Here is a 112,820-nt window from a genome sequence, read left to right on the forward strand (position 1 = left end):
TATTGAATCGCAACAATATAGGGATTGATAAGGAAGCATAAAAAAGGAAAGGTGGTGCCGGACTCGCACCCGCAATATATATTAATAGTATAATTATATTGATATTTTTTCATATAAACCTCATTTATACCAACGGATATACCATCATTTTATTATATGGCTTATGAAAAAATCAATTAAAAACAATAATTTGTTGTCATTGCATTCTAACTATGTGACTTTAAATGATTTTTTTATGACAACATCATATTGTCATTATATTTTGTTGTTTTTTTTAATTTAAACAATTGGTTATGAGTTAAATATGTTGTCTTTTGTTGTTTGGAGGGATTGTCATGAATGGCATTGAAAACAGTTTTACTTATTCATACTGTTTAACGCATTAAGCGTCTGCGAATCACATACTTTATCTGGCCTTTTTTATTTATTGGTTTTGTCTAATTGATCATGGTGTTAAAAATATTATTTATTCATGCTTGACAGGTGATATATAGAGATCTATAAAAAATGAAGATACAAAAAAAGCCAGATTTAAGATCTGACTTTTTAAGGACTAAAAAAGTTTTCGCTGACTTTTTTAAGTCTTGTAATCAGTTAAACAGGAACGTGATTACAAATATAAATAAAGTATTATCTAATCAACTTATATTTGTCAAATCTAAATCCCAACTTTTTACAAGTCTTTTAAATACCATTTCCAGAATCCTTTTTAATCCTCAAAAGCAATAACGTTAAAACCTGCTTGTATCAGGTGTAAGAATGAAGGTTCCTCAAGTGATTGGCGATTCTTATGTTATTGTGGCAGTGCCGGGTGATACGTAGCTGCCAACCTGAATCGCAATACCTAAAGTCTTTTAGAACATTAGTATAGCTTCTTTAGTAAAACGAGAAGTGTTTTAAAATAACAATGGTATTGTTTGCGTGGGTCGTGGGGGAAGTATCAGAATGGAAACGTTCTGAATATTTTCAAGACGCAATGAGCATCTTCTGTCTTTCCATTTTTGGCGTGGGGGGTAGGGGGGGAATGCTTAAAGAAAAACTAAGTTTTCCTGACGGAAAACTACTACGACTGAAAGTCGCCATCTAAAACCCCAGAACCTAAGCGGATAAAATTCTAGTAGTACTAGTAAAAAAAATTAAATAAAAAAAGAATATGAAAAACCAGAACAGAAAAATATAAAATAGTAAGGTGCCATTTCATGAGGCACCAATAAAAAATAAGTTAAACTAGATCTGTAAAGAATAAAAAATCCCACCGCAATAATTGCTTAAAAAATAAAAGAAATACATATTTGTATCCTGCTATATTTTTTTATTGAAAAAATCAGCAAGAGAATAAAATTTCTCGCTTCTCTTTTTAGCCATTGACTCTATGACGTGTAGCGTCATTAAACAATCGCTTAACGCTCTATGTGGTGTGATGTTAGTAAAATCAAAGTCAAATCTTCTTGCCGCTACTTCTAATCTTTGCCATTTATAATCATTAAAGTAATAGCTATACTCATTATAATAATACGCATAATCAAGCATTGCGCATTCAATATTAAGATCAGGACATTTGAAACCCCAATCGAAAAACTCGGATACGTCATTCGCTCTTAATGATTGCTGTAAGCATTCAAGATCAAACGCAGCATTGTATATGACAAGATTTTTATAATCTGAAAAAATAGTTGTTAGCTCATCCATATACAAGGATAACTCTTTTTCATCCTTTAGCATCTCCATAGATATATGGTGAATAGCTTCAGCGGTAGGTGTTATTTTTTCCTCTTTAGGTTTTATCTTGTGATTGAACAAAACAGAACCTTCATTATTAATTATTGCGAGTTCTATTACTTCACCATATAGATCAGTTGTTTCTGCATCTAAAATAATACATCCTTCATCAAATATTTTTTTATACTTTTCTGATATCTCATTTATATTTAATGTGTCTATCATTTTGATCGTCCTCTTTTGGTTTATGTTTAGGTTGTTGTGATAGCATCTTTTTATGTTCCTGTTCAGCTTTAAGCATCATTTCTTTTTTATTGTTTAGCTCAATACCGCGTTTATTTACATCATCAAAAAACTTCTGCAGCTTCGTATATTCATCTTCCTTGCGTTCTTCTGGTATAGGTTGGATATTATCCTCAACTAAATAATCATTATCTAAATGTCTAGCAAAATAACCGCCTTTGCCACCACCTATTTTGTCTGCCTTTTCTATCTTCCTTATTCTTTTATTTAGCTTCTTACCAATAGATTTTTTCTTGTGCTCGTTATACATTATTTGAATGTTTAATATTAACTTACCAAAAGGACTATATTTGAGATCTATTATCTCTCCCCCTTTATCAGCAGTTTTTAAAACTGCTTCTGGGGCGGGGCGTGTTTTCTCAATAGTAGTTTTTGTTTTGGATTTTGATTTTATTTTTTTAGGAGTAAAGTTATTTAAAACTATCTCTTGTGGTAAAGACAAAACACTCCTTTTAGTCTCTTCAGCAATAATGAGCTGCAGATCTCTTCTGTCTTGTTGTGCTTCACGTAAAGCCTTGCCTTCTTCTGTATCTAACTTACTACGCCAAATACGCTGTATTGCTGGTCTGTCAAGACTTACAGCACGGGATAAAGCTTCTGCTTTTGCTTCCGCAGTGGTAGCTATTTCAAATTGTTCGATAGCTTCATCACGTTGCGCTGATAGTGTTCTGTGGTCAATCCTGACCTGATGATCAAGCTTTGCCAGATGAGTATTAGCTGTATCAGCCCAGCCTTTCCTCAACCCTTCAAGAAAATCATCATCGTTCCATGTTCTGCCTATAACGATCTTTTTTGCGAACTCTAATCCTGATTTATCAAGTTCTCTTGTAGTGGTCATCAAATGGGCATGAAAATTATTAGTATCATCTATATGAATGGCGTAGTTTACAATCATACCTTTGCTTGTCATATGGTTTTTAATGTAATCTTCAATCAAGTTTTTATTTTGTTCTGGTGTTAGCTCATTTGGTAAAGCAATAATAAAAGACCGCGCCAAACGACTATTGGATCTATTTTCCTTTTTTTCAACTTCATTCCATAAATAAGACGGGTCAGAAAATTTTTCATCGGCCTTATCTGGAAGGATAACACCAGATTTATATACATCTTCGTTGCTATGACCATAACGCCATTTTGAGCCATCACGGCTATTATCAAGATCAATACGATTAATATATGCCGCATGAGCCACAGCATTATTTAAACGTTTTGTTCTTGCTACAACCTTACATTGAAAACTATATATAGCCATATGAGTAAACCTTTTTTCTTTTGATTTTGACCTTAGCCCCGCAGGGACCACTACAAACTTTAGTTTGTGTAAGTGGGCATTGCTTTTTTATTTTTCGCCTCGCTTTCGCTTGGCTTAAAATAAGCAATGTCGCTTTCCTTATGTTTATTTAATAACACAAAGAAAGCCTTTTGACAAATGCACTAAAATATATTACTGAATAATAACAAAACAAAAAAGGAACTGACGATGTTTATTATTGGTGCATTGATGATGTGTTTTTTTATGGTATTTATTTTTTGGGTTGGTGCTTCATGTATTGAAAAGAAAAATCATAGCGATGATATAAAAGTAGCTGGGCGTCATTTCGACAAAATGACAAAGCAGGCTATTTCTAACGCCAGAAAGAAGGGCTTTAAAGTATGAGTGGGAATATGGAAAAAATAGAAGATAGAGTTTTATACCATCAAAAACAACTTGCTTTGTTGAAGCAAAAAAAGAAGCAGGCTGTTGCTAGAAATAAAAAATCAGAAAGGAAGGAAAGAGCTAACAAACTTATAAAATTAGGTGCTTCAGTAGCTAAAGTCCTAAATATGGATTATCGAGAGATTGACGATAATTTATCTAAGATTATTGGTTTGTTAGAAATTACTAAACAGTATATTGATGATTCTAGAACATTAAAAAAAGGCGAAAGTATATTAATTTCATGGAAGGAGGAGGATAAATGATTTTTATGTAAATGCGTCATGAACTTAAAACTTGTTTTGAGTTTATGACGCGTTGAGCAAGTCCCTAAAGTTTTAGGGGCGCGGTAGCCATAAGATATTAAAGTATAATTTAAATTATATTATCGCTTTAATATTTTTAATTACCTTATCTCCTAATTGTCGAGTGTTCATCTTAGAACCAGCACTGTTGATAGGGCTTACACTTAATTCTTTTGCTATTTTTATTAAAGTTGGTTTTGTTATTTTTTCGGATATTCCATCGGTCAATACTTCAATAGTACCATTTTCATATTGTCTTATTATATGATTTTTGTAGTAAACTTCCTCTCTGATTTCCATTTCAGATAGTGGTTTTATTTCTCTTGTTTTTGATGATTTTATTGCATTTTTGTCTCTTATCTTATTGCCTAATGGGTAAAGCAGTTTTTTACCATTTGTATCTCTTAATAATGGTAGTAGTTCTTCTTTTTTAGAGTCTACTAATATGTTTATTTCTAAATCTGTAGTGTTTATTTCTAAAATTACTATCCTATCAACATATGATAATGTTGATTTTGTAAATGATACGTGATTACTTGTAGTTATCGTTTTTACTGATATTCTCTCCCCCTCTGAACTAATTACATCATACCCATGCTGGTTATTTTCTAAAGCCATTTGGCCATATGTATACATAGCTGTATACAATTCACCAATCCTTCCCGTTAAATGGCTAAGTTCTTGGGCAGAAACACCCCATGATAATTCTTGTTGCAGCCATTCTAAAGATTTTCCTAATGATTGAATAATTTGGAATTGTGATAATGACATATTTTATTTCCTTATTTTTATTTTATTCAGTATCCGGTCATCCGTGGCTTTTCCGACTACTTATTTTATGGGCAAACTCAAATGGTCTAACCATATCGTCTTTGTTGGCATCAAGATAATCAGACCACCACTGTAACATCAGCCTTCTCTCATCCAGATGTTCGGCAAGATGGATGTAAGCAGCGCGAACGTTGTTACGCTCCTGATGGCTCATCTGGCGTTCAACAGCATCTTTTGACCATAAGCCTGACTCAATCAAGGCACTACAGGCCATAGAACGGAAACCGTGACCACAAACTTCTGTTTTGGTGTCATAGCCCATTTTTCGTAAAGCGTTGTTGATCGTGTTTTCACTCATAGGCTTATCTGCATAGTGATCGCCCGTAAAAATAATTTTCGGATCTTTGCTGAGATTCTGGATCTCTTTCAGAATAGAGACGGCTTGTCGGCTCAATGGGACGAGATGAGGCGTTTTCATCTTGGAGCCACGGCTGGAGTGTTTCACTCCCAGAAGCTCCTCACGCTCTGCAGGAATGGTCCACAACGCATTTTTGAAATCAATTTCTGACCAGCGGGCAAAACGTAGTTCGCTGGAACGAACGAAAGTTAGCAAAGTTAGCTTAACAGCAAGACGGGTAAGCGGTCTTCCTCTGTAGCTCTCAACGCGGCTGAGAAGCTCTGTAATGCGTTCAAAAGGAAGAGCAGGACGATGAACCCTTTTTGCTGTTGCAATGGCTCCAGCTAAATCCTGAGCAGGATTACTCTCGATAAGACTGTTATGGACAGCATATCGCATGATTGCGGTGATACGTTGTTGTAGACGGGCTGCAATTTCGAGATGACCTGATTTTTCAGTCATCTTGATTGGCTGAAGCAGGTCACGGGTTTTGAGGTCAGTAATGTTTCGTTTACCAATGACAGGGAACACATGATTGGTCAGGCTGTTCATCACCCTTTCAGCATGTGTTTCTGACCATTTGATGTTGCTTGCATGCCAGTCTCTGGCAACTGCTTCAAAAGCCAGTGTGCCGCTTTGTTCAACTTTATCAGATTTTTTCTTTTCAGATGGGTCAATACCAGCAGCAATTAATCTTCTGGCATCATCACGGCGGTGACGTGCGTCGGCAAGTGATACAGCGGGGTAAACCCCCAGAGCCAGTAGCTTTTGCTTTCCTGCAAAGCGATATTGCAGACGCCAGTACTTGGACCCATTCGGATGAATCAGAAGATGCATGCCGCTGCTGTCTGTGAGCTTTACAGGCTTATCGGCGGGTTTGGCATTTCTTACTTTGACATCAGTGAGAGCCATCATTCACCCCCTCTTTTGATGGTACAAATCGTATCGAACTAAAGATACCAACGAATATACCATCAAATGATGACGCTTGCCGATGAAAGTCAGATAGCGGTGGGAGAAGGGCTGGAGTCAATAATATGTTGACTTTAAAAGAAAAAATGGACGTCGATTGACGTCCATTTATAGAATAGTGGTGCCCGGACTCGGAATCGAACCAAGGACACGAGGATTTTCAATCCTCTGCTCTACCGACTGAGCTATCCGGGCAACGGGGCGCATTAAACCGTATTGGCTGCACGGCGTCAACGGGTTTATCAACGAAAGCGCGGAAAACCCTGCTGACTGCCGACTTTTCAGCCAAAATACGGGCTTTATCGCATTTTGTGCCTGAAGTCAGGTGAGTGCGCCGTTTTTGCGACACAGTGCAAAACGTAACACATCTTCTGCCAGCCGCTGAGCGGTGGCGATACTGGCGGCCTGATGCTTGACCAGCAGGTTGCTCAGGCAGCCTTCCAGAATCAATTCCATCTGCTGTGCCACCATTTCTGGATCGTCGGTTTCCAGTTCTTCCAGCAAATCGTGGGTGTACTGGTAAGACGCCAGTTTTTGCTGTTCGGCAATCTGATGGATGGGGTGATTGATATCAGGGAAGAAGCTGCACGCCGCAATAAACAAGCAGCCCGGATAGCGCTGTTTGTTCACCGATTCATACAGCACTTGATAGCGTGCTAGTAGCTTCTGCTCAATGGTTTTCTCGTTGTCCAATAGCAGTTGGCGCCGCCAGGTATCGACCTGCTGGCTATGGTGACGCAGGCTGTCGTACAACAGCGCTTCCCGATCCGGCCAGAATGGCGTCAGTTCTTCTACCGGAACCCCGAGCCTCTCCGCCAGCATATCCAGCGTCGTCATGGCAAAACCGTGCTGCTCCAGTAGCGTAAGCGCATGTTCAAGAACGTCTTCCCGTTGCATTAGGTCTCCTCCAGAAGCACAACAAGCGAATTGAAAGTGTCGTTTATGGGCTGAACTTCTGCAAATGTTCCTGAAATTGTTCAGCATTCATAAAACCGGTGACGCGCGAGCCGGGGATCTCTTTCCCCTGTGCGTCAAAAAACACGATGGTCGGCAGGCCTAAAACCTGTAGCTTTTTCAGCAGCGCATTTTGTTCTTCGCGATTGGCGGTGACATCCGCCTGTAGTAGGGTGATGCGCGATAAATGGCTTTGCACTGCGGGGGCGCTGAAGGTGTATTTCTCAAACTCTTTGCAGGCTACGCACCAGTCTGCGTAAAGATCGAGCATAACAGGCTGAGTGCTCTTTGCCTGCGCGCTGTTGAGATCGGCAATATTGGCGACAGGGGTGAAGTTCAGTGCCGATGTGTGGGGTTGCGCCACGCCCGTTGGAGGGAATACCCAGTCTTGTAGCGGTTTGGCGCTGATTACTACGCCTGCCAGCAGCAGTAGCTGCACGCCGCGCATCCAGCCTTTACTGCTGCGCAGCGTCAGCATGAACGCCCAGCCGAAGAAGGCGATACCCAGCGCGCTCCACAGGCGGATTCCCCAGATTTCCCCCAGAATGCGTTCCAGCAGGAAGACGGGCAGTGCCAGAATGATGAAGCCAAACGCTTCCTTAACGTACTGCATCCACGGGCCGCTGCGTGGCAGCAGTTTATTGCCAAACAGCGTGACCAGAATGAGCGGTAAGCCTATGCCCAGCGCGTAGAGGTAGAGTGTGCCGCTGCCTGCCAGCATATTGCCGCTCTGGGCGATGTAAAGCAGGATGGCGCTGAGCGGCGCCGTAGTGCAGGGAGAGCAAATCAGCCCTGCCAGTGCGCCCATGAAGAAGACCCCCGTGACAGAACCGCCCTGCTGACGGTTGCTCCACTCTGTCAGCCGGGTTTGTACCGATGACGGGAGCTGGAGCGTATACAGACCAAACATTGACAGCGCCAGCGCAGCAAACATCACCGACAAGCCAATCAGAATATAAGGATGTTGGAGCGCTGCCTGAAAGCGTAATCCGGCGGCAGCGACAGCCAGCCCGAGCAGCGTGTAGGTCAGCGCCATGCCTTGAACATAAGTCATTGACAGCAGCAGCGTGCGGCGCGGCGTCAGCTGTTCTTTTCTGCCCAGCACCAGACTGGCAATCAGCGGGTACATTGGCAGGACGCAGGGAGTAAAGGCAACGCCAATACCAATCAACAGCGCCCACCACGGTGAGAATGGCATCGGCGTGCTCTGCGGTGGTGCGCTTTGGCTTGATGGGGTATTGAGCGGTGCATCCGTACCTGCGTTAGTCAGCACCTGACTGAGAGGAACGACGTGCGTTTCCGGCGGATAACAGAAACCTGCATCGGCGCAGCCTTGATAGGTGACTTTAACCGTCGCGCCGTTTTCAGCCCGTTCAATTGGAACCGCTAGCGCCAATCGATCCCGAAAAATAAAGACCTGACCGAAGAATTCGTCGTTATGGCTTTCGCCCTGTGGCAGTTCCACCTTGTCGAGCGTGGCGTCGTTTCCTTCGATCTTGATTTGCGCGCGGTACAGGTAGTAATCGGGATGGATGTCCCAGCGCAGATTGAGCCGGTTCCCCTGCTGCTGAAACTCAAAGGCGAAAGCGTCATCGACTGGCAGAAAGCGCGATGTCGTGCTGTTGCCAAATAGCTTCTGCTCGAAAGAAGAGGCGGCCACACTGGGTGTGCCAAAAGCCGTCCATAACAGGAAAATCAGCGTAAAGATGCGTTGAGCCATGTCAGATAATCGCTATCGCCCCCGGATACCGGCAGAACTAACAGCTCCGGCGTATCATAAGGGTGTTGTTGTTTCAGATGAGTCAGCAGCGCTTGCTGATGTGAGGTGTCGCTTTTTATCAGCATTTGTACTTCTGATTGCTGTTCGAGCTTGCCTTCCCAGTAATAGAGCGAACGTGCGCCAGGTAGCAGGGTGACGCAGGCGGCAAGCCGCATTTCCAGCAGCGAATGAGCAAGCTGTTGCGCACAGGCGTCGTCAGGTGCGGTACATAATATGACGACGGCAGCGCAAAGCGGGCGGTTAGACATCATATCCTCCGTGTCAGATGAACAAAATCCCAGACAACCAGAGCCACACTATACCTCGCTTTATTTGTGTGAGGAAATGATGCGGATCGACGGGCCAAGTCGATCCACGAAGGTCTGTCTGAAGGGGAATCTTTAGATCAGGATGCTGCCGAGGATAAAGCCAAATATTACCGACAGCGTAATCGCCATCACGCCCGGAATCAGGAAGGAGTGGTTAAACACAAACTTACCGATGCGCGTTGAGCCCGTGTCGTCCATCTCCACTGCCGCCAGCAGGGTAGGATAGGTCGGCAGAACGAACAGGGCGGAAACGGCGGAAAAAGATGCCACAGCCGTGACCGGAGACACGCCCAACAGCAGCGCAGCAGGCATCAGCGCTTTTGCCGTTGCTGCCTGGGAATAAAGCAGCGTGGCGGCGAAGAACAGCACAACGGCCAGCATCCACGGGTAGCTTTGCAGCAGCGCACCTGCGGTGTCCTGAATATCGGAAATGTGTGCTTTAACAAAGGTATCGCCCAGCCAGGCAACGCCCATCACGCAGATACAGGCACTCATACCAGACTTAAACGTGCTGGCGGAAAGGATGCGCGCGGTGTCGATTTTGCAGGTGATACAAATCAGCGTGGCGATGGTCAGCATAAAGACCACAATGGCTTCGTTACGCGGCAGAACCGGGTTCTGAATCAGCCCGACGGTGCCGCTGATTGCGGTAGCATACAGCACCACAGCGACGATACCGATCAGAAACAGCATCACGGACAGCTTGGCACCGGGTTTGATCTCATGCTGGCTATTCCCGCGCAGCGTAGTTTCGCCTTTTCTCAGACGTTCCTGATAAATCGGATCGTCTTTCAATTCTTTACCCAGAAAGTTGGTCACAATCGCCGTCAGCAGGATAGCTGCCAGCGTGGTAGGAATACAAATACCTAACAGCAGCAGATAGCTGACCCCGTGCGGCTCAAGAATACCGGCGACAAACACCACTGCCGCAGAGATTGGCGATGCGGTAATGGCGATTTGCGAGGCAACGACGGCAATCGAAAGCGGGCGAGAAGGGCGAATCCCCTGCTCCTTGGCAACTTCGGCGATAACAGGCAGGGTGGAAAACGCGGTGTGCCCGGTTCCAGCCAGAATCGTCATGAAGTAGGTGACCAGCGGTGCAAGAAAGGTGACGTATTTCGGATGCTTACGCAGCAGTTTCTCCGCCAGACTGACCAGATAATCCATTCCGCCCGCCACCTGCATGGCGGCAATGGCGGCGATAACGGCCATGATAATTTCAATGACATCAAAAGGAATGACGCCGGGCTTTATCTGAAACCCCAGCGTAAGAATAAGCACTCCCAGGCCACCGGCGAAACCAATGCCGATGCCTCCCAGTCGTGCCCCCAAATAGATGGCGAGCAGAACGATAAACAACTCAAGACCAAGCATGACTATGCTCCTTAATTAATAATAAAAATTTCATAACTTATTCTTATGCCTGTGGGCGGCAAAAAATAAAGGCACGCGGTTCTTCGTGAACGGACGTGCCTGCTGGAATTAGATGTCGGTGTTAGGGCAGCTCGTTTTCATCGGTATAGCGTTTAGCTTTGTACGCCGGGTGCATCAGGTTCTGGATGGACAAAATGTCATCCAGCTCGGCTTCGGTCAGCAGGCCGCGCTCCAGTACGACATCGCGCACGCTTTTCCCCGTTTCCGCGCAGATTCTGCCGACGATATCGCCGTTGTGGTGGCCGATGAACGGGTTCAGGTACGTCACAATGCCGATGGAGTTAAAGACATAGGCTTCGCACACGCTTTTATTCGCGGTGATGCCGTTAACGCATTTCTCCAGCAGGTTGTAGCAGGCATTGGTGAGAATGTGGGTCGATTCAAACATTACCTGGCCGATGACCGGTTCCATCACGTTTAACTGCAATTGCCCGGCCTCCGATGCCATGGTGACGCAGGTGTCGTTACCGATGACCTTGAAGCACACCTGATTGACGACTTCCGGCACGACAGGGTTAACCTTGGCGGGCATGATCGAGGAACCCGCCTGTAGCTCCGGTAGGTTGATTTCATTCAGTCCCGCACGGGGGCCAGAAGAGAGCAAACGAAGATCATTACAGATCTTCGACAGCTTCACGGCCAGACGCTTCAGCGAACTGTGTACCATCACATAGGCGCCGCAGTCTGATGTCGCTTCGATCAAATCCTCTGCTGGCACGCACGGCAGGCCGCTGACTTCCGCCAGACGATGCACCGCCAATTGCTGATAACCGTCTGGCGTATTCAGACGCGTACCGATCGCGGTAGCCCCCAGATTGACTTCAAGCAGCAGTTCCGCCGTGCGCAGCAGGTTTTTGATTTCTTCCTGCAACAGCACGTTAAACGCATGAAACTCCTGGCCGAGCGTCATTGGCACCGCGTCCTGCAACTGGGTTCGCCCCATTTTTAGCACGTCTTCAAATTCTTTGGCTTTATGCTCGAAGCCATCGCTCAGCTTCGCTATCGCCTGCGTCAGCTTCAGTATGGACACGTAGACCGCGATACGAAATCCGGTGGGGTAGGCATCATTGGTGGACTGGCATTTGTTCAAATGATCGTTGGGGCTTAGATACTGGTATTTGCCTTTCTGGTGACCCATCAGTTCCAGACCAATATTGGCTAATACTTCGTTGGTATTCATATTGACCGACGTGCCAGCGCCCCCCTGATAGACATCTACCGGAAACTGATCCATGCATTTTCCGTTATTCAGCACTTCATCACAGGCACGGATGATGATGTCGGCGATTTTTTTCGGGATAGTTTGCAGTTCTCTGTTCGCCAACGCCGCAGCTTTCTTCACCATGACCATGCCGCGCACGAACTCGGGGATGTCGCTGATTTTATTGTTACTGATGTAGAAATTTTCGATGGCGCGCAGCGTATGAATGCCATAATACGCGTCTGCGGGAACTTCTCGGGTGCCTAACAGGTCTTCTTCAATACGGATGTTTTCTGACATGAGAGTGCCTATCCTGTTGTGCGACTAGTGATATGACTAGACGTTGTGGGCTGGTGTATTTCTCGGATAAACCGCCTTATCTCGGCAATAGTCTTGGGATGTTTGACCAACCATATATCCATTGCCGTGAGGATATGTCGTTACGACAGCGAAAAACAGGTGTTTAGATCACTATACTGGCGTTCTCTACTGCTACGGTAAATGAACTGTGACTGTAGTCACGAGTCACGATGTTAGAACCATAATCGTGTGGCGGCGGCTTGAAGATGCGCAAAGCTGCCCCCATTTTAGTAAATTACGATGTGCCGGATCGCAGAGCAGGGCGCGCATTTTGCCTAATCCATTGGTAGTAAAGTCGATGGGCAGTAACGCGTACAGGGTTTTCAATCGCGATGGGCTTAACACGTTCTTATTAACGCATGTTTTTATTAAAACAGTACGCGTAAAAACACACAGGAGAACCGGGTGCGCTGGTTACCGTTATTACTTATTTTTCTTTTGGCTTACATCGAGATATCGCTGTTTATTCAGGTGGCTGAAGTGCTGGGCGTCGCCATGACCCTGCTGCTGGTGGTCTTCACGTCCTGCGTGGGGGTCTCGCTGGTGCGCAATCAGGGGATGAAAACGCTGGTGCAGATGCAGCAGAAAATGGCAGCAGGTGAAAGCCCGGCAGCTGAAATGGTTAAAAGCGTGTCACTGGTGCTGGCGGGCTTCCTGCTTCTGATTCCGGGTTTCCTGACTGACTTTCTGGGGTTGCTGCTTCTGCTGCCACCGGTGCAAAAAAGCCTGACACTCAAACTGATGCCTCACCTGCATATCTGGCGTTCTGGCCCCGGCACGGCGTCGTCTTCTGGCGGTAACACCTTTGAAGGGGAATACCAGCGCAAGGATGGTGGGAGAGCAAATATTGAACATCGTGACGATCGTGATGACCGTTAACGTCACGATGAACTGAAAAACAGATAAGGATTATCATACTGATAATCCTTGTTTTTTTTCTGCCGTCAGCGGCAAGTGGCCGTCTAACGCAAAAAAAATGCATTTTCTCTCTTGAAGGGCGGTGAAACGTCCCCATTTAGAACACCACAAGGCCAATGATGGAAAGCATAAGCAAGACATCGTCGGCGTTTATCCTAAACCGATATGGACTTTCTCAAAGGAGAGCTATCAATGAATATTCGTCCATTGCATGACCGCGTGATCGTCAAGCGCAAAGAAGTCGAGTCAAAATCTGCTGGCGGTATCGTACTGACTGGTTCCGCTGCTGGTAAATCTACCCGCGGTGAAGTTCTGGCCGTAGGTCACGGACGTATCCTGGAAAATGGCGAAGTGAAGCCGCTGGATGTGAAAGTTGGCGACATCGTTATTTTCAATGATGGCTATGGCGTGAAGGCAGAGAAGATCGATAACGAAGAAGTGTTGATCATGTCTGAAAGCGACATTCTGGCAATTGTTGAAGCGTAACTGCGCGTAATCATCTGAACTGAACGAATTTAAGGGAAATACACCATGGCAGCTAAAGACGTAAAATTCGGTAATGACGCTCGCGTAAAAATGCTGCGCGGCGTAAATGTACTGGCTGATGCAGTGAAGGTTACCTTGGGTCCGAAAGGCCGTAACGTAGTTTTGGATAAATCCTTCGGTGCACCGACCATTACTAAAGACGGCGTATCTGTTGCGCGTGAAATCGAGCTGGAAGACAAGTTTGAGAACATGGGCGCGCAGATGGTGAAAGAAGTTGCCTCTAAAGCGAATGACGCAGCAGGTGACGGCACCACGACCGCAACCGTATTGGCGCAGGCTATCATCACTGAAGGCCTGAAAGCTGTTGCTGCGGGCATGAACCCGATGGATCTGAAGCGCGGTATCGATAAAGCCGTTATCGCCGCAGTTGAAGAGTTGAAAGCACTGTCTGTACCGTGCTCTGACTCTAAAGCGATTGCTCAGGTTGGTACCATCTCTGCTAACTCCGACGAAACCGTAGGCAAAATGATTGCCGAAGCGATGGACAAAGTGGGTAAAGAAGGCGTTATCACCGTTGAAGAAGGTACCGGCCTGCAAGATGAGCTGGACGTGGTTGAAGGTATGCAGTTCGACCGTGGCTACCTGTCTCCGTACTTCATCAACAAGCCAGAAACCGGTGCGGTAGAACTGGAAAGCCCGTTCATCCTGCTGGCTGACAAAAAAATCTCCAACATCCGTGAAATGCTGCCAGTACTGGAAGCCGTAGCGAAAGCGGGCAAACCGCTGGTTATCGTTGCTGAAGATGTTGAAGGCGAAGCACTGGCAACGCTGGTGGTTAACACCATGCGCGGTATCGTGAAAGTGGCTGCGGTGAAAGCACCGGGCTTCGGCGACCGTCGTAAAGCGATGCTCCAAGATATCGCGACGCTGACTGGCGGTACGGTTATCTCTGAAGAGATCGGTCTGGAGCTGGAAAAAGCAACGCTGGAAGATCTGGGTCAGGCAAAACGCGTTGTCATCAACAAAGACACCACAACTATCATCGATGGTACGGGTGAAGAAGCGGCGATTCAGGGCCGTGTTGCTCAGATCCGTCAGCAGGTTGAAGAAGCGACGTCTGATTACGACCGTGAAAAACTGCAAGAGCGAGTGGCTAAACTGGCTGGCGGCGTAGCCGTTATCAAAGTGGGCGCAGCAACTGAAGTTGAAATGAAAGAGAAGAAAGCACGCGTTGAAGATGCTTTGGCTGCGACTCGCGCCGCGGTAGAAGAAGGCGTGGTGGCTGGTGGTGGCGTGGCGCTGGTTCGCGTTGCGGCTAAGCTGGCTTCTCTGTCTGCTCAGAACGAAGACCAGAACGTGGGTATCAAAGTTGCGCTGCGTGCGATGGAAGCGCCTCTGCGTCAGATCGTTTCCAACGCGGGTGAAGAGCCATCTGTGGTGGCGAACACCGTTAAAGCGGGCGAAGGTAATTACGGTTACAACGCGGCAACGGAAGAATACGGCAACATGATCGACTTCGGTATCCTGGATCCAACTAAGGTAACCCGTTCTGCATTGCAATACGCGGCTTCCGTTGCGGGTCTGATGATCACCACCGAATGTATGGTAACCGACCTGCCGAAAAGCGATGCGCCTGACTTAGGTGCTGCTGGCGGTATGGGCGGCATGGGTGGTATGGGCGGCATGATGTAATCTGACGTCATTGTCGCCGGCAGCCGTTTTCCGGCGACAAGGGTCAGGTTACAGAAGCGCGTCTTTCCTGTTTTTTAAAGAGCACTATCCGGTCGTGATACCGGGTGGTGCTTTTTTTTTATGCGCTTCGTTTCTATTTAATCAATTCAATGTTAATCAATTCAATGAATTACTGGGGTGAGCGTTTTTGCGTTTGCCGATTACCTGATAAATGAGTAAAGGGGCACCGCTATGGGTGTTACGCATCCCGCTGCATTGCCGAAATGTTGCCACATCGGGGATGAATTGGTTTATAGCGTGTTACCAGAGAGGCATTCTGCGCTACAATAGGGACGCTTACTTTATTTACGAATGCTTTTATCTACAAAGTAACCCTGTCCGGGAGTAGGGAAATGTCTGACGATGCGTCAACGCTTCTGCGCACCATATCCTGGTTTACTGAACCCCCTTCGGTATTGCCTGAGCACATTGGTAACTGGCTGATGGAAACCCGTTCCATGACGCAGCGGCTGGAAAAATATTGTGCCCAACTGCGGGTTACGCTTTGTCGTGAGGGATTCATTACGCCACAAATGCTGGGCGAAGAGCGCGAACAGCTACCGTATAGTGAGTGCTACTGGCTACGTGAAGTCGTGCTGTATGGTGACGATCGCCCCTGGCTTTTTGGCCGAACGATTGTCACGCAACAGACGCTTGAGGGGGCAGGTGCAGCGTTGACGAAAATAGGCAACCAGCCGTTAGGTCGTTATCTGTTTGGGCAAAAATCGCTGACGCGTGACTACATTCATACCGGATGCTGCGAAGGTTTATGGGCGCGGCGTTCCCGCTTGTGCCTTTCGGGTCATCCGTTACTGTTGACTGAGCTTTTCTTACCGGAATCACCGGTTTATTACACACCGGGTGATGAAGGTTGGCAGGTAATTTGAGGAGATAAATCCTTGGAAAGAAGTGTTACAGCAGGGAAATGGCTGGCTTATTGTCGCTTGATGCGGATTGATAAACCGATAGGTTCTCTGTTGCTGCTGTGGCCAACGCTATGGGCGCTGTGGCTGGCGGGTGGGGGAGCACCCGCACCGTGGACGCTCTTTGTGTTTGTCGCCGGGGTGTTCTTAATGCGTGCGGCGGGCTGCGTCATCAATGATTATGCCGATCGCCATTTTGATGGTCATGTAAAACGCACGGCTTCTCGTCCATTGCCTAGCGGTGAAGTGAGCGAGCAATCTGCCAAAGTGTTGTTTGTCGTTCTGGTCTTGCTGGCGTTTGGTCTGGTACTGACGCTGAATACGATGACGATCTGGCTGTCCGTGGCAGGGCTGGGGCTGGCATGGGTTTATCCGTTTATGAAACGGGTCAGCCATCTTCCTCAGTTTGTGCTGGGCGCGGCGTTTGGCTGGTCGATTCCGATGGCGTATGCTGCGGTGAGTGAAAGCCTGCCTGCGACCTGCTGGATGATGTTTCTGGCGTATATCTGCTGGACGGGTGCCTACGATACCCAATATGCGATGGTGGATCGCGATGACGACCTGAAGATCGGGGTGAAATCCACCGCGATCCTATTTGGCCGCTTTGACAATCTCATCATCGGATTATTGCAGTTTAGCATGCTGGCGCTGCTGCTGATTTTAGGAAAGATCAGCGGATTGGGAACCCCCTACTACATTTCGCTTCTGGTGGCTGGTGGGATGTTTGTCTATCAGCAAATACTCACAGCCGGTCGCGAGCGCGATGCCTGTTTTAAGGCGTTCCACAATAATAAATATGCGGGAATGGCGATATTTATTGGTGTGCTGTTTGGCCTGTAAGCTGAACATCAGAAGTAAAAAAGCAGCGATTTCTCGCTGCTTTTTTTATGGCTGAATATCTCGATGTGTTTGCAACGCTAAGCACATCTGCGGCTTGATGGCGGCGTATTATCCGCCATTTTCCAGCCTGACTATTCCAGTGTTGTCTCTTCCACTGCCTGACTATCGGCTTCCATTTCAGTAGATGAGCTGGCGCTTTCAATAGTCAAACGCACTTCCGGGTTGATCAGATCGCCGAGAATGTTGTAGATCGCTACGATATCGCCTTGCGCCGCTTCCGCGCTGTCGGTGATATACCCTTCTGTCCGTAAGGTGGCGACCAACGTTGAGAACACGGCTTTATCAAAGAACTCAGGGGCGTTGATACCGTGCAGGACGGACAGGCGTTGCGCCATATTCCGGCTCTCTTTCTCCAGCGTGCCGCGGTTGATTTCTGGATTTGCACACAGTAAAGACAGGGTAATCGCATAGCGTTGCAGCGTTTCACGCACGCCTGCTGACAGCAATTGCAGTGTGCGGATACGTGGCGGGTTGATAGCTAGTTCACCGTCACGGCTGCATAGCAACTGCTGTCGAACCAATTCATTAGCTAATGTTTCGAGCACGCCCGCTAACTGTTCTTTGGAATAGTGCAGGAACAGTTCGGATTGCAGCAGCGGATAGATCAGTGCGATCTGTCGCACGACGTCGGCAAGCGTAATCCGGCGATGATGGATGACGATGCTGGCGATCAGCGACGGTAAGACCAACAGATGCTGGATGTTATTGCGATAGTACGTCATCAGAACGGCCTGCTCGCGCGGCAGGATGATGATATCGCCAATACTGTCCTTCTCGACTTCGAACTTGTTCATGCTCAGCGCATGTTCCAACAGTTCATCCGCTGTCTTTTTGGGAACCGTAATATCCTTGTGGTAAGGAACCTGGCGCAGCAGTTGTAGATAGCAATCCAGCTGTTCTTGCATTTGTTCGCGCGTCAACGAGCGCTGGCGCGATGCCAGCAAGGCCGTCGAACACAGGTTCATCGCGTTTGCTGCCGCAGAATTATTGATGCGTACCATGATATCCATAGAGATATCCTGCACCGTCGGCGTGAGCCAGCTTGGGCGCTGTGCTTCGATGGGATCAATCGCATCACGCCATTGCGGAACATGCTGGTTCAGGTAGGTGGTCAGCGGGAGCGGTTCGCCGAAGTTCACATAACCCTGGCCCAAATTGCGTAGTTTGCGTAAACCACGCACCATCTGCATAAAGCCTTCTTTTTCCTTCACCGCGCCGCGCAGCTCTTTCGCATAGGTGCCGACTTCCATCACATGCTCGTAACCGACATAAATCGGCACCAGCGTGATAGGGCGCGTGCCGCCTCTGAGCATGGCCTGAATGGTCATGGCTAGCGTACCGGTTTTAGGTTCCAACAGACGACCCGTGCGCGAACGTCCACCTTCCATAAAGTATTCCACCGAATAGCCGCGGGCAAACAATTCACCCAGATATTCACGGAAAATCGTGGAATACAGCTTGTTGCCCTTGAAGGTACGACGAATGAAGAAAGCGCCAAGACGACGGAAGATCGGGCCTGCGGGCCAGAAATTAAGATTGATGCCTGCGGCGATGTGCGGCGGCACTAAGCCCTGATGGTACAGGACGTAGGACAACAACAGATAGTCCATATGGCTGCGGTGGCAGGGCACATAGACGATACCGTGACCATCCTGCGCCAACTGGCGAACGCGTTCGGCGTTATGGACGTTGATCCCCTGATAAAGGCGGTTCCACGTCCAGCTTAAAACGCGATCCGACAGACGCACGGCCTCGTAGGAAAAGTCAGCGGCGATTTCTTCCATCAGCGCAATCGCGTTCTGCTGCGCTTTTTCATGGGAAATCTTCTTACTGCGTGCTTCATCGTCTACGGCTTTCTTGATCGCTTTGGAATCCAGCAGCTTATTAAACAGCTCCTGACGTACCGGCAAGCGCGGGCCAACTGCCGCCAAACGTTGGCGGGAGAAGTGCATACGCGCGACACGCGCCAGTTTGTGGGCTATGGTTTTGTCAGTGCCATGCTCGGTCGCCATATAGCGCAGCGACACTGGGCTGGAGAAGCGGACAAAACTGTCACGCCCTAACCACAGGACGGCAAAGAATTTCTCAATGCCGTTTAGCAATCGCAGATGCGGTGTGGCCTGAGAGTGGCCTTCCCGACCTGGAGAGCGCCCAAACATCACGGAAACTGGCACCATCTGCACGTCTAAATCTGGATTGGCGCGATGCAGATCCAAGTAATCGTGGAACAGTTTGACAGATTTCTGTTTGGGAACGTAATAGCGGAAAACGCGCGGCCCGTCATTAATAAAGACATGGCTAGGGAGTTCGACGCCATTGAATTCGAGCGATTGCGAGGGATCGGGCAAGCCCAATGCCAGGCATTTCGCACGTAGCGTCAAGAGATCCGCCTGAGAGTTGTAAGGCAGAACATAGAGTATAGGACGTGAGGGATCTAACCCCAGCTCGGTCACTGGATCTGCGGGAATAACTTTGCTTTTAACCAGCAGTTTCAGCGGAATATTCAATAAGTTATAGTAAATTTTACGCCAGCCTGACATAACAACTTGGAGCCTCTTGTTAGCAATGCGCCGCAAGGATACCAGAAACTGCAGCGGAGATCTGTGGTGATGAGACAACACAGGCGAGTTAAAATGCGAACTATTTTGCATAAATAGCGGAGGATAAATGAATAAAGCAACGGGGATGACCCGGATTATTAAGGCAACCGGTTATTCTCTTAAGGGACTACAGCAGGCGTGGCAGCATGAGGTGGCCTTTCGTCAGGAAACCATATTGACGATTGTCGGCGTGGTTATTGCGTGTTTGCTGCGGGTTACGCTGGTTGAGAAGCTGCTGCTGATCGGGTCTGTGGTATTGATTATGCTATTTGAGCTGGCTAACAGCGCCATTGAAGCCGTTGTTGATCGCATTGGCCCTGAGCACCACGAATTATCTGGTCGGGCGAAAGATATCGGATCGGCGGCTGTTTTTGTTGCCATCTTGTTAGCTGCTGTCGTGTGGGGCAGCATCCTCTGGCAACATTTTGCCTGACGGTACGCATAAATGAATAAAAGTCAGAGGCTTTGTCTATATCTTCATTCCCAATTGTGGCTTACCTGTATATACTCACAGCAAGACTGTATAAACAACCAGGGGGCGGAATGAAAGTATTAACAGCAAGGCAGCAGCAGGTTTATGACCTGATCCGCGATCATATTGCGCAGACCGGAATGCCGCCAACGCGTGCGGAAATTGCTCAACAACTGGGATTTCGCTCTCCCAATGCGGCTGAAGAACATCTAAAAGCGCTGGCGCGTAAAGGCGTGATTGAAATTGTCTCAGGCGCTTCTCGCGGTATTCGTCTGCTGATGGAAGAAGAAGCGGGTATTCCTCTGGTTGGTCGTGTGGCCGCAGGTGAGCCTCTGCTGGCACAGGAACATATTGAATGTCACTATCAGGTTGACCCTGCTATGTTCAAACCCTGCGCAGATTTTTTGCTGCGGGTGAGCGGCATGTCGATGAAAAATATCGGTATATTGGATGGTGATTTGCTGGCCGTACATAAAACGGAAGATGTGCGCAACGGTCAGATTGTCGTGGCACGCATTGAAGATGAAGTGACGGTAAAACGCCTGAAAAAGCAAGGTAATATGGTGCACCTTCTCGCTGAAAATGAAGAGTTTGCCCCGATTGTTGTCGACCTGAGTGAGCAAAGTTTTTCTATAGAAGGCTTAGCGGTTGGCGTCATTCGCAACAGCGACTGGAGCTGACGGTTCACAGAGATGCACTGCTCATCTGTCCAGTTCAGTGCATCGCGTTCTGCGTGTTAATCGCTTCATGTGTTAAGTGCTCCATGTGTTAATCTGCTAGCAGTATACATTTAGTTACATTTCACGTGAGTTTTCTCCAGCTCTTCTTACCGCCTGTTTTTTCACTGCTTTCTACCGCGTATTTCTTTTCTGTGTGCTCATACTAGTTACAGATTCCTTGTTTTTTATTTTAAGTGAAATATTCGGCTATAATTTTTATTAAGGTAAGCATTTTTATCTTAAGTGATCATTTTGTGATTGATCATTAGCCAGCACATTTAGGTTAGCCCGGTAATCAAGGGAGACAGTGGCGAAGAAAACGATGATGATTCACACGATGATGCTGCTTACTGAATTAACCTATTTATCTGACACTGGCGCCTACGTCGGTAGTCACGATTCCTTGATGCGCAATACACCTAAGGTACGGAGATTCTTATGAATAAAGACCAAGCCAGCGGTAACTGGAAACAGTTTAAAGGTAAAGCGAAAGAGCAATGGGGCAAATTAACGGATGACGACCTGACGGTCATCGAAGGTAAACGTGACCAACTGGTGGGGAGAATCCAAGAGCGTTACGGGTACGAAAAAGAAGCGGCAGAGAAAGAAGTGAAACACTGGGAAGAGCACCACAAATATCACTGGTAGCGAACGCGATACTTATCCGCAGAAAGGGACGATAGCCCTCGAGGCTATCGTTTTTTGTATCTAGAAAACCCTTGCCACACGGGAGGTTCCATCAATGAGCGCTAACGTTTTTTAATCGGAACCGTATGGTCGTGATCGCAATGATCCGGCTGATTGCACGCTGCCACTTCCTGACAGCCGCCACACAGCCCGTGAGCTTCCACAACGCTGTGGCGTAGCGTAAATCCCGACTGCTGTGCCAGGCTACGTAATATTTCTTCCACACCTTCGGTTTGACGTTCCGTGACCTGCCCGCAGCGGTCGCAGATGAACAGAGCCGACGTATGGCTGTGGTCTTCGATATGGTGGCACAGCACGTAGCTGTTGTTTGATTCGACTCGATGAATGAAGCCTTGTTCCAGCAGAAAATCCAGCGCGCGATAGACGGTCGGCGGTTTCGCCTGAGGCTCGGAAACGCGCAGCAGATCCAGCAGGTCATAAGCGCTGATAGCACCGGACTGCTGTGCCATAAGGCGTAAGACCTCTAACCGCTGCGGCGTGAGACGCACGGCGCGCTGCTGACAAATCTGTTCAGCCTGGGCAAGAAGTTTGTCCTGTTTGGTTGAATCCATTGTCATATCATCCTGACGCATTGAGGAACAAGACGGATATCTTACCACGACTGAATAAAAACGCCGAACTGGCAGCGTTTTCCTGCGAAAACAACGAACAGGGAGACTACACGACCAGATCGATGAGCAACGCCCGTAACGGTGCTTCTGCTTGTAGCGTCAACGTGGTTTCTTCTTTGATGAAGGCTCCGTCGCCGCAGTGTAAAGCTTCACTGTGCTGGTCGCCTTTTACCACCATTGAACCATGGATCAACTGAAGGTATGCCTGATTCCCCTGTAGCGCGATCGTGCTTTGCTCATTCTGCTGGAGATCAACATGATGGATCCAAACCTGCTGGCGCAGTTGCAGGCTGTTCTGTTCACCTTCTGGCGAAGCAAGCAGAGTATGACTTGATGAATCCAATTCCATACGCTGTAATGGACTGTTCTCACGGCTCTGGCAGGCGTTCAGCCACAATTGCATACGCGTCAGAGCCTTACTGGCGTTGATATTATGTTCGCTATAGCTGACGTTCGACTGAGTCGCGAGCAACAGAACATCGCCAGCTTTGGCCTGAACGTGGCGGCCGTTGCTGTCGCGGTATTCAGCTTCGCCATGAAGAATAATGTTCAGAATATCAACCTGTGGGTAGGTGCGTGGCTGGAATGATGCCCCCGGCGCTAATACTTCCTGATTGAGCACGCGCAGAGAAGCGTAGCCCAGCAATTGTGGGTCAAAATAGTGACCAAAAGAGAAGGTGTAGCGTGCCTGCAACCAGCCATAGTCGGCTTGGCCGCATTGCCCCGCTGCTCTTCGTGTGATCATAATTTTTATCCCCCCAGATAATTATTTATTAAACCGATAGTAATTGTGTAGACGTTGGATTGTTAGCTAGTTAATCTGGTGGGTATATTCAAAATTCCTGAATGAGTACCAAGATGGCGAAAGAACGAGCATTGACGCTGGAAGCCTTGAGGGTGATGGATGCGATCGATCGTCGTGGCAGCTTTGCCGCTGCGGCAGACGAGTTGGGTAGGGTGCCTTCGGCGCTGAGCTATACCATGCAGAAACTGGAAGAAGAGCTAGATGTGGTGTTGTTCGATCGTTCCGGGCATCGTACTAAATTCACGAATGTCGGGCGCATGCTGCTGGAACGCGGACGTATCCTGCTGGAAGCTGCGGATAAGCTCACGACAGATGCTGAAGCACTGGCGCGAGGTTGGGAAACGCACCTGACGATTGTCACTGAAGCGCTTATTCCGACTCAGCGGCTTTTTCCATTAATCGATAAGCTGGCGCTTAAAGCGAATACGCAAGTATCAATTTTGACGGAAGTGCTGGCGGGGGCGTGGGAACGTCTTGAGCAAGGGCGTGCCGATATCGTGATTGCGCCGGACATGCATTTTCGTGCGTCTTCCGAAATGAATACCCGCAAACTGTACACGATGAATAACGTGTATGTCGCCAGCCCTGAACACCCCATTCATCAGGAACCTGAGCCGCTGTCGGATGCCACTCGTGTGAAATATCGCGGGATTGCGGTGGCGGATACTGCACGCGAACGTCCGGTGCTGACCGTGCAATTGCTCGACAAACAGCAGCGTCTGACGGTGAGCTCGCTGGATGATAAGCGGCGTGCGCTGTTGGCTGGCTTAGGCGTCGCGACAATACCTTATCCGATGGTGGCGCAAGATATTGCCGAAGGGCGTTTGCTGGTTATTGGGCCGGAACATCAGATGGAAAGCCAGATTATTATGGCGTGGCGGCGAGACAGCATGGGCGAGGCGAAATCCTGGTTCCTGCGTGAAATTCCAAAACTGCTTAACCAGCCCTGAGTCCCCACTTTTCTACGGCAAGGTGTCGCTCTACACCTTGCCTTCACTTTATCGCTAATCGACAACATCTCAGTATAAACTGACAAACGTCTTATCACGGTGGTGAGGCTGGTTCAGATCTTGCTCTGGGCCCAGCGAAATCACGCCATGCGGATTAATCGTGCCGTGGCTACGATAGTAGTGGTGACGAATATGCGCCATATCGACGGTATCGGCGATGCCAGGCATCTGATAAATATCACGCAGAAAACCGAACAGATTGGGATAATCGCTCAGGCGATATTTATCGCATTTAAAATGCGTGTTATACACAGGATCGAAACGGATCAGCGTCGTCCACAGGCGCAGATCGGCTTCGGTTAACCGATCACTGGTCAGATAGCGCTGTTTTGCCAGAATAGTTTCCAGATCGGATAACGCGGCAAAAACGGTCGTTGCTGATTCATCATAGGCCGACTGGCTGGTTGCAAAACCGGCTTTATAAACGCCGTTGTTGACCTTGTCGTAAATCCAGCCGTTCAACTCATCAATCCGAGCGCGCAGCGCTTCTGGGTAATAGTCCCCTGCGTTTGCGCCCATGCCATCAAACGCGCTATTCAACATGCGGATGATATCAGCGGATTCGTTACTGACAATGGTGTGCTGCTCGGTGTCCCATAGGACTGGCACGGTCACGCGGCCACTGTAGTCCGGTTTGGCATGCAGGTAGAGTTGGTAGAGGAATTCATGCTGATAGAGCGAGTCTCCCGTCGCGCCGTCAAAGTCAGTGCCGAACGTCCAGCCGTGATCGAGCATTAGCGGATGAACCACCGAAACCGTGATGTGATTCTCTAATCCCTTCAACTGCCGCATAAGCAGCGTGCGGTGCGCCCACGGGCAGGCGAGCGAAACATAGAGATGATAACGACCGGACTGGGCAGGAAAGCCACCGTTGCCTGTGGGGCCGGGGGCACCATTGGGCGTGACCCAGTTGCGGAATGCGGATTCTGAACGCTTGAAGTGGCCGCCGGTAGATTTGGTTTCATACCAGGTATCGTGCCATACGCCGTCAACCAGTTGTCCCATAAATCCTCCCGTTCGTGTGTGATGATAAAACGACGGCAAGCCTTTTATGCTTGCCGTCTAATTTGTGATTCGACTATTAAGTGTAGTACAGGCCGGAAAAGGCTCGTCTTACCACTTTTTGCCCAGCAGGCGGTCGATGCTGAATGCGCCTGGGCCCGTTACCGCCAACAGTAGGTAGCCACCAGCGATGGTCAGGTTTTTCATGAACATCATTTGGTTCATGCCTTCCGCAAAGTTAGTGTGGAAAATCAGTGCGGTCAGCAGCGTAAAGCCCGCGGTGAACAGTGCAACGGTACGCGTCAACAGGCCGAACAGCACCGCCAGACCACCACCCAGTTCCAGCAGAATTGTCAGCGGCAGCAGGAAGGCCGGTACGCCCATCGCCTGCATGTATTGTTGTGTGCCCGCATAGGCATCACCCAACTTACCGTAACCTGCAACGATAAACAGAATCGGCATTAAGATACGTGCAACCAGCAGTACTGTGCTTTCTAAATTTTTCATCATCTCTCCAATTGATTTTGTTGTGGGCTATATCGCCCTGTTGTGTTTGTTGTGGCAGGTATGGTCTGGAAACATGGCCTGCCATCAGGTTATGGGCAGATAATATAGAGAGATGATTTAGGCTACCAGCGAGTATAATTGTTGCTTTATTTCAGAAAAATTGATGTTCAGTTAATGATGCAAGAACGCGCTGCAATGGCGTGAGCGCGTTAGACAAAATTGAAGTGAAAAATGGCGTATAGAAAAAGCAGATCGCCGATGTGACAGGCAGGATTACGGACGTGGGTCAAACGTTTTGCGGACAAGCCTGAATGTCCCCCATAGCCCGACAAGACGGCGTCCCCAGCGAATCATACGACTGGGATGGCGCACGCCATAGATCGCTACGAGGCTGGAACCAACGATCCAGTATTTGCGCCACTGCATCAGACTTTGCCAGCCGCGATCGTAACGGGCGGTGGTATCCAGCCAGTTTTTCTTACCTGCCGATAAATCCAGCCGCTGCTGCTGTATCTTGCGCAGTAGCTGGGCTTTTTCTCTGTCTCGCTGCTGACGCTGGCTCATTTAGGATCGTCCTCCAGCAGCGATCTGTCCGTTGCCAGCTCCTTACGCGTTGCTTTGAGCAGGGTAGAACGACGCACCTTCAGGAGTGTCCAGATGCCACCTATCAGGGCTAGTCCAAGCAAGGTGGCGGTGATACACCCCAGTGCAAAGAGACGATATTGCGGGTCAATGCCCCAGATGAGCAGCGCAATCAGACTCATAATGCCAAAAGCGGAAAAAAGCAGCGTAAGACCGACCATAATCAGCAACTGAATCAGATTGGCTTTTTCTTCCTCTAATTCAATTACGGCGAGTCGAACACGGCTTTCCACCATACTGACAATAATGGAAATGATGCGCTGAGCAGAAGCCATGACCCCGCTTGCGGGGCCTTGTTTTGATTTATCTGTCATAGCAATCCGCTAATTAGCGACGAGACAGCAGGACGCCAAGCACGACGCCGACAGCGGCACCGATGCCGACACCGGTCCACGGGTTTTGGCGCACATAGTCGTCCGCAGATTCAACGGCTTCTTTGGTGTGGGAAGCGATACGTTCACCAGTATCGCTTAGGCGGTTACGGGTTTCTTTCAGCGCGTTTTCTGCTTTATTCCGCAGCTTGTCGAGTTCCGCTTTAGATTTATCGCTGGAGGTACTTAATACTTCTTCCAGCGTATCCGCCAGTGATTTCAATTCGGCGCGTAGGTACTCAGAATTTTGATCTTTAGCCATATTAATAACCCTTCATGTTTTAAACCTGAGAATTAACTATAGCTGAAGCTGAAATTTATGCCGCCCAAAATGGGTACGGACAATTCTGATAACCCGCTGTAAATTTTAGTGATTTGCTTTTTGAGTATAAAATAAACAATAGCTGTGTATTTTATAAGGATATGTAGTGATGGGTTATTGCGATGCGGCACGTTCCGCTGCGCGTAATTCCTGCTCGGCTTCAGCCAGCTTTCTTTCGCGTTTGAGGATCTTCTCGGCGCCATCCCCTTTTTGCCGGCTTTCGTTCAGCTCCTGCTGGCGTTCCGCGACGTCTTTACGCTTTTCTGCAATCGCTTCCTGACGTTTCTCTGCCAGCCCGGCATCCGTACAGTGGGTTTTCACGCTGTCCAGCGCTTTTTCTAACCCATTGATACGATTCTGATTGCCGTGCTTACGCGCTTCATCGATTTGGCGCTGGATATCCTGCGCTTTCTGCTGACAGGTTTCCACCGGATTGGTGGTATTAGCCAACGCGTGACCGGAAAGCAGGACAGATACTGCAAGAATAGATGGAGATAATTTCATCTTTGTCACCCCAGTTTGGATTGTTTCTGTGTCAGTTTCTGCTGCCAGAACGATGTCGGGGTTGTCGCCTGTTTCGCGGTAATGGTGACTTTAGGCAGTGACAAACGCAGGACATCTCTGGCTGCGATACTCTGTTCTGGCGAGGCAAGACGAACGATCAGGCTACCTTGGTCTGGCGTAATGCTTTTGATCGCAATCCCTTTTTCATTTAGACGCTGATACACGTAAAAGCCATCTGGCAATGCGGCTCCATCATAAGGCTTGATGTGCAGCATTGCATCGTTTTGGGAATGACGCAGCGACTGGGACTGCGTCAAGGCGATGATTGGCAAAGCAAGCAATATCAGTGTGCGGCCAACTTTCCTGGCTGTAGGTTTAGGGAATAACCAACGGATTGACACGGTCAGCTCCCTTTTTCTGCGTTATTTGTTTTCGTGTCACGTTTTTTACGCCACAGGACAAAGAGCGATCCAAACAGTCCGATAAACAGCAGCGCCAGCGGCAGTAGCATCAGGCAGAACATCAGTTCGTCTTCATATTTCAGAAAGACCGTGGTTTTCCCTAAGGCGAAGCCCAGCGTAACCAGAATAAACACCCACAGGAACCCGCTCATCCAGTTGAAGAACTGAAAGCGTGCGTTATTCAGGCCTGACAAGCCTGCGATGGTGGGTAATAACGTTCTGACAAAAGCCAGAAAGCGGCCAACTAATAGTGCGGACAGACCATGACGGTGGAAGAGCTGGTGGGCGCGCTGGTGATAGTGCGCGGGCAAATGCGAGAGCCAGCCCTGAACCACTCCTGTATTGCCAAGCCATCTCCCCTGAATGTAGCTGGCCCAGCAGCCGAGGCTGGCGGCCGTCGTCAGGAGAAATAGGGTAAAAGGGTAATTCATTGTGCCTTTGGCGACGAGGACACCGACCAAAATGAGCAGGCTATCGCCGGGCAGGAAAGCGGCGGGGAGCAGGCCATTTTCCAGAAAGATAATCAGAAACAGCAAGATGTAGATGGTCCATACCAACTTGGGATCGGCTAAAATATCGAAATCCTGATGCCAGAGTGCGTTTAACAGTTCTTTGATTAATTCCATCCGGTATTCCTAATACTGCTGTTGCATTTTAGCCTTGGCGACAATCACGCTTCTGGACATGATAAGAGTGAATACAGTGTTATCAGGGCGCAGGATTATGATTTTTTTATGATCTCTGTTTTGTTCTGCCTGATAGTGACGCTGATGTCTGACTTGATGCTCGTTTTTCGTTGCGAACCCGATAAACAGGCGGGTAGGGATTGTTTGGTCTTGGCTGACTTTACATCCAAAGCGACGGATTAAGCGTAAGAAAGACGCGTTAACTGTAACAAAATAGGTGTTGCTGAGACAGGAAAATATTACGACAACTAAGGTGTTTTAGGGGGATTTTTCGAGGAATAGTGGGGATTTCTGCCATATTTTACACTCGCTGACAGAAATCAACGTTTTCTGACTTTTTCGCACCTGTTCAAACGGTTTCTCGTCGTCTGAGAACGGTTACCCCTCGTTCACAAACAAGGGGCAAAATCGCTTTTAAGACTTACCGGCGTGTATCTGGTCGAGGTGAACGACCGGGTTTTCGGCGAACATATAGCGATCGACGTTAAACTCGAAATCATCCGTCGTAGCACGGAACAGCATCTGTTTGGTGTTTTCCAGATGTTGCCACATGGCCAGCTTGGCAGCGTAAGGATCTTTGCGAATCAGCGCTTTAAGGATGCGATCGTGCTCTTCGCACCAGCTTTCGATCGACTTGTCGTCAATGTGTTCATGCAGTTTGCGCCAGTAAGGATTGTGGATCCGTTGGCTCCACATTTTTTCGACGATGGTCGCCATGGCGGAGTTTTGTGTTGCCAGCGCGACCTGCACGTGGAATTTGAGATCCCACTGAGAATCACGAAAGCGATCTTCCTGACGCGCGTACTCCTGAATTTCCATCAGTTGGATGATGTCCTGACGGGTTACCTGCGTGGCGGCAAATTCAGCAATGTTGCTTTCAATGAGTTGGCGTGCCTGCAATAGCTCAAATGGGCCAGCGGCGACGAATTCAATATCGCCGCTATTAATGAATGGGTTCTTCTGCTGGTTGGAAATAACGTGAATGCCAGAACCCTTGCGTACTTCAACGTACCCTTCGACTTCCAGCATAATAATCGCTTCGCGCACCACGGTGCGGCTGACATTCATTTCTTCAGAAATATAGCGTTCCGCCGGTAATTTTTGGCCAACCTGATACATACCGCTTTCGATGCGCTGTTTTAATTCTGCGGCTAACTGCTGGTATAGCCGTCGGGGTTCAGTGAGTGCCATGATGATGTCTACTCTAGAGAGATGATGGTCCATGTGCCACGTTAGGGCCTGAGTGTCTATCTCGTTAATCTTTGAGGGATGATTTGTTATACCACTTAATCATAGCAGCAACCAATGTTGCGGTCACAGTTATCACAGTGTGTTATTGCGGGGGGAGGTGATTCACCCGGTATCCGATCATACCGGATGAGTCAGGATAATACAGGGATTATCAGTGCTGGTTGGCTTCTTTCTATGTTTCATCTGCGGTGACCACTTCATTACGGCCAAATAGGTCGGATGACAAGGGTAATCAGCGCGCCGGACAGCGACTGGTGCGCGAAACCACCGACACACAATAGCGCGATGGCGATGTAAGGGCTGGAGAACAGACCGATCATTCCCGGTGCAATCATCAGTATCGCCCCCATCGTCACCACCAGCTAACGGGAAACGATCAGGTTCACTTTGAAATATTTCTGGAACAGCATCGGCAGGTGGTTACCCAGAATGCAGCCGATATCGGCGAACAGCATTGGCATCCAGGCGAACATGGCGATTTCTTTCAGATTAAAGCCGTAGGCTTTAAACATGAATAGCGGGATCCACGCGTTGAACGTTCCCCAGGCGGGTTCAGCCAGAAAGCGTGGCAGGGCGATGCCCCAGAATTGACGGTTACGCAGGATTTGCCATGCTGACATTTTCTTTGCGTTATTGGTTTGGTGCTGCGCTTCCTGCCCGCTAAGAATATAGTCGCGCTCTTCATCGCTACGTTTTTTCTGATCTTTAGGATGTTTATAGAAAACGAGCCAGCAGATGGCCCACACCATGCTCAGCGCACCGGTAATGATAAAGGCCATTTCCCAACTGTTCGCCAGCGCGGTACCCATACAGAAGACGGCCCACAGAATGGCAAACATCGCATAGCCGATTTTAGTCCCCAGCAGATCCAGTACATAACCAGCGATGGGTTGCATAATGGTATAACAAGCTGAGTAGGCTGCAACGATGTAAGAATATTGCTGTGTGGTGATATGCAATTGATCCTGTAGCGTCGGGGCGGCGACAGAAATTGCATTACGCGTCAGGTATCCCAGTACTGTTCCAGTGGTCACCAGGCCGATCATGCGCCATTGTAATCATTTGATTTTACGTATTTAACTTTCTCTTTGAGTCAATAAAAACACAGTGTGGCTCTTGAGTAGCCTCACGGTGTGAAGTGTCTTGTAATGTGGTACGACACGTTTTGTTGTTGTTCTGAACAGGAAAACCCTTTTCTTTGTGAGATAGCGATTGAATCCCTGCTTAAGGCAGCGCCATAATAATTTGTCATACATCTTTTAAGGGTTGAGTGATATCAAAAAACCATTATTTTTTATGTTGAATAAAGAATTTCTCGCTGAAATCGAGAGGGATAAACGGTTTTAAGCGACAGGTGCTGAGTTATTGTACTGATTGTTACATTTTTGCGATCATGACCTCACAAATACTGTGAGATGTCGCGCATAATTGGTGTGATATCTTTTAACGGTTAACTAATTTGGTGCACAAGAAGCACGGTAAGGAAGAAAACATGCCCCAGTTTCTGAGTGAAGATTTTCTGTTAGACAGTGAATTTGCCCGTCGTCTTTATCATGAGTATGCCGTCGACCAGCCGATATTTGACTACCATTGCCATCTTCCGCCTGAGCAGATCGCCGAAAACTACCGCTTTAGAAATTTGTATGACATCTGGTTGAAAGGCGATCACTACAAGTGGCGTGCAATGCGCACTAACGGCGTGCCTGAGCGTTTGTGTACGGGCGATGCCAGCGACTGGGAAAAATTTGAAGCGTGGGCCGCTACCGTGCCGCACACCATCGGCAACCCGCTTTATCACTGGACACACCTGGAACTGCGTCGTCCGTTCAGCGTCACTGGTACGCTGCTCTCGCCGAGCACGGCAAAAGACATTTGGGATCGCTGTAATGCCATGCTGGAGCGTGATGACTTTACCGCGCGTGGCATCATGCAGCAGATGAACGTGAAAATGGTTGGTACGACGGACGATCCGATTGACGATCTGCGCCACCATAAAACCGTTGCTCAGGATTCAAGCTTCTCTATCAAAGTGCTGCCGAGCTGGCGCCCGGACAAAGCGTTCAACATTGAACTGGCAACCTTCAACGACTATATGGCGAAACTGGGTGAAGTCTCTGACACCGACATTCGTCGTTTCAGAGATCTGCAAACGGCACTGACCCAGCGTCTGGATCACTTTGCGGCACACGGCTGTAAAGTGTCTGACCATGCGCTGGATGTCGTGATGTTTGCCGAAGCGGATGAGTCAACGCTGGACAGTATTCTGGCGCGTCGTCTTTCAGGCGACACGCTGAGCGAGCATGAAGTGGCACAGTTCAAGACCGGTGTTCTGGTCTGGCTGGGGGCGGAGTATGCTCGTCGCGGCTGGGTTCAGCAGTACCACATTGGCGCACTGCGTAACAATAACCTGCGTCAGTTCAAACTGCTGGGGCCGGATGTGGGCTTCGACTCCATCAACGACCGTCCGCTGGCTCAGGAACTGTCGCGCCTGCTCAGTAAGCAGAATGAAGAAAACCTGCTGCCGAAAACCATCCTTTACTGCCTGAACCCGCGCGATAACGAAGTGCTCGGCACGATGATCGGCAATTTCCAGGGGGAAGGGATGCCGGGCAAGATGCAGTTCGGTTCCGGCTGGTGGTTTAACGATCAGAAAGATGGCATGCAACGTCAGATGACCCAGCTCGCGCAGCTTGGTTTGCTGAGCCGCTTCGTCGGCATGCTGACCGATAGCCGCAGCTTCCTGTCTTATACCCGTCATGAATATTTCCGCCGCATCCTGTGCCAGATGATTGGCCGCTGGGTGGAAGATGGCGAAGCGCCAGCCGATCTGCCTTTGCTGGGCGAAATGGTGAAAAACATCAGTTTCGATAACGCTAAAAACTATTTTGCTATCGAGCTGTAATTCCACGGCGTCGTCAGGTGTGAATTACGCGAGGGGCGCGGCAGTAAGATTCCCAAGGGGGCTTACGCCGCGGTTCTCGATGTCTCGGTCTTTTGTCTTAAGGTAGCCTGTTAATGCAAACGTTAAATCGTCGTAACTTCCCCGGCCGTCAACACCCGGATCGTGTTATCCAGTTTGGTGAAGGTAATTTCCTGCGCGCTTTCGTCGACTGGCAGTTGGATTTACTGAATGAGCACACCGATCTGGATGCGGGCATTGTCGTTGTTCGCCCGATCGATTCCGACTTCCCGCCCGCGCTGGACACTCAGGATGGGCTGTACACCACCATTATCCGTGGTCTGAACGAACAGGGCGAGGCCGTTCGCGAACCGCGTCTGATCCGTTCGGTAAACCGTGAAATTAATGTGTACCGTCAGTTCGATGAGTATCTGGCACTGGCGCACGATCCAAATATTCGCTTTGTTTTCTCCAATACCACCGAAGCGGGTATCAGTTATCACGCAGATGATCGCTTGAGCGATGCACCGCCTGTCAGCTTCCCGGCGAAATTAACCCGTCTGCTGTATGAGCGCTTCTGTCATTTTGACGGCGCGGCGGATAAAGGCTGGGTGTTGCTGCCGTGCGAACTGATTGATTACAACGGCGTGGCGCTGAAAGAGCTGGTATTGCGCTACGCGGCACAGTGGGAACTGACGCCAACCTTTACCGCCTGGCTGAACGATCACAACACGTTCTGCTCGACGTTGGTAGACCGTATTGTGACGGGTTACCCGCGTGCCGAAGTGGAAGCGCTAGAGCAGGAAATGGGCTACAAGGATACCTTCTGGGATACGGCGGAACACTTCTACCTGTTCGTGATTCAGGGGCCACAGTGGTTGGCGGAAGAATTGCGTCTGAACAAGCTGGATCTGAACGTTCGTATCGTTGATGACATTAAGCCCTATAAAGAACGTAAAGTGGCGATTCTCAACGGCGCCCATACTGCGCTGGTGCCGGTAGCATTCCTCGCTGGTTTGGATACCGTTGGCGAATCGATGAATGATGCCCTGATTGGCAAATTCGTAGAAAAGACCATTGCCGAAGAGATTGTGCCGGTATTGGATTTGCCGCATGACGAACTGACGTCGTTTGCTCAGGCTGTATTAAGTCGCTTCCGTAACCCGTTCATTCAGCATCAACTGTTATCTATCTCGCTGAATGGCATGACCAAATTCCGCACCCGCATTCTGCCGCAACTGCTGACCTACCGTGAGCGTCACGGCGAACTGCCTGCTCGCTTGACGTTTGCGCTAGCGGCCTTGATTGCATTCTATCGCGGTGAGCGCAGCGGTGAAGGTGATGCGTTGCAAACCTATCCGTTGCAGGACGATGCACACTGGCTGGAACGTTATTCCACGCTGTGGGCGGGCGTAAAAGAAAACACCGTCAGCCTGGCTGAACTGGTGAATGTCGTACTGCGTGATGCCGATCACTGGGGACAGGATTTAACACAGGTTCCTGGCCTGGCGGCGCAGGTGACTGAACAGTTACAAACCATTGTTGAGCGCGGCATGCGCGCAACTGTGGAAGGGTATTGCTAATTAGCAAGAAGGGTTATCCATGCAAAGTATTATAAAAATTCATTCTCTGGACAATGTGGCTGTCGCCTTGCGTGATGTCGAGCAAGGCGAAACGGTGTTGGTGGATAGCCATACGGTGACACTTCAGCAACCTGTCGTGCGCGGGCATAAGTTCGCGCTGGAAACCATCGCACCGGGAGAAATGATTACCAAGTATGGCCTGCCAATCGGCCATGCGCTGGTGTCTATTGCTCCCGGAGAACACATCCATTCCCAGAATGCGAAAACCAATCTGAGCGATCTGGATGACTATCAGTACCAGCCTGAATTTCTCGAACTGCCACCGCAGATGGGCGATCGGGATGTACAGCTCTATCGTCGTCAAAACGGCGATGTCGGTATCCGTAATGAGCTGTGGATCCTGCCAACCGTCGGTTGCGTGAACGGAATTGCGCGTCAGATTCAGCAGCGTTTCCTGAAAGAAACCAATGATGCGGAAGGGATTGACGGTGTTTATCTGTTTAGTCATACCTTCGGCTGCTCACAACTCGGTCAGGATCACGAAAACACCCGCACGATGCTGCAAAACATGGTGCGTCATCCGAATGCGGGGGCGGTACTGGTGATCGGGCTGGGATGTGAAAACAATCAGGTTGATGCGTTCCGCACTACACTGGGCGATTTTGATTCCGATCGCGTAACGTTCATGGTGTGCCAGCAGCAGGACGATGAAGTCGAGGCTGGTCTGGAACGTCTGCATATGCTGTATGAGGCGATGCGCCATGACAAACGCGAACCGGGTAAGCTGAGCGAGCTGAAGTTTGGTCTGGAATGCGGTGGTTCTGATGGGCTGTCTGGGATTACGGCCAACCCGCTGTTAGGCCGTTTCTCCGACTATCTGATCGCCAACGGCGGCACCACCGTGCTGACCGAAGTACCGGAAATGTTTGGTGCGGAACGTATTCTGATGAGCCGCTGCCGTGATGAAGCCACGTTTGAGAAAACCGTGCACATGGTGAATGACTTCAAACAGTACTTTATCGCGCATGACCAGCCGATTTACGAGAACCCATCGCCGGGTAACAAAGCGGGGGGGATCACCACGTTGGAAGAGAAATCACTGGGCTGTACGCAAAAAGCCGGACAGAGCAAGGTGGTTGATGTTCTGAAATATGGTGAGCGCTTACATACTCCGGGGCTCAACCTGCTCAGTGCTCCGGGGAATGATGCTGTCGCAACCAGCGCGCTGGCGGGGGCCGGTTGCCATATGGTGCTATTCAGTACCGGACGCGGCACGCCTTACGGCGGCTTCGTACCTACCGTAAAACTGGCGACCAACAGTGAGCTGGCGAAGAAGAAACCGCATTGGATTGATTTCGATGCGGGACGTCTGATCCATGACATGCCGATGGATGAACTACTGAGCCAGTTCGTCGAGCTGATTGTCGAGATTGCTGACGGCAAGCAGACGAAGAATGAAGTGAACGACTTCCGCGAATTAGCCATATTTAAGAGCGGCGTAACGTTGTAAATCTTATTAATTCCAATAAAATAAAACAGAATTTCATTTTTATGGTGGGCCGTTTTTTTTCGCAGCAACGTGTAGAGGCAGGGATCATGACACAATATTGGATTGCCCAGTCTGTTGGTGTACTGGCGTTTCTGGTCGGCATCACCATGTTTTTCAACCGTAACGATCAAAAATTCAAAATACAGCTCTCGGCATACAGCGCCGTCATTGGTCTGCATTTCTTCCTGATGGGGGCAAATGCGGCAGGTGCCAGCGCATTACTGAACTCGGCACGTACGCTAATTTCACTGAAAACACACAACATCCTCATGATGTTTGTCTTTATCTCACTGACGCTGCTCTTTGGTTTATCGGGCATGCAACATGCGATGGAACTGCTGCCGATAGCGGGCACGGTTGCCAGTACCTGGGCGCTGTTCCGCACCTCTGGGCTGACGACGCGCTGCGTGATGTGGTGCTCAACCGCTTGCTGGGTTGCGCATAATATCTGGCTGGGATCGATTGGCGGATCGCTAATCGAAGGCAGTTTCCTGCTGATGAACGGCTTTAACATCATCCGCTTCTGGCGTATGCAGCAACGCGGCATCGATCCTTTCAGCGTAGAGAAGAAAGCGTAATTTCAGGTGTTTCCCGTCACGTTAACGCCGCTCGTTTTTAAACGAGCGGCCTGATAATCAATCCTAATCGGTTACAGCAGATTCAAACGCTCTTTTTCCTCGAGCTTGGCGTCTTCCGCGTGACATACCGCAGCGATGAACATCACGTCCGTCGAGGAGTTGACGGCGGTTTCAGCGGAATCCTGCAAGACGCCGATAATGAAGCCAACCGCAACCACCTGCATGGCGATATCGTTAGAGATACCAAACATGCTGCACGCCAGTGGAATCAGTAACAACGATCCCCCCGCCACGCCCGATGCGCCACAGGCGCACAGTGATGCGACGACGCTGAGCAGTAGGGCGGTCGGCACGTCAACCTGAATACCCAACGTATGTACCGCGGCCAGCGTCAGCACCGTGATGGTAATTGCGGCGCCCGCCATATTGATGGTGGCACCTAGCGGGATGGCTACCGAGTACGTGTCTTCATCCAGATTCAGCTTACGACACAGCTCCATATTCACCGGAATGTTAGCGGCGGAACTGCGAGTGAAGAATGCCGTCACACCGCTTTCGCGCAAGCAGCGCAGCACCAGCGGATAAGGGTTGCTGCGAATTTTCCAGTAAACGATCAGTGGGTTGATCACCAGTGCGACCAGCAACATACCGCCAATCAGCACCATCAGTAGATGGGCATAGCCCCACAGTGCGCTGAAGCCCGTTTCCGCCAGCGTTGAGGCGACCAGACCGAAAATACCCAGCGGTGCGAAACGAATGACCACGCGCACAATCATGGTGACCGCATTGGATGCATCCGTAATCATGCTCTTGGTACTGTCCGAACCGTGACGAAACGCAATGCCCAGCCCCACAGCCCAAACCAGAATGCCAATATAGTTCGCATTCAGCAGAGCATGAATGGGGTTAGCGATGATGCTCATCAATAGCCCTTCCAGCACGTCGACAATCCCTGACGGTGGCGTGATGTCCGTGGCCTGCGCGTTAAGTGCCAGCGTGGAAGGAAAAAGAACGCTTAGCACAACGGCAATCAGCGCCGCAGAGAAGGTTCCGATGAGATAGAGAAACAGAATCGGGCGGATGTTGGTTTTCTGCCCCTGTTGGTGGTTGGCGATAGACGCCATAACCAGCACTAATACCAGAATGGGGGCGACAGCTTTCAGGGCACCGACGAACAGCGTCCCCAATAAACCCGCAGCCAACGCGGCCTGCGTGGACAGCGAAGCCAGAATAATACCGGCTGCAAGCCCGAGAAGGATTTGCTGAACCAGGCTGCCCCGGGTGATGTAGTGCAAAAAACGAGATTGTTGAGTTTCCATAATTTTGATGGCGTAGCCGTTCCACTAAGTAGTTGTCTGTACGGATGTGGCACCTCTGAGATGCGTCGGGTGATTTTTTCTTTTCGTAACCAAGTGTGTTTGCACGCGTCAGTATATGAAAATTTGTTTCTGAGAAAAGCAATGATGTGATTTTTTATGACGGACATCCTTGTCCGTCACCCTACGGGCCGTTGCTACGCAACGTTGAAAAACGCTCCCGACGTTTTTTTATGACGGACATCCTTATCCGTTACCCTATGATTTAATGAGTAAGACGCTCTCCACACGGCGGGAACCGTGCGGAGAGAAGGGGAAAGGATTAACGCTCGGCGCGTTTGTTCACCCAGACGTTGATCAGCATGGTGATGACCAGAATGCTGGCGACAACGCCCAGAGATATCGCTACCGGAATATGGAAAATGTCGATGAGCATCATCTTGGCACCAATGAAGATCAGGATGACAGCCAGACCATATTTCAACAGTGAGAAGCGCTCAGCCACGCCAGCCAGCAGGAAGTACATCGCACGCAGACCCAAAATGGCGAACAGGTTCGACGTCAATACGATAAAGGGATCGGTCGTGACGGCGAAAATCGCAGGAATACTGTCGACGGCGAAAATTACGTCGCTGATTTCAACCATAATCAGCACCAGAAACAGCGGCGTGGCATACAGGATGCCGTTACGACGGACGAAGAACTTTTCGTTCTCGATGCTATCCGTCATACGCAAACGGCTACGCAGCCAGCGTACTAGCGGTTTGTCGCCGATCGCCCCGTCATCTTCTTTCGCCAGCGCCATTTTAAGGCCGGTGAACAACAGGAACGCGCCGAATACGTAGAGCAGCCACTGGAATTGCGTGACCAGCCAACTGCCGCCAAACACCATCAGCGTTCTGAGAACGATGGCGCCTAACACGCCGTAAATCAGCACGCGACGCTGGTATTGTGGGGGAACGGCGAAGTAACCGAACAGCATCAGCCAGACGAAGACGTTATCAACGGCGAGGGCTTTTTCGATCAAATAACCGGTCAGGAAGGCCAGCGACTGGGCGTTGGCAACCTCACGACCCATCGTGCTGTCCAGATACCACCAGAAACCGGCGTTAAACAGCAGAGAAAGCGTGACCCAAATGATAGACCAGACGGCAGCCTGTTTGAACGTCATTACCGTCGACCCTTTGCGCCCTTGATAGAGCAGGTCGATGGCCAGCATCACTATAACAATGGCAGCAAAGCTGCCCCATAACCATGGCGTGCCGATGGTGTGCATAGCAAGATCCTTAAATAGAAACAAAAACGGCCAACATCGGAAGGACGCTGGCCGCTTGTTATTAAAGCTGCAAATGCACCTCGCCTTCCGGCAAGGTCTCACTTACAACATTAATGAAGCTGTTTCATTAAGAATGAAATTTTCATCAAAGTTGCCCAGTAACCGGATGCGGAACGCATCGTAATGACGATTAGCTGGCGGAAAAGTTACTCCCCTTTGCCTGACAGAAGATAGGTGAAAAGATGATCCTGGTCAAATAATTATCGCGTTATTCACTCTGCGTTTTCTGGTGTGGCGGCATCGGCAGGGAACATGATGCCGGTTTGGCGGCGAATTTCCGTCAGCAGACCTGCGACTGTACGTGAGCGTGCCAGTTCCGCATGGTTGATGTCGTGGTTGCTTACCAGCGTCGCAAAGACATCCGCTTCGTACAGCATACTGTTGATATGCTGCGGCTGACTGAGATCCAACTGTTTGCCCTGTTGTGGGATGAATTTGACGTTATGGCATTCGGAGACTTTCTCAATCACCAGTGAGCCGTCTTCCCCTTGGATTTCACTGGGTATCGCGGAGTGGCTGACTTTGGAATGGATGATGGTCACATCGAAGTCACCGTAATTCAGGATGACGCTGCCATGTGCGTCTACGCCGCTTTCCAATAGCGTCGCGCTAGCCTGCGTAGTGCACGGTTCTCCCCACAGCGCCACGGCGAACGCTAAGCAGTAGTAGCCGATATCCATGATGGAACCGTTGGAGAAGGCTGGGTTGAACGTGTTCGGGTTCTCGCCAGCCAAATAGCGCGGGTAACGTGAAGAATACTGGCAGTAATTCAGCACCACTTTACGCAGTCTGCCGACTTTCGGCAGCGCTTGCTGTATCAGGCTAAAATTGGGCAGGCTGGCGGTTTTGAACGCTTCAAACAGCACAACCTGATTTTCTCTGGCGCAGGCTATCATCTGTTCGACTTCATAGCGGTTGGACGCCAGCGGTTTTTCACAGATAACGTGCTTGCCGTGGCTCAGGAAGAGCAGTGCCTGTTCGCAATGCAGCGCATTGGGGCTTGCCAGATACACGGCGTCGATAAGGTCAGATTTCGCCATAGCCTCCAGGGAATCAAAGCGCGTATCCACCATGTAATCGGCCTGAAACGGCTGTGCTTTTTCTGCCGTGCGTGAATAGATGGCGGTGAGCTTCAGCTTGCCGGTTTCGTGGGCGGCATCAACAAACTGACGGGTGATCCAACTGGTTCCTACAATAGCGAAGCGAATCATAAGCGTTTGGTATCCTGAAGGCATGGGGGATGACTATGGAGATTATCACGGTGAAATGACAAGGCAACGTCAATCATTTCCTGTTCCGGCAGAGAAAAGCATTTACTGACGGGCTGTTTTAAGGGATAAACAGCGCAAATTTTATGATGCAGGAGAGGCTAATGAGCCAACTCGAATTGGAAACGTGCAACCTGACGTTGGTGCGTTACCCTCAGGTCGCTGAAAACTCGGCGCTACAGGCGTGGGATGCCGCAGATGAATACCTTTGCGTGAGCTAGCCACGATGGAAATCGCGCCGGGGCCGCGCCTGATTTTCAATGATACGTTTGGTGCGCTGGCCTGTGGTTTGCAGGCACAGTCGCCCGTCAGTATTAGCGACTCTTACCTCAGCCAACTGGCAACGCGGCACAATCTGGAACTGAACGGTTACGATGCCGATACGGTAACGCTGTTGGATAGCATGGCGGAGCTGCCCGCTGCGCCTGCACTGGTGGTGATTAAAATTCCCAAAACGATCGCGCTGTTGGAACAACAATTGAGAATGTTGCGTAAGGTCGTTACGCCACAAACACGCATCATCGCCGGCGCGAAAGCGAAGGATATTCACACCTCTACGCTACAACTGTTTGAGCGTGTGATGGGGCCGACGAAAACCTCGCTGGCTTGGAAAAAGGCGCGTCTAGTTCACTGTGAATGGGCGGACTTGAAAGTCAGTGAGCAGTCACTTACTACTGAGTGGGAGCTGGATGGTTACGGCTATCGTATTCAAAACCATGCTAACGTGTATTCGCGTAATGGGTTGGATATCGGCGCGCGTTTCTTTATGCAGCATTTGCCGGAACAACTAGACGGTAAGATTGTCGATCTTGGCTGTGGTAACGGCGTGATTGGGCTGGCGGCGCTGAAAGCCAACCCGGAAGCCACTGTTGGTTTCTTTGATGAATCCTATATGGCGGTGGCATCGAGCCAGATGAACGTTGAGGTCAACTGCCCGCAGGATGTCGAGCGCTGTAGTTTCGTGGTGAATAACGGATTGGCACGCGTTAAGCGCGATACGTTACAGGCGGTGCTGTGCAACCCGCCATTCCACCAGCAACATGCAGTGACAGATGAAATTGCCTGGCAAATGTTTATGGATGCCCGTCGCTGCCTTCAGGTTGGTGGTGAACTGCGCATCGTAGGTAATCGCCATCTGGATTATTTCCACAAGCTGAAGCGTCTGTTCGGCAACGGTGAAACTGTCGCCAGCAACACCAAATTTGTCATACTGCGTGCGGTGAAAACGGGGACGTCCCGCTAAACCTGCCTGATATCGATTATAGTGTTAATGCCAGCCGGGTGGCCTGATCGATCGCCCGGCGAGCATCCAATTCCTGCGCCACGTCGGCGCCGCCAATCAGGTGAACGTGACACCCGGCAGCCATTAAAGGCTCGTAAAGGGCACGATTAGGCTCCTGACCTGCGCAAATAATGATGTTATCCACTGGCAGACAGCGCATTTTCTGGTCGTGGATAATATGCAGCCCTTCATCATTAATATGGTGATATTCCACGCCGCCCAACAGCGTGACGCCGTGGCGCAGCAGCGTGGTGCGGTGTATCCAACCTGTCGTTTTTCCGAGATTTTCTCCGGGCTTGCCTGCCTTTCGCTGTAATAACGTAATGTCCCGCTGGTGGGGAAGCTCGCCGGATTGCTGGGGCAGCAGGCCGCCCCGGTGCTGCAACTGTGTATCAATGCCCCATTCCGCATAAAAATCACGGTGTTCCGCTGGCGAATCATGAGTATTAAGACGATGTTTCTCGTGAGGTAGGCGGCTATCGCCAAGAAGGCTGTTATCGCTAAGAAGATAGTGTGCAGTATCAAAACCGATGCCGCCAGCCCCGATAATGGCGACCCGCTTACCGACCGGTTTTTTGTCGCGCAGTACCTCCAGATAGCTCAACACGCTAGGGTGATCGATACCTGTAATCGCGGGAATACGCGGCACGATGCCACAGGCCAGAATCACGTCATCAAAACTGAGTAAGTCGGTAGGGGACGCCTGCGTACTCAGGCGCAGCGTGACGCCGAGCAGCTCGATCTGTCGACGGTAGTAGCGTAGCGTTTCATAAAATTCGGCTTTGCCGGGGATCTGTTTGGCAATATTGAACTGTCCGCCGATATAAGAAGAGGCTTCAAACAGCGTAACCTGATGGCCGCGTGCGGCGGCGTTGACGGCAAAGGCCATACCGGCAGGCCCTGCGCCGACCACCGCAAAGTGTTTACCCGCTCTGGCGGGCAGGATCGGTAGCTCAGTTTCGTGACAGGCACGTGGGTTGACGAGACAGGACGTGACCTTACCAGCAAAAATCTGATCGAGGCAGGCCTGATTGCAGCCGATGCAGGTATTGATTTCATTGCTGCGCCCCGACTGCGCTTTTGCCACCAGATCGGCATCGGCGAGAAAAGGGCGAGCCATCGACACCATGTCAGCACAGCCTTCGGCCAGCAGTTGTTCCGCCACGCCGGGATCGTTGATGCGGTTGGTGGTAATCAGCGGTATGCGGACTTTCCCCATCAGTTTCTTCGTCACCCAGCCGAATGCGCCGCGTGGCACCAGCGTGGCGATAGTCGGAATGCGTGCTTCATGCCAGCCGATGCCAGTATTGATGAGGGTGGCGCCAGCCTGCTCAATCCCCTGCGCCAACTGCACAATTTCCTGCCAACTTGAGCCTTCTTCTATCAGGTCGAGCATGGATAAACGGTAAATCAGGATGAAGTCTGGCCCTGTTCGTTCCCGCACGGCGCGAACGATCTCAAGCGCGAAGCGGCTACGGTGCTGAAAATCGCCGCCCCATTTGTCATCGCGGCGGTTGGTGTGCGTGACCAGAAACTGGTTAATCAGGTAGCCTTCCGACCCCATAATTTCCACGCCATCGTAACCCGCTTGCTGCGCCAGCGCGGCACAATGGGCAAAGTCGTCGATGGTTTTTACAATATCCTGCGTACTCATTTCCCGTGGCGCAAAGCGGTTAATCGGTGCCTGAATGGCCGATGGCGCGACCGGATCGGGCTGATAGCTATAGCGTCCGGCGTGGAGAATTTGCAGGGCGATCTTCCCACCGGCGTCGTGTACCGCCTGCGTCAGAACCTGATGATGCGCGAGCTGTGCCTCGTCATGCAGGGTCGCACCACCTTTGGCAACGGCACCTTTCGCGTTTGGCGCAATGCCGCCTGTGACAATCAGGCCAACGCCGCCCTGCGCTCGCTCGCGGTAAAATGCCGCCAGTCTTTCGGTGCCGTCCGGGTGTTCTTCCAAACCAGTATGCATGGATCCCATCACCACGCGGTTCTTTAACGTCGTGAAGCCAAGATCGAGCGGGGAAAGCAGCGTGGGATAGGCCGTCATTGCACTCTCCGGTGAGGTTAACTGGTCTGATGAGTTGATGTATTCAATCTAGCGGTAATTGAGTGAGTTGTGAAATTTATGTTTATTTATTGTGATTGATGTCATTGCTCATCATAGGGGGAAGCGTGCGCAGGCATGGGATCGAACGCCGGAGTATTTGTTGTCGGGGGCGTGTGACATTATAATCCGCGGGTTTATCGGGCAAAGGTATCGTTATGCGGTTGGAAGAGTTGGAATATCGTCTGGATAGCGCACTTCGTGCGTTAGAGCAAAGCGTTCAACGTCAGCAGCAGACGTGGCGGCAAGAATATCAGTCCCTCCAGCAACAGTTGGTTCAGGCGAAAGAGCGTGATGCGTATCTTTGTTCGCAGATTGAACGGCTCTCTGCGCAGTTGAACGCGGTAGATAGTTCGCCGGAACGAAATCCGCTGATTCAGAAAATGAAGGCCATTCATGCCCACCTTGATGCATTGGCACAAGAAGCCAGCGCCTTCAGACGTTCACTTCGGTAATCACACCGCTGACACTTTCGGTGAGTAATGTGTGGTGCGGTAAAACGAATCAATATCGTGCGGCGGTGTTAATGGAATACTTCCGCTTCCTTACACAATTCCTCCTTATTCTCCATAATTGCCTCAAATGTGGAGCCGACACTTGCAGAGATTTACCCTTGCTCTAATTAACTGAAATTGTCGAGTCTATACTTTGTTTCGTAACACGGCACTCGCCGTTGACAAGTCAATTCAGAGAGAGGAATGAAATATGCGTAAACTCACGGCAATGCTGGTTGCTTCTTCTTTGGCATTGGGCGCGGTAGGTATCGCGCATGCTAATGAAGCACCGAAAGGGCCAGGCCCGGAACACAAGATGATGATGAAAGAGGGACGTGAGCACCGCGGCATGATGGGGCCGGATGCGATGTTTAGGGAGCTGAATTTGACGGAAGCGCAGAAGCAGCAAATTAGAGACATCATGAAAGCGTCCCACGAGAAAATGCACAACGCGATGAAGGATGACCGTCGTGAGATGCATAGTCTGATCGCATCAGAGACGTTTGATGCCGCAAAAGCACAGGCGCAGTTGGATAAAGTGGACGCGGCCCACAAGGCCAGAATGCTTAACGGGCTGGAAACCAAAAACAAAATTTACAACATTCTGACGCCAGAGCAGAAAAAGCAGTACAACGACAACTTTGAAAAGCGGCTGACCCAACCGCCAAGACCTGACGGCAAGCCCGTTCCTGCGGAATAACGTGTTCGCACGATAGTGCGTCCGTATGCAAAGCCCGTCAGTAAGACCACCGGATTGACGTATTACCTCATAGGTAATGCTTCGGCCCGGTGGTTTTGTATTTATTTTTCCCTCTACCATCGTGTCGTGAGTCGGGAAATGATTAATGCTATCCTCGCACGGAAAAAGCAGGCGGTGTCATTGGACAGTGGGCGGTAAAGGACAGATGAATAACGATTTGACGTTAAAAACTAGAAAATTCATGCTGTTTCTGTTCTTAACCACATTGATAGTGAGCTGTCTGGGATTTCGGTTTCGAGTGCTGGATGAACTGTCATTATTTTGGCCTGCCAATATTCTGGTTTTTTGCCTCATGATGAGTTTCAGGGCTAGAAAAGGGACGATAAAAGACAAAACACGCTCTATCTGCACGAGTTTTTTGGTGAGTTATGCAGCGATGCTGTTGGCGGCGCTGCTGATGGATAATAACTCTCCGTTAAAAACCAAGGTGTTGTTATGTTTGTGCAATATGGTTTTTGTGGTGACGGCCTGGTGCGCCTTTTGCCTGATATGTCGGCTGAGCGGCACGTGGTCGGCATTTGAAAAATTCAGCAAATATTACGTCTATATTATTTTCGCTTCGACGTTTGTTGGCGCGTTCTCATCCGGTATGGCGTATGGGTTTTATGCGTATGTCTACGATACGGGGAACCGCTACGCCGAGTTTATGGACTGGTTCAGTGAGCAACTGGGGACCGGTATTATCCTCGCGTTCTTTTTCCTGCGGAGTAAGGATATCCTGCGAGCGCTACGGAATATTCCGAGCTGTCCGAAGCACGTCAGAGAGAATATTTTTCCCTTTCTGGTCTTTATTATTTTCTTATTAGTGAGCCTGTTTTTTCTGGATGCCAGCCTGATTACGCTGTCCGTTATTCCTCTCACGCTGTGCGCGTTCAATTACTCTTTCCCGACCATGTCGCTGCTTTGTGCGATTACGGGCGTCATACTGAATTATCTCTACATTAATCAGGTCGGTATACTCATCAATTCAAATTCCGAAGCGTACATTAACTCGTTTCTTACCACGGCACGACTGAACATTGCGATGCTCATTATGGCGATGTTAAGTGTTTCTCATTTTGTCTCAATGAACCGGCGACTGATTAAAATTATTGAAAGCGGTAGCCGGAAGGATGCGCTCACCAATACTTTCAATCGTCGGGCGTTTCTCAGCATGTTGAATGGGAAGCAGAATGCACTGGAGTATAAGAAAAAGCGCCAATTAACGCTGCTATTTCTGGATATCGACTATTTTAAGCAGGTCAACGATACCTACGGCCATGCCTGCGGTGATGAACTGATCGCCAGCTTTGCCCGTATGCTGAGCGCAAATATTCGGCCGAGTGACATTCTTTGCCGCTGGGGTGGCGAAGAGTTTGTCATTGCGGCTTATGACCTGACAGCGGAGCAATCTGAAGCGATGGCCGAAACGCTGCGGCATCTTACGGAATCCACGGCGTTGACGCTGCCGGATGGGCGGAAAATCCATTTTACGACCAGCATTGGTGTTGCCATGTTTGCCCAGTATGACGGGGGCAATATTTATGATGCTATCGGTCTGGCGGACGAGCAACTGTATAAAGCGAAGGCGCAGGGGCGTAATCGCGTTTGCATTCGTTTGGTTGAGTAGGACTGAATCTTCCCTTGACCTTCCCCTTACTGGAACGTCTAGCCTCAAAAAGTCCTATGACTGATTGAGAGGTTGTGATGAAGAAAGTCCATTTATTATTAACGGCGACCTTGCTGGTTCCGGTTCTCTCGTTTGCGGCCGACAGCGCACATAGTGGCCATGGTACGACAAACGACGCATCGCCTTCCCAACAGGCGTATATGAAAGGGATGGATGCGATGCATACTGAGATGATGGAAGGGATGCAGGCTAGCGATCCTGATATTGCCTTTGCCAAAGGGATGATTGCACACCATCGTGGCGCGATTGATATGGCAAAAACGGAACTGCAATATGGCAAAGATCCAGAATTACGGAAGCTGGCGGAAGACATTATTACAGCCCAGCAGCCGGAGATTGACCAAATGGAAGCCTGGCTGAAGAAGCAGGGCAAGCAGTAACGTTGCCGATGGCGCTTCTTTTGAGAGGCGCCATTCCGTTTTACGGTGCCGTAGGTTAGGCGGCTTCACCTGATGGGTAAAAATTTAGTGACTGTTTTCACAGAATAAAACGTAGAGATAGCTTTCTCTGCGTGAACTTGTTAGAAAACAGGAAAGGACGTCACCAGAAGCTTCTGGGCGAGACCTGGATAAAACAGCGTATACAGTACGCTGTTTTATCCAGGTTTTTTTTTGCTTATTTTCTAGCTGGCCAGCGGACAACAAGCGGGGATGACGTGTATCAGGCAGTTGCAGCCATTGACGAAACGGGAAGTCATTATGAATAGCAAAGTGCTCGCTGAAAATATTCTGAGGTTGGTCGGAGGGGAGACGAACGTTTCTACTCTGGTGCATTGTGCAACACGCTTGCGCTTTAAGATTGTTGATCACGGTAAGGTGGATGTGGCTGCGCTTGAGGCGCAGGAAGACGTCATTACGGTGATCAATGCATCAGGGCAATTGCAGGTGGTGATTGGGAACCGGGTGCCGGAGGTTTATCGCGCCTTTGGCCCGATTTCCACACTGTTGGAGGACGGAGACGGGAAACGCCAGACGGCGGAAAGTGAACAATCAACCTCGGCTATGGGACGGTTGATCGATCTGGTTGCTGGGATCTTTACCCCGTTATTGGGGGCGATGGCGGCAGCGGGGGTGCTGAAAGGGGCGCTGTCCATCGTGCTTGCAGTCGGGTGGCTCAATGCTAAGGAAAGCACCTATGTCATCTTGCATGCGGCGTCTGACAGCCTGTTCTACTTCCTGCCGATGCTGCTGGCGATTACCGCCGCGCGTAAATTTGAAACCAACATTTTTGTGGCGGTGTCGGTGGCTGGCGCGCTGGTTTATCCGACGATTCAGGGGCTGTTTGATGCGGGTCAGCCAGTGACGTTCTTCGGTCTGCCCGTTGTGATGATGAAGTACACCTCTTCGGTGATCCCGATTATCTTCAGCGTATGGCTGATGTCGTATATCGAGCGTTTCCTTAATCGCCATATTCACGAAAGCGTGCGTAATATCCTGACGCCGTTCTTCCTGCTGGTGCTGATGGTGCCGCTCACGCTGATGACCATCGGGCCGATTGGTATTTCGGCCAGTAAGCTGATTGCATCGGTGTTCGTCAGCATCTATGAATTCAACCCGATTATTGCGGGTGCGTTGATGGCGGCGTCATGGCAGGTGTTGGTGATCTTTGGGGTTCACTGGGGGTTTGTGACCGTATTTATCAACGATCTCTCTGTCATGGGGCGCAGCTACCTTAAAGCCGCTTCCAGTCCGTCGGTCTTTGCCCAGTCTGGCGCGCTGCTTGGTGTGATGGTGCGTACCAAAGATAAAAAACTCAAAGCGCTGGCAGGCAGTACCTTTATTGCGTCGCTGTTTGGCATCACGGAACCCGGTGTTTACGGCGTGACGCTGAAGCTGAAAAAACCGTTTATCTGCGCGGTGATCGCCGCTGCCATTGGGGGCGCTATCGTCGGGTATGTGAAAAGTTCGGCGGTCTCCATGGGGATGCCCGGCTTGCTGACGCTGCCGATTTTCTACGGAGAAGGCTTTGTCGGGTTCCTTATCGGTTGTGCGATCGCTTTCGTGGTGAGTTTTGTGCTGACCATTATTGTTGGATTTGACGACCCCGTGCAGCCTGCTGAGAAAGCACCCGCGCCAACACATGCACCAACGGTTAAACCTGTTGCACCGGTATCACGCCAGCATGCTAACGTCCAGTCGCTAAAAGACGCGCCAGCGACGGCTGAACAACTGGGATCGCCGGTTAAGGGCGAACTGATCTTGCTGGAAGACGTGGACGATAAGGTGTTCTCTTCCGGCGTTGTCGGGCAGGGTATTGCCATTTTGCCGCAGGAAGGCCGCATTTATTCGCCAGTAGACGGCGTGATTGCCAGCACGTTTACCAGCGGCCATGCCGTCGGTATTCTTTCGCAGAGCGGTGCGGAGATTCTGATTCATGTCGGTATCAATACGGTGCAACTGGACGGTCAGCATTATCAGATGCACGTCGCAGAAGGTGACAAGGTGAAAAAAGGCCAACTGCTGTTGGAGTTCGATCTGGAAGCGATCAAGAGCGCGGGCTACGACACGGTGACGCCGATGGTGGTGACGAATGCGGATGAATATCGCCTATTCAGCTCGGGTTCCGCTCGTCAGTTGATAGTGGGCGAGACCGTCATCGCGCTGGCGTAGCCTGTGATAAAAAGGTTTTCCTGACGCACGCCGTCAAAACGTCTGAGGAAACAGAAATGATGAAAAAAACACCTCTGGTTACTGCTGTGCTGGCCGCATTTGCGCTGCCCGCTCAGGCAGTGAGTACTGATTTTGCCGCGCAGATTGCCAGCCCACGTCCGAACGTGGTGCTGATTATCGCGGAAGATATGAATCCCCGTCTGGGGGCATACGGGGATACAAAGGCGCGGACGCCCAACCTGGATGCGTTGGCAAAAGAATCGGTTGTTTTTACGCAAGCCTTCACCATGGCGGCTGTATCGGCACCATCGCGGGCAGGGCTGATTACTGGCATGTTTCAACATACCACTGGGTTGCAGCATATGCGTACGGCGAGCCGACCGGCGGGCGGGGAGAAGTACCTTTGATGATGTCATGAAAGGGCTGGAAGCGCTGAAACGTCATCGGGTTGAGTTTAATACCCTGACGGTAGTGAATGCAGAAAATGTGAAACGCCCGCTGGAGGTTTATCAGTTTCTCAAACGTATCGGCAGTCGCTATATGCAGTTTATTCCGCTGGTGGAGCGCCGCGCTGCGCAGCCAGATGATAATGGACTGGTGCTGATTCAGCCGGATTTTTCGGGTCAGTGCAGCGTGACGGAGTGGTCAGTACCTGCCAAAGCCTATGGCCGTTTCCTGAATACGATTTTTGATTATTGGGTGCAGCACGATTTGGGCAATGTGTTTGTCATGAATTTCGAGCAAACGCTGACAAAAATGACCGGTCAGCTTAGCGCCTGCGTTATCAATGAGACCTGCGGCGGCAACCTGATTGTTGAAGCAAACGGGGATGTGTATTCCTGCGACCATTTTGTTTATCCCGAAAATAAGCTCGGCAATATTAATCAGGATGATTTAGCGTCGCTGGTGAATTCGCCGCAAAACCTCGAATTTGGCGAAAATAAGCGAAAAAATATCAGCAAAGATTGTCTGAATTGTGAGGTGAAAGCGGTTTGTCATGGCGGTTGTCCTAAACATCGATTTGATATTTCCAGCGATGGACGTCCGAATAAAAACTATTTTTGTGATGGATTTAAAACGCACTTATTCCATGTGTTACCACGTATGAATTCTCTGCTCGCACAACTGGGGCGTCAGGAATCCATGAAAAAAATAAGGAGGAACATAAAAGCCGAGTTTTATTAACCGATGCCGAATACTCTTCGAGTGCTCTGGGAAGGGATGGCATAAAAGGAAGAACGATGAAAAGAAACAAATTTCTGGCCGCGATAACGCTGGCCTGTATGCAAGTGGCGGGTGTACAGGCCGCGGCGACGGCTTTTCCTTCTGCGGCGGTGCCGTTGGCCGATGGAAAGCAACCCAACGAGGTTTATATCATTCTTGACGATCAGCCTTACGACGCATTCGGCTTCCTGAATTCTGCCATTCACACGCTGAATATGGATAGTATCGCCAGGGAAGGGACGTATTTTAAGAATGCGTTCGTGACCACCTCGTTGTGTTCCCCCCAGTCGTGCCAGCATCCTGACGGGGATATATGTGTATAATCATGGCGTATCGGATAACAACCCGTCCAATTTCTCGCATCTGAATTACTTCCCTGAACGGTTGCGTGACAAAGGTTATCAGACAGTTTTCTTCGGTAAATGGCACTTTGGTGGGGCAGAAAAAACGGTGACAAAAGGCTTTGCTGGTTTTGAACGCTGGGTTGGATGACTAGGCCAGAGCAACTATTACCCGATTGATAACTACGGTAAACCTTCCATGCTCAATATTGATGGCAAGATGGTGCCACAAAAAGGTTATATCACCGATGAACTGACGGATTACGCCGTAGATTGGTTGAACACGCTGGATAAGAAAAAGCCGTTCATGATGTACCTGTCCCATAAAGGCGTGCACTCTGATTTCCTGCCTGCCAAGCGCCATTGTGGCAGCATGAAAGAGGTCACCTTGCCGGTGCCGAATACCTATGCTGATACGTCGGAAAACTATGTCGACAAACCGATGTGGGTGAAGAACCAGCGTAACAGTTGGCATGGCGAGGATTACCCCTATAACGATATGAACCTTCAGCAGTATCAGCGTGACTACTATGAAACACTACACTCAGTGGATGACAGCGTAGGGCGTGTTCGTGAGTGGTTACAAAAACAGGGACTGGATAAAAATACGATCATCGTAGTGAGGGGGATAACGGCTTCATGTTCGGCGAACATGGGCTGATCGATAAGCGTAATGCTTATGAAGAGTCGATCCGTGTGCCGTTGATTGCTTCTGGCCGGGTTTATCCCCGATCAGATCGGTAAAGAAGCGAAGGTGAAAGCCTCGAACGAAGCAGTGAAAAAGAGTGAACCACGCTTCAAAGAGCTGATGGATAAGTAATCCATCGTAATAAATCAGGCGGGGCTATGTGAATGCGCCGCCTTATCTTATGTTCTATAGCGTTACAGCGATTTTCCGTTGCTGTTAATCACGTTCTGATACCAGTAGAAGCTGTCTTTACGCCGACGTTCCAGCGTGCCTTTGCCTTCATCATCGCAATCCACATGAATAAAGCCGTAGCGTTTTGACATTTGTGCCGTCCCCGCGCTGACCAAATCGATGGGTCCCCAACTGGTGTAGCCCAGCAGTTCGACGCCATCGTCGATGGCTTCACGCACCTGAATCAGATGGCGACGCAGGTAATCAATGCGGTAGCTGTCGTGAATGCTGCCGTCCTCTTCCACTACATCGCGTGCACCTAACCCGTTTTCCACGATGAACAGCGGCTTCTGATAGCGGTCATACAGCTCGTTCAGCAGGAAACGCAGGCCTTCGGGGTCGATCTGCCAGCCCCATTCAGAGGCTTCAAGATGTGGGTTAGGAATCAGACGAATGATATTGCCGCGTGAGGACTGATATTTCTCTGGTTCGAAGGTCGCGCAGCCGCTCATGTAATAGCTGAAGGAGACAAAGTCGACGGTGTGACTCAGGTCGTCTTTATCCTGTGCGGTAATGGTGAGTTCGACGCCATTTTCCCGAAAATAGCGCTGAATCCAGGCCGGATAAGTGCCACGTACTTGTACATCACCGAAGAATAGCCATTCACGGTTCTTGTTCTGGGCTTCCAGCACGTCTTTCGGGTGGCAGGTCATGGGGTAGCGTACTGCGCCCAGCAGCATGTTGCCGATTTTGGCATCCGAGATAATATCGTGACAGGCTTTTACCGCGCGTGCGCTGGCAACCAACTGGTGGTGGATAGCCTGATAAATCTCTTGCTTCGAGGGTTCACCGCTCAGCCCGATGCCTGTAAAAGGTGAGTGCAACGCCATGTTGATTTCATTGAAGGTCAGCCAGTACTTCACCTTGTCTTTGTAGCGGCTGAAGACGGTGCGAGCGTATTTCTCAAAATGGTCGATGACGGCGCGGTTGCCCCAGCCTCCCAGTTTTTTCACCAGACCGTAAGGCATTTCATAGTGCGACAGCGTAATCAGCGGCTGAATCTGATGCTTCGCCATTTCATCGAAAAGACGATCGTAGAAGACCAGACCGGCTTCACACGGCTCCGCTTCATCACCTTCGGGATAAATGCGCGTCCAGGCGATGGAGGTGCGTAAGACCTTGAACTCCATTTCAGCAAATAGCTGAATATCCTGATGATATTGATGATAAAAATCGATTGCCCGATCTTTGATACAGCGAGTGTCCTCATTGCGTTCCGTCACCGGACCATGCACGCCCTCTAGCTGAAGATCGGAGGTGGAGACGCCTTTACCGTCTTCATTCCATGCCCCTTCAACCTGGTTTGCTGCGACTGAACCGCCCCATAAAAATCCTTCGGGGAATGCTTTCATGGTAATGCTCCTCATCGTTTTCTACATCATTACGCTGCGCTGGCCTGTGGCTCCGCGCTGGTAACCGCCGAATGACAGGCAAAAAAAAACTTGGGCAGAAGAGAGTATCACTACTCACCTCTGCCCAAGTCTCGCCCGCCACTGACGGTAACGTCTTATTTGCACACTATACAATCCTGAATCGCTGTCGCAATGCCCCCGTCTGGTTATGTGACTCCGGTCACGACATCTCTGCTGGTGTGAATTGGGGATGACAAGCGTTAGGTGTATTAGCACCTAACGTACCTGATAAGGTGATGCTTACGCTTTCGTTTGCAGGCCTCGACAACCGCTTCGCCAAACCCTTTTGCTGATGCAGGGTTTTGACCCGTGATCAGTTTGCCACCTACGACGACTTTATTTTCAAAGGTCGGTGCTTCTTCGAATTTTGTGCCATCTTTTTTCAGTGCGGCTTCGAGTTCAAACGGAACGATCTTGTCGTAATGGCGGAAGGCCTCTTATTCTGCGGTAAATCCGGTAAGACGGCGTTCTTTAATCAGCAATTGACCATTGTTGAGTTTTACATTCAGCAGACCCGCCGGACCGTGGCAGACGGCACTGACAATTTTGTCGTTTTCGTACAGGGTGCGTACGATGTTGATCAACTCAGGATTGTTCGCAAAATCCCACATCGGCCCGTGTCCATCGACGAGTGTTCGCAGGTTATTAAGACGTGAATGACGTCTGTCAGTCTTCCGAAGCACATTCAACCGATCCTGTTTTACATTCGTACATGGCAAACAGCGAGTGTATTTTCTGTGGACAGGAAACGGTGACAGGAAGAAAAATGTTGTGAGACAATTTTTGCGACACTGCGATTTATAAACAAAAAAACCACCTTACGAAAGGTGGCTTAATTATATGATTTTAAATATAAAGTCTGGTGGCCCCTGCTGGACTTGAACCAGCGACCAAGCGATTATGAGTCGCCTGCTCTAACCACTGAGCTAAGGGGCCGAACGGGCGATGATTATACGGTAATGTGCCGGGGGAGGTCTATAGCCTATCTGCCGGGTGGTGCTTTTATATACTCAAGATAGCTTGTTGTTATTTTTATCAGAATTTACGATGGGCGTAGTCAATGGAAGTAGGGAAAGACATGATTACCGATATTCTGGCCATGAATCTTCAGGTGGTTTTCTGCGGCATTAACCCCGGGCTGTCGACGGCCCATCACGGTTACCACTTCGCGAACCCCAGTAATCGCTTCTGGAAAGTGATTCATCAGGCTGGTTTTACTGAACGTTTGCTGGCTCCTGCGGAAGAACAGCATCTGCTGGATACCGGATGCGGCACCACCATGTTGGTAGAGCGTCCAACGGTTGAAGCTACCGAACTGGGACGTGATGAGCTGCTGCAAGGCGGGAACGCGATTGTTGAGAAGGTGGAGCGCTATCAGCCGCGTGCGTTGGCCGTGCTAGGGAAGCAGGCGTTCAGTCAGGCGTTTGGTATCAAGAAAGTTTCGTGGGGGCGTCAGGAGTTACGTATTGGCGAGACGCAGGTTTGGGTGTTGCCAAACCCAAGTGGACTGAATCGTGCGACGCTGGAGTCGCTGGTGGCGTCGTATCAGGAACTGTATCAGGCGTTGCAGGATAAGGCGTAAATCCCATCTGAGCGTTCAGACAGGTAAAAAATAACCCCGGCGAACCGGGGTTATTTATCATGTAGTTATGTGGAGTGTGGATTAGCTGAGAACCGAATTAATCATCCAGGAAGCTACGCAGCACTTCGGAACGGCTTGGGTGGCGCAGTTTACGCAGCGCTTTCGCTTCGATCTGACGAATACGTTCACGCGTAACGTCAAACTGCTTGCCCACTTCTTCCAGCGTATGGTCGGTGTTCATATCGATACCGAAACGCATGCGCAGAACTTTCGCTTCACGAGCGGTCAGGCCAGCCAATACGTCGTGTGTCGCAGAACGCAGACTTTCCGACGTTGCGGAGTCCAGCGGCAGCTCCAGCGTCGTATCTTCGATGAAATCGCCCAAATGTGAATCTTCATCATCACCAATCGGGGTTTCCATTGAAATCGGCTCTTTCGCGATCTTCAGCACTTTACGAATTTTGTCTTCCGGCATCAGCATACGTTCAGCCAGCTCTTCCGGCGTCGGCTCGCGACCCATTTCTTGCAACATCTGACGAGAGATACGGTTCAGTTTGTTGATCGTCTCAATCATGTGTACCGGAATACGAATAGTTCGCGCCTGATCGGCGATAGAACGGGTGATTGCCTGACGGATCCACCAGGTCGCATAGGTCGAGAATTTGTAACCACGGCGATATTCGAACTTATCTACCGCTTTCATCAGACCGATGTTACCTTCCTGAATCAGATCGAGGAACTGCAAGCCGCGGTTGGTGTATTTCTTCGCGATAGAAATAACCAGACGCAGGTTGGCTTCCACCATTTCTTTCTTGGCGCGGCGCGCCTTCGCTTCACCAATCGACATACGGCGGTTGATGTCTTTAACCTGTTCGATCGTCAGACCGGTTTCTTCTTCGATCTGTTGCAGTTTTTGCAGGCTGCGGGTGACGTCTTCTTCTACATCATTCAGCTTTTCAGACCACGGCTTGCCCATGGCGACGGCTGCGGCAAACCAGGTGCTGTTGGTTTCATTGCCGGTGAACATGGTGACGAAGTTTTTCTTCGGCATTTTGCACTGTTCAACGCACAGTTTGATGATCAAACGTTCCTGAGTACGGACGCGATCCATCATGGAGCGCATGCTGTTAACCAGGAAATCGAACTGTTTTGGTACCAGACGGAACTGTTTGAAGACCTCGGACAGGTTCAGAATTTCCTGTGCTGCCAGCGCATGGCTACGACCATGGGCTTTGATGGTCTGACGGGTCGTTTCATATTGTTCACGCAGTTCGGTGAACTTTTCACGCGCCAGTTCAGGGTCGATACTGTTGTCGTCTTCGGAATCTTCGTCGTCTTCAGACTCTTCGTCGTCATCGTCCATTTCTTCGCTCGAAAGCTCAGAACCAACGTGCGTCGCGGTAGGGGCAATGTCCTCTTCCGCATTAGGATCGACAAAGCCGGTGATCAGGTCGGACAGGCGGCTTTCGCCCGCTTCAACGCGATCGTATTGTTCCAGCAGGTAAGTAATGGCTTCAGGATACTCGGCAACAGAGCACTGAACCTGGTTGATACCGTCTTCGATACGTTTGGCGATATCGATCTCGCCTTCACGCGTTAGCAGCTCAACGGTACCCATTTCACGCATATACATGCGAACCGGATCGGTAGTGCGACCAATTTCCGATTCAACGCTGGATAGCACCTGCGCAGCAGCCTCTGCCGCATCTTCATCGGCATCATTGGTGTTTTCGGCTAGCAACAGATCGTCTGCATCCGGGGCTTCTTCCATCACCTGGATGCCCATGTCGTTAATCATCTGGATGATATCTTCGATCTGATCCGAGTCGATGATATCTTCCGGCAGATGGTCATTGACCTCAGCATAGGTCAGGTAGCCTTGCTCCTTACCACGGGTGACAAGCAGCTTCAGCTGTGACTGCGGGTTTTGCTCCATAAGACGGTATCCACACTTCAGAGTATTTGGGTTGGTGTCGGTCAGCGTAGTTCGCTAACAATAGCATTAGGGGTATTTTTCTTATCGCCGCGGCCCCTGTAGCGGCTCTTTGCAGGGCTCAACCCTGCTATTTATCGGCAATTAAGCCTCTGTATCAGTGTTTTCTGGTCAACGCCAGTTGCAACGACCAAAGCTCTTTTTTTTCTTTGGCGTTGAGCCCATGCGTTCTGTCACGGGCAATCAATGTTTCTTGTCGCTGTTTCAACAGCTGATCGTAGAGCTCTGCCAGACTGATTCTGAACTTCTCGTCGAGCTCTTCTTCTACGATCATATGGTTCCATGAAGCCATGGTTTCAAGCTGCTTGCGGTACTTGCTGTCGCGATATTTTTCCAACAGCAGACCCATGTTCATTCCCGGGCTGGCGTTGCAGGTTTTCACCAAATCCTGAAACAGCGATAAACCAGCCACTTTGTCTTCTTCAACGCCTTCCAGCGCGAGGTCAGGAACCTCTACCGCCAGCCTGGGGTTTTGTACTAAAAGTCCTATAAGTATACGCATAGTTGTGACTTTTAGTTGCGGTGGCTGGTAAGGCTGCGCCTGCTCTGCCACTTTGGGCAGTAGCCTGTCCAACTGGCTGTCGTCCAAAATACCCAGCTTGTTGCCGAGCTGCTGGCGCAAATACAACCGCAGCGTTTCTCCTGGTACCTGGCCTATCAGCGGCAGCGCCAGCGTACTGAGCTTGGTACGGCCATCGGGCGAACTCATGTCTACCTGCTGTTGTAGCGTCTCAAACAGAAACTGCGACAGCGGCAGGGCATGTTCCATACGCTGTTCAAAGGCGGCTTTGCCTTCTTTACGCACCAGTGTGTCGGGATCTTCACCGTCCGGCAGAAACATAAAGCGTAGCTGACGGCCATCGTTCAAATAGGGTAGCGCAGTTTCCAGCGCACGCCATGCGGCTTCACGTCCGGCACGGTCCCCGTCGTAACAACACACCACCAAATCTGTGGCGCGAAATAGTAACTGAATGTGATCGGCGGTTGTTGAAGTACCCAGCGACGCTACCGCATAATCAATGCCAAACTGCGCCAGCGCCACCACATCCATATAGCCTTCAACAACCAAGAGCCGCTTTAGCTCTGCGTGGCTTTGCTGCGCTTCATACAGGCCATACAACTGGCGACCTTTGTGAAAAATCTCTGTTTCCGGCGAGTTAAGGTACTTTGGCGTACCGTCGCCTAATACTCGACCGCCGAACGCAATCACTCGCCCCCGTTTATCGCGGATGGGGAACATTACTCGCTCGCGGAAGCGATCGTACGTTCGGCCTTGATCGTTAGTCACCAGCATGCCAGCATCGTTCAATGTGCTGCGGTCATCATTATTGCGGCCAAAGCGTTTTAAGACGTTATCCCAGCCGGGCGGGGCAAAGCCGATCGCAAAATGGCTGATAACCTCTGCGCTTAAACCGCGCTGTTGCAGATACTGCGACGCTGGCGTACCGGCTGACTGGCTTAGTGCTTGTTGATAGAACCCGCTGAGCTGTCCCATCAATTCGTACAGACTTTGCCGCTGGTGACGCTCTAATTGGGTTGGGCCAGTGCCCCTTTCATAAGGCACTTCGAGGCCGTATTGGGTGGCCAGTTCTTCAATGGTTTCAACGAATTCGAGACGATCGTAATTCATCAAAAAGTCAATGGCGTTGCCGTGTGCGCCACAACCAAAACAGTGGTAGAACTGTTTGTCACCGTTTACGGTGAATGAGGGGGTTTTTTCGTGATGGAATGGACAGCACGCATGGTAGTTTTTGCCCTGCTTTTTCAGTTTGACGCGCGCGTCAATGAGATCGACGATGTCGGTACGCACCAGCAGGTCATTAATAAATACGCGTGGGATTCGTCCAGCCATAAGCCCCTGATGTATATCTTTCTGTAAGGTGGTTACATTGGATATAGCTTATAAACGACAACAAGCCGCGCTTCCTTTCGGAAAGCACGGCCTTCGTATGCAACTGCTAAGTCTGCGGATTAATCACGCGTTGGAGGGAAACCCTCCTGAAAATTAATACAGACGAGTGCGGCGTGCGTTTTCTCGAGCCAGTTTCTTAGCGTGGCGTTTCACTGCAGAAGCTTTAGCGCGCTTACGTTCGGTCGTTGGTTTTTCATAAAACTCACGACGACGAACTTCAGCCAAAACACCTGCTTTTTCACAGGAACGCTTGAAGCGACGCAGAGCTACGTCGAACGGCTCGTTTTCACGTACTTTAATTACCGGCATGTGCCTCTCACCTCAATAAATTCGGTTTGCCGCTGGCCTTGTGCCAGCCTTTTCAAAATGGTGCGGAATTCTACTGCAAACGTGGCGTCTTTGTAAAGCATTGCGGTGATCATAAAACACCCAGCCGTGGCCAGCGCAGAAATCAGGGCACTTATGATAGACTATCCACAGTTTGAAGCAAGCGGCATTCACCGGCGCTTGTATCGCTATCAACGTAGGAACAGCAATGCGCGTATTGGGTATCGAAACATCCTGTGATGAAACCGGCGTGGCTATTTATGACACCGAAGCCGGTTTACTCGCTAATCAGTTATACAGCCAGGTTAAATTACATGCGGATTACGGCGGCGTAGTGCCTGAGCTTGCCTCCCGCGATCACGTGCGTAAAACGGTCCCGTTAATTCAGGCGTCGCTGCGTGAGGCCGGATTACAGGCTGGCGATATCGATGGTGTGGCTTACACCGCTGGCCCTGGTTTGGTGGGCGCGCTATTGGTAGGCGCGACAGTAGGTCGCTCTCTGGCATTTGCCTGGGGTGTACCGGCGATCCCTGTACACCATATGGAGGGGCATTTGCTGGCGCCGATGCTGGAGGATAACCCACCGGCGTTTCCCTTCGTCGCGCTGCTGGTTTCTGGAGGCCATACACAGCTTATCAGTGTGACGGGCATTGGTGAATACCGTTTGTTGGGCGAATCGATTGATGACGCGGCGGGCGAAGCATTTGATAAGACGGCGAAACTGCTGGGGCTGGATTATCCTGGAGGCCCTATGTTGTCGAAAATGGCGCAGGCGGGTGATCCGCAGCGCTTTACGTTTCCTCGCCCAATGACCGATCGTCCTGGTCTGGATTTCAGCTTCTCTGGACTAAAAACGTTTGCTGCCAATACGATTCGTAGCAATGGCGATGACGATCAAACGCGTGCCGATATTGCCCGCGCATTTGAAGATGCCGTTGTAGATACGCTGGCGATAAAATGTCGTCGTGCGTTGGATGAAACTGGCTTTAAACGGCTGGTCATGGCGGGGGGCGTAAGCGCTAACCGGACGCTGCGCCAGCGTTTAGGCGACGTCATGGCGAAACGTGGCGGCGAGGTGTTTTATGCGCGTCCTGAATTCTGTACGGATAATGGCGCGATGATTGCTTATGCCGGCAGTGTTCGTCTGGTCCACGGGGCGAGTCAGACGCTGGGCGTATCTGTTAGACCACGTTGGCCGTTGGCTGAATTACCTGCGGTGTGAGTCTTTGGATGATAATCGCTACGTGTAGTTAGCCTACACGTAGCAAAAACAGTCGGGGCGCGTGAGTTACAGCTCTTGTTCGAAGAGCACCAGAATAGCTTCGTAAAGCTGTTTGACGCTGAAGCCTCTTGCCGGGGTGGTGAAGATAGTGTCATCCCCTGCTATGGTGCCGAGAATCCCTTCGGACTTCCCGAGCGAGTCCAGCAGGCGGGCAATGAGCTGTGCGGCTCCAGGGCTGGTATGGATGACGATGACCGCGTCGTTATAGTCTACGTCCAGCACAAGATTCTTCAACGGGCTGGATGTGGTAGGAACACCGAGTTCCGCTGGGAGACAATACACCATCTCCATCTTGGCATTACGTGTGCGCACGGCACCAAATTTTGTTAGCATGCGTGAGACCTTGGATTGGTTGATGTTTTCAAATCCTTCGTCTTGCAATGCCTGAACAATCTCACTTTGAGAACTGAACTTCTCTTCCTTTAACAGCGCCTTGAACGCTTTAACGAGGTCTTCTTGTTTTGTCGAATTTCGCATTCTGCACCGGATCAATTGTTATGGTTAATCCTTCTATTATGCAGTTGTGTGAATTTTTATGCAATTAAATTGCGTATAACTCCAGTCTATTTACTCAGATATGTGCTAGTCGCTGTTTTCACAAAAATTCGGTCTTCGAGTCGTCCGAAAAATGTGTCCTGCGTCACATAAAAGTAAATTAAATGTTATCAAAATGATGTTGTTTAGACGCCGTTGATCGGTGTAATGTAGCGCACAGGTTAATTGCTCGTGAATGAACACCGCATTATAGCTCAATAGCTTATTAACTTTACTTACCTTTCAAATGAATGGTTGTTTTTGATTTATTATTAGAGACATAGCGTATTTTTTGGCTCTCATGTCATTTGCAGAAAGATGAGTAGACTGATCTTATCCCCATTTTTATATTCTGTTTATAACCAAATGAATTCACGGCACTTTTTTATTTTACGATAATAAGGAGTTTAGGATGAAAGTTGCAGTTCTCGGAGCAGCAGGTGGTATCGGTCAGGCACTCGCACTCCTCCTCAAAACCCAGCTTCCTTCAGGTTCAGAACTATCCCTTTACGATATTGCTCCGGTCACGCCGGGTGTTGCTGTCGATCTGAGCCACATTCCTACAGCTGTGAAGATCAAAGGCTATAGCGGTGAAGATGCTAAACCTGCGCTTGCTGGTGCAGATATTGTGCTGATCTCCGCCGGTGTGGCACGTAAGCCAGGTATGGATCGCTCCGATCTGTTTAACGTCAATGCTGGCATTGTACGTAACCTGGTTGAACAAATTGCCGTTACCTGTCCGAAAGCGTGCATTGGTATCATCACCAACCCAGTGAACACGACCGTTGCCATCGCAGCAGAAGTGCTGAAAAAAGCGGGCGTGTATGACAAAAACAAACTGTTCGGTGTCACAACGTTGGATATCATCCGTTCCAATACATTCGTTGCTGAGCTGAAAGGCAAACAGCCGCAGGATATTAATGTGCCGGTTATCGGTGGACACTCTGGTGTGACGATTCTGCCACTGCTGTCTCAGGTGCCTGGCATCAGCTTCAGCGAGCAGGAAGTGGCCGATCTGACCAAGCGTATTCAGAATGCAGGCACCGAAGTTGTTGAAGCCAAAGCGGGTGGCGGATCGGCAACGTTGTCTATGGGTCAGGCTGCTGCACGTTTTGGTCTGTCTCTGGTACGTGCACTGCAAGGTGAAAGTGGCGTGGTGGAATGTGCATACGTTGAAAGTGATGGCGAGCACGCCCGCTTCTTTGCTCAACCTATTCTGTTAGGTAAAGACGGCGTTGTAGAGTGTAAAGACATCGGTGCATTAAGTGCTTTTGAGCAAAACGCGCTTAACAGCATGCTGGACACGCTGAAGCAAGATATTGAGTTGGGCGAGACGTTCATCAAGAACTAGTCATTGCGGTTGCTAACAATACGCAGAGTGAAAAGCCGGAGATGTCAATCTCCGGCTTTTCTTTTTTTAATCGGGACGGATGAGTTTTTTTCTGTCGATAAGCTCATTGGTTTCCGGATCATAGTACCGGCTGGGCCAAATCTCTGAAGGGTGAATATTCAACGCATCGGCAATAAGCCATTCCCCCTTGGGCCAGGGCCGTGAGAGCGCGTTAGCGAGTGTAGATGAGCTTAATCCGGCCGCTCGCGATACTGCCGCCAGCGTCGTGTTTTTCTTGCGCAGTGCAGCAATGATATCAGCGGGATGCCAGTCTTGTTTCCTTAAAATCATAATCCTTCCCTTATTTGCTATAAGACGACTGTAGATTAGTGGTATAAATAACGGATGTTAGTTATATGCCGAGCTAACATGACATTATTATTTGGAAATAATATAGCATCAATTTTCTTTAAATTTCTCAATTAATTTCCAAATGAGCGCGTTTTTGTTAGGGATGGCACTATCAGGATGAAAGGCAATGAAAAAAGAGTGGTTTGCTACCAGCGAATTGGTTGGAGTAGGCGGCCTTCCGAAATCAAGACAAGGATTGAATAAGCGCGCCCGTGAGGATGGATGGGAGAAGCGTCGCCGTAAAGGCGTCCAGGGAAGAGGAGTGGAGTACTCAATTCACAGTTTGCCGGATACGGTAAAAAAATCCCTATTACTCGAAATCGAGCCTTCCGCCTATTCGGCGAAGCAGCCTGCTGCCTTGGCAGTATGGATGCAGATTTATCAGCAACTATCTGAAAAAGAAAGAGATGCATTGATCGCTTATATCCTTCGAGTCGGCGTATCAAGTACGCTGAGCCAGTTGGGTATTATACCGTCGGATGAAGAACCTATCTCACCAATGGAGATTGACTGAGTCATCGAAAGTGGGTTTTCCGATTGCCAATCTGTGGTGAAGAAGGAACCTACATTTTCTTTCGGTTTACCGTATTGCTCTGGCCGTGATGTTTCAGCATTGCACTGGGTTTGATCATTTCTTTTATTGCTTAGGTGTATCGGTAACGTGTAAAAGTTAGCGGTTTAGGTAATTATAGTCTATTATATGGAAACTTTTGGGCGAGTTGACGTAATGCCTGTTCAAAACAAACAAGGGAGTGACGAGTATGGACAAAGAATGGTTTGCAACAAGTGAGCTGGTTGGAGTCGGTGGGTTACCTAAGTCACCGCAAGGACTAAACAAACGAGCGCGAGACGACGGTTGGGAAAAGCGCAGGCGGAAAGGGGTTCAAGGGCGTGGTGTTGAATATTCTATTCGCAGTTTGCCGAACGAGGTCAGGAATTCTCTGCTGGTAAAAGAGAATCCGCCAACAGAATATTATCGCATCGATAATGAGTCGACCCTGCTGTCATCGTGGGTGCATATTTTCCATCAACTTTCCGTTGATGAACGAACCCGCCTGATCAATTTCATTTTGCGTGAAGGGACGATAGCAGTGTTGTCTCGGCTGGATGATGTACCCATCGACCAGACTGCTTAGTCTGCGAACGAGTAGCGCTGCTTTGCAGCGCTACTTAGATTTCGTTAACTCAGTTATGGTTAACGATCTCATCAGAGCAATATCTCACACCACGATTAGAAATCACGCTGTACAGCTAAGTGGGCAAGGCCTTCGAGCGCTATGCGGTACGGTGTTTCTGGTAGCTGCTGTAATGCGCTGATTGCTTTATCTGCCTCTTCTTCAGCACGTTGGCGCGTATAATCAAGTGAGCCACATTGCTGCATGGTGGCAAGCACCAGTTCCAGCAGATGGCGCCCGTTTCCTTCTTCAATCGCTTTGCGAATTAGCGAGCTCTGTTCTGAATTACCATTACGCATAGCGTGCAGTAGCGGCAGTGTTGGTTTGCCCTCATTGAGGTCGTCGCCCGTGTTTTTGCCCAAGGTCTTGCCGTCTGCGCTGTAATCAAGCAGGTCGTCAATTAACTGGAACGCGGTGCCCAGGTAGCGGCCATAGTCCTGGAGCGCTTTTTCTTGCTCTGGCGTCGCGCCTGCGAGGATGGATGAGGATTGTGCAGCGGCTTCGAATAAACGTGCCGTTTTGCTGTAAATGACGCGCATGTAACTTTCTTCGGTAATATCCGGGTCGTTGCAGTTCATTAACTGCAAGACTTCGCCTTCCGCAATCACGTTTACCGCTTCGGACATCAGCGCCAGAACGCGTAACGATTCGAGGCTGGTCATCATTTGGAAGGCGCGGGTATAGATGAAATCTCCAACGAGTACGCTTGCCGCGTTGCCAAAGGCAGTATTAGCCGTCGCTTTACCCCGGCGCATGTCAGATTCGTCTACCACGTCATCATGTAGCAGCGTTGCGGTATGGATAAATTCGATCAGTGCGGCAACAGTGACATGTTTATCACCGTTATAATTGAGGGCTCTGGCGGCTAGAACAGCAATCATTGGGCGTATACGTTTTCCACCGCCGCTGATGATGTAATGTCCAAGTTGGTTGATCAAAACGACGTCGGAATTCAGTTGTTCAAGAATGACGTTATTAACAGCTGCCATATCCTGCGCGGTTAATGTTGTAATTTGTTTTAGATTCATGGTTTGTGCCAACGTATGTCTTCAACACTGCCGTAAGATTGCTGTTGCATATCGGCAAGATGGAACTTATTGCGCCGATTGTACTTGAAAAATGAGAGAGATAAACGGCAGTTCATACGTTGTATTCTTTTTCTTCACATCCGTTGATTATACACTTGTCATCCGCAGTATTTTTGCGTAGAATTCGCGCCCTATTATGAATGTTTATAGCGCACTCTGAAAACCTATGGTGGGTGCGCGGAAAGCGGAGTTTTATATGTACGCAGTTTTCCAAAGTGGTGGTAAACAACACCGAGTAAGCGAAGGTCAAACCGTTCGCTTGGAAAAGCTGGACATCGCAACTGGTGAAGCCGTTGAGTTTGACCAAGTTCTGATGGTTGCTAATGGTGAAGAAATCAAAATCGGCGTTCCTTTCGTCGATGGCGGTAAAATCAAAGCTGAAGTTGTTGCTCATGGTCGTGGCGAAAAAGTGAAGATCGTTAAGTTCCGTCGCCGTAAACACTACCGTAAGCAAGCAGGCCACCGTCAGTGGTTCACTGACGTGAAAATTACCGGCATCAGCGCTTAAGATTAGGAGAGCGGATTAAATGGCACACAAGAAAGCTGGCGGTTCAACCCGTAACGGTCGTGACTCTAACGCACAACGTCTGGGCGTAAAACGTTTTGGCGGCGAAAGTGTACTGGCTGGTAACATCATCGTTCGTCAACGTGGTACCAAATTCCACGCAGGAACTAACGTTGGTTGCGGAAAAGACCACACTCTGTTTGCTTTGACTGATGGTAAAGTTCAGTTTGAAGTTAAAGGCCCAAAAAACCGTAAATATATCAGCATCGTTGCTGAATAATTTTTCGCGTTAGGTCTTACGGATTCAAGCCCCGCAATTCTTTGCGGGGCTTTTTACATTCTGATTCTGACTAAACCATCTGGGTAAGTATGAATACTAAACAGCAGACGGGGATCGGTCTTTGTCTGGCGCTGACTACGGCAGTTTGCTGGGGGGCGTTACCGATAGCCATGAAACAGGTTCTGGTGGTAATGGAACCTTATACGATTGTTTGGTATCGCTTTTTTATCGCTTCGATTGGACTCGGCATTATTCTGTCATACCGTAAGAATTTACCGCCGATGCGGGTTTTCCTGCATCGGCGTTGGTGGATTCTGCTACTGATTGCAACCGCTGGGTTATTAGGCAATTTTGTTTTCTTTAGCTCGTCTCTGCAATATCTGAGTCCGACTGCGTCTCAGGTTATTGGGCAGCTTTCTCCTGTTGGTATGATGTTCGCCAGTGTACTTATCCTAAAGGAAAAGATGCGTGGCACACAGGTCATTGGCGCGATCATGCTGATCTGTGGCCTGATCTTGTTCTTTAATACTAGCCTGATTGAGATTTTTACCCGGCTGACGGACTACACGCTGGGCGTGCTGCTTGGCATCTGTGCCTCGTCGGTATGGGTATCCTATGGTGTAGCGCAGAAGGTGTTGCTGCGGCGTCTGACATCACAGCAAATTTTGTTTCTGCTGTATGTGCTGTGTGTCGTCTTCATTACGCCTTTTACCAAGCTTGAAGTTATCTTCCAACTGAGCAACTGGCAGCTTATTTGCCTGCTATTCTGCGGTGCGAATACATTAATTGGATATGGCGCGCTTGCGGAGGCCATGGCGCGCTGGCAGGCATCGCAGGTTAGTGCCGTCATTACATTGACTCCACTGTTTACGCTGTTCTTTTCCGATCTACTGGCGTTGGGGTGGGCGGCTTTCTTTGCTGCGCCCGTGCTGAACTGGGTTGGTTACCTGGGCGCTTTTGTCGTGGTTGCCGGTGCGATGTTTTCTGCTATTGGACATCGTTTCTTCCCAGGTAAGAAAGAACCTGTGCCGCCATTGATGGTGCAGAAGTAGCCTGAAAGAACGCGTATTGCAGCAGGTCACGGTCGCCTTTTGACATTCGGTATGCGTTGTTTATTTTTAATACAGATGAAATTATTGGAGCAGGCAGGTACAATCCGCTCCTTTGCTGGAATGCGTTCTGGTGCGTCAGTTTTTTTAATGGTGAGTAGAAATACGCTACATGCCGTAAAATCAAAAAAGTTACGCCAAGAAGAACCAATAACAAGCCTAAAACACGTAGATATTCTCTATTGGTTTTTTGCGGAGAGAATCAATGAAGTTTGTAGATGAAGCCACAATTCTCGTTGTGGCAGGCGATGGCGGTAACGGTTGTGTTAGCTTTCGTCGTGAAAAATATATTCCTAACGGCGGCCCGGACGGTGGTGACGGTGGTGACGGTGGTGACGTTTATCTGCTGGCTGACGAAAACTTGAACACGCTGATCGATTACCGTTTTGAAAAATCTTTCCGCGCTGAGCGTGGACAAAACGGGCAAAGCCGTGACTGTACGGGGAAGCGCGGCAAAGATATTACGATTAAAGTCCCTGTCGGTACTCGTGTTCTCGATCAGGGAACTGGCGAAGTGCTGGGGGATATGACGCGCCATCAGCAGAGCCTGATGGTAGCGAAAGGCGGTTGGCATGGTTTAGGTAACACGCGTTTTAAATCATCCGTCAACCGTGCTCCTCGCCAGAAGACCAGCGGCACGAAAGGTGAAGAACGTGAGCTGACGCTGGAACTGCTGTTGCTGGCTGACGTGGGAATGCTGGGTCTGCCCAACGCGGGTAAATCGACCTTCATCCGTGCGGTATCAGCGGCGAAGCCAAAAGTCGCCGATTATCCGTTTACTACACTGGTGCCGAGTCTTGGCGTAGTCCGTATGGATAGCGAACAGAGCTTTGTTGTAGCGGATATCCCTGGTTTGATTGAAGGGGCATCTGAAGGCGCTGGGTTAGGGATTCGTTTCCTGAAGCACCTTGAACGCTGCCGTGTTCTGTTGCATTTGGTTGATCTTGCTCCCATTGATGAGTCCGATCCGGTTGAAAATGCCCAAATCATTATCAACGAGTTAGAGCAGTATGGCGCAGGTTTGGCAGAAAAACCGCGTTGGCTGGTTTTCAACAAAGTTGATTTGATCGACAAGGCTGATGCGGAAAAACGTGCCAAAGAGATTGCGACTGCGCTTGGCTGGGAAGGTAAATATTACCTGATTTCTGCGGCGAACCGTGAAGGCGTCACGCCACTTTGCTGGGACGTAATGAGCTTCCTGAAAGCCAATCCGAAAGTGACGGCGATTGCCGAAAGCGCGCCGGAAAAAGTTGAGTTCATGTGGGACGATTATCATCGCCAACAGTTGGCTGAAATAGAAAAAGAAGCCGAAGAAGAGTGGGATGATGACTGGGACGATGAAGATGATGAAGGCGTCGAGATTATCTATCAAAAGTGATTTGTTCTTCTGCTAGTTAATGCTTGCTTATTGCGGCCTTACTCCATCAGGGTAAGGCCGCATTCTTATTTTAATTGCTCTGATAAATGTCTTTGTAGAGGCGACTTTCGAATCGCACCAGGGGGACACGGCGTGCGCGTTGGTCTTCAGGTGGTACGGCATAGCCGGACAGGAACTGGACGAATGCCATACGCTGACCGCTCGCGGTGGTAATGAAGCCCGCCAGATTGTATACGCCCTGTAGTGCCCCTGTTTTCGCCGAAACCTTGCCATCAACGCCTGCCTCATGCAGACCGCCACGATAACGCAGCGTGCCGTCATAACCGGAAAGCGGGAGCATCGTAATGTAATTCAACTCGTTATCGTGCTGTGCGATGTACTGCAATACCTGCATCATCGTTTCTGGCGAGATCAGGTTGTGTCGTGACAGGCCTGAACCATCGACAACAATGCTGTTTCCTAAATCTACGCCTGCTTTCTGACGCAGTATCTGGCGCACGGCATCCGCGCCAGCACGCCATGTACCTGGCACGCTAAAACGCTCATGTCCAATGGTACGAAAAACCGTATCGGCAATCATGTTGTCCGATTTTTTCAGCATGATAGTGAGCAGGTCGTGCAGTGGCGCTGATTGTGTCTGAGCCAGCACGCCCCCCGCTGCTCCTGGCTGTGTCTGACGGCGAAGGCTGCCCTTGATGCGAATATCTGCCTGCTGTAGCTCATCTTTAACGATAGCGCCGGCATAACTGGCTCCATCCTGAATCGCGAACGCCAGCGGAAGCGGCTCTGTGCGCTGAGCCAAGCAGCCCGTAAGCGTAAAGCGATTCAGTTCCCCGGGGACGACGTCCAGTTCGCAGTATTGGGCATCGGCGGAACCTTTCGCCAGCGTGCGGACCTCGCTGAACATTTGCACCGGATAATAGGAAGCGACGCGGATAAACGCATTATCACCCGCTTTAGGCGCACTGTAGAGGGAGACGGAGAAACAGTTACGATCGACAATCGCAGCACCTGGCGGGGCGCTGAAGCACTGTGTCATGTCGTTCCAGGGCCAGCCCGGCGCTTTATCGTGGCTGGCGAACACGGAGGTGTCGATCAGCACATCCCCTGCGATTTCCTGTATCCCGCGCTTTCTTAATTCCTGCACCATATTCCGTATTTGCTGGCGCTTAAGCGTAGGATCGCCGCTAAACCGTACGATGAGGTTACCGTTGAGAATACCGCTAGTGATAGGCCCGTGGCTTTCCATCGTGGTGATGAATCGATAATCTGGACCCAATTGCAGTAATGCAGCTAATGCGGTTATCACCTTTTGTGTACTGGCGGGAAGCGCCATTTGCTGGCTATTGAAGGCCATACTGGGTGTTGTTGCGCCAACTTTTTGTACCAACAGCGCCAGATTGGCACCGTCTGGTAAATATTGGCGATAATCCTCAACAGAAGCTGCATTGGCATGCAGAACAAAAGCGCAGGTAAGTCCGGTAACAATCGATGAAAAACGCATAATCTCAGCTAAGAACGGGGTAACATGTGGTCATACTACGGCGCAACAAGGTCTAAAGTAAACGATGACCCTCATTGAACTCTGGGGTAAAATACGTATCAAAATGCAAAACTGCTGCCAGCCTGGAAATTTTGTTCCGGGGGTGGTTACTTTTGCTTTATGTCCAGTGAGGACTGTCACGTTGCAGAGACTCCGTCGCCTTTGATTTTTAGCGCGTCAGGATGACGATTATTTGAGTCTTACGGACTTTTTTAGAGGTATAGACAATATGAAACAATTTCCGATGACCTTGCGTGGTGCTGAAAAATTGCGCGAAGAGCTTGACCACCTGAAATCTGTGCGTCGACCTGAAATTATTGCGGCCATTGCTGAAGCGCGTGAGCACGGCGACCTGAAAGAAAATGCAGAATACCACGCCGCACGTGAGCAGCAGGGCTTTTGCGAAGGACGCATTCAAGACATTGAAGCTAAGCTGTCTAACGCACAGGTTATTGATGTCACGAAGATGACGGCCAACGGGCGTGTTATTTTTGGCGCAACGGTGACGGTACTGAACCTCGATAACGAGGAAGAACAAACCTACCGGATCGTTGGTGATGACGAGGCGGATTTTAAGCAGAATCTTATCTCTGTAAATTCCCCGATTGCGCGTGGTCTGATCGGCAAAGAGGAAGATGACGTTGTGGTCATCCGTACGCCGGGCGGCGACGTGGAATATGAGATTCTGAAGGTCGAATATCTATAAATTTTGCTGGGTTGTCGATTAAAACAGCAAAAATTGTAAAGAAAAGAAAAAGGCCGCTTGCGGCCTTTTCTCTAACCGAGAGGCATGGCACCTTTCCGTTAAAACTGAGTATCCTGAAATAAAAAGTGTTATCGTGGTAATACAATTTTACGTTCTTTCGCAGGACGGTAGAGCACCAGCGTGTGGCCGATGACCTGAACGTTAGCAGCACCCGTTTCACGAACAATTGCCTCGATAATCAGGGCTTTGGTTTCGCGATCTTCTGTCGCCACTTTTATCTTGATCAGTTCGTGATGCGCTAATGCTTGTTCGATCTCAGCCAAAACACCTTCGGTGAGACCGTTATTGCCCAGCATGACAACCGGTTTTAGCGGATGTGCCAAGCCTTTCAGGTGTTGTTTTTGTTTATTACTTAGGTTCATTGTCTTTTTTTACTTAGGTTGGGATTGAAAACGGGTCATTCTACCGCCATCTCATGATTATAACCAATTTGACTGTTCTGATTGGTAATATGTGAGAAGTTTCTCCCCACCACGAGCGTGTTACTGAGAATAGTTGGAAAATCGATGGCGAATAAAAAGCGTTCTGCAAGCTCCAGTCGCTGGTTGCAGGAACACTTTAGCGATAAATATGTGCAGCAGGCCCAGAAAAAAGGGCTGCGCTCACGTGCTTGGTTTAAACTTGACGAAATACAACAGAGCGACAAACTGTTTAAACCCGGTATGACGGTTGTGGATTTAGGCGCTGCGCCTGGCGGTTGGTCACAGTATGTGGTCACGCAAATTGGTGGAAATGGTCGAATTATCGCGTGCGATATTTTACCGATGGATCCGATTGTCGGCGTCGATTTCCTGCAAGGGGACTTTCGTGATGAATTGGTCCTCAAAGCCTTGCTCGAAAGGGTTGGCGATAGCAAAGTTCAGGTGGTGATGTCTGACATGGCCCCTAACATGAGTGGTACACCAGCCGTTGATATTCCGAAGTCGATGTATCTGGTTGAATTAGCACTTGGTATGTGTCGGGATGTATTAGCGCCAGGCGGAAGTTTCCTGGTGAAAGTGTTTCAGGGAGAAGGTTTTGATGAATACCTGCGGGAAATTCGCTCCCTGTTTACGAAAGTGAAAATTCGTAAACCAGACGCCTCACGTGCCCGGTCTCGTGAAGTGTATATTGTAGCGACAGGGCGGAAACTGTAGTACCCTAACGCTGTTTTTTAACACAGTTGTAATATGAGGTTAATCCCTTGAGTGACATGGCGAAAAACCTAATTCTCTGGTTAGTCATCGCAGTGGTGCTGATGTCTGTTTTCCAGAGCTTTGGGCCCAGCGAGTCGAATGGCCGTAGGGTGGATTATTCAACCTTCTTGACTGAAGTGAATCAGGATCAGGTCCGTGAAGCACGTATTAACGGGCGTGAGATCAGTGTTATCAAAAAAGACAGCAACAGATACACGACTTACATTCCTGTCAATGACCCCAAGCTACTGGATAACCTGCTAACGAAGAATGTGAAAGTCGTTGGTGAGCCACCGGAAGAGCCAAGCCTGTTGGCTTCTATCTTTATTTCCTGGTTCCCGATGCTACTACTGATTGGCGTCTGGATCTTCTTCATGCGTCAAATGCAAGGCGGCGGCGGTAAAGGTGCCATGTCCTTCGGCAAGAGCAAAGCGCGTATGCTGACTGAAGATCAGATCAAGACGACGTTTGCTGATGTAGCTGGTTGCGACGAAGCGAAGGAAGAGGTTAGCGAACTGGTCGAATACCTGCGCGAACCTAGCCGTTTCCAGAAGCTGGGCGGTAAGATTCCGAAAGGTATTCTGATGGTCGGCCCACCGGGAACTGGTAAAACGCTGCTGGCGAAAGCGATTGCCGGTGAAGCAAAAGTCCCTTTCTTTACGATTTCCGGTTCTGACTTCGTTGAAATGTTTGTCGGTGTCGGTGCTTCTCGTGTCCGCGACATGTTCGAACAGGCGAAGAAAGCCGCACCTTGTATCATTTTTATTGATGAAATCGACGCTGTTGGCCGCCAACGTGGCGCAGGTTTAGGCGGCGGTCACGATGAACGTGAACAAACACTGAACCAAATGCTGGTTGAGATGGACGGTTTTGAAGGCAACGAAGGCATTATTGTTATCGCGGCAACGAACCGTCCCGATGTGCTTGACCCTGCTTTGCTGCGTCCCGGTCGTTTTGACCGCCAGGTTGTGGTTGGCTTGCCGGATGTTCGCGGTCGTGAACAGATTTTGAAAGTGCATATGCGTCGCGTGCCGTTGTCGCCAGATATCGATGCGTCGGTGATCGCGCGTGGTACACCTGGTTTCTCTGGTGCGGACTTGGCTAACCTGGTTAACGAAGCCGCATTGTTCTCTGCTCGTGGCAACAAACGCGTTGTTTCGATGGTTGAGTTCGAGAAAGCGAAAGACAAAATCATGATGGGCGCAGAGCGCCGCTCCATGGTTATGACTGAGAAGCAGAAAGAATCGACTGCGTATCATGAAGCGGGGCACGCAATCATCGGCCGTCTGGTGCCAGAACATGATCCGGTCCATAAAGTGACGATTATTCCGCGTGGTCGTGCACTGGGCGTGACGTTCTTCCTGCCTGAAGGTGATGCGATCAGCGCTAGCCGTCAGAAGCTGGAAAGTCAGATCTCTACGCTGTACGGTGGTCGACTGGCTGAAGAAATTATTTACGGTGTAGAACATGTTTCGACGGGGGCGTCTAACGACATCAAAGTTGCAACATCGATTGCTCGTAACATGGTGACGCAGTGGGGCTTCTCTGAAAAACTAGGTCCATTGCTTTATGCGGAAGAAGAGGGTGAGGTATTCCTCGGTCGTTCTGTCGCAAAAGCTAAGCATATGTCAGATGAAACGGCGCGTATCATCGATCAGGAAGTGAAATCGCTGATTGAACGTAACTACGTGCGTGCTCGTGAACTGCTGATGGCTAATATGGATATCCTTCACTCAATGAAAGATGCGTTGATGAAGTATGAAACCATTGATGCGCCGCAGATTGACGATCTGATGGGGCGTAAGAAAGAGGTTCGTCCGCCAGCGGGTTGGGAAGCGTCTCGTTCTGACAACGATTCCGGCAATGGCGGTGGGACGCCTAAAGCCCCTACGCCAGTGGATGAGCCGCAAACGCCTAATCCCGGTAATACCATGTCTGAGCAAGCGGACGGCAAATAATTCGTCTGTGATTGATATCGGTAACTTACGAAACCCCAGCTCAGGCTGGGGTTTTTTACTGGTAAATATTCGAATCACCGTTCATGCTAACAACACCAGAATGCGGAGGTAAATCATGCAACTGGTTGCCAGAGATTCAACGCTGGATCTTTCCTGCCCACGTATCATGGGTATCCTTAACGTTACGCCGGACTCTTTTTCCGATGGCGGAAAACACAATAATCTCGATGCTGCATTACTGCATGTTCAGGAGATGGTTAACGCTGGTGCGGCCCTGATCGATATTGGCGGCGAATCCACGCGTCCTGGGGCGGATGAGGTGAGCACGGAGGAAGAACTGGAACGTGTAGTGCCTGTCGTTGAAGCCATCGCTAAGCGGTTTGATGTCTGGATCTCGGTTGATACTTCAAAGCCGGAAGTCATGACGGCATCAGCGCAGGCAGGTGCACATCTGATTAATGATATTCGCGCTTTGCAAGAGCCTGGTGCTCTGGAAGCGGCGGCGGCAACGGGGTTGCCGGTGTGCCTGATGCACATGCAAGGGGGGCCGAGAACCATGCAGCACAAACCGCATTATGATGATCTGATGCAGGACATTGGCGATTTCTTGCAGCAGCAGATTGATCGCTGTGTGAACGCCAATATTCCGAAAAGCCAGCTATTGCTGGATCCTGGATTCGGATTCGGTAAGAATCTTGCACATAATTATGCGCTTCTGGCTCGTCTGAGCGAATTACATCGTTTTGAACTGCCTCTTCTGGTGGGGATGTCGAGGAAATCCATGATTGGGCAACTCCTCAATGTGCCACCTGCGCAGCGTGTTCATGGTAGTGTCGCCTGTGCAGTAATCGCCGCGATGCAGGGAGCACAGATTATTCGCGTGCACGATGTTAAAGAAACGGCTGATGCCATGCGCATTGTTGAGGCCACCCTTTCTGCGAAGGAATAAAGACGAGATGAGTAACCGCAAATATTTTGGTACCGATGGTGTACGTGGCAAGGTTGGCGATACGCCGATTACCCCTGATTTTGTGCTTAAACTGGGTTGGGCCGCAGGGAAAGTGCTTGCGCGACACGGTTCACGTAAGATTATCATCGGCAAAGATACCCGTATTTCTGGCTATATGTTGGAGTCTGCGCTGGAAGCCGGGCTGGCCGCTGCGGGTTTGTCGGCTTCTTTTACCGGCCCAATGCCGACGCCTGCGGTTGCTTATCTGACCCGTACGTTTCGTGCGGAAGCGGGCATCGTTATTTCTGCTTCTCATAACCCGTATTACGACAACGGTATTAAATTCTTCTCAATTGACGGCACCAAGCTGCCGGATGAAGTAGAAGAAGCCATAGAAGCTGAGCTGGAAAAACCGCTGACGTGTGTTGAGTCTGCTGAATTAGGCAAAGCCAGCCGTATTGTTGACGCCGCTGGGCGCTACATCGAATTTTGTAAGGGGACGTTCCCGAGCGAATTGAGCCTTAATAGCTTAAAGATCGTCGTCGATTGCGCCAATGGTGCTACCTATCATATCGCCCCCAGCGTATTGCGCGAGCTTGGCGCTAAAGTCATTGCGATTGGCTGTGAACCGGATGGTATGAACATTAATGAAGAGTGCGGGGCGACGGACGTCAGACAGCTACAGGCTCGCGTACTGGCTGAAAAAGCGGACGTTGGGCTGGCCTTCGACGGCGATGGCGATCGACTCATCATGGTGGACCATTTAGGCAACAAAGTGGATGGCGACCAGATTTTGTATATCATCGCCCGTGAAGGCTTACGCCAAGGACAACTGCGCGGTGGCGCGGTGGGCACGCTGATGAGTAACATGGGACTTGAGGTGGCGTTAAAGCAACTGGGCATCCCGTTTGCTCGCGCCAAGGTGGGTGATCGCTATGTATTAGAAATGATGCAAACAAAAGGGTGGCGCATTGGTGCGGAAAACTCCGGCCATGTGATCCTGCTGGACAAAACTACAACGGGCGACGGTGTGATTGCCGGTTTGCAAGTACTTACCGCGATAGTGAGAAACCATATGAGCCTGCATGATTTATGCAGCGGTATGAAGCTGTTTCCACAGATTCTGGTCAACGTACGGTTTACGGGGGAAAACGATCCGCTTGAAGATAAAAATGTGCGGCAGATTACGCAGGATGTGGAAAAAGAATTGGCAGGACGCGGGCGGGTGCTGCTGCGTAAGTCCGGTACTGAGCCGCTTATCCGTGTCATGGTTGAGGGTGAACACGAAGAGACGGTGATCGCACTGGCAAACCGTATTGCCGATGCAGTGAAAGCGGTTGGCTGAGGTTTTTTTAATTCATTAATCAGGCTGGTAAGACTTTCGATAAGCATCTCGTGTCGAAAGCCGCTGTTTTTTTCTGCAATCAACCCGCGGTGACCAAATTACCCTTGCGTACGTTACATCCTTTAGTTAGTATTCAGACCCGCTTGATCAGGGATGTTCGAGACATCTGACTTGCGGAATGACACGCGGTTTACCGCCAAAATATAGCATTCTCCATAAAATATGGGGAAACGGTTAACAGGTACGACTATGTACGAAGCTCTATTAGTGATTTTCCTGTTAGTATCGATCGGGCTGGTTGCCTTGATCATGCTTCAACAGGGTAAAGGTGCTGATATGGGAGCCTCGTTCGGAGCAGGTGCTTCTGCCACTTTGTTCGGTTCGAGCGGCTCTGGTAATTTCATGACCCGTATGACGGCGATATTGGCGACCTTGTTCTTCATTATCAGCCTCGTTCTGGGCAACCTGAGCTCGTTGCAGAAGAAAGGCGGTGCCTGGGATAACCTGAGCCAGCCTGAAAAAGTCGAGCAGACGACAACTCCTGCTACGACTTCTACGCCTGCGAGTGACATTCCGAAGTAAGCGTTTTAAAGTAGTAACTGTGATGCCGTGGTGGTGGAATTGGTAGACACGCTACCTTGAGGTGGTAGTGCCCGATTGGGCTTACGGGTTCAAGTCCCGTCCTCGGTACCAACATAAAAAAATAGACGTCAATGGACGTCTATTTTTTTGTCTTAAACACACTGCTAAGTGGCTTTCCTTTCTCTTCCTCTTCAAGCTTTCATTATGCCAACTTGATTCAATCCACAGCAGCCGATTTGTGAATATATATTTGTATTTGGGCGCTATGATGTCCTCTATACTCAACCTTTACCGTAATCGCATGTAGGCATTGATAATGGTTCTGGGGACTTGTGCGTCAGAAACGTGGTGAAGTGAGAACGCTGGTCGTGGTAGGAATAAAGCCAGATGGGCATTAAGAAAGTGATACAGGCTGATGAAGAGGCATTACTGACATCGCAATGTGTTAATCAACGGGTAGCATATTAATCCTTTGCAGACCGGTGCTTCTTGACAAAATGGGGCATGGCGCGTATAAAAATCGCCTTCGAACCAATCCTATGGATGACTTGCATTTATGCGGTTGTCAGCGTAGTATTTGCCACGTTTTCGGACGCGGGGTGGAGCAGCTTGGTAGCTCGTCGGGCTCATAACCCGAAGGTCGTCGGTTCAAATCCGGCCCCCGCAACCACTTAACTTCCAGTAAAGTGTTTTTTCAAATACGTTCTTCACTCAATTTTTATCTCTTTTTGCAGTGATTTTTGAAAAAATCCTTCACCGAAAGTTATACCGTGTTGGTTGCGGTATTAGGGTCCAGTTGCATAAAGCCCCGATTTTTCGGGGTTTTTTGTTATATGGCAACAAACAACTGGGCTATTAGGCCCTTTTTTTATGTCTTGGGGGTGGGCTTGTCCACATTAGAGCAAAAATTAACAGAGATGATTTCAGCACCCGTTGCCGCATTAGGCTACGAATTAGTTGGGATTGAGTTCATCCGCAGTCGCCAATCGACACTGCGTATCTATATTGATAGTGAAGATGGCATCACTGTTGATGATTGTGCTGATGTCAGCCACCAGATCAGTGCGGTATTGGATGTAGAAGATCCAATCACTGTCGCCTATAACCTGGAAGTTTCGTCTCCAGGGCTTGAGCGTCCCTTGTTCACGGCAGAACACTATCTGCGTTTCATCGGTGAAGAGGTGACAGTGGTACTGCGTATGGCAGTCCAGAACCGCCGTAAATGGTTGGGTGTAATCAAAGCTGTTGACGGCGAAATGATCACCATAACAGTGGAAGGCAACGATGAAGTATTCGCGCTGAGCAACATCCAGAAAGCGAATCTTGTACCCCACTTTTAAAGTTTGGATGAGGCAACTAGGATGAACAAAGAGATTCTGGCTGTTGTTGAAGCAGTTTCCAATGAAAAAGCCGTCCCGCGTGAGAAGATTTTTGAAGCGCTGGAAACCGCACTGGCGACAGCGACCAAGAAAAAATACGAGCAGGAAATTGATGTCCGCGTCAGTATCGATCGCAAAACGGGTGATTTTGATACCTTCCGTCGTTGGGTTGTGGTGAATGAAGTCACTCAGCCAACGCGTGAAATTACGCTCGAGGCTGCACAGTTCGACGATCCTTCTCTTGATATTGGCGGTTATGTTGAAGATCAAATCGAATCTGTAACCTTTGACCGCATTACGACGCAAACGGCAAAACAGGTTATCGTACAGAAAGTTCGTGAAGCTGAGCGTGCGATGGTTGTTGATCAGTTCCGTGAGCAAGAAGGCGAGATTATCACTGGTGTCGTGAAGAAAGTGAACCGTGATAATATTTCGCTTGAAGTCAGACCTATCGATGGTTCTAATACCAGTGCAGAAGCGGTAATCGGCCGTGAAGATATGCTGCCTCGTGAAAATTTCCGTCCTGGCGACCGTATTCGTGGCGTACTGTATTCTGTTCGTCCTGAAGCTCGCGGTGCTCAACTGTTTGTCAGCCGTTCCCGTCCGGAAATGTTGGTTGAACTCTTCCGCATTGAAGTGCCAGAAATCGGTGAAGAAGTCATTGAGATTAAGGCCGCGGCCCGCGATCCGGGTTCACGTGCGAAAATTGCAGTGAAGACGAATGACAAGCGTATCGATCCCGTCGGTGCGTGTGTTGGTATGCGTGGCGCACGCGTGCAGGCGGTTTCCAGTGAACTGGGCGGCGAGCGTATTGACATCATTCTGTGGGATGACAATCCGGCACAGTTTGTGATCAATGCAATGGCACCCGCTGATGTCGTATCGATCGTGGTTGATGAAGATACTTGCACGATGGATATCGCCGTTGAGTCGAGCAATCTGGCTCAGGCGATTGGTCGTAACGGGCAAAACGTACGTTTGGCCTCCCAACTGCTGAAACAGCATCGTTCAGACGATAGTTGGGAACTGAACGTGATGACAGTGGAAGATCTTCAAGCCAAGCATCAGGCTGAAGCACATGCTGCAATCGATGTCTTTACCAAGTACCTTGATATTGATGACGAATTTGCCACCGTGCTGGTTGAAGAAGGTTTCTCCTCACTTGAAGAACTGGCCTACGTGCCAATCAAGGAACTGCTGGCTATTGAAGGCCTTGATGAAGAAACCGTTGAAGCATTGCGTGAGCGTGCGAAAGCCGCATTAACAACGCTGGCACTGGCGCATGAAGAAAGCCTTGGTGGCGGTCAACCTGCTGAAGACTTACTTAGCTTGCCTGGGTTGTCGCGTGAGTTGGCATTCAAGCTTGCTGCGATCGGTGTTTGTACGCTGGAAGATCTTGCTGAACAGGGCGTTGACGACCTGACAGATGTTGAAGGACTCAATGATGAGCAAGCGGGCGAATTGATTATGGCCGCGCGTAATATCTGTTGGTTTGGCGACGACAACGAATAACGAACTGTAGCAGGAAAGGAACAGCATGACAGATGTAACCATAAAATCGCTGGCCGCAGAGATTCAAACTCCGGTTGACCGCCTGATACAGCAGTTTGCTGACGCGGGAATGACCAAGTCTGCATCGGACGCTGTGACCCAGCATGAAAAAGAAACATTATTGGCGCACCTGAACCGCGATCGCGGTAATGCGCAGGGTAAACTGACGCTGCAACGTAAAACACGCAGCACGTTAAATGTCCCTAGCACTGGCGGTAAAAGTAAGTCGGTGCAGATCGAAGTCCGCAAGACACGCACTTATGTAAAACGCGATCCGATTGATGCCCAACAGGCGGAAGTGGAAGAGTTGGCACGGCGTGAAGCGGAAGAACAGGCACAACGTGCCGCTGAAGAGCAGGCTAAACGCGAGGCCGAACTGCGCGAAGCTGCTGAGAAAGCGAAACGTGCTGCCGACGAGCAAGCCAAACGTGAAGCCGCTGAAAAAGCTAAGCGTGATGTAGCGGAAAAAGAAAAAGTGACGAACCAACAAAACGAAAATATGACCAAGCCGGCTCAGGCCGAGAAAGCGAAGCGCGAAGCGGAAGCTGCCGAACTTAAGCGTAAAGCGGAAGAAGCGGCACGTCTGAAAGTGGAAGAAGAAGCTCGCCGCATTGCTGAAGAAGCCCGTCGTATGGCCGAAGAGAATGCCGGACGTTGGGAAGCGGAAAGCGCTAAACCTGAAGAGTCTGCCGATTATCATGTGACGACATCTCATCATGCCCGTGAAGCGGAAGATGAAAATGACCGTCAGGTTGAGGGCGAACGACGCAGTCGCAGTCGTGCTGGCAAAGTGACCAAGCAGAAGAAAGGCAATCGCCAGTCTGAGTCCAAAGCTGACCGTGAAGAAGCGCGTGCTGTTACTCGTGGTGGCAAAGGCAAACGTAAGCCAAGTTCTCTGCAACAAAGCTTCAATAAGCCTGTTCAGGCGGTTAACCGTGATGTTGTGATTGGCGAAACTGTTACTGTTGCTGAACTGGCCAACAAAATGGCGGTTAAAGGTTCTCAGGTCATCAAAGTGATGATGAAACTAGGCGCGATGGCAACGATCAACCAGGTTATCGACCAGGAAACGGCGCAACTCGTCGCGGAAGAGATGGGCCATAAAGTCATCCTGCGCCGTGAGAACGAGCTGGAAGAAGCGGTAATGAGCGACCGTGATACGGGTGTTGCAGCGGAAGCGCGCGCACCGGTCGTGACCATCATGGGTCACGTTGACCACGGTAAAACCTCTCTGCTTGACTATATTCGTTCAACCAAGGTCGCAGCAGGTGAAGCGGGTGGTATTACCCAGCACATCGGTGCTTACCACGTTGAAACCGACAACGGTATGATTACGTTCCTGGATACACCGGGGCACGCCGCGTTTACCGCCATGCGTGCTCGTGGTGCTCAGGCAACGGATATCGTGGTACTGGTTGTGGCGGCGGATGATGGTGTGATGCCTCAGACCATCGAAGCTATCCAGCATGCGAAAGCCGCTCAGGTTCCGGTTGTTGTTGCAGTCAACAAAATCGATAAGCCTGAAGCCGATCCCGATCGTGTAAAAACCGAGCTGTCTCAGTACGGCGTCATGCCGGAAGAGTGGGGCGGCGAATCCCAGTTTGTCCACGTATCTGCTAAAGCCGGTACGGGCATCGACGAACTGCTGGATGCGATTCTGTTGCAGGCCGAAGTTCTGGAACTGAAAGCCGTCCGTAGCGGCATGGCAAACGGTGTAGTGATCGAATCCTTCCTGGATAAAGGTCGTGGCCCGGTTGCAACCGTACTGGTTCGCGAAGGTACGCTGAATAAAGGCGACATCGTTCTGTGCGGCTTCGAATATGGCCGTGTTCGTGCGATGCGTGATGAATTAGGTCGCGAAATTACGTCTGCGGGTCCTTCTATTCCTGTCGAAATTCTTGGTCTGTCTGGCGTGCCTGCCGCGGGCGATGAGGCGACGGTTGTTCGTGACGAGAAGAAAGCGCGTGAAGTGGCCTTGTATCGTCAGGGTAAATTCCGTGAAGTCAAACTGGCTCGTCAGCAGAAATCTAAACTGGAAAACATGTTTGCCAACATGACGGAAGGTGAAGTTTCTGAACTGAATATCGTGCTGAAATCTGACGTTCAGGGTTCTTGTGAAGCGATTTCCGATTCACTGCAGAAACTGTCTACTGATGAAGTGAAAGTGAAGATCGTGGGCTCCGGTGTGGGCGGTATCACAGAAACGGACGCCACGCTGGCAGCTGCTTCGAATGCGATTATCCTTGGCTTTAACGTTCGTGCAGATGCATCAGCACGCCGCATCGTTGAATCAGAAAGTCTGGATCTACGTTATTACTCCGTCATTTATGACTTGCTCGACGAAGTCAAACAGGCGATGAGCGGTATGTTGGCGCCGGAATACAAGCAAGAGATTATCGGTCTGGCCGAAGTCCGTGATGTCTTTAAATCACCGAAATTTGGCGCTATCGCAGGTTGTATGGTGACGGAAGGTATCGTTAAGCGTCACAACAAGATCCGCGTACTGCGTGACAACGTGGTGATCTACGAAGGCGAGCTGGAATCTCTGCGTCGCTTCAAAGATGATGTTAACGAAGTTCGTAACGGTATGGAATGTGGTATCGGCGTGAAGAACTACAACGACGTTCGCCCTGGCGATATGATCGAAGTCTTTGAAACGATTGAGATCAAACGTACGATCGCGTAATCCTTTTGCAGCGACGACGTAAGCTATTCGTAAGGGGGGCCTAGTGCCCCCCGATTTTTACTGGAGAATTTATCATGGCAAAAGAATTCAGCCGCACCCAGCGCGTTGCGCAGGAAATGCAAAAAGAAATCGCCATTATCATTCAGCGTGAAGTGAAAGATCCGCGTATCGGCATGGCGACCGTATCCGGTGTGGAAGTTTCTCGCGATCTGGCGTATGCCAAAGTTTTTGTGACCTTCCTGAATGATAACGAGCCAGAGCAAGTTAAAACGGCCCTGAAAGCCCTGCAAGATGCTTCTGGCTTTATCCGTACCTTAGTGGGCAAAGCAATGCGTCTGCGTGTTGTTCCTGCCTTGACATTCTCTTACGACAACTCATTGGTCGAAGGGATGAGAATGTCTAATCTGGTGACCAATGTGGTCAGAAACGATGCGGAACGTCGTTCTGTGACGGGCGAAGATCAGGAGGATTAATGAGTCGTCCTCGTCGCCGTGGCCGTGATGTACACGGCGTATTGCTATTAGATAAGCCGCAGGGCGTGTCGTCTAATGATGTTTTACAGAAGGTAAAACGGTTTTTTAACGCCAACAGAGCGGGCCATACGGGGGCATTGGATCCATTAGCCACCGGTATGTTGCCGATTTGCCTTGGGGAAGCGACGAAATTTTCCCAATACCTGCTGGATTCAGATAAACGCTACCGCGTTATTGCTCGCCTTGGGCAACGAACCGACACCTCCGATGCCGACGGTAACGTGATTGAAGAACGTGCGATTGGTTTTTCTGCAACGGAGCTGGTGCAGGCGCTGGAAGGCTTTCGCGGTACCACGCAGCAAGTGCCATCTATGTACTCTGCGCTGAAGTATCAGGGGCGTAAGCTGTATGAGTATGCTCGCCAGGGGCTGACGGTTCCGCGCGAGGCGCGTGAAATCACCGTGTACGAACTGCAGTTCATTCGCTGGGAAGGCGATGAGTTGGAACTGGAGATCCACTGTTCGAAAGGGACGTACATCCGCACCATTATTGACGATTTGGGCGAAAAGCTGGGCTGTGGCGCGCATGTGATTTACCTGCGGCGTTTGCAGGTTGCCACATATCCTATCGAAAGAATGGTGACGCTGGAGCAGTTAGCGGCATTGGTCGAGCAGGCTCAGACGCAAGAACTCTCGCCTTCACTGTGTCTCGATCCGCTGCTCATGCCGATGGAAAGCCCCGTCATTGATTTTCCTGAAGTGAATTTGACCCCCGTTGTCGCTGGTTATTTGAAGCTGGGACAGCCTGTTCAGGCCGCGAATGCGCCGCTGAACGGCATGGTGAGAATCACCGAAGGCGACGCGCACAAGTTTATCGGTATGGGGGAAATCGACGGTGATGGCCGCGTTGCGCCACGGCGTCTGGTTGTTGAGTTTCCGGTGTAAACCCGCCTGTTGCTGCCTTGCTATCGCAGAACGCTGAGGGTAGAATAGCGCGGCTTGACTATTGGGTGGCTGAATTAGAGATCGGCGCCTGTTTTTTTATCTATAATGTTTGGAGTATTACAATGTCTCTAAGTGTTGAAGCTAAAGCTAAAATCGTAGCAGACTTTGGTCGTGGCACTAACGATAGTGGTTCTACTGAAGTTCAGGTTGCTTTGCTGACTGCGCAGATCAACCATCTGCAAGGCCACTTTTCTGAGCACAAAAAAGATCACCACAGCCGTCGTGGTCTGCTGCGTATGGTTTCTCAGCGTCGTAAGCTGCTGGACTACCTGAAGCGTAAAGATGTAGCACGTTACACCAGCCTGATCGAGCGTCTGGGTCTGCGTCGCTAAGTTTTCTGAGTTTCAGTGGGAAGGGGCCTCTTTTGGCCCCTTTCTTCTAGGAAGCGTTAGCAAAACAGAGTAGTGTATTGTTGTTAATATGATCTTTCATTACAGAGGTTCGCGCGGCTAATGAGAGGCTTTATCTGCATGAGCAAGATAAGGGTTGTCATTAGTCGTGAGGATGTAGTGTAAGGTCGGGAGTTCACTGGCGCGTTTATCTTGAATACGTGTAGCGCGCCCCAGCTAAGGATATTATTTTGCTGAATCCGATCGTTCGTAAGTTTCAATATGGTCAGCATACCGTTACGTTAGAAACCGGTATGATGGCACGCCAGGCTACTGCCGCTGTGATGGTAAGCATGGATGATACCGCGGTATTCGTTACCGTTGTCGGCGCTAAAAACGCTAAACCCGGCCAAAGTTTCTTCCCATTAACGGTTAACTATCAGGAGCGTACCTACGCTGCTGGACGTTTCCCTGGTGGTTTTTTCCGCCGTGAAGGCCGTCCAAGCGAAGGCGAAACGCTGATTTCCCGTCTGATCGACCGCCCGATTCGCCCTCTGTTCCCAGAAGGTTTCCTGAATGAAGTTCAGGTGATTGCGACCGTCGTTTCCGTTAACCCACAGGTTAACCCTGACATCGTTGCTATGATTGGTGCCTCTGCGGCGCTGAGCCTGTCTGGTATTCCGTTCAGCGGCCCTATCGGTGCGGCGCGCGTTGGTTACCTGAACGACCAGTATGTCCTGAACCCAACGACGGATGAGCTGAAAGAAAGCCGTCTGGATCTGGTTGTTGCAGGTACAGAAGGCGCGGTTCTGATGGTGGAATCCGAAGCCGATCTGCTGAGTGAAGATCAGATGCTGGGCGCAGTGGTATTTGGTCACGATCAACAACAGGTTGTGATTGAAAACATCAACGCTCTGGTTGCCGAAGCGGGCAAACCGAAGTGGGATTGGCATGCGCCAGAAGTGAATGTGTCTTTAGAGCAGCGCGTACAGGCTCTGTCTGAAGCGCGTTTGGGTGACGCTTACCGCATCACTGAAAAACAAGAACGTTATGCACAAGTTGACGTCATCAAAGCTGACGTTGAGGCCGCTCTGCTGGCAGAAGATGACACGCTGAACGCGGGCGAGATCCAGGAAATTCTGGGCAACGTCGAGAAAAACGTTGTGCGTAGCCGCGTGTTGGCTGGCGAACCGCGTATCGATGGCCGTGAAAAAGACATGATTCGTGGTCTGGATGTGCGTACTGGCGTACTGCCGCGTACCCATGGTTCTGCACTGTTCACCCGTGGTGAAACGCAGGCGTTGGTAACGGCTACGCTGGGTACTGAGCGTGATGCGCAGACCATCGACGAGCTGACGGGGGAGCGTACTGATCGCTTCCTGCTGCACTACAACTTCCCTCCGTACTCCGTGGGTGAAACCGGTATGGTCGGTTCGCCGAAACGTCGTGAAATTGGTCATGGTCGTCTGGCTAAGCGCGGTGTGTTGGCCGTTATGCCGAAGGCGAGCGAATTCCCGTACACCGTACGTGTGGTGTCTGAAATCACGGAATCTAACGGTTCTTCCTCCATGGCGTCTGTCTGCGGTGCTTCTCTGGCACTGATGGATGCGGGGGTGCCGATCAAATCAGCCGTTGCGGGTATCGCGATGGGTCTGGTGAAAGAAGGCGATAACTTTGTTGTACTGTCCGACATTCTGGGTGACGAAGACCACCTGGGCGATATGGATTTCAAAGTTGCCGGTAGCCGTGAAGGTATCACCGCACTGCAGATGGATATCAAGATCGAAGGGATTACCCGTGAGATCATGCAGGTTGCGTTGAATCAGGCCAAAGGGGCGCGTTTGCACATTCTGGGCGTGATGGAGCAGGCGATCAGTACGCCGCGTGGCGATATCTCTGAATTCGCACCGCGTATTCACACCATCAAGATCAGCACCGATAAGATTAAAGACGTGATCGGTAAAGGTGGTTCAGTGATTCGTGCGCTGACGGAAGAAACAGGCACGACTATTGAAATCGAAGACGATGGTACAGTGAAGATCGCTTCAACCGACGGCGAAAAAGCGAAACACGCGATTCGTCGTATTGAAGAGATCACTGCCGAAATCGAAGTCGGCCGCGTGTATCAGGGTAAAGTTACCCGCATCGTTGATTTTGGTGCTTTCGTCGCTATTGGCGGCGGCAAAGAAGGCCTGGTACATATTTCTCAGATCGCCGACAAGCGCGTAGAGAAAGTGACTGACTACCTGCAAATGGGTCAGGAAGTACCGGTTAAGGTTCTGGAAGTTGATCGTCAGGGCCGTGTGCGCTTAAGCATCAAAGAAGCCAATGCGCCAACTCAGGAAGCGGCAGCCCCGTCTTCTGAGGAATAACGACTGTTAGAAAACGGTCTTATGGCACCTTGCCTGATTATTATGGCAAGGTGCCGCGTGTGTCGTAAGGGTATGGATGTCCTTGCGTCGAGCGGTCCGGGACAGGATGTTCATCCAATGTTTGTCTTCGGGAGTGGGAAATGAAGCCTTTCTTGCGCTGGTGTTATGTTGCAACAGCACTCATGCTGGCAGGATGCAGCAACACGGATTGGCGTAAAGACGCAGTATTGGCGATTCCGTTACAGCCTACTTTGCAGCAGGAAGTGATTCTGGCACGTATGGAGCAAATCCTTGCAAGCCGGGCATTAACCGATGATGAACGAGCACAGCTATTATATGAGCGCGGAGTGCTGTATGATAGTCTCGGGTTACGGGCATTGGCGCGGAATGATTTTTCACAAGCGTTGACGATCCGCCCTGATATTCCAGAAGTTTTTAACTATTTGGGTATCTATTTAACGCAGGCAGGCAATTTTGATGCTGCCTATGAAGCGTTTGATTCTGTACTAGAGCTTGATCCAACTTACAATTATGCGCGTTTAAACCGGGGCATCGCTTTGTATTACGGTGGTCGCTACCTGTTAGCGCAGGATGATCTGCTGGCGTTTTATCGAGACGATCCGAATGATCCTTTCCGTTCGTTGTGGCTGTATCTTGTGGAGCGAGAAATCAATCCAGAGACGGCCAAAATTGCGTTAAAGAAACGCTATGACGACACCAAGAAAGGGCCTTGGGGATGGAATATTGTCGAATTCTACCTGGGTAGTATCAGTGAAAAAACACTGATGCAGCGTTTACAGGAAGAAGCTACGGATAACACTTCGCTCGCTGAGCATCTCAGTGAAACTGACTTCTATTTAGGTAAGCACTACCTAAGTCTGGGGGACAAGAACACCGCCTTGGCGCTGTTCAAGCTGACGGTTGCCAACAACGTCCATAACTTTGTTGAGCACCGCTATGCATTGTTGGAATTGGCGCTATTAGGCCAAGAGCAAGACGACCTATCAGGATCGGACCAGCAATAGCTGACGAACACGTAATCAGCCTGAAAAACTTCGGTTATCACCTTCACGGGTGAGGGCTTTTTTGTTCGCTTTTTAATCCAATTTGAGCCGGTTCACACTTTTCAATGAAAATGACTGAAAATTTTCACGACGAGTTATGTAGACTGGCCGCCATGTGTAATGAGGCACGTGTACATGACTGATTTAGTAACTTCTTTTGCCGATTTGGGGCTGAACACCTCTATCCTTAACGCCCTGACTGATTTGGGCTATGAAAAACCGTCTCCGATTCAGGCGGAATGTATTCCTCACCTGCTGAACGGTCGCGATGTGCTGGGTATGGCACAGACCGGTAGCGGTAAAACTGCAGCGTTCTCTCTGCCATTACTGAACAACCTGAAACCTGAACTTAAAGCACCACAAATTCTGGTGCTGGCACCGACCCGTGAGCTGGCGGTGCAGGTGGCAGAGGCCTGCAATGATTTCTCCAAACATATGCACGGCGTGAACGTCGTCGCACTGTACGGCGGTCAACGCTATGACGTGCAACTGCGTGCGCTGCGTCAGGGTGCACAGATTGTCGTGGGTACGCCGGGTCGTCTGCTGGATCACCTGAAACGCGGTACGCTGGATCTGTCCAACCTGAGTGGTCTGGTGCTGGACGAAGCCGATGAAATGCTGCGTATGGGCTTCATCGAAGATGTTGAGAACATCATGGCTCAGATCCCTGCTGAGCATCAGACTGCACTGTTCTCTGCGACCATGCCTGAAGCGATCCGCCGCATTACGCGCCGTTTCATGAAAGATCCACAGGAAGTGCGCATTCAATCCAGCATTACCACGCGTCCAGACATCAGCCAGAGCTACTGGACGGTGCACGGTATGCGTAAAAATGAAGCGCTGGTACGCTTCCTGGAAGCTGAAGATTTTGATGCGGCGATTATTTTCGTTCGTACCAAGAATGCGACGCTGGAAGTGGCTGAAGCCCTGGAGCGTAGCGGTTACAACAGCGCTGCGCTGAATGGTGATATGAACCAGGCGCTGCGTGAGCAAACGCTGGAGCGTCTGAAAGATGGCCGTCTTGATATCCTGATCGCGACCGACGTTGCGGCGCGTGGTCTGGACGTTGAGCGTATTAGCCTGGTTGTTAACTACGATATCCCGATGGATGCCGAGTCTTACGTTCACCGTATTGGCCGTACTGGTCGTGCGGGTCGTGCCGGCCGTGCTCTGCTGTTTGTTGAAAACCGTGAGCGTCGCCTGCTGCGCAACGTTGAGCGCACAATGAAGCTGACTATTCCTGAAGTGGAATTGCCGAATGCAGAATTGCTGGGTCAACGCCGTCTGGCCAAGTTTGCCGCTAAAGTACAGCAACAGCTGGAAAGCAGCGATCTGGATATGTACCGCGCGCTGCTGACGAAGCTGCAACCGCAGGAAGAGCTGGATATCGAAACGCTGGCTGCTGCGCTGCTGAAAATGGCACAGGGCGAACGTCCTCTGATTCTGCCACCGGATCCCGTTTTCCGTCCTCGTCGCGAATTCCGTGACCGTGATGATTCACGTGGCGAGCGTCGTCGCGATCCGCGCGATTCTCGTGACAGCCGCGACGGTGACCGTCCGCAGCGTCGTGAACGTCGTGATGCAGGCGAGATGGAACTGTATCGTATCGAAGTGGGTCGTGATGACGGTGTTGAAGTTCGCCACATTGTTGGTGCTATTGCCAACGAAGGTGATATCAGCAGCCGCTACATTGGTAACATCAAGCTGTTCGCGTCTCACTCGACGATTGAATTGCCGAAAGGTATGCCGGGTGATCTGTTATCGCACTTTACCCGCACGCGTATTCTGAACAAACCGATGAACATGCAACTGCTGGGTGATGCTCAGCCGCATGAACGTCGTGGCGGTGGCCGTCCTGGTGGCGAACGTCGTGATGGTGCGGCTCCACGTCGCTCTTTCGGTGGTGAACGCGGTAACGGTGGTGAGCGTCGCGAGCGTTCTTTCAACCGTGATAACCGTGACGGTGCTTCACGCGCTCCACGTCGTCGTCCTGCTGACGCGTAAGCTTCACTTCAGCTTGTTTCATACAAGCTGTTGTAACAACATCAGCTTCAATGCAAAACGACCCGTTCAGGGTCGTTTTTTTTGGCTAAAGCAAATCCACCAAGTAGTGTTACAGCGTGTGCCGCACATCCATCGCGATCTCAAACGATAGCAGGCGTGCCTGATGGTCAAATATTTGGCCATTGATCATCACTTCATCCGCCTGTGTTTCTCGCAAAAGACTCTGTAATCCATGACGTACCTTGGCGCGATCGCCAACGATCGACAACCGTAATGCTTGATCCGCACCAAACTGCTCGGCAGGTGAGCCAACGGTATCGATATTTTCTACCGGAGTGGGCAGCGGGCCCGGTGTGCCACGACGCAGGTTGATGAACTGCTGCTGCATTGAGGTAAAGAGGAAACGTGCATCCCGATCGCTCTCTGCCGCAACCACATTGACGCACACCATCGCGTAAGGTTTAGCATGAGTGGCTGAAGGGATAAAATGTTCGCGATAGAGCCGGAACGCTTCCAGCAACATATCGGGCGCGAAATGGGCAGCGAAGGCAAAAGGCAGTCCCAGTCTCGCGGCTAGTTGTGCGCTGTACAGGCTCGATCCCAATAGCCAAATCGGAACGTGTAAACCTTGTCCCGGAACGGCTTGTACTGGCTGGCCCGGCTGTGCATCGGCGAAATAGCGTTGCAGTTCCTGCACATCGCGTGGAAAATCTTCAATATCGGCATTAAGGTGACGGCGCAGCGCCATCATGGTGCGCTGGTCGGTGCCGGGCGCGCGGCCTAATCCCAAATCGATACGGCCGGGATACAACGACTCCAGCGTACCGAACTGCTCGGCGATGACGAGCGGTGAGTGGTTTGGCAGCATCACGCCGCCAGAGCCGAGACGAATGCGCTCCGTTCCCGAGGCAAGGTAGCCGAGCAGCACGGATGTTGCTGCGCTAGCGATACCGGTCATGCTGTGGTGTTCCGCCAGCCAATAGCGGTGATAGCCCCATTTTTCTGTATGTTGCGCCAGTTCCAGCGAGCGATGGAATGCATCGCGTGCTGTCGCACCTTGCGGAATAGGCGCAAGATCGAGGACGGAAAACACAGTGGATTGCGAAGGTGTGGACATAATATGGCTCACTTTGTTGTTCACTGACTCCACCCATTCGATGGGTGCTAACGCTGTCAGTCAATGGTGAAAGTCAGAGCAGTATGAGGCAATCTGGCGCTTATACGTAGTTCAAAGGTGCGTTTGAGAAAAGGGCGGCTGGCCGCCCGGATAGGATGTGGGTTAGGGGACAAGCTCAAGGCCGGCGACGCGGCGCCAGTAGCCGTTGCAATCTGCCTGATTTTCCAGCGTTAATGGTGCCGTACCTTGTTCGTTGGCGCGGAATTTGTCCAGCATCGCCAGCGTGCCGATATTGTTCGGGGACAGCCGGACAATATCGACCAGATCCCGCATCGATGTCAGTTCGTTGCCGAGGTTATAGCAATAGCCGCTTTGCGTCTGGATGCCATTCAGGACAAAGACTTGCTGGTTTTCCTGCGACAGCATTTTTCTGCCCTGCGGGTAGTTAAGGCAGCAGGTTTCACATTCGTCTTTTGGCCGATCTTCTGAACGCGCGGTGAAGCAGCGGGCGGAATAGGCTAGCGGCAAATGGCCGTAGCTGAGCACTTCCACTTCAAACTGATGGCGAAAGCCAAGCTCGTCACACTGATTCAACAGGTTTTGCAGCCAGTCACGGGAAAGTTCAACCGGCATGCACCAGCGCACCATGCCTTGTTTGTGCAGGACTCGCAGGGCATAAGCGTTATAGCAATTGAGCGCGTGCCCGGCGACAAACGGCAGATGGCGTTCAGCGGCGATGTTGACCGCGCCCAGATCGTTGGCTTCCAGCAAAAACTCACCGTTCTCTACATAACGTTTTAGCTCCGTGAGTTCAGATGGCGCTTGTAACAGCGCTAATGTAGAGATCACCACCTGCTTGCCGCTGTTGGCGACCTCGCGGGCGACGTTGAACCAGTCCGCCACCTTCATCAAACGGCGTTTGCTGCACACGGTTTCGCCGAGATAAACGATATCGGCGCTGCTGTTCATTGCGGCCTGATAAAACGCCTCGACATCTTCTTTCGGCCAATAGTAGAGGATATTCCCTAATGCATATTTCATGTGTTCTCTCGCTACTGCCATTTACGGTGATAAGCGCCAAGCGTGGTCTGCGTGCCTTCTGACACCGCACCTAACGCATCCATCCACGCCTGCGTTGGCACAAATGCTTCAGGATTGGCGCAGCAGTGATCGATAGCCTGTCGCCACACCTGTGTGATCTGGCTGACATAGGCCGGACTACGCTGGCGCCCCTCAATCTTCACGGAGGCAATATTGGCAGCCATCAATTCAGGCAGAAGTTCCAGTGTGTTCAGGCTGGTTGGCTCTTCCAGCGCGTGATAGCGCTGCCCATCAACTAAATAACGGCCTTTACATAGCGTGGGGTAACCTGCGTTTTCATCGTCCTGATAGCGGTCGATCAAAATATTGTTCAGGCGTGACTCCATGCCGTTTTCCGTCTGCTGCCAACGGACAAAGCGCGCAGGCGAACAAGCGCCAACGGTATTGGGTGATTCACCGGTAAGATAGGAAGAAAGGTAGCAGCGGCCTTCCGCCATGATGCACAGGCTACCGAAAGCGAACACTTCGAGCGGTACCGGGCTGGTGCGGGCGATTTGCTTCACCTGATGGATAGACAGCACGCGCGGCAGCACGATGCGTGAGACATCAAAATGACGATGATAGAAACGGATCGCTTCGGTGTTTGTCGCCGACGCCTGTACCGACACGTGGCGTTCGATGTGAGGATAGCGTTCGGCGGCATATTCCAGCATCGCGAGATCGGCGAGGATCAGCACGTCGGCTCCGATTTGTGCCGCCATATCCACGGCGCGCTGCCAGCGCTGATAGCCGTCCGGGTGAGCAAACGTATTGATGGCGATATGCAGTTTACGCCGGTGACGATGTACGTATTCACGCGCTTCCTGTAGTTTTTTATCGGTAAAATTCAGCCCGGCAAAATGACGAGCATTGGTGTCGTCTTTCAGGCCGATATAGACCGCGTCTGCGCCATTATCGATAGCCGCTTTCAGTGCCGGCAGGTTACCGGCGGGGCAAAGTAGTTCCATACACAATCCTTCATTAATCCCTTCGAGGCAGTCACTGCTCGGTGTGATCAATGATGTTCAGACTGACCATCGCATCGATGACGGGCTTTGCCTGTCACGTCCGCGAACCGTCGCAGGCGATATCGCACATCGCCTCGACGATTTTTATCAGTCGATGAATGTTGTTAACGATTGGGAATCTTAATTAACCCACCCGGCAAGGACTTTGATTTAAGGCAGTTTATGGTGCTAATCGTCGCGCCAGGACAAAATCTGTTGGGCATAATCGGATAACCGACTAAATTATTGACATAGACCTCTTCCGCTCGCGGTGGATGTGGCAAAATGCTTGCAGATTATCTGAACAGTCAGACTGCTTTAATAGGAGTACGCCAGTGTTGGAAAAACTACGAGCGCAGATTGTGCGTCAGGGACCGAGCTTATTAGGTAAGCCACTCAAGTTCACTCCCTTTGCGCTACAGCGTCAGGTTTTGGAACAGATGTTGGGCTGGCAGTTCCGTCAGGCGCTGGAAGAGGGCGATCTGGCATTTCTCGAAAGCCGCTGGCTGAAGATTGAAGTGCGTGACGTTGGCTTGCAGTGGTTTATGACGCTGCGTGACGGCCGTCTGGTGGTGAGCCATGATGAGATGCCGGATGTCAGTTTTAGTGCGGACGCGAACGATCTGATTTTGATCGCTGCGCGTAAAGAAGATCCCGATACGCTGTTTTTCCAGCGTCGACTGCGCATTGAGGGCGACACTGAGTTAGGTTTGTATGTGAAGAACCTGATGGACGCCATTGAGCTGGAAGCCATGCCCGTGCCGCTGCGTATCGGTCTGCTGCAACTGGCCAATTTTGTGGAAGCCGGTTTACAGGAGGGCGCAGTGCAAACGACGAATCACGCGCCAGTATCATGTTAGTTCGGGTCGAAATTCCCGTCGATGCTGCGGGGATCGACAGCTTATTGCGCCGCGCTTTTCCAACGGGAGCGGAAGCAGATCTGGTTCATCAACTGCGGGAAGATGGCTTATTGACGCTCGGCGTCGTGGCGACCGATGATGAAGGTGGGGTGGTGGGTTACGCTGCGTTTAGCCCGGTATTGATCGACGGTGAGGATCGACAGTGGGTGGCGCTTGCGCCGCTGGCGGTAGAAGAGAACCTGCGCCGACAGGGCGTGGGGGAGAAGCTGGTCTACGAAGGGTTGGATGCGCTGAATGAATTTAGCTATACCGCCGTTGTCGTACTGGGCGAGCCAGCGTACTACTCTCGCTTTGGCTTCGTTCCGGCGACAGAGCACCAGTTGCACTGTCGCTGGCCAGGCAGTGAGTCTGCTTTTCAGGTCTATCCGCTGGCGGACAATCATGTTGTCCACGAAGGACGATCTGAGAGCGAAAGCGGCTTTGACAGCACGAGCGGGCTGGTTGAATACGCCAAACCGTTTGATCGCTTTCTCTAACGTGATTCGCTAGCAGAAAATGCATCAATACAAAGCGTCTGAGGCTGGTCTTGTACCAGCCTTTCTTTTTGGCTTTTAGTGAGTTGTTTAATGCGGTGCTCCAGTTTGAGTGCGTTGGAGCGATCCCCCACCAGACAGTGAAACGCCAGCGTTAATTCCCCTTTTCCCCGCAGCGCTTTTGCCCCTTTCCCGGTTTGATGTTGGTTCAGACGACGGCTGACATCCGTTGTGATACCCGTATACAGCGCCCCGCTGACCGTGCGCAATATGTACAGATACCAGTGAGGTGCGTCGACATGTTCCATCATGGTGCCATGTTCGGGGGCGAGATCAGTCACGGCAGTAACCCAACCTGTAGAGCGTAGTAGTCATGCACTTATCATAACGATCGGGACTGAGAAGGGAAAGGCAAGGGAGAGGGTAACGTGTTGGTCGTCGCTTCCCGTTTCAGGGCGCGTTAACACACTATGATTAACGAAAGGGAGTAATAGGATTGATTATTTTGCGTGACAAAAATCACATTTAATAACCACTTTTTGCATTTATCTTACATTAAGTGTGAATGAATGCACAAAATAGTCCGGCATGGCGTGTTCAAATATCTGGCAAATTCAAATTGTTAAGCCGTTTCTTTCGGTGTTGAAATCATCACAGGATGAAGGGTAGAGGAAGGCTGATTGCGGTGAGAAGGATCTCGGTGCCGCTACAGGTTGTTTCTCCTGGGCGCTATCTTCAAGGAACCAAGTCCGCTCGCCAAACGTGCTGGTTTACACCAGTTAATGTTCAGGGCCGGTTAGACCGGCTGACGAGTTGGAGAGTTGTATGACCAAGCTGATCACGGCCGCGCAGCGTGCGCTGGCGTTGATGGATTTAACCACGTTGAATGAAGATGATACGGATGAAAAAGTGACGGCGCTCTGCCGTCAGGCAAACAGCCCGGCAGGAAAAACGGCGGCTATCTGTATCTATCCACGCTTTATCCCCCTGGCGAAAAAGATCCTGCGTGCGCAGGGAACGCCCGCTATCCGTATTGCGACGGTAACCAACTTCCCGCACGGTAATGATGATGTGGAGATCGCGGTTGCAGAAACCAAGGCAGCGATAGCTTATGGCGCTGATGAGGTTGATGTCGTGTTCCCTTACCGTGCACTGATCGCAGGCAACACGCAAATCGGTTTTGAGCTGGTGCAGGCGTGCAAAGCCGTGTGTCAGGATGCCCATGTGTTGCTGAAAGTCATTATCGAGACGGGCGAACTGAAACAAGACGCGCTGATTCGTCAGGCCAGTGAAATTGCTATTGATGCAGGGGCGGATTTCATTAAAACCTCAACCGGTAAAGTGCCGGTGAACGCGACGCCAGAGAGCGCGGCGATCATGTTGAAAACGATCCGCGATAAAGGCGTAGGCGAGCGCGTTGGTTTTAAAGCAGCTGGCGGCGTGCGTAACGCGGAAGATGCCGCCATCTATCTGCAACTGGCAGACGATATCATGGGCGCTGAATGGGCGACGGCGCAGCATTTCCGCTTTGGTGCATCCAGTCTGCTGGCGAGCCTGCTGACCACGCTTGGCCACGCGACAGCGGCTCCGCAGGGTAGCGACTAATCACGCGCAGACGGTGCACGATTTTATTCGTGACAACATTTTGTTTATGAAAACATTTTTTCACAACAGCACAGGCGTTCGCAGCGATAGGCTGCGGCGCCATATCTGAATTTATCAGGAGTACAGACCTTGTTTCTGATTCAGGAAATTATTCGTAAGAAGCGTGACGGAAAAGTGCTGAGTGAAGAAGAGATCCGCTTCTTTATCAACGGCATTCGTGACAATACCGTCTCCGAAGGCCAGATTGCGGCTCTGGCGATGACCATTTATTTTCATGACATGTCGATGGATGAACGCGTGGCGCTGACGCTGGCGATGCGTGACTCTGGCACGGTGCTGGACTGGAAAAGTCTGAACCTGAACGGCCCGCTGGTGGACAAACACTCTACTGGCGGCGTGGGCGATGTCACGTCGCTGATGCTGGGGCCGATGGTCGCAGCCTGCGGGGGCTACGTCCCGATGATCTCCGGGCGCGGTTTAGGCCATACCGGCGGCACGCTGGACAAGCTCGAAGCGATTCCGGGATTGGATATTTTCCCTAACGATGACGATTTTCGTCGCATTATCCAGCAGGTTGGTGTCGCGATTATTGGGCAGACCTCCTCGCTGGCGCCGGCGGATAAACGCTTTTACGCCACGCGTGACATTACCGCTACGGTCGATTCAATCCCGTTGATCACCGCGTCGATTCTGGCGAAGAAGCTGGCTGAAGGGCTGGATGCGTTGGTAATGGACGTTAAAGTGGGTTCCGGGGCGTTTATGCCGACCTATGAACTGTCCGAACAGCTGGCGCAGGCGATTGTCGGCGTAGCGAATAACGCGGGCTGTCGTACCAGCGCATTGCTGACTGACATGAATCAGGTGCTGGCTTCTAGCGCAGGCAACGCGCTGGAAGTGCGGGAAGCTGTACGTTTTCTGACGGGGGAGAGCCGCAATCCGCGCCTGTATGATGTTACTATGGCGCTCTGTGGCGAGATGCTGTTGGCGGGCAGGCTGGCAAGCTCGGCAGACGACGCGCAGTCACGCCTACAGGCCGTGTTGGATAACGGTAAAGCGGCCGACGTCTTTGGCCGCATGGTTGCCGCGCAGCGTGGCCCAGGAGATTTTGTTGAACACTACGATCGTTACCTGCCAGTGGCGACATTAAGTAAGCCAGTGTTTGCGGAACGTGAAGGCATCGTGACCGCGATGGACACTCGCACGCTAGGCATGGCCGTCGTCTCGCTGGGTGGCGGACGCCGTCAGGCTACCGATACGATCGATTACAGCGTCGGTCTGGATAGCATGATCAGCCTGGGTGAACGCGTTGACGTGCAGCGCCCGCTGGCGGTGATCCATGCTAATACGGAAGCACAATGGCAGCAGGCCGCAAATGAGGTTCGCGCCGCAATCCAACTGGGCGACACGGCACCAGAAAAGACCCCGATGGTCTATCGCCGGGTGAGCGCAGAAGCGTGATCGCCAGAGTGGGTTAGTGATTGTTTTGAATTGATGTTCCCCTGTCGGTAGGCAGGGCGTTAGCGCAGAGCTGCGCAGGAGAGAAAGAATGAAACGTGCATATATTATGGTTCTTGACTCGTTTGGTATCGGCAGCAGTGCGGATGCAGAACGTTTTGGCGATGCGGGTTCGGATACGCTGGGCCATATCGCTCAAGCGTGTGCGGCAGGAACGGCGGATAAAGGGCGCAGCGGCCCGCTGTATTTGCCGAACCTGAGCCGTCTGGGACTGGGTAAAGCCGCTGAGGCCTCAACGGGAACATTCCCGGCAGGATTGGATGAAAACGCGGACATCATCGGTGCTTACGCGCACGCCAGCGAAATCTCCTCGGGTAAAGATACGCCGTCTGGCCACTGGGAAATTGCTGGTGTGCCTGTCCTGTTCGACTGGGGCTATTTTAAAGATGAAGAAAACAGCTTTCCGCAGGAACTGCTGGATAAGCTGGTAGAACGCGCTAATCTGCCGGGTTATCTGGGCAACTGCCACTCTTCCGGTACGGTGATTCTGGATCAACTGGCTGAAGAACACATGAAAACCGGCAAGCCGATTTTTTACACCTCTGCGGATTCCGTGTTCCAGATTGCCTGCCATGAAGAAACGTTCGGTCTGGATAAACTGTACGAACTGTGTGAAATTGCCCGCGAAGAGCTGACCGAAGGGGGCTACAACATCGGGCGCGTGATCGCACGTCCGTTTATTGGCGACAAACCCGGCAACTTCGAACGTACCGGCAACCGTCACGATCTGGCCGTTGAACCGCCTGCGCCGACCATCCTGAAAAAGATGGTGGAGGAAAAAGGTGGTGAGGTGGTTTCCGTCGGTAAAATTGCGGATATCTACGCGCAGGTCGGCATCACGAAGAAAGTGAAGGCCACCGGCATCGATGTGTTGTTTGATGCCACCCTGAAAGAGATGGACAGTGCGGGCGACAACACTATCGTGTTTACCAACTTTGTTGATTTCGATTCCGCCTATGGCCACCGCCGCGATATTCCGGGCTATGCTGCCGCGCTGGAACTGTTTGATCGCCGCCTGCCAGAAATGCTGTCCCGCGTGAAGGGTGACGACATCCTGATTCTGACGGCCGACCACGGCTGCGACCCAAGCTGGCATGGCACCGATCACACCCGCGAGAATGTACCGGTGTTGATCTATGGGCCAAACGTGAAGCCGGGGTCGTACGGTCACCGTGAAACCTTCGCCGACATCGGGCAGACGGTTGCAGCCTACTTTGGCCTGTCGCCTATGGACTACGGCAAATCGATACTGTAAAACACACCGTTTTTACGTGAACTTGATTAATTAAGGAATAAACGCATGGCTACGCCACATATTAATGCAGAAATGGGTGATTTCGCGGACGTAGTACTGATGCCGGGCGACCCGCTGCGTGCTAAGTACATTGCAGAAACCTTTCTGGAAAATGCCCGCGAAGTGAACAACGTGCGTGGCATGTTAGGGTTCACCGGAACCTACAAAGGCCGTAAAATTTCAGTGATGGGTCACGGAATGGGTATCCCCTCCTGCTCAATCTATGCAAAAGAACTGATCACCGAATTCGGTGTGAAGAAGATCATTCGCGTGGGTTCCTGCGGCGCGGTGCGTGAAGATGTGCAACTGCGCGACGTAGTGATCGGTATGGGCGCCTGTACGGACTCCAAAGTGAACCGACTGCGTTTTAAAGATCACGACTATGCGGCGATTGCCGATTTCGACATGGTGCGCAATGCCGTTGATGCTGCCAAAGCACGCGATGTTTCTGTCCGCGTTGGTAACCTCTTCTCCGCCGATCTGTTCTACACGCCAGATCCGCAGATGTTCGACGTGATGGAAAAATACGGCATTCTGGGTGTAGAAATGGAGGCGGCCGGTATCTATGGCGTCGCGGCAGAATTCGGTGCGAAAGCGCTGGCCATCTGTACCGTTTCTGACCACATTCGTACCGGTGCACAAACCACGTCAGAAGAGCGTCAAAACACGTTCAATGACATGATCGAAATCGCGCTGGAATCCGTTCTGCTGGGCGATAACGAGTAATATCACACGAGCCCGGACATTCGCTCCGGGCTGTATTTCCTCTCTTCCCTTGCCCACTCTTCCACAAGAGACTTGTGTCAGGGGGACATACCGATAATCGCGCGATCTCAGGTCGTTATTACTGATTTAACGTCTGCTATTCAAGGCACCTTCCTCTCTCAATTCCTTTATTCGTTACCACGCTACGTTTTATTACTTGTGTTGTATGTCGGCGTGGTCATAATTAGAAATACAAATAATAATCATTAGTATTTTTAACTGGTGGGGAAATGAAAAAAATCACATTGATAGGGTCTCTAACGACTAAACCCGCAAAGCTAGCCGTATTAGTCGGTTCGCTGTGCGGCGGCATGGCTATGCCGCTGCTGGCGGAAGTGTCTCCAGCCGCGGCACAGTCTACAACATCACCTTCTGTACTGGGCACTGAGCCGAGTGGTGACACCATGACTGTGGTGGCGAAACCGGGCAATACGTTCCGTGCCGGTGGTGACGATTTGGTGCCTGCCTATTTGGATGGACAAATTGCAAATGGCGGACGCGTTGGGTTTCTGGGTCAGCAGAACGCGCGTGATATGCCGTTTAATATCATCAGTTACACCGATAAGATGATGCTTTCACAGCAGGCGGAAACGTTGGCTGATGTTGTTAAGAATGATGCGTCTATTCAAACCTTGAAAGGTTTCGGCAATTTCATGGAGACGTACCGCATTCGCGGTTTTACGTTGGATGGCGATGATATTACCTTTGGTGGCCTCTATGGCGTGATGCCGCGCCAAATGGTATCGACCAACATGGTTGAGCGAGTAGAGGTATTTAAAGGTGCTAGTGCATTCGTTAATGGAGTTTCTGGTAGCGGGGTAGGTAGCGGGGTAGGCGGTTCCGTGAATGTTGAGCCGAAGCATGCCACCGATGATCCGCTCACGCGTCTGACCGTTGATTATGAATCAAAGAATAAGATCGGCGGCGGGCTGGATGTTGGGCGCCGTTTTGGCGACAACAATGAGTTTGGCGTGCGTGTCAATGTGTTGCATCGGGAAGGTGAAAACGCCATTCACGATCAAAAAGACCGTATGTCGATGGCCTCTGTTGGCCTGGATTACCGTGGTGACCGTTTCCGTACGTCGTTGGATGCAGGTTATCAGCACCAGACCGTACACGGTGGGCGAATTGGGGTTGTGATAAAAAATACGTCGACTGGCGCTGTTGTTGACTCAATTCCATCAGTACCCGACGCGACAACAAACTATAACTCTAAGTGGGTTTCTTCCGATCTGAAAACCACGTTTGGCATGTTACGTAGCGAATACGATGTTGCCGACGACTGGACGGTGTATTCAGGAATAGGAAGTAGCCGAGCGGATGAATATGGTGTCTATGGATCTCCCAGACTTACCGACAACACGGTATCACGTATGGATGTCCCCTTTGTCCGTGACACGTTCTCTGGCCTGTTAGGGGTTCGCGGTCAATTTGATACGGGCGTTGTTGCGCATAAAGTCAACGTTGGTTATTCAGGCGTGTATGCGAAAAGCAGAACGGCTTATACCATGTCTGATAACGTGGGGCCGATCAATATTTACGATCCAAGTGATATTAGCAATCCCCCGTCCATCTATTTTGGTGGGGATATGAATAACCCTAATGTGCGTAATCGGGTGAGAAGTACGGGGCTTTCATTGTCTGATACGTTATCGATTATGGACGATAACGTTGCTTTAACCGCTGGGTTACGTCGGCAAGAAGTGATGGTACGTAACTATAGCTATGAAGGCGTTGAAGAAAGAGACAGTACTTTTAATCGTACTAAAGTCACGCCAGCGTACGGTTTAGTTGTGAAACCGTGGGAGAATATTTCTCTGTATGCCAATCATATAGAGTCATTGTCACCAGGTGGTATTGCACCATGGAATGCTGTGAATTCTGGGAAGGTCACCGGAATTTATGTTGCGAAACAGAACGAAGTTGGTGTGAAATTTGACTATGAACGCGTAGGTGGTTCATTGGCATTGTTTGAAATTAAACGACCAAATGAATATATCGATAGCCAGACGGGTATTTACGGGATTTACGGTGAACGTCGCCACCGTGGTATGGAACTGAATGTTTTCGGTGAACCGATGTTTGGGCTGCGCTTGAATGGCAGTGCGACCTGGATTGCCGCGCAGCAAACTAAAACAGATTCGGGCACTAACGACGGCAAAGATGTTATCGGCGTGCCGCGTTATCAACTGGTGCTGGGTACGGAATATGATATCAAGCAGGTAGAAGGCCTAACGCTGGCGGGTACGGTGATTCGCTCCGGTTCGCAATATGCTAATGAGGAAAATACTCTGAAGCTGAAACCGTGGACGCGTCTGGATCTGGGGGTACGTTATAGCATGCCGATGAATGACCACACGATGGTATGGCGTGCTAACGTAGAAAACGTGACGAACGAGAAATACTGGTCATCGGTAAACGATACGGGCGTTTATTTGTATCAGGGCGATCCGCGTTCATTGAAGCTGTCGATGTCGATTGATTTCTAACGTCACTCTGCTTGTCCGTTAACGTAACAAGCCTAGAAGACTCGGTGAAAGCCGGGTCTTCTATTAACAGAAGATCCCGACTGATATTTTCCCTTCACGATACGGCTACGAAATGGGCTGCATGTCCCTCTCTGGCTGTATTGCCGCATTTTCCCCTTGTGAGAGTGGCGTTAACCGTATCTGATGTGTGAAGCAGGCCTGTACGGCAGGCTGATGGCTGACAGCCAGCACAATAGTGTGCGGCAGCGCGATCCTGATGTGCGCTAATAGCTGAAACGCCGCTTCGTCATCAAGTTGGCTGGTGGCTTCGTCCAGGCAGAGCAGCGTCGGACGCAGCAGCAGTGCACGGGCGAGTGACAGGCGCTGCTGTTCGCCGCCTGATAGTTCCCTGCTCCAGTTGGCTTTATCGTCCAAACGGGGAATCAGCGACGTCAGCCCGGTCTGCTCCAGCGCAGTGATGAGCGGTGAGGTATCCGCTAGCGGGGCCTGCGGGTAACACAGTACCTGCCGTAGCGTGTCCTGCGGTAAATACGCTTTTTGCGGTAAAAATAGCGCTCGGCCAGCAGGGAAATGCCAGTCACCTTGTGCAACCGGCCATAATCCCGCCAGCGCACGCAGCAGTGTAGTTTTCCCCGTACCGCTGGCTGCGCAGAATGCTGCCCATTCACCAGACTGAAGTATGAGCGTCAGCGGCGCGAAATACGGCGAACCGTCGGGGCGCGGTACGGATAGCATGCTGATATGCAGGGCATCTCCTTCATGACGCGGCACCTCTGGCACAGGCAGTTGCTGTAAGCGGTGCTGGAATTCCCATAGTCGTTCAATCGTGGAAGACCACTGAACCAACTGGCGATAGGCATCAATAAACCAGCCAAAGGCATCCAGCACATAGCCGAAGGCCGATCGCGCCTGCATTATCGCTCCGAGGCTAACCTGACGAGCAAGAAACAGCGGCAAGGTAGCGAAAACCGGGATAATCAGGCTGAAGCGGAAATAGCTGGTCGTAAAGCTCTCCAGACGGAATTCCCGCGCCATTAAGCGCTGCCAGTTTTGCACAATGGGCAGGAAGTATTGCCGCATTCGCTGTTGCTCGGCGTCGCTCCCTTGATAAAACGCGATTTGCTCGCTGTTATCCCGTACCCGCAGCAGCGTGGCACGATAGTCGGCCTCTGTTCGCTGCCGTTCAATATTCAGCTTGTGCAGGCGGTGCCCCAGCCGGTGTGTTATCACGCTCGCCAGTGCGGCGTAAATCAGCGCAATCCACACCAGATAGCCGTGTACCGTGATGGTGTAACCGCCTAATGTGAAGGTATGGACGCCGGACAACTGCCAGAGAATGGCGATGAAGGAGAAAAAGCGGGCGGTATTCTTTAGCAACGAGAGCAGGAGTTCGAGGCTTTGTTCGATCAACAGGCGAATATCTTCCGCGATACGCTGGTCGGGGTTATCCAGCCCCGCGCTGAGCTGATAGTGGGCGTGATTGCGCAGCCAGTTCTGTTCATACTGGTGCGTCATGGTATCGCGCCAGCGGATGATCAGTTGTTTCTTGAGCCAGTTGCCGCAGATGATCACCAGTACGAACAGCAGTGTATAAGCCAGATAGCGCACAGCCATATTGTAGATTGAGGCGTGCTGAAAATAGTCGGCTAGCGCGTCGTAAAAATCCCGGCTCCAGTTATTGTACTGCACGCTGATCCACACGACGGAGAGCGTCAGGCTCATAATCAGCAACAGCAATAACCACAGCAGCGTGGCCTGTGTGGTCAGCCAGAAAGGCGCGACCAGCGCATAAAAACGTTTAAGCGTTTGCATAATGGATTAGGCGATGGCCTGCCAGACGAGGCTGGCAGACGTGGTCGCTTAGAAATTCCACTTCGCAGTCAGCATGAAATTACGTGGGTCACCGTAATAGTTGTTGCCGCTAAGATGGCGGTTGTTCAGGTTTAAGTAGTAGGTTTTATCCGTCAGATTATTGCCTACCAGATTGAAGCTCAGGTTTTTACTGTACTGATAACGGACATTGGCGTTAAACAGGGTGTAACCGCCCTGATGCAGGCCATAAGCCCGATTAGGGTAAGTTTGCGTCTCGGTCTGTGCCGTCATGCCTGCGCCAATCGTCCATTGATTCAGCTCACCCGGCAGATTGTATGAGGTGTAGAGCTTGAACATATGTTTCGGCGTACGCGGGCTGAACTGCGCGGCTCTTTCACTTGCGCTACCTTCAAGATATTTACTGTTGGTCAGGGTATACCCCGCCTGAATCTGCCAACCTTCAGCCAGTTTCCCCGTGACATCCAGCTCCACACCCTGGCTGCGTACTTCGCCTTGAGCCTGAGAGCAGCTTGTCCCAATCAGGCAAACCGAGCTATCCGCGACGGTCATCGCTCGATTCGCCTGAATGATGCGGAACAAGGCCAGTGAGGTATTCAGATCGCCATCAAAGAATTCGCCCTTCACGCCGGTTTCATAGTTGGTGCCGGTAATGGCGGGCAGTAGCTTACCGTTGCGATCTTTTTCGCTCTGCGGCTTGTAGATTTCGGCGTAGCTCAGATACCAAGTGTAGTTGTCAGTAAAGTCCCACAGCAGGCCGCCGTAAGGAACAAACTCATTGCTGGCATGCAGGCTGCTGAGCGAAGAGGTATTGCGGACATGATTAGTGAAATACTCGTCATAGCTGTAGGCGCTGTAACGGCCGCCCAGAATCAGCTTCCAGTCATCCGCCAGTTCGAATCTGGCCGTGGCGAACGCGCCGCGCTGATACAAATTAAAGCGGTCATTGTAGTGGTTGTTATAGAGGCTCGTGTTTGACCAGTCCGGTTCTGCCAGCGAAGTCGGCTGCCAGTTGAAAATATTCACGCTGCTGGTGTTGTTGATGCGGATGTGGTTGTTATCGAAGTTCTCTTTCTGATAATCACCACCGACCACCAGTTCATGACTGCGTCCCAGCAGTTCGAACGGACCGTTCAGGCTGAGGTTGTAGCCCCACTGTTCAGCTTTATTGTCGTAGCGCAGGTTATTGTTGAGCGATGACGTCCCCGTTGTCGGATTGACGCCGCTGGTGCCGTTCATGATGCCGATATAGCTGCTGGCCGCACGGGAGTGGATATAGTTCAGCGCGGTTTTCAGCGTCCAGTCGTTGTCGAAGTGGTGCTCCAGTTCGATGAACGGGTTAATTTTTTCAAATTCAACGCGGTTCCAGCTTGCGCCCAGATAGGTGGAGCGAGGCAGATTCAGGCTGCTTTTATTGGTGGCGAACGGAACGCCATACACATCAGGCACGCCTCGGGTTTTTTGCCAGTTGATGCCGCCAGTGACTGTGGTGGACGGCGTCAGGTCGTAGGCCAGCGTGCCAAACAGCACTTTTCTTTCACTGTGCTCGTAATCTTTAAAGCTTTGCTTATCCTGATAAACGCCAACGAGACGGCCGCGCAGGCTGGCATCATCATTCAGCGGCCCGGAGACATCGAGTTCGCTGCGGTAATTATCCCAACTGCCCGCGCCAATGCTGCCGGATGCCTGAAAGTGGTGAGTAGGTTGTTTGCGCACCAGATTGACGGTGCCGCCGGGTTCGCCATTGCCTTGTGACAGGCCGGACGCCCCGCGCAGGATCTCCACGCGATCGTAAATCGCCAGATCGGGCGATTCGCTGGAGGACTGAACTGCGCCCATGTTGGAGACGCTGTTCTGGCTGGAGAAGTTAACGCCGTTTTCCTTGATATTATCCATCACGAAAGCACGTGATTCGTATTTCACCTGATAGCTGTTCTGATTGACCACGTTAATGCCGGTGGTTTGTTTCATGGCCTCATCCAGCGAGGTCATATTCTGATCGTCCATGCGCTGGCGCGTCACAACGCTCACCGACTGCGGCGTTTCCCGTGGTGACAGATTCAACTGTGTCGCGGTGTTCATGCTGCGCGTGGTGTAGGACTGCGTGCCTTCGGTCACACCGTTGCGATTGACGCCCGCCACGACCAGCATTTCATCTCCCTGCGGTATTCTCTGCAAGCGCCAGACGCCGTTAGGCTGCGGAATCACCTGAAGCCCGCTTCCGACGAGCAGAGCCGAAAATCCGCTATCGACGCTGTAATTCCCTTGCAGTGACGGCCCGGTTTTTCCTGTCGCCAGTTGTGCATCGCCGACCAGATAAACGCCTGACTGGGCGGCAAACTGGTTTAGCTGCTGGTTAAGTGGTCCGGCAGGAATCGCGTAGGTTTTGGTTGCTGCCGCGGGTGCCGTTTCCGCTGCGATTGCGGTGGAATGTGCGAACAGCGGTGCGCCGCACAGCAGCAGATGAACGGCGATTGCCAGTTTGGAAGGTGTGCGCTGTATAGAGAAAAATGGAATCAATGCCATAAAAATTCGCCTTCTGACCCAGAGTAAAAATTGATGGTTTTACTGTGAATCGAACGACAGCAGAAAAAGGGGAACTCAAAAGAGAAAATTTTTTGCTGTATCCCAAAAACGGTATCCAAAAAAAGAGGGGATATCAGCGCGGTTCGACGGTCACCCACCACGGAAAACGCTGATGGATACGAACCGGGAAAGCCTGCGCCAGCATGTCCAGTGCCATGTCGGTATCGGTTAAGGGGAAGGTGCCCATCACGCGTAAATCTGCGATGGCAGGCTGGCACGCCAGATAGCCGTGGCGATAGCGGGACAGCAGTGCCACGACGTCTCCCAGCGGCATGTTGTCCGCCTGGAGCACGCCGTGCGACCAGTCGGCATCGTTCTGCTGATTAGGCAAGATCTCACCCTGACCGTCGTTGTTAAAACGCAGGTGATAGCCCGCGTTGACCCGACGTGCGGCGGAGGCATATCTGGCGCTGACGTCGACCGCGTGTTGGTACACGGTCAGTGTGGTGGTGTCCGACGCCTGTGCGACGCTGAAGCGCGTGCCCAGCGCCTGCATGCGCCCCTGCGCGGTCGTGACAAAGAAAGGACGGGCATCGGTAGCGGTATCAATCAGAATGTCCCCTGCCAGCAGGGCGATTTCCCGACGCTGGTCGCTGTAACGGATATCAATCGCGCTGGCGGTGTTCAGCCATAGCCGGGTGTTGTCCGGTAATGTGAGTGGTTTAATTTCACCTACTGCGCTGTGATGATCGGCCATCATCGCCAGCAGCGAATCTTTTAGCGGCGTATGGCGGTAAGTTAGCCAGGACAGCAATGAACCGGTGCTGAGTAGGGCTGCGAGTTTGAGCGCGCGACGGCGCGTTATTGGCTCAGGTTGGTGTAGCAGGGCATTCAGTGCGGGTCGCTGACCTTCACCACGCAGTGGCTGGAAGCGTTGGCTGACTGTGAGTACGTATTCCCAGGCATGGCGATGTTCCTCGCTTTCCTCTATCCAGCGCTGCCAGTGGTGGTAGTGCTCATCGTCAGGTTCCCGATCGCACAATTGAGCGTACCACTGCGATGCCTGCTGCAAGGCAATAAAGCTGGGTTTGTTCAGGCTGGGGTTATTCATGAATGAGCACAGCCTGACAGTCCGCGTCTATCTCTGCCTCCAGCAGCACACAGTGCAACATGGCCTGTGCCATGTATTTTTTCACCATGCGTTCGGAAACGCCCAGCGCCTCGGCAATCTCCCGATAGAGTAATCCCTGAACCTGCGCCATGATGAACGCGGTGCGTACTTTCTCGGGCAGCGCGCGCAGCATGGTATCGACCTGATACAGGGTCTCGAGAATAATATTGCTGTCTTCCGCTGACAGGGCAACTGGCTCCGGCTGTTCAGCGAGCGAGGTGAGCCAGACACGTTCGATTTCCCGTTTGCGCCAGAGATCGACACACATACCTTGCGCCATCACGCTCAGGTAAGCTCGCGCCCCTACGTGGCTGTCGAACTGACGTGGCTTCAACAAGAGTCGTACAAACACATCCTGCGCCAGATCGGCCGCATCGCACAGATTTCCCAGCCGTCTACGCAATAGCCCCTGCAACCAGCCATGATGCTGGCAATAGAGCTGGTGCATATCTGCTGAGGTATCAATATTGGCTGATGACATGTCTGGTGCCTGAAATGAAGCGATAGGAGGTCAAATTTCAGGCGCATCTTAGTTGAGAATGATTTTTATTTCAATGCTAAGGAAAATGTGGGTACTGATGGAAAGGGAAAAGCGTGAGAGCGTGCTCCGCAACGTGTGGTCTGTAAGACGGGAATGCACTACGCCCGGTAGCGATGTCGGGCGTGGTGCGGTTCAACGAAATCGGAAGAGGCTGGTATTAACGCCAGACTATCCCGACAGCGTTACTTAATGGCCTGAGTCGGAACCTGTGCGGCACTGTTAAAGCTGATTTCGTTGATGGCACTCCATTTGTTCACATCGGTGCCGAACGTATCCAGCTTGAAGAATTTCGCTTTCACGGCAGGGAAGGTGAATTTTTCACCGTCTTTGGCGTTGTTGGAGGTGACCAGATTGTCAGCCAGTTTTTGCCAGGTTTTACCGTCGGTAGAGTAGGAAACGGAGAACGTCAGTTTACGCTCGTCCGCTTTGAAAGGAACCAGGACAAAGTTCTCAACCGATTGTTCTTTATCCAGTTCTAACTGAACCCAACTCTCAGCATTTGCCGCCCAGCGCGTTTTTACGTCACCATCGGCAATATTGGCCGGTTTGTGGCCCTTGTCTGAATCATAAGCGGAGGCGGTTACCGCCGTTACTTGTACTGCGTAAGCGGAAAGAGAGAATAAGCCGCACAGAAGCGTCGTAGCCAGAGTGTATTTTTTCATATATTCCTCATAGATAATGGATAAGCCATGGCATGCCTGCAAACCAGAAATATGAAATGGAACCTTATTGTTATAAAAAAGAAATAGTGTTTTATTTGTTGTGATCACGTTGTGGGGATTTTTCTATCAGGAAAAAAGGCAGAGCGGGACGGGGCGCACATTATGGCACCCGCCGAGTAGCGAGTGCCGTAGGTAAAGGTGTTAGCCGAGCGGCAGCGCCATGAGAATCGCGTCTTCCCGGCCTTGTGCCGTAGGGTAATAATCGCGGCGCACGGAGACGTCGTTAAAGCCCAGACTTTCATACAGTGCGATGGCGCGTGTGTTTGATTCGCGTACTTCCAGCCACAGCGTCAGAATGCCACGTCGCTCCATTTCGTCGATCAGGTGTTCCAATAGCTGACGACCCAACCCTTGACGCTGATAATCGGGATGCACGGCGATGTTGAACAGCGTTGCTTCATCCAGCACGACCTGCGTGATGGCGTAGGCGGCAAGTTGCCCGTCATGGTTCAGTTTGATGTTGAAATAACGTTCCCCCTGATTGCTGGCAAACGTTTTTTCCGTCCAGGGAAAGGCGTGGCTGGCTTGTTCAATTTTAAAGGCTTGCGCCAGGTCAGCTGGCGTCAGAGAAGATATCGTGTTCATGTTCACAGATCTGTTGCCACAGCGCCCGTTTGGCGTCGGCATTTTGATAAAGTTCGGAAAGCAGAGGGCTGGAAAGCTGAACGCCCTGTAGCGCCACCGGCTCCGCAATACCCAACCGCCAGCTATGGCAGCGTGCGCCGGCGGGCAGCATCTCGATCTGCTGCGGCGTCAGACGATAGGCTTGCGTGGGTGTCAGCGCCAGACTGTGCAGGACATCGTCCAGCAGCGGTTCATCATCAGCCAGCGGCTCGGCGGAGACAATCACCAGACGCACCTGTGCGGGCAGACTGACGGCGATTTCGCCTTGCAGCACCGTTGGGCGACGCAGCGTCCACTGCGTAATTCCCAGTTGCTGTAGCAGCCTGTCACGTCTTGATTCCATGCGTTATCCTGTCTTGCGGGCGAGAAAATGCGTCGTGCCTATGCTAACAAACCCCGTCAGACTGCGCCAACGTCGGCGTGGTTATTTCCTCTCCGCTCTGCAACTTCGGGGACGAAGCGTATATAATCCCCCGCTCAATGATTAAGGAGCCGTAGCCTGATGTCCGCATTAACCCCCGCCAGTGAAGTCATACTGCGCCACAGTGACGAATTTCTTTCACGCCGTGTTCTGTTTGCCGGTGATTTGCAGGATACCCTGCCCGCACAATTTGAGGCGGCGTCGGTGCGTGTCCATTGCAACCAATATCACCACTGGCAGCAGATGGCAAAGCCACTTGGGGAGAATGCTCAATATGGTCTGGTCGCGGATGCGGCGCTGGTGGCGGATAGCGACACGCTGATTTATTACTGGCCGAAGAGCAAACAGGAAGCGGAATTCCAACTGCATAACCTGCTGTCCCTGCTGCCGGTCGGTGCGGAGATCTTCGTAGTTGGGGAAAACCGCAGCGGCGTGCGCAGCGCCGAAACGGTGCTGTCTGACTTCGTTGAGTTGGTAAAAATCGACAGCGCGCGTCGCTGCGGGCTTTACCACGGTCGGATTGACAAGCAGGCTAGCTTCACGCTGGATGAGTGGTGGGATGATTATGTGACAGACGGCGTGATCGTCAAAACGCTTCCGGGCGTCTTCAGCCGTGATGACCTGGATCCAGGTAGTCGGCTGCTGCTGTCTACCTTTGAGCCGCATATGAAAGGCAAAGTGCTGGATATCGCCTGTGGTGCGGGCGTGCTGGCATCAGTACTGGCGAAACAATCGCCGAAAATCCGCCTGACGTTGAGCGATGTCAGTGCAGCCGCTGTCGAATCCAGCAAGGCAACGCTGGCGGCGAATGCGTTAGAAGGCAGCGTGATTGCGAGTAATGTTTACTCTGATATCGATGGCCGCTTCGATATGATCGTGTCTAATCCGCCGTTCCATGACGGCTTACAGACCAGCCTACAAGCCGCGGAAATGCTGATTCGTGGTGCGGTAACTCATCTGCCGATTGGCGGGCAGTTACGCATCGTCGCTAACGCCTTTCTGCCCTATCCAGCACTGCTTGATGCCGCGTTTGGCAGCCATGAAGTGCTGACACAGACCGGACGCTTCAAGGTGTATCAGGCCACTGTGGGGCGTCCGCCGCGCACAAGCAGCAAAGGTCGTCGGTAATTCTACTGATTGAGGGTCGCCATACTCTCTTTGCCGTAGCGTTCTCCTGCTGCGGCATCGGGTGGGAAAATGGCATTGATGGTAGCCAACTCAGTTTGCGTCAGTGTGACATCCAGCGCCGCGACGTTTTCTTCCAGATAACGGCGGCGTTTGGTGCCTGGAATCGGGACGATATGTTCCCCCTGCGCCAGTACCCACGCCAGCGCTAACTGTGATGGCGTGACCTGTTTTTCCTGTGCCAGTTGGTTAATCTTTTCCACCAATTGCAGGTTTTTCCCGAAATTTTCCCCTGAAAAGCGGGGATTCAGACGACGGAAATCGTCTGCCGCCAGATCGTCAGGACTGCGAATCGCGCCCGTTAGAAAACCGCGCCCAAGTGGGCTGTAAGGCACAAAGCCAATTCCTAAACGTTCACAAGTGGGCAGAATCTCGGCTTCCATATCGCGCGTCCACAGTGAGTATTCGCTCTGTAATGCGGTGATCGGATGTACGCGATGAGCGCGTTCTAGCGTAGTGGCAGAGGCTTCGCTCAGGCCGATGTAGCGAATCTTGCCTTCCTGTACCAGCTCCGCCAGCGTACCGACAGTTTCTTCAATGGGGACTGTCGGGTCGATGCGATGTTGATAGTAGAGATCGATAATGTCCGTACCGAGGCGCGTCAGGCTACCTTCTACGGAACGACGGATATAATCCGGTTTGCCACAGACGCCGCGTGCATGGGGATCTGCCGGGTCACGTATGATCCCGAATTTGGTCGCCAGAAAGACCTGTTCGCGCTTACCTTTTATCGCTTTTCCAATCAGTTGCTCATTAGTGTGAGGACCATACATATCGGCGGTATCCAGCAGGGTAACGCCCAGTTCCAGCGCGCGATGCAATGTGGCGATGGATTCTTTTTCATCCTGCGCAGTGGAGTAGAAATCACTCATCCCCATGCAGCCTAACCCAATAGCCGAAACCAGCGGACCGTTTGCGCCTAATTTGCGTTGTTGCATTGTCATCTTCCTCATCTCATTGGCAGTGAGGAGAGTCTGGTTGTTTATCCATAAAAGATAAATACCGATTTTTATGCAACACTATTCCAAAATAAATAACAATGGCGGTGGTGATGGATTATATTCAGGCGATGCGGGTTTTTGTGCGTATTGTTGAACTGGGCAGCTTCAGCCGTGCGGCGGAGCGACTGACGCTACCACGTGCGACGGTGAGCAATACCATTAAGCAACTTGAAGGGCGGTTAGGGGCTCGTTTGCTGCAACGCACAACCCGTCAGGTGCAGATCACCGATGAAGGACGCGTTTATTATGAACGCTGTCTACAATTGCTGGCGGAAATAGAAGAAGTTGACACGCTCTTCACACAGCAAAAGCAACAGCCAGTGGGTAAAGTGCGGGTGGATATGCCGCACTCGTTGGCGCGCGATATTGTTGTGCCAGCGCTGGGCGAATTTTATGTGCGTTATCCGCAGGTAACTCTGATGTTGAGTGCCAACGATGCGGCGATTAATGTGCTGCGCGAAGGCGTCGATTGCGTGCTGCGCGCCTGGCAGACAGAAGACGACACGCTAGCGACCCGCCATTTACCTCCCATGCCGCAGGCTACCTGTGCGTCGGTCGATTATCTGGCGCGCTATGGCGTGCCGCACTCGCTTGATGACCTAGCTGGTCATCAAATGGTTGGCTATTTTTCCTTGCGTACCGAACACCACTTTCCGCTGGAGTTTATATCTGGTGACGAATGTATTACGCGTATGCTGCCAAGTGTATTGCAGGTCAATGGGGCTGATGCCTATATCGCCAGCGCGCTTGCCGGATTGGGGATTATTCAGGCGCCACGTCGCGGTTTGCGACCGTTTCTGGAAAGCGGGGAACTGGTAGAGATCCTGCCGGAAATGCCGCCTCCCGCGATGCCGCTTTACGTGATGTATGCGCCCGGCCGTTTTCTCGCACCGCGGATTCGGGTGTTTACAGAATGGCTTGATGAACTCTTTACGCGCAGCGCCGCAGCGAGATGATGTTTTTTGCAGCAAACCCCGCATTCCAGAGGAAATAATCATTGACGTGAACGTGAAAACCTCTAGAATTCGCCCCCGTAGTGATATTACGTAAAGCCGTGTTGCGAAGGTGGCGGAATTGGTAGACGCGCTAGCTTCAGGTGTTAGTGTTCTTACGGACGTGAGGGTTCAAGTCCCTCTCTTCGCACCAACATCACTACGATGGTTCTGGTTTGTCGAACCGAAGCAGTAAATCGGTATTGCATAAGCAGCATGACAACATTGCGAAGGTGGCGGAATTGGTAGACGCGCTAGCTTCAGGTGTTAGTGTTCTTACG

At 50.8% G+C, this 112,820-nt stretch carries 106 protein-coding genes, 5 tRNA genes and 2 pseudogenes; 63 read left to right on the forward strand and 50 right to left on the reverse strand.

Annotated elements, in window-relative coordinates; all coding sequences use genetic code 11:
* Positions 1-1,302: 1,302 nt before the first annotated feature.
* Together ACKQAD_RS11600 and ACKQAD_RS11605 are read right to left on the reverse strand one after the other, a co-directional pair.
* Entirely contained in the window at positions 1,303-1,944 is a 642-nt protein-coding gene (locus ACKQAD_RS11600; RefSeq protein ID WP_409160302.1) for a 3'-5' exonuclease, read from the reverse strand.
* Positions 1,919-3,274, reverse strand: a complete 1,356-nt coding sequence (locus tag ACKQAD_RS11605; RefSeq protein WP_409160303.1) for a MobA/MobL family protein — start codon at positions 3,272-3,274, stop codon at positions 1,919-1,921. Before ACKQAD_RS11605 ends, ACKQAD_RS11600 begins: the two co-directional genes overlap by 26 nt.
* A gap of 228 nt (positions 3,275-3,502) precedes the next feature.
* Between ACKQAD_RS11605 and ACKQAD_RS11610 the strand changes: the two genes are divergently transcribed.
* Positions 3,503-3,679 (forward strand): hypothetical protein, encoded by a 177-nt coding sequence (locus ACKQAD_RS11610; RefSeq protein WP_409160304.1) that lies wholly within the window; start codon positions 3,503-3,505, stop codon positions 3,677-3,679.
* Positions 3,676-3,984: a hypothetical protein gene (locus tag ACKQAD_RS11615; RefSeq protein ID WP_409160305.1), complete on the forward strand. Its 309-nt coding sequence runs from the start codon at positions 3,676-3,678 to the stop codon at positions 3,982-3,984. The genes ACKQAD_RS11610 and ACKQAD_RS11615 overlap by 4 nt, the downstream gene beginning before the upstream one ends.
* Positions 3,985-4,098: 114 nt before the next feature.
* On the opposite strand, the gene ACKQAD_RS11620 is transcribed toward ACKQAD_RS11615, so the two are convergent.
* The 8 genes from ACKQAD_RS11620 to aspA all read right to left on the reverse strand — a co-directional run bounded on the left by ACKQAD_RS11620 (position 4,099) and on the right by aspA (position 12,140).
* Entirely contained in the window at positions 4,099-4,794 is a 696-nt protein-coding gene (locus ACKQAD_RS11620; RefSeq protein ID WP_069683787.1) for a DUF6998 domain-containing protein, read from the reverse strand.
* Positions 4,795-4,831: 37 nt separating this feature from the next.
* The gene (locus ACKQAD_RS11625) at positions 4,832-6,103 is read right to left on the reverse strand and encodes a tyrosine-type recombinase/integrase (protein ID WP_137056668.1); all 1,272 of its coding nucleotides are present in this window, start codon (positions 6,101-6,103) and stop codon (positions 4,832-4,834) included.
* 179 nt (positions 6,104-6,282) lie between these two features.
* A tRNA-Phe gene (locus tag ACKQAD_RS11630) sits at positions 6,283-6,358 on the reverse strand.
* A gap of 126 nt (positions 6,359-6,484) precedes the next feature.
* A complete protein-coding gene (locus ACKQAD_RS11635) occupies positions 6,485-7,060 on the reverse strand; it encodes a transcriptional regulator (protein ID WP_409160307.1) in 576 nt (191 codons plus the stop codon).
* Positions 7,061-7,103: 43 nt separating this feature from the next.
* The gene (locus tag ACKQAD_RS11640) at positions 7,104-8,837 is read right to left on the reverse strand and encodes a protein-disulfide reductase DsbD (protein WP_409160308.1); all 1,734 of its coding nucleotides are present in this window, start codon (positions 8,835-8,837) and stop codon (positions 7,104-7,106) included.
* Positions 8,813-9,145: a divalent cation tolerance protein CutA gene (gene cutA, locus ACKQAD_RS11645; protein ID WP_409160394.1), complete on the reverse strand. Its 333-nt coding sequence runs from the start codon at positions 9,143-9,145 to the stop codon at positions 8,813-8,815. The genes ACKQAD_RS11640 and cutA overlap by 25 nt, the downstream gene beginning before the upstream one ends.
* A gap of 132 nt (positions 9,146-9,277) precedes the next feature.
* Positions 9,278-10,579, reverse strand: coding sequence for an anaerobic C4-dicarboxylate transporter (locus ACKQAD_RS11650; protein WP_409160309.1), 1,302 nt, complete (start codon positions 10,577-10,579; stop codon positions 9,278-9,280).
* A 121-nt stretch (positions 10,580-10,700) separates the two neighbouring features.
* Positions 10,701-12,140, reverse strand: a complete 1,440-nt coding sequence (gene aspA, locus ACKQAD_RS11655) for an aspartate ammonia-lyase (RefSeq protein ID WP_409160310.1) — start codon at positions 12,138-12,140, stop codon at positions 10,701-10,703.
* A gap of 465 nt (positions 12,141-12,605) precedes the next feature.
* On the opposite strand from aspA, the gene ACKQAD_RS11660 reads away from it, so the two are divergent.
* From ACKQAD_RS11660 to ubiA, 5 genes are all read left to right on the forward strand, one after another.
* A complete protein-coding gene (locus tag ACKQAD_RS11660; protein WP_409160311.1) occupies positions 12,606-13,079 on the forward strand; it encodes an FxsA family protein in 474 nt (157 codons plus the stop codon).
* Between the two features lie 231 nt (positions 13,080-13,310).
* Positions 13,311-13,604, forward strand: coding sequence for a co-chaperone GroES (locus tag ACKQAD_RS11665; RefSeq protein WP_005971295.1), 294 nt, complete (start codon positions 13,311-13,313; stop codon positions 13,602-13,604).
* 45 nt (positions 13,605-13,649) lie between these two features.
* Positions 13,650-15,296, forward strand: coding sequence for a chaperonin GroEL (gene groL, locus ACKQAD_RS11670; protein ID WP_096616408.1), 1,647 nt, complete (start codon positions 13,650-13,652; stop codon positions 15,294-15,296).
* 392 nt (positions 15,297-15,688) lie between these two features.
* A complete protein-coding gene (gene ubiC / locus ACKQAD_RS11675) occupies positions 15,689-16,222 on the forward strand; it encodes a chorismate lyase (protein ID WP_409160312.1) in 534 nt (177 codons plus the stop codon).
* A gap of 12 nt (positions 16,223-16,234) precedes the next feature.
* Positions 16,235-17,098: a 4-hydroxybenzoate octaprenyltransferase gene (gene ubiA / locus ACKQAD_RS11680; protein ID WP_409160313.1), complete on the forward strand. Its 864-nt coding sequence runs from the start codon at positions 16,235-16,237 to the stop codon at positions 17,096-17,098.
* Between the two features lie 131 nt (positions 17,099-17,229).
* Here ubiA and plsB read toward each other — a convergent pair whose 3' ends face one another.
* A complete protein-coding gene (plsB, locus tag ACKQAD_RS11685; RefSeq protein ID WP_409160315.1) occupies positions 17,230-19,698 on the reverse strand; it encodes a glycerol-3-phosphate 1-O-acyltransferase PlsB in 2,469 nt (822 codons plus the stop codon).
* 127 nt (positions 19,699-19,825) lie between these two features.
* Between plsB and ACKQAD_RS11690 the strand changes: the two genes are divergently transcribed.
* The 3 genes from ACKQAD_RS11690 to ACKQAD_RS11700 all read left to right on the forward strand — a co-directional run bounded on the left by ACKQAD_RS11690 (position 19,826) and on the right by ACKQAD_RS11700 (position 21,597).
* Entirely contained in the window at positions 19,826-20,191 is a 366-nt protein-coding gene (locus tag ACKQAD_RS11690; protein ID WP_409160316.1) for a diacylglycerol kinase, read from the forward strand.
* Positions 20,192-20,301: 110 nt separating this feature from the next.
* Positions 20,302-20,910 (forward strand): transcriptional repressor LexA, encoded by a 609-nt coding sequence (gene lexA, locus ACKQAD_RS11695; protein ID WP_409160317.1) that lies wholly within the window; start codon positions 20,302-20,304, stop codon positions 20,908-20,910.
* A 477-nt stretch (positions 20,911-21,387) separates the two neighbouring features.
* Positions 21,388-21,597 carry a CsbD family protein gene (locus tag ACKQAD_RS11700; protein WP_010282913.1) on the forward strand — a complete coding sequence of 70 codons (210 nt, stop codon included), beginning with the start codon at positions 21,388-21,390 and terminating at the stop codon, positions 21,595-21,597.
* Between the two features lie 101 nt (positions 21,598-21,698).
* Here the strand turns inward: ACKQAD_RS11700 and zur are convergent, their stop codons facing one another.
* Together zur and ACKQAD_RS11710 are read right to left on the reverse strand one after the other, a co-directional pair.
* A complete protein-coding gene (gene zur, locus ACKQAD_RS11705) occupies positions 21,699-22,208 on the reverse strand; it encodes a zinc uptake transcriptional repressor Zur (protein ID WP_409160318.1) in 510 nt (169 codons plus the stop codon).
* Between the two features lie 106 nt (positions 22,209-22,314).
* A complete protein-coding gene (locus tag ACKQAD_RS11710) occupies positions 22,315-23,013 on the reverse strand; it encodes a pirin family protein (protein ID WP_409160319.1) in 699 nt (232 codons plus the stop codon).
* A gap of 113 nt (positions 23,014-23,126) precedes the next feature.
* Here ACKQAD_RS11710 and ACKQAD_RS11715 point away from each other — a divergent pair, with 113 nt between their 5' ends.
* Positions 23,127-24,023: a LysR family transcriptional regulator gene (locus ACKQAD_RS11715; RefSeq protein WP_409160320.1), complete on the forward strand. Its 897-nt coding sequence runs from the start codon at positions 23,127-23,129 to the stop codon at positions 24,021-24,023.
* Between the two features lie 69 nt (positions 24,024-24,092).
* On the opposite strand, the gene ACKQAD_RS11720 is transcribed toward ACKQAD_RS11715, so the two are convergent.
* From ACKQAD_RS11720 to ACKQAD_RS11765, 10 genes and pseudogenes are all read right to left on the reverse strand, one after another.
* Positions 24,093-25,088, reverse strand: coding sequence for a glutathione S-transferase family protein (locus ACKQAD_RS11720; RefSeq protein ID WP_409160321.1), 996 nt, complete (start codon positions 25,086-25,088; stop codon positions 24,093-24,095).
* 108 nt (positions 25,089-25,196) lie between these two features.
* Entirely contained in the window at positions 25,197-25,592 is a 396-nt protein-coding gene (locus ACKQAD_RS11725) for a DoxX family protein (protein ID WP_409160395.1), read from the reverse strand.
* 273 nt (positions 25,593-25,865) lie between these two features.
* Positions 25,866-26,156, reverse strand: a complete 291-nt coding sequence (locus ACKQAD_RS11730) for a YqjK-like family protein (protein ID WP_409160322.1) — start codon at positions 26,154-26,156, stop codon at positions 25,866-25,868.
* Positions 26,153-26,548 carry a phage holin family protein gene (locus tag ACKQAD_RS11735; protein WP_409160323.1) on the reverse strand — a complete coding sequence of 132 codons (396 nt, stop codon included), beginning with the start codon at positions 26,546-26,548 and terminating at the stop codon, positions 26,153-26,155. Before ACKQAD_RS11735 ends, ACKQAD_RS11730 begins: the two co-directional genes overlap by 4 nt.
* Before the next feature lie 13 nt (positions 26,549-26,561).
* Positions 26,562-26,867, reverse strand: coding sequence for an ElaB/YgaM/YqjD family protein (locus ACKQAD_RS11740; RefSeq protein ID WP_225181518.1), 306 nt, complete (start codon positions 26,865-26,867; stop codon positions 26,562-26,564).
* 174 nt (positions 26,868-27,041) lie between these two features.
* Positions 27,042-27,431 (reverse strand): DUF1090 domain-containing protein, encoded by a 390-nt coding sequence (locus ACKQAD_RS11745; protein WP_409160324.1) that lies wholly within the window; start codon positions 27,429-27,431, stop codon positions 27,042-27,044.
* A 5-nt stretch (positions 27,432-27,436) separates the two neighbouring features.
* Positions 27,437-27,832 carry an EnvZ/OmpR regulon moderator MzrA gene (gene mzrA, locus ACKQAD_RS11750; RefSeq protein WP_409160325.1) on the reverse strand — a complete coding sequence of 132 codons (396 nt, stop codon included), beginning with the start codon at positions 27,830-27,832 and terminating at the stop codon, positions 27,437-27,439.
* Between the two features lie 2 nt (positions 27,833-27,834).
* Positions 27,835-28,518, reverse strand: coding sequence for a DedA family protein (locus ACKQAD_RS11755; protein ID WP_409160326.1), 684 nt, complete (start codon positions 28,516-28,518; stop codon positions 27,835-27,837).
* Between the two features lie 474 nt (positions 28,519-28,992).
* On the reverse strand, positions 28,993-29,769 hold the full coding sequence (exuR, locus tag ACKQAD_RS11760) for a transcriptional regulator ExuR (RefSeq protein ID WP_409160327.1): 777 nt from the start codon (positions 29,767-29,769) through the stop codon (positions 28,993-28,995).
* 241 nt (positions 29,770-30,010) lie between these two features.
* Positions 30,011-30,875 (reverse strand): annotated as a pseudogene (locus ACKQAD_RS11765) (MFS transporter); the annotation flags it as partial.
* A 446-nt stretch (positions 30,876-31,321) separates the two neighbouring features.
* Between ACKQAD_RS11765 and uxaC the strand changes: the two are divergent.
* The 4 genes from uxaC to ACKQAD_RS11785 all read left to right on the forward strand — a co-directional run bounded on the left by uxaC (position 31,322) and on the right by ACKQAD_RS11785 (position 36,438).
* Positions 31,322-32,731 carry a glucuronate isomerase gene (gene uxaC, locus ACKQAD_RS11770; protein WP_409160328.1) on the forward strand — a complete coding sequence of 470 codons (1,410 nt, stop codon included), beginning with the start codon at positions 31,322-31,324 and terminating at the stop codon, positions 32,729-32,731.
* A 113-nt stretch (positions 32,732-32,844) separates the two neighbouring features.
* Positions 32,845-34,311, forward strand: coding sequence for a tagaturonate reductase (locus tag ACKQAD_RS11775; RefSeq protein WP_409160329.1), 1,467 nt, complete (start codon positions 32,845-32,847; stop codon positions 34,309-34,311).
* A 19-nt stretch (positions 34,312-34,330) separates the two neighbouring features.
* The gene (locus ACKQAD_RS11780; RefSeq protein WP_409160330.1) at positions 34,331-35,821 is read left to right on the forward strand and encodes a UxaA family hydrolase; all 1,491 of its coding nucleotides are present in this window, start codon (positions 34,331-34,333) and stop codon (positions 35,819-35,821) included.
* 86 nt (positions 35,822-35,907) lie between these two features.
* Complete coding sequence (locus tag ACKQAD_RS11785; protein WP_409160331.1) at positions 35,908-36,438, forward strand: YgjV family protein; 531 nt, start codon at positions 35,908-35,910, stop codon at positions 36,436-36,438.
* A gap of 71 nt (positions 36,439-36,509) precedes the next feature.
* Here ACKQAD_RS11785 and sstT read toward each other — a convergent pair whose 3' ends face one another.
* From sstT to ACKQAD_RS11800, 3 genes are all read right to left on the reverse strand, one after another.
* Positions 36,510-37,757 carry a serine/threonine transporter SstT gene (sstT, locus tag ACKQAD_RS11790; RefSeq protein WP_409160332.1) on the reverse strand — a complete coding sequence of 416 codons (1,248 nt, stop codon included), beginning with the start codon at positions 37,755-37,757 and terminating at the stop codon, positions 36,510-36,512.
* Positions 37,758-38,076: 319 nt separating this feature from the next.
* A complete protein-coding gene (locus ACKQAD_RS11795) occupies positions 38,077-39,030 on the reverse strand; it encodes a TerC family protein (RefSeq protein WP_409160333.1) in 954 nt (317 codons plus the stop codon).
* A 272-nt stretch (positions 39,031-39,302) separates the two neighbouring features.
* Positions 39,303-40,301, reverse strand: coding sequence for a Gfo/Idh/MocA family protein (locus tag ACKQAD_RS11800; protein WP_409160334.1), 999 nt, complete (start codon positions 40,299-40,301; stop codon positions 39,303-39,305).
* Between the two features lie 161 nt (positions 40,302-40,462).
* On the opposite strand from ACKQAD_RS11800, the pseudogene rlmG reads away from it, so the two are divergent.
* Positions 40,463-41,601: pseudogene (gene rlmG / locus ACKQAD_RS11805) on the forward strand (23S rRNA (guanine(1835)-N(2))-methyltransferase RlmG).
* A gap of 16 nt (positions 41,602-41,617) precedes the next feature.
* On the opposite strand, the gene ACKQAD_RS11810 reads toward rlmG, so the two are convergent.
* Positions 41,618-43,690 (reverse strand): oxidoreductase, encoded by a 2,073-nt coding sequence (locus tag ACKQAD_RS11810; protein ID WP_409160335.1) that lies wholly within the window; start codon positions 43,688-43,690, stop codon positions 41,618-41,620.
* Between the two features lie 215 nt (positions 43,691-43,905).
* On the opposite strand from ACKQAD_RS11810, the gene ACKQAD_RS11815 reads away from it, so the two are divergent.
* The 10 genes from ACKQAD_RS11815 to ACKQAD_RS11860 all read left to right on the forward strand — a co-directional run bounded on the left by ACKQAD_RS11815 (position 43,906) and on the right by ACKQAD_RS11860 (position 51,505).
* A complete protein-coding gene (locus ACKQAD_RS11815; protein ID WP_409160336.1) occupies positions 43,906-44,202 on the forward strand; it encodes an MbeD/MobD family mobilization/exclusion family protein in 297 nt (98 codons plus the stop codon).
* A 250-nt stretch (positions 44,203-44,452) separates the two neighbouring features.
* The gene (spy, locus tag ACKQAD_RS11820) at positions 44,453-44,941 is read left to right on the forward strand and encodes an ATP-independent periplasmic protein-refolding chaperone Spy (RefSeq protein WP_409160337.1); all 489 of its coding nucleotides are present in this window, start codon (positions 44,453-44,455) and stop codon (positions 44,939-44,941) included.
* 205 nt (positions 44,942-45,146) lie between these two features.
* On the forward strand, positions 45,147-46,610 hold the full coding sequence (locus tag ACKQAD_RS11825) for a GGDEF domain-containing protein (RefSeq protein ID WP_409160338.1): 1,464 nt from the start codon (positions 45,147-45,149) through the stop codon (positions 46,608-46,610).
* A 77-nt stretch (positions 46,611-46,687) separates the two neighbouring features.
* Positions 46,688-47,050 (forward strand): CopM family metallochaperone, encoded by a 363-nt coding sequence (gene copM, locus ACKQAD_RS11830; protein WP_409160339.1) that lies wholly within the window; start codon positions 46,688-46,690, stop codon positions 47,048-47,050.
* A gap of 318 nt (positions 47,051-47,368) precedes the next feature.
* On the forward strand, positions 47,369-49,279 hold the full coding sequence (locus ACKQAD_RS11835) for a beta-glucoside-specific PTS transporter subunit IIABC (protein WP_409160340.1): 1,911 nt from the start codon (positions 47,369-47,371) through the stop codon (positions 49,277-49,279).
* Positions 49,280-49,335: 56 nt separating this feature from the next.
* Entirely contained in the window at positions 49,336-49,686 is a 351-nt protein-coding gene (locus ACKQAD_RS11840) for a sulfatase-like hydrolase/transferase (protein WP_409160342.1), read from the forward strand.
* A 7-nt stretch (positions 49,687-49,693) separates the two neighbouring features.
* Entirely contained in the window at positions 49,694-50,464 is a 771-nt protein-coding gene (locus tag ACKQAD_RS11845) for an SPASM domain-containing protein (protein ID WP_409160343.1), read from the forward strand.
* A 56-nt stretch (positions 50,465-50,520) separates the two neighbouring features.
* Positions 50,521-50,826: a hypothetical protein gene (locus ACKQAD_RS11850; RefSeq protein ID WP_409160344.1), complete on the forward strand. Its 306-nt coding sequence runs from the start codon at positions 50,521-50,523 to the stop codon at positions 50,824-50,826.
* Positions 50,819-50,995: a sulfatase-like hydrolase/transferase gene (locus ACKQAD_RS11855; RefSeq protein WP_409160346.1), complete on the forward strand. Its 177-nt coding sequence runs from the start codon at positions 50,819-50,821 to the stop codon at positions 50,993-50,995. Before ACKQAD_RS11850 ends, ACKQAD_RS11855 begins: the two co-directional genes overlap by 8 nt.
* A 48-nt stretch (positions 50,996-51,043) precedes the next feature.
* A complete protein-coding gene (locus ACKQAD_RS11860) occupies positions 51,044-51,505 on the forward strand; it encodes a sulfatase-like hydrolase/transferase (RefSeq protein ID WP_409160347.1) in 462 nt (153 codons plus the stop codon).
* Positions 51,506-51,726: 221 nt separating this feature from the next.
* Here the strand turns inward: ACKQAD_RS11860 and ACKQAD_RS11865 are convergent, their stop codons facing one another.
* The 3 genes from ACKQAD_RS11865 to ACKQAD_RS11875 form a co-directional block, all read right to left on the reverse strand.
* A complete protein-coding gene (locus ACKQAD_RS11865; RefSeq protein ID WP_409160348.1) occupies positions 51,727-53,115 on the reverse strand; it encodes a glycoside hydrolase family 1 protein in 1,389 nt (462 codons plus the stop codon).
* 497 nt (positions 53,116-53,612) lie between these two features.
* Complete coding sequence (locus ACKQAD_RS11870) at positions 53,613-53,858, reverse strand: DJ-1/PfpI family protein (RefSeq protein ID WP_409160349.1); 246 nt, start codon at positions 53,856-53,858, stop codon at positions 53,613-53,615.
* Positions 53,859-54,035: 177 nt separating this feature from the next.
* Positions 54,036-54,111 (reverse strand) — tRNA-Ile (locus tag ACKQAD_RS11875).
* A gap of 142 nt (positions 54,112-54,253) precedes the next feature.
* Here ACKQAD_RS11875 and mug point away from each other — a divergent pair.
* Complete coding sequence (gene mug / locus ACKQAD_RS11880; RefSeq protein ID WP_409160396.1) at positions 54,254-54,757, forward strand: G/U mismatch-specific DNA glycosylase; 504 nt, start codon at positions 54,254-54,256, stop codon at positions 54,755-54,757.
* A gap of 97 nt (positions 54,758-54,854) precedes the next feature.
* On the opposite strand, the gene rpoD is transcribed toward mug, so the two are convergent.
* The 3 genes from rpoD to rpsU all read right to left on the reverse strand — a co-directional run bounded on the left by rpoD (position 54,855) and on the right by rpsU (position 58,971).
* Positions 54,855-56,693, reverse strand: coding sequence for an RNA polymerase sigma factor RpoD (gene rpoD, locus ACKQAD_RS11885; RefSeq protein ID WP_409160350.1), 1,839 nt, complete (start codon positions 56,691-56,693; stop codon positions 54,855-54,857).
* A gap of 154 nt (positions 56,694-56,847) precedes the next feature.
* Positions 56,848-58,602, reverse strand: coding sequence for a DNA primase (gene dnaG, locus ACKQAD_RS11890; protein ID WP_409160351.1), 1,755 nt, complete (start codon positions 58,600-58,602; stop codon positions 56,848-56,850).
* Between the two features lie 153 nt (positions 58,603-58,755).
* Positions 58,756-58,971, reverse strand: coding sequence for a 30S ribosomal protein S21 (gene rpsU / locus ACKQAD_RS11895; RefSeq protein ID WP_001144069.1), 216 nt, complete (start codon positions 58,969-58,971; stop codon positions 58,756-58,758).
* A gap of 226 nt (positions 58,972-59,197) precedes the next feature.
* Here rpsU and tsaD point away from each other — a divergent pair, with 226 nt between their 5' ends.
* A complete protein-coding gene (gene tsaD / locus ACKQAD_RS11900) occupies positions 59,198-60,211 on the forward strand; it encodes a tRNA (adenosine(37)-N6)-threonylcarbamoyltransferase complex transferase subunit TsaD (RefSeq protein ID WP_409160353.1) in 1,014 nt (337 codons plus the stop codon).
* A 66-nt stretch (positions 60,212-60,277) separates the two neighbouring features.
* Here tsaD and argR read toward each other — a convergent pair whose 3' ends face one another.
* The gene (argR, locus tag ACKQAD_RS11905) at positions 60,278-60,748 is read right to left on the reverse strand and encodes a transcriptional regulator ArgR (protein ID WP_012773258.1); all 471 of its coding nucleotides are present in this window, start codon (positions 60,746-60,748) and stop codon (positions 60,278-60,280) included.
* 469 nt (positions 60,749-61,217) lie between these two features.
* Here argR and mdh point away from each other — a divergent pair, with 469 nt between their 5' ends.
* Positions 61,218-62,156 carry a malate dehydrogenase gene (gene mdh, locus ACKQAD_RS11910; RefSeq protein WP_409160354.1) on the forward strand — a complete coding sequence of 313 codons (939 nt, stop codon included), beginning with the start codon at positions 61,218-61,220 and terminating at the stop codon, positions 62,154-62,156.
* 66 nt (positions 62,157-62,222) lie between these two features.
* Here mdh and ACKQAD_RS11915 read toward each other — a convergent pair whose 3' ends face one another.
* Positions 62,223-62,486, reverse strand: coding sequence for a helix-turn-helix domain-containing protein (locus ACKQAD_RS11915; RefSeq protein WP_012773260.1), 264 nt, complete (start codon positions 62,484-62,486; stop codon positions 62,223-62,225).
* 187 nt (positions 62,487-62,673) lie between these two features.
* On the opposite strand from ACKQAD_RS11915, the gene ACKQAD_RS11920 reads away from it, so the two are divergent.
* Together ACKQAD_RS11920 and ACKQAD_RS11925 are read left to right on the forward strand one after the other, a co-directional pair.
* Positions 62,674-63,060 (forward strand): DNA-binding protein, encoded by a 387-nt coding sequence (locus ACKQAD_RS11920; RefSeq protein ID WP_409160355.1) that lies wholly within the window; start codon positions 62,674-62,676, stop codon positions 63,058-63,060.
* Positions 63,061-63,307: 247 nt separating this feature from the next.
* Positions 63,308-63,682: a DNA-binding protein gene (locus tag ACKQAD_RS11925; protein WP_409160356.1), complete on the forward strand. Its 375-nt coding sequence runs from the start codon at positions 63,308-63,310 to the stop codon at positions 63,680-63,682.
* Between the two features lie 95 nt (positions 63,683-63,777).
* Here the strand turns inward: ACKQAD_RS11925 and ispB are convergent, their stop codons facing one another.
* Positions 63,778-64,749 (reverse strand): octaprenyl diphosphate synthase, encoded by a 972-nt coding sequence (gene ispB / locus ACKQAD_RS11930; RefSeq protein ID WP_409160357.1) that lies wholly within the window; start codon positions 64,747-64,749, stop codon positions 63,778-63,780.
* A 256-nt stretch (positions 64,750-65,005) separates the two neighbouring features.
* On the opposite strand from ispB, the gene rplU reads away from it, so the two are divergent.
* The 4 genes from rplU to cgtA all read left to right on the forward strand — a co-directional run bounded on the left by rplU (position 65,006) and on the right by cgtA (position 68,081).
* Positions 65,006-65,317: a 50S ribosomal protein L21 gene (gene rplU / locus ACKQAD_RS11935; protein ID WP_010283026.1), complete on the forward strand. Its 312-nt coding sequence runs from the start codon at positions 65,006-65,008 to the stop codon at positions 65,315-65,317.
* 19 nt (positions 65,318-65,336) lie between these two features.
* Positions 65,337-65,594, forward strand: coding sequence for a 50S ribosomal protein L27 (rpmA, locus tag ACKQAD_RS11940; RefSeq protein ID WP_012773263.1), 258 nt, complete (start codon positions 65,337-65,339; stop codon positions 65,592-65,594).
* 89 nt (positions 65,595-65,683) lie between these two features.
* Positions 65,684-66,646 (forward strand): DMT family transporter, encoded by a 963-nt coding sequence (locus ACKQAD_RS11945; protein ID WP_409160358.1) that lies wholly within the window; start codon positions 65,684-65,686, stop codon positions 66,644-66,646.
* A gap of 262 nt (positions 66,647-66,908) precedes the next feature.
* Positions 66,909-68,081, forward strand: a complete 1,173-nt coding sequence (cgtA, locus tag ACKQAD_RS11950; RefSeq protein WP_409160359.1) for an Obg family GTPase CgtA — start codon at positions 66,909-66,911, stop codon at positions 68,079-68,081.
* 70 nt (positions 68,082-68,151) lie between these two features.
* On the opposite strand, the gene dacB is transcribed toward cgtA, so the two are convergent.
* Positions 68,152-69,585, reverse strand: coding sequence for a serine-type D-Ala-D-Ala carboxypeptidase (dacB, locus tag ACKQAD_RS11955; protein ID WP_409160360.1), 1,434 nt, complete (start codon positions 69,583-69,585; stop codon positions 68,152-68,154).
* Between the two features lie 268 nt (positions 69,586-69,853).
* On the opposite strand from dacB, the gene greA reads away from it, so the two are divergent.
* Entirely contained in the window at positions 69,854-70,330 is a 477-nt protein-coding gene (greA, locus tag ACKQAD_RS11960) for a transcription elongation factor GreA (protein ID WP_409160361.1), read from the forward strand.
* Between the two features lie 128 nt (positions 70,331-70,458).
* Here the strand turns inward: greA and yhbY are convergent, their stop codons facing one another.
* Positions 70,459-70,752, reverse strand: coding sequence for a ribosome assembly RNA-binding protein YhbY (yhbY, locus tag ACKQAD_RS11965; protein WP_400275406.1), 294 nt, complete (start codon positions 70,750-70,752; stop codon positions 70,459-70,461).
* A gap of 144 nt (positions 70,753-70,896) precedes the next feature.
* Between yhbY and rlmE the strand changes: the two genes are divergently transcribed.
* From rlmE to ACKQAD_RS12050, 17 genes are all read left to right on the forward strand, one after another.
* The gene (gene rlmE, locus ACKQAD_RS11970; protein WP_012773268.1) at positions 70,897-71,526 is read left to right on the forward strand and encodes a 23S rRNA (uridine(2552)-2'-O)-methyltransferase RlmE; all 630 of its coding nucleotides are present in this window, start codon (positions 70,897-70,899) and stop codon (positions 71,524-71,526) included.
* Between the two features lie 56 nt (positions 71,527-71,582).
* Positions 71,583-73,523 (forward strand): ATP-dependent zinc metalloprotease FtsH, encoded by a 1,941-nt coding sequence (gene ftsH / locus ACKQAD_RS11975; RefSeq protein WP_409160362.1) that lies wholly within the window; start codon positions 71,583-71,585, stop codon positions 73,521-73,523.
* 115 nt (positions 73,524-73,638) lie between these two features.
* Positions 73,639-74,472 (forward strand): dihydropteroate synthase, encoded by an 834-nt coding sequence (gene folP, locus ACKQAD_RS11980; protein ID WP_409160363.1) that lies wholly within the window; start codon positions 73,639-73,641, stop codon positions 74,470-74,472.
* 7 nt (positions 74,473-74,479) lie between these two features.
* Positions 74,480-75,817 (forward strand): phosphoglucosamine mutase, encoded by a 1,338-nt coding sequence (gene glmM / locus ACKQAD_RS11985; protein WP_409160364.1) that lies wholly within the window; start codon positions 74,480-74,482, stop codon positions 75,815-75,817.
* Positions 75,818-76,066: 249 nt separating this feature from the next.
* On the forward strand, positions 76,067-76,399 hold the full coding sequence (secG, locus tag ACKQAD_RS11990) for a preprotein translocase subunit SecG (RefSeq protein ID WP_409160365.1): 333 nt from the start codon (positions 76,067-76,069) through the stop codon (positions 76,397-76,399).
* Between the two features lie 24 nt (positions 76,400-76,423).
* Positions 76,424-76,510 (forward strand) — tRNA-Leu (locus ACKQAD_RS11995).
* Positions 76,511-76,992: 482 nt separating this feature from the next.
* A tRNA-Met gene (locus ACKQAD_RS12000) sits at positions 76,993-77,069 on the forward strand.
* Positions 77,070-77,286: 217 nt separating this feature from the next.
* Entirely contained in the window at positions 77,287-77,739 is a 453-nt protein-coding gene (rimP, locus tag ACKQAD_RS12005; protein ID WP_409160397.1) for a ribosome maturation factor RimP, read from the forward strand.
* A 21-nt stretch (positions 77,740-77,760) separates the two neighbouring features.
* The gene (gene nusA / locus ACKQAD_RS12010) at positions 77,761-79,290 is read left to right on the forward strand and encodes a transcription termination factor NusA (RefSeq protein ID WP_409160366.1); all 1,530 of its coding nucleotides are present in this window, start codon (positions 77,761-77,763) and stop codon (positions 79,288-79,290) included.
* Between the two features lie 25 nt (positions 79,291-79,315).
* Positions 79,316-82,015: a translation initiation factor IF-2 gene (gene infB, locus ACKQAD_RS12015; RefSeq protein ID WP_409160367.1), complete on the forward strand. Its 2,700-nt coding sequence runs from the start codon at positions 79,316-79,318 to the stop codon at positions 82,013-82,015.
* Between the two features lie 74 nt (positions 82,016-82,089).
* A complete protein-coding gene (gene rbfA / locus ACKQAD_RS12020; protein ID WP_409160369.1) occupies positions 82,090-82,488 on the forward strand; it encodes a 30S ribosome-binding factor RbfA in 399 nt (132 codons plus the stop codon).
* Entirely contained in the window at positions 82,488-83,432 is a 945-nt protein-coding gene (gene truB, locus ACKQAD_RS12025) for a tRNA pseudouridine(55) synthase TruB (protein ID WP_409160370.1), read from the forward strand. Before rbfA ends, truB begins: the two co-directional genes overlap by 1 nt.
* Positions 83,433-83,554: 122 nt before the next feature.
* Positions 83,555-83,824 (forward strand): 30S ribosomal protein S15, encoded by a 270-nt coding sequence (gene rpsO / locus ACKQAD_RS12030; protein WP_010279698.1) that lies wholly within the window; start codon positions 83,555-83,557, stop codon positions 83,822-83,824.
* A gap of 248 nt (positions 83,825-84,072) precedes the next feature.
* Complete coding sequence (pnp, locus tag ACKQAD_RS12035; RefSeq protein WP_409160371.1) at positions 84,073-86,193, forward strand: polyribonucleotide nucleotidyltransferase; 2,121 nt, start codon at positions 84,073-84,075, stop codon at positions 86,191-86,193.
* Between the two features lie 140 nt (positions 86,194-86,333).
* A complete protein-coding gene (gene nlpI / locus ACKQAD_RS12040) occupies positions 86,334-87,218 on the forward strand; it encodes a lipoprotein NlpI (protein WP_409160372.1) in 885 nt (294 codons plus the stop codon).
* 110 nt (positions 87,219-87,328) lie between these two features.
* Positions 87,329-87,400, forward strand: a complete 72-nt coding sequence (yrbN, locus tag ACKQAD_RS12045) for a protein YrbN (protein ID WP_225088091.1) — start codon at positions 87,329-87,331, stop codon at positions 87,398-87,400.
* Entirely contained in the window at positions 87,393-89,261 is a 1,869-nt protein-coding gene (locus ACKQAD_RS12050; RefSeq protein ID WP_409160373.1) for a DEAD/DEAH family ATP-dependent RNA helicase, read from the forward strand. Before yrbN ends, ACKQAD_RS12050 begins: the two co-directional genes overlap by 8 nt.
* Positions 89,262-89,370: 109 nt before the next feature.
* On the opposite strand, the gene ACKQAD_RS12055 is transcribed toward ACKQAD_RS12050, so the two are convergent.
* From ACKQAD_RS12055 to ubiU, 3 genes are all read right to left on the reverse strand, one after another.
* Complete coding sequence (locus ACKQAD_RS12055) at positions 89,371-90,378, reverse strand: luciferase-like monooxygenase (protein WP_409160374.1); 1,008 nt, start codon at positions 90,376-90,378, stop codon at positions 89,371-89,373.
* Positions 90,379-90,540: 162 nt separating this feature from the next.
* Positions 90,541-91,419, reverse strand: a complete 879-nt coding sequence (locus ACKQAD_RS12060; RefSeq protein ID WP_409160375.1) for a U32 family peptidase — start codon at positions 91,417-91,419, stop codon at positions 90,541-90,543.
* Positions 91,420-91,430: 11 nt separating this feature from the next.
* The gene (gene ubiU / locus ACKQAD_RS12065) at positions 91,431-92,426 is read right to left on the reverse strand and encodes a ubiquinone anaerobic biosynthesis protein UbiU (RefSeq protein ID WP_409160376.1); all 996 of its coding nucleotides are present in this window, start codon (positions 92,424-92,426) and stop codon (positions 91,431-91,433) included.
* A gap of 374 nt (positions 92,427-92,800) precedes the next feature.
* Between ubiU and ubiT the strand changes: the two genes are divergently transcribed.
* Positions 92,801-93,325: a ubiquinone anaerobic biosynthesis accessory factor UbiT gene (gene ubiT / locus ACKQAD_RS12070; RefSeq protein WP_409160377.1), complete on the forward strand. Its 525-nt coding sequence runs from the start codon at positions 92,801-92,803 to the stop codon at positions 93,323-93,325.
* Complete coding sequence (locus ACKQAD_RS12075; protein ID WP_409160378.1) at positions 93,319-93,861, forward strand: GNAT family N-acetyltransferase; 543 nt, start codon at positions 93,319-93,321, stop codon at positions 93,859-93,861. The genes ubiT and ACKQAD_RS12075 overlap by 7 nt, the downstream gene beginning before the upstream one ends.
* On the opposite strand, the gene ACKQAD_RS12080 is transcribed toward ACKQAD_RS12075, so the two are convergent.
* Complete coding sequence (locus tag ACKQAD_RS12080) at positions 93,858-94,169, reverse strand: GIY-YIG nuclease family protein (RefSeq protein ID WP_409160398.1); 312 nt, start codon at positions 94,167-94,169, stop codon at positions 93,858-93,860. The two genes, ACKQAD_RS12075 and ACKQAD_RS12080, sit on opposite strands and share 4 nt — an antisense overlap.
* A gap of 514 nt (positions 94,170-94,683) precedes the next feature.
* On the opposite strand from ACKQAD_RS12080, the gene deoC reads away from it, so the two are divergent.
* The 5 genes from deoC to ACKQAD_RS12105 all read left to right on the forward strand — a co-directional run bounded on the left by deoC (position 94,684) and on the right by ACKQAD_RS12105 (position 101,526).
* Positions 94,684-95,463 carry a deoxyribose-phosphate aldolase gene (deoC, locus tag ACKQAD_RS12085; protein WP_409160379.1) on the forward strand — a complete coding sequence of 260 codons (780 nt, stop codon included), beginning with the start codon at positions 94,684-94,686 and terminating at the stop codon, positions 95,461-95,463.
* Between the two features lie 129 nt (positions 95,464-95,592).
* Positions 95,593-96,921, forward strand: coding sequence for a thymidine phosphorylase (deoA, locus tag ACKQAD_RS12090; RefSeq protein ID WP_409160380.1), 1,329 nt, complete (start codon positions 95,593-95,595; stop codon positions 96,919-96,921).
* 88 nt (positions 96,922-97,009) lie between these two features.
* Positions 97,010-98,233, forward strand: coding sequence for a phosphopentomutase (deoB, locus tag ACKQAD_RS12095; RefSeq protein WP_409160381.1), 1,224 nt, complete (start codon positions 97,010-97,012; stop codon positions 98,231-98,233).
* A gap of 45 nt (positions 98,234-98,278) precedes the next feature.
* Positions 98,279-98,998 carry a purine-nucleoside phosphorylase gene (gene deoD / locus ACKQAD_RS12100; protein ID WP_409160382.1) on the forward strand — a complete coding sequence of 240 codons (720 nt, stop codon included), beginning with the start codon at positions 98,279-98,281 and terminating at the stop codon, positions 98,996-98,998.
* A 269-nt stretch (positions 98,999-99,267) separates the two neighbouring features.
* Positions 99,268-101,526: a TonB-dependent receptor gene (locus ACKQAD_RS12105; RefSeq protein ID WP_409160383.1), complete on the forward strand. Its 2,259-nt coding sequence runs from the start codon at positions 99,268-99,270 to the stop codon at positions 101,524-101,526.
* A gap of 105 nt (positions 101,527-101,631) precedes the next feature.
* On the opposite strand, the gene ACKQAD_RS12110 is transcribed toward ACKQAD_RS12105, so the two are convergent.
* The 7 genes from ACKQAD_RS12110 to ACKQAD_RS12140 form a co-directional block, all read right to left on the reverse strand.
* Positions 101,632-103,338: an ABC transporter ATP-binding protein/permease gene (locus ACKQAD_RS12110; RefSeq protein ID WP_409160384.1), complete on the reverse strand. Its 1,707-nt coding sequence runs from the start codon at positions 103,336-103,338 to the stop codon at positions 101,632-101,634.
* A 48-nt stretch (positions 103,339-103,386) separates the two neighbouring features.
* Positions 103,387-105,882: a TonB-dependent siderophore receptor gene (locus tag ACKQAD_RS12115; protein WP_409160385.1), complete on the reverse strand. Its 2,496-nt coding sequence runs from the start codon at positions 105,880-105,882 to the stop codon at positions 103,387-103,389.
* Positions 105,883-106,015: 133 nt separating this feature from the next.
* Positions 106,016-106,993 carry a FecR domain-containing protein gene (locus ACKQAD_RS12120; protein ID WP_409160386.1) on the reverse strand — a complete coding sequence of 326 codons (978 nt, stop codon included), beginning with the start codon at positions 106,991-106,993 and terminating at the stop codon, positions 106,016-106,018.
* Positions 106,986-107,534 (reverse strand): sigma-70 family RNA polymerase sigma factor, encoded by a 549-nt coding sequence (locus ACKQAD_RS12125; RefSeq protein ID WP_409160387.1) that lies wholly within the window; start codon positions 107,532-107,534, stop codon positions 106,986-106,988. The genes ACKQAD_RS12120 and ACKQAD_RS12125 overlap by 8 nt, the downstream gene beginning before the upstream one ends.
* A gap of 242 nt (positions 107,535-107,776) precedes the next feature.
* The gene (locus ACKQAD_RS12130; protein WP_409160388.1) at positions 107,777-108,256 is read right to left on the reverse strand and encodes a discoidin domain-containing protein; all 480 of its coding nucleotides are present in this window, start codon (positions 108,254-108,256) and stop codon (positions 107,777-107,779) included.
* A 201-nt stretch (positions 108,257-108,457) separates the two neighbouring features.
* Positions 108,458-108,901 (reverse strand): ribosomal protein S18-alanine N-acetyltransferase, encoded by a 444-nt coding sequence (rimI, locus tag ACKQAD_RS12135; protein WP_409160389.1) that lies wholly within the window; start codon positions 108,899-108,901, stop codon positions 108,458-108,460.
* A complete protein-coding gene (locus ACKQAD_RS12140; RefSeq protein WP_409160390.1) occupies positions 108,870-109,283 on the reverse strand; it encodes a DNA polymerase III subunit psi in 414 nt (137 codons plus the stop codon). The genes rimI and ACKQAD_RS12140 overlap by 32 nt, the downstream gene beginning before the upstream one ends.
* A gap of 159 nt (positions 109,284-109,442) precedes the next feature.
* Here ACKQAD_RS12140 and rsmC point away from each other — a divergent pair, with 159 nt between their 5' ends.
* Positions 109,443-110,489, forward strand: a complete 1,047-nt coding sequence (gene rsmC, locus ACKQAD_RS12145; protein WP_409160391.1) for a 16S rRNA (guanine(1207)-N(2))-methyltransferase RsmC — start codon at positions 109,443-109,445, stop codon at positions 110,487-110,489.
* Between the two features lie 2 nt (positions 110,490-110,491).
* Here rsmC and ACKQAD_RS12150 read toward each other — a convergent pair whose 3' ends face one another.
* Positions 110,492-111,484 (reverse strand): aldo/keto reductase, encoded by a 993-nt coding sequence (locus tag ACKQAD_RS12150; RefSeq protein WP_409160392.1) that lies wholly within the window; start codon positions 111,482-111,484, stop codon positions 110,492-110,494.
* A 113-nt stretch (positions 111,485-111,597) separates the two neighbouring features.
* Between ACKQAD_RS12150 and ACKQAD_RS12155 the strand changes: the two genes are divergently transcribed.
* Positions 111,598-112,503 carry a LysR family transcriptional regulator gene (locus ACKQAD_RS12155; protein ID WP_409160393.1) on the forward strand — a complete coding sequence of 302 codons (906 nt, stop codon included), beginning with the start codon at positions 111,598-111,600 and terminating at the stop codon, positions 112,501-112,503.
* A gap of 103 nt (positions 112,504-112,606) precedes the next feature.
* Positions 112,607-112,693: transfer RNA gene (locus ACKQAD_RS12160), tRNA-Leu, on the forward strand.
* Positions 112,694-112,820 lie beyond the last annotated feature (127 nt).

Source organism: Pectobacterium artocarpous, assembly GCF_046159765.1.
GTDB lineage: Bacteria > Pseudomonadota > Gammaproteobacteria > Enterobacterales > Enterobacteriaceae > Pectobacterium.

Bases quoted from the DNA above. Each gene is read 5' to 3' on its own strand.
- rpsU (WP_001144069.1), bottom strand. From the start codon at position 58,971: ATGCCGGTAATTAAAGTACGTGAAAACGAGCCGTTCGACGTAGCTCTG.
- ACKQAD_RS12055 (WP_409160374.1), bottom strand. From the start codon at position 90,378: ATGTCCACACCTTCGCAATCCACTGTGTTTTCCGTCCTCGATCTTGCG.
- ACKQAD_RS12105 (WP_409160383.1), top strand. From the start codon at position 99,268: ATGAAAAAAATCACATTGATAGGGTCTCTAACGACTAAACCCGCAAAG.
- rbfA (WP_409160369.1), top strand. From the start codon at position 82,090: ATGGCAAAAGAATTCAGCCGCACCCAGCGCGTTGCGCAGGAAATGCAA.
- deoC (WP_409160379.1), top strand. From the start codon at position 94,684: ATGACCAAGCTGATCACGGCCGCGCAGCGTGCGCTGGCGTTGATGGAT.
- secG (WP_409160365.1), top strand. From the start codon at position 76,067: ATGTACGAAGCTCTATTAGTGATTTTCCTGTTAGTATCGATCGGGCTG.
- nusA (WP_409160366.1), top strand. From the start codon at position 77,761: ATGAACAAAGAGATTCTGGCTGTTGTTGAAGCAGTTTCCAATGAAAAA.
- exuR (WP_409160327.1), bottom strand. From the start codon at position 29,769: ATGGCACTCACTGAACCCCGACGGCTATACCAGCAGTTAGCCGCAGAA.
- ACKQAD_RS11755 (WP_409160326.1), bottom strand. From the start codon at position 28,518: ATGGAATTAATCAAAGAACTGTTAAACGCACTCTGGCATCAGGATTTC.
- ACKQAD_RS12150 (WP_409160392.1), bottom strand. From the start codon at position 111,484: ATGCAACAACGCAAATTAGGCGCAAACGGTCCGCTGGTTTCGGCTATT.
- ACKQAD_RS11700 (WP_010282913.1), top strand. From the start codon at position 21,388: ATGAATAAAGACCAAGCCAGCGGTAACTGGAAACAGTTTAAAGGTAAA.
- ACKQAD_RS11730 (WP_409160322.1), bottom strand. From the start codon at position 26,156: ATGAGCCAGCGTCAGCAGCGAGACAGAGAAAAAGCCCAGCTACTGCGC.
- ACKQAD_RS11710 (WP_409160319.1), bottom strand. From the start codon at position 23,013: ATGATCACACGAAGAGCAGCGGGGCAATGCGGCCAAGCCGACTATGGC.
- ACKQAD_RS11650 (WP_409160309.1), bottom strand. From the start codon at position 10,579: ATGCTTGGTCTTGAGTTGTTTATCGTTCTGCTCGCCATCTATTTGGGG.
- lexA (WP_409160317.1), top strand. From the start codon at position 20,302: ATGAAAGTATTAACAGCAAGGCAGCAGCAGGTTTATGACCTGATCCGC.
- ACKQAD_RS11815 (WP_409160336.1), top strand. From the start codon at position 43,906: ATGCGGTTGGAAGAGTTGGAATATCGTCTGGATAGCGCACTTCGTGCG.
- ACKQAD_RS11785 (WP_409160331.1), top strand. From the start codon at position 35,908: ATGACACAATATTGGATTGCCCAGTCTGTTGGTGTACTGGCGTTTCTG.
- ACKQAD_RS11925 (WP_409160356.1), top strand. From the start codon at position 63,308: ATGGACAAAGAATGGTTTGCAACAAGTGAGCTGGTTGGAGTCGGTGGG.
- ACKQAD_RS11605 (WP_409160303.1), bottom strand. From the start codon at position 3,274: ATGGCTATATATAGTTTTCAATGTAAGGTTGTAGCAAGAACAAAACGT.
- ACKQAD_RS11625 (WP_137056668.1), bottom strand. From the start codon at position 6,103: ATGGCTCTCACTGATGTCAAAGTAAGAAATGCCAAACCCGCCGATAAG.
- glmM (WP_409160364.1), top strand. From the start codon at position 74,480: ATGAGTAACCGCAAATATTTTGGTACCGATGGTGTACGTGGCAAGGTT.
- dnaG (WP_409160351.1), bottom strand. From the start codon at position 58,602: ATGGCTGGACGAATCCCACGCGTATTTATTAATGACCTGCTGGTGCGT.
- ACKQAD_RS11835 (WP_409160340.1), top strand. From the start codon at position 47,369: ATGAATAGCAAAGTGCTCGCTGAAAATATTCTGAGGTTGGTCGGAGGG.
- ACKQAD_RS11740 (WP_225181518.1), bottom strand. From the start codon at position 26,867: ATGGCTAAAGATCAAAATTCTGAGTACCTACGCGCCGAATTGAAATCA.
- ACKQAD_RS11865 (WP_409160348.1), bottom strand. From the start codon at position 53,115: ATGAAAGCATTCCCCGAAGGATTTTTATGGGGCGGTTCAGTCGCAGCA.
- ACKQAD_RS11665 (WP_005971295.1), top strand. From the start codon at position 13,311: ATGAATATTCGTCCATTGCATGACCGCGTGATCGTCAAGCGCAAAGAA.
- ACKQAD_RS12050 (WP_409160373.1), top strand. From the start codon at position 87,393: ATGACTGATTTAGTAACTTCTTTTGCCGATTTGGGGCTGAACACCTCT.
- ACKQAD_RS11915 (WP_012773260.1), bottom strand. From the start codon at position 62,486: ATGATTTTAAGGAAACAAGACTGGCATCCCGCTGATATCATTGCTGCA.
- cgtA (WP_409160359.1), top strand. From the start codon at position 66,909: ATGAAGTTTGTAGATGAAGCCACAATTCTCGTTGTGGCAGGCGATGGC.
- ACKQAD_RS11735 (WP_409160323.1), bottom strand. From the start codon at position 26,548: ATGACAGATAAATCAAAACAAGGCCCCGCAAGCGGGGTCATGGCTTCT.
- ACKQAD_RS11725 (WP_409160395.1), bottom strand. From the start codon at position 25,592: ATGAAAAATTTAGAAAGCACAGTACTGCTGGTTGCACGTATCTTAATG.
- ACKQAD_RS12110 (WP_409160384.1), bottom strand. From the start codon at position 103,338: ATGCAAACGCTTAAACGTTTTTATGCGCTGGTCGCGCCTTTCTGGCTG.
- rpmA (WP_012773263.1), top strand. From the start codon at position 65,337: ATGGCACACAAGAAAGCTGGCGGTTCAACCCGTAACGGTCGTGACTCT.
- truB (WP_409160370.1), top strand. From the start codon at position 82,488: ATGAGTCGTCCTCGTCGCCGTGGCCGTGATGTACACGGCGTATTGCTA.
- ACKQAD_RS11795 (WP_409160333.1), bottom strand. From the start codon at position 39,030: ATGCACACCATCGGCACGCCATGGTTATGGGGCAGCTTTGCTGCCATT.
- ACKQAD_RS11615 (WP_409160305.1), top strand. From the start codon at position 3,676: ATGAGTGGGAATATGGAAAAAATAGAAGATAGAGTTTTATACCATCAA.
- groL (WP_096616408.1), top strand. From the start codon at position 13,650: ATGGCAGCTAAAGACGTAAAATTCGGTAATGACGCTCGCGTAAAAATG.
- rplU (WP_010283026.1), top strand. From the start codon at position 65,006: ATGTACGCAGTTTTCCAAAGTGGTGGTAAACAACACCGAGTAAGCGAA.
- plsB (WP_409160315.1), bottom strand. From the start codon at position 19,698: ATGTCAGGCTGGCGTAAAATTTACTATAACTTATTGAATATTCCGCTG.
- copM (WP_409160339.1), top strand. From the start codon at position 46,688: ATGAAGAAAGTCCATTTATTATTAACGGCGACCTTGCTGGTTCCGGTT.
- ACKQAD_RS11860 (WP_409160347.1), top strand. From the start codon at position 51,044: ATGCTCAATATTGATGGCAAGATGGTGCCACAAAAAGGTTATATCACC.
- deoD (WP_409160382.1), top strand. From the start codon at position 98,279: ATGGCTACGCCACATATTAATGCAGAAATGGGTGATTTCGCGGACGTA.
- argR (WP_012773258.1), bottom strand. From the start codon at position 60,748: ATGCGAAATTCGACAAAACAAGAAGACCTCGTTAAAGCGTTCAAGGCG.
- ACKQAD_RS11775 (WP_409160329.1), top strand. From the start codon at position 32,845: ATGCAAACGTTAAATCGTCGTAACTTCCCCGGCCGTCAACACCCGGAT.
- ubiU (WP_409160376.1), bottom strand. From the start codon at position 92,426: ATGGAACTACTTTGCCCCGCCGGTAACCTGCCGGCACTGAAAGCGGCT.
- ACKQAD_RS11945 (WP_409160358.1), top strand. From the start codon at position 65,684: ATGAATACTAAACAGCAGACGGGGATCGGTCTTTGTCTGGCGCTGACT.
- ACKQAD_RS12060 (WP_409160375.1), bottom strand. From the start codon at position 91,419: ATGAAATATGCATTAGGGAATATCCTCTACTATTGGCCGAAAGAAGAT.
- ACKQAD_RS11635 (WP_409160307.1), bottom strand. From the start codon at position 7,060: ATGCAACGGGAAGACGTTCTTGAACATGCGCTTACGCTACTGGAGCAG.
- ACKQAD_RS11600 (WP_409160302.1), bottom strand. From the start codon at position 1,944: ATGATAGACACATTAAATATAAATGAGATATCAGAAAAGTATAAAAAA.
- ACKQAD_RS12080 (WP_409160398.1), bottom strand. From the start codon at position 94,169: ATGATGGAACATGTCGACGCACCTCACTGGTATCTGTACATATTGCGC.
- mdh (WP_409160354.1), top strand. From the start codon at position 61,218: ATGAAAGTTGCAGTTCTCGGAGCAGCAGGTGGTATCGGTCAGGCACTC.
- ACKQAD_RS12115 (WP_409160385.1), bottom strand. From the start codon at position 105,882: ATGGCATTGATTCCATTTTTCTCTATACAGCGCACACCTTCCAAACTG.
- tsaD (WP_409160353.1), top strand. From the start codon at position 59,198: ATGCGCGTATTGGGTATCGAAACATCCTGTGATGAAACCGGCGTGGCT.
- dacB (WP_409160360.1), bottom strand. From the start codon at position 69,585: ATGCGTTTTTCATCGATTGTTACCGGACTTACCTGCGCTTTTGTTCTG.
- ACKQAD_RS11620 (WP_069683787.1), bottom strand. From the start codon at position 4,794: ATGTCATTATCACAATTCCAAATTATTCAATCATTAGGAAAATCTTTA.
- ACKQAD_RS11780 (WP_409160330.1), top strand. From the start codon at position 34,331: ATGCAAAGTATTATAAAAATTCATTCTCTGGACAATGTGGCTGTCGCC.
- ispB (WP_409160357.1), bottom strand. From the start codon at position 64,749: ATGAATCTAAAACAAATTACAACATTAACCGCGCAGGATATGGCAGCT.
- ACKQAD_RS11800 (WP_409160334.1), bottom strand. From the start codon at position 40,301: ATGATTCGCTTCGCTATTGTAGGAACCAGTTGGATCACCCGTCAGTTT.
- folP (WP_409160363.1), top strand. From the start codon at position 73,639: ATGCAACTGGTTGCCAGAGATTCAACGCTGGATCTTTCCTGCCCACGT.
- nlpI (WP_409160372.1), top strand. From the start codon at position 86,334: ATGAAGCCTTTCTTGCGCTGGTGTTATGTTGCAACAGCACTCATGCTG.
- ACKQAD_RS11845 (WP_409160343.1), top strand. From the start codon at position 49,694: ATGAAAGGGCTGGAAGCGCTGAAACGTCATCGGGTTGAGTTTAATACC.
- rpoD (WP_409160350.1), bottom strand. From the start codon at position 56,693: ATGGAGCAAAACCCGCAGTCACAGCTGAAGCTGCTTGTCACCCGTGGT.
- rsmC (WP_409160391.1), top strand. From the start codon at position 109,443: ATGTCCGCATTAACCCCCGCCAGTGAAGTCATACTGCGCCACAGTGAC.
- ACKQAD_RS12155 (WP_409160393.1), top strand. From the start codon at position 111,598: ATGGATTATATTCAGGCGATGCGGGTTTTTGTGCGTATTGTTGAACTG.
- ACKQAD_RS11690 (WP_409160316.1), top strand. From the start codon at position 19,826: ATGAATAAAGCAACGGGGATGACCCGGATTATTAAGGCAACCGGTTAT.
- mug (WP_409160396.1), top strand. From the start codon at position 54,254: ATGATTACCGATATTCTGGCCATGAATCTTCAGGTGGTTTTCTGCGGC.
- rlmE (WP_012773268.1), top strand. From the start codon at position 70,897: ATGGCGAATAAAAAGCGTTCTGCAAGCTCCAGTCGCTGGTTGCAGGAA.
- ACKQAD_RS11610 (WP_409160304.1), top strand. From the start codon at position 3,503: ATGTTTATTATTGGTGCATTGATGATGTGTTTTTTTATGGTATTTATT.
- ACKQAD_RS11840 (WP_409160342.1), top strand. From the start codon at position 49,336: ATGATGAAAAAAACACCTCTGGTTACTGCTGTGCTGGCCGCATTTGCG.
- ACKQAD_RS12120 (WP_409160386.1), bottom strand. From the start codon at position 106,993: ATGAATAACCCCAGCCTGAACAAACCCAGCTTTATTGCCTTGCAGCAG.
- ACKQAD_RS12125 (WP_409160387.1), bottom strand. From the start codon at position 107,534: ATGTCATCAGCCAATATTGATACCTCAGCAGATATGCACCAGCTCTAT.
- ACKQAD_RS12140 (WP_409160390.1), bottom strand. From the start codon at position 109,283: ATGGAATCAAGACGTGACAGGCTGCTACAGCAACTGGGAATTACGCAG.
- ubiC (WP_409160312.1), top strand. From the start codon at position 15,689: ATGTCTGACGATGCGTCAACGCTTCTGCGCACCATATCCTGGTTTACT.
- rimI (WP_409160389.1), bottom strand. From the start codon at position 108,901: ATGAACACGATATCTTCTCTGACGCCAGCTGACCTGGCGCAAGCCTTT.
- infB (WP_409160367.1), top strand. From the start codon at position 79,316: ATGACAGATGTAACCATAAAATCGCTGGCCGCAGAGATTCAAACTCCG.
- yhbY (WP_400275406.1), bottom strand. From the start codon at position 70,752: ATGAACCTAAGTAATAAACAAAAACAACACCTGAAAGGCTTGGCACAT.
- ACKQAD_RS11745 (WP_409160324.1), bottom strand. From the start codon at position 27,431: ATGAAATTATCTCCATCTATTCTTGCAGTATCTGTCCTGCTTTCCGGT.
- cutA (WP_409160394.1), bottom strand. From the start codon at position 9,145: ATGTCTAACCGCCCGCTTTGCGCTGCCGTCGTCATATTATGTACCGCA.
- sstT (WP_409160332.1), bottom strand. From the start codon at position 37,757: ATGGAAACTCAACAATCTCGTTTTTTGCACTACATCACCCGGGGCAGC.
- deoB (WP_409160381.1), top strand. From the start codon at position 97,010: ATGAAACGTGCATATATTATGGTTCTTGACTCGTTTGGTATCGGCAGC.
- ACKQAD_RS12130 (WP_409160388.1), bottom strand. From the start codon at position 108,256: ATGAAAAAATACACTCTGGCTACGACGCTTCTGTGCGGCTTATTCTCT.
- ACKQAD_RS11810 (WP_409160335.1), bottom strand. From the start codon at position 43,690: ATGACGGCCTATCCCACGCTGCTTTCCCCGCTCGATCTTGGCTTCACG.
- rpsO (WP_010279698.1), top strand. From the start codon at position 83,555: ATGTCTCTAAGTGTTGAAGCTAAAGCTAAAATCGTAGCAGACTTTGGT.
- ACKQAD_RS11850 (WP_409160344.1), top strand. From the start codon at position 50,521: ATGAAAAGAAACAAATTTCTGGCCGCGATAACGCTGGCCTGTATGCAA.
- aspA (WP_409160310.1), bottom strand. From the start codon at position 12,140: ATGTCAGAAAACATCCGTATTGAAGAAGACCTGTTAGGCACCCGAGAA.
- spy (WP_409160337.1), top strand. From the start codon at position 44,453: ATGCGTAAACTCACGGCAATGCTGGTTGCTTCTTCTTTGGCATTGGGC.
- ACKQAD_RS11720 (WP_409160321.1), bottom strand. From the start codon at position 25,088: ATGGGACAACTGGTTGACGGCGTATGGCACGATACCTGGTATGAAACC.
- ACKQAD_RS12075 (WP_409160378.1), top strand. From the start codon at position 93,319: ATGTTAGTTCGGGTCGAAATTCCCGTCGATGCTGCGGGGATCGACAGC.
- ACKQAD_RS11715 (WP_409160320.1), top strand. From the start codon at position 23,127: ATGGCGAAAGAACGAGCATTGACGCTGGAAGCCTTGAGGGTGATGGAT.
- greA (WP_409160361.1), top strand. From the start codon at position 69,854: ATGAAACAATTTCCGATGACCTTGCGTGGTGCTGAAAAATTGCGCGAA.
- ftsH (WP_409160362.1), top strand. From the start codon at position 71,583: ATGGCGAAAAACCTAATTCTCTGGTTAGTCATCGCAGTGGTGCTGATG.
- ACKQAD_RS11640 (WP_409160308.1), bottom strand. From the start codon at position 8,837: ATGGCTCAACGCATCTTTACGCTGATTTTCCTGTTATGGACGGCTTTT.
- ACKQAD_RS11825 (WP_409160338.1), top strand. From the start codon at position 45,147: ATGAATAACGATTTGACGTTAAAAACTAGAAAATTCATGCTGTTTCTG.
- zur (WP_409160318.1), bottom strand. From the start codon at position 22,208: ATGGATTCAACCAAACAGGACAAACTTCTTGCCCAGGCTGAACAGATT.
- uxaC (WP_409160328.1), top strand. From the start codon at position 31,322: ATGCCCCAGTTTCTGAGTGAAGATTTTCTGTTAGACAGTGAATTTGCC.
- ACKQAD_RS11920 (WP_409160355.1), top strand. From the start codon at position 62,674: ATGAAAAAAGAGTGGTTTGCTACCAGCGAATTGGTTGGAGTAGGCGGC.